Annotated in this window: 102 protein-coding genes, 1 pseudogene and 1 riboswitch (2 of these 104 running past the window's edge); of the genes and pseudogenes, 29 read left to right on the top strand and 74 right to left on the bottom strand. The window is 65.1% G+C overall.

All coding sequences use genetic code 11. The features are described 5' to 3' along the window. Nucleotides 1-132: the 5' portion of an aldehyde dehydrogenase gene (locus ACVIHF_RS09140; protein WP_456791923.1), read on the bottom strand. Its footprint begins 1,353 nt before the window's first position; 132 of the gene's 1,485 nt are visible here — the first part of the coding sequence; the start codon lies at nt 130-132; its stop codon lies off the left edge, out of view. A gap of 217 nt (nt 133-349) precedes the next feature. On the opposite strand from ACVIHF_RS09140, the pseudogene ACVIHF_RS09135 reads away from it, so the two are divergent. From ACVIHF_RS09135 to ACVIHF_RS09125, 3 genes and pseudogenes are all read left to right on the top strand, one after another. Beyond that, nucleotides 350-1,613 (top strand): annotated as a pseudogene (locus tag ACVIHF_RS09135) (Tm-1-like ATP-binding domain-containing protein). Continuing rightward, nucleotides 1,610-2,275, top strand: a complete 666-nt coding sequence (locus ACVIHF_RS09130; RefSeq protein ID WP_456791922.1) for an HAD family hydrolase — start codon at nt 1,610-1,612, stop codon at nt 2,273-2,275. Before ACVIHF_RS09135 ends, ACVIHF_RS09130 begins: the two are co-directional and overlap by 4 nt. Nucleotides 2,276-2,393: 118 nt before the next feature. After that, a complete protein-coding gene (locus ACVIHF_RS09125; protein WP_456780987.1) occupies nt 2,394-3,746 on the top strand; it encodes an aminotransferase class III-fold pyridoxal phosphate-dependent enzyme in 1,353 nt (450 codons plus the stop codon). On the opposite strand, the gene ACVIHF_RS09120 is transcribed toward ACVIHF_RS09125, so the two are convergent. The 10 genes from ACVIHF_RS09120 to ACVIHF_RS09075 all read right to left on the bottom strand — a co-directional run bounded on the left by ACVIHF_RS09120 (nt 3,732) and on the right by ACVIHF_RS09075 (nt 15,554). Then, nucleotides 3,732-4,052, bottom strand: a complete 321-nt coding sequence (locus tag ACVIHF_RS09120; protein ID WP_456780988.1) for a hypothetical protein — start codon at nt 4,050-4,052, stop codon at nt 3,732-3,734. The two genes, ACVIHF_RS09125 and ACVIHF_RS09120, sit on opposite strands and share 15 nt — an antisense overlap. Further along, nucleotides 4,049-6,061, bottom strand: coding sequence for a copper amine oxidase (locus ACVIHF_RS09115; RefSeq protein ID WP_456780989.1), 2,013 nt, complete (start codon nt 6,059-6,061; stop codon nt 4,049-4,051). Before ACVIHF_RS09115 ends, ACVIHF_RS09120 begins: the two co-directional genes overlap by 4 nt. 68 nt (nt 6,062-6,129) lie before the next feature. Next, nucleotides 6,130-7,149 (bottom strand): branched-chain amino acid ABC transporter permease, encoded by a 1,020-nt coding sequence (locus ACVIHF_RS09110; RefSeq protein WP_456780990.1) that lies wholly within the window; start codon nt 7,147-7,149, stop codon nt 6,130-6,132. 5 nt (nt 7,150-7,154) lie between these two features. Further along, complete coding sequence (locus ACVIHF_RS09105) at nt 7,155-8,021, bottom strand: branched-chain amino acid ABC transporter permease (protein WP_057017060.1); 867 nt, start codon at nt 8,019-8,021, stop codon at nt 7,155-7,157. Nucleotides 8,022-8,037: 16 nt separating this feature from the next. Continuing rightward, entirely contained in the window at nt 8,038-8,736 is a 699-nt protein-coding gene (locus ACVIHF_RS09100) for an ABC transporter ATP-binding protein (protein WP_456780991.1), read from the bottom strand. Next, complete coding sequence (locus ACVIHF_RS09095; RefSeq protein ID WP_456780992.1) at nt 8,723-9,454, bottom strand: ABC transporter ATP-binding protein; 732 nt, start codon at nt 9,452-9,454, stop codon at nt 8,723-8,725. The genes ACVIHF_RS09100 and ACVIHF_RS09095 overlap by 14 nt, the downstream gene beginning before the upstream one ends. A 1-nt stretch (nt 9,455) precedes the next feature. Beyond that, nucleotides 9,456-10,769 (bottom strand): ABC transporter substrate-binding protein, encoded by a 1,314-nt coding sequence (locus ACVIHF_RS09090; RefSeq protein ID WP_456791921.1) that lies wholly within the window; start codon nt 10,767-10,769, stop codon nt 9,456-9,458. 45 nt (nt 10,770-10,814) lie between these two features. Next, nucleotides 10,815-11,906, bottom strand: coding sequence for a CobW family GTP-binding protein (locus ACVIHF_RS09085; protein WP_456791920.1), 1,092 nt, complete (start codon nt 11,904-11,906; stop codon nt 10,815-10,817). Then, nucleotides 11,903-13,570, bottom strand: coding sequence for an amidohydrolase (locus ACVIHF_RS09080; RefSeq protein WP_456791919.1), 1,668 nt, complete (start codon nt 13,568-13,570; stop codon nt 11,903-11,905). The genes ACVIHF_RS09085 and ACVIHF_RS09080 overlap by 4 nt, the downstream gene beginning before the upstream one ends. A gap of 406 nt (nt 13,571-13,976) precedes the next feature. Continuing rightward, a complete protein-coding gene (locus tag ACVIHF_RS09075) occupies nt 13,977-15,554 on the bottom strand; it encodes a gamma-glutamyltransferase family protein (protein ID WP_456791918.1) in 1,578 nt (525 codons plus the stop codon). Between the two features lie 504 nt (nt 15,555-16,058). Between ACVIHF_RS09075 and ACVIHF_RS09070 the strand changes: the two genes are divergently transcribed. Continuing rightward, a complete protein-coding gene (locus ACVIHF_RS09070) occupies nt 16,059-16,988 on the top strand; it encodes a D-alanyl-D-alanine carboxypeptidase family protein (protein ID WP_456791916.1) in 930 nt (309 codons plus the stop codon). 803 nt (nt 16,989-17,791) lie between these two features. Here the strand turns inward: ACVIHF_RS09070 and ACVIHF_RS09065 are convergent. Both ACVIHF_RS09065 and ACVIHF_RS09060 read right to left on the bottom strand, forming a co-directional pair. Continuing rightward, complete coding sequence (locus ACVIHF_RS09065; protein WP_456781775.1) at nt 17,792-19,036, bottom strand: IS4 family transposase; 1,245 nt, start codon at nt 19,034-19,036, stop codon at nt 17,792-17,794. 379 nt (nt 19,037-19,415) lie between these two features. Continuing rightward, on the bottom strand, nt 19,416-20,090 hold the full coding sequence (locus ACVIHF_RS09060; RefSeq protein WP_456791915.1) for a response regulator transcription factor: 675 nt from the start codon (nt 20,088-20,090) through the stop codon (nt 19,416-19,418). 234 nt (nt 20,091-20,324) lie between these two features. Here ACVIHF_RS09060 and ACVIHF_RS09055 point away from each other — a divergent pair, with 234 nt between their 5' ends. Together ACVIHF_RS09055 and ACVIHF_RS09050 are read left to right on the top strand one after the other, a co-directional pair. Then, nucleotides 20,325-21,527: a serine hydrolase domain-containing protein gene (locus tag ACVIHF_RS09055; RefSeq protein WP_456791914.1), complete on the top strand. Its 1,203-nt coding sequence runs from the start codon at nt 20,325-20,327 to the stop codon at nt 21,525-21,527. A gap of 22 nt (nt 21,528-21,549) precedes the next feature. After that, nucleotides 21,550-23,139, top strand: coding sequence for an ABC transporter substrate-binding protein (locus ACVIHF_RS09050; RefSeq protein WP_456791913.1), 1,590 nt, complete (start codon nt 21,550-21,552; stop codon nt 23,137-23,139). 5 nt (nt 23,140-23,144) lie between these two features. Here ACVIHF_RS09050 and ACVIHF_RS09045 read toward each other — a convergent pair whose 3' ends face one another. The 9 genes from ACVIHF_RS09045 to ACVIHF_RS09005 all read right to left on the bottom strand — a co-directional run bounded on the left by ACVIHF_RS09045 (nt 23,145) and on the right by ACVIHF_RS09005 (nt 32,616). Further along, nucleotides 23,145-24,548 (bottom strand): amidase, encoded by a 1,404-nt coding sequence (locus ACVIHF_RS09045; protein WP_456791912.1) that lies wholly within the window; start codon nt 24,546-24,548, stop codon nt 23,145-23,147. A gap of 86 nt (nt 24,549-24,634) precedes the next feature. Then, complete coding sequence (locus ACVIHF_RS09040; RefSeq protein ID WP_225647396.1) at nt 24,635-25,396, bottom strand: SDR family NAD(P)-dependent oxidoreductase; 762 nt, start codon at nt 25,394-25,396, stop codon at nt 24,635-24,637. 63 nt (nt 25,397-25,459) lie between these two features. Continuing rightward, complete coding sequence (locus tag ACVIHF_RS09035; protein ID WP_016845725.1) at nt 25,460-26,170, bottom strand: ABC transporter ATP-binding protein; 711 nt, start codon at nt 26,168-26,170, stop codon at nt 25,460-25,462. Further along, nucleotides 26,160-26,879, bottom strand: a complete 720-nt coding sequence (locus tag ACVIHF_RS09030; protein ID WP_456780999.1) for an ATP-binding cassette domain-containing protein — start codon at nt 26,877-26,879, stop codon at nt 26,160-26,162. The genes ACVIHF_RS09035 and ACVIHF_RS09030 overlap by 11 nt, the downstream gene beginning before the upstream one ends. Nucleotides 26,880-26,882: 3 nt before the next feature. Continuing rightward, nucleotides 26,883-27,956, bottom strand: coding sequence for a branched-chain amino acid ABC transporter permease (locus tag ACVIHF_RS09025; RefSeq protein ID WP_057015931.1), 1,074 nt, complete (start codon nt 27,954-27,956; stop codon nt 26,883-26,885). Nucleotides 27,957-27,969: 13 nt separating this feature from the next. Beyond that, on the bottom strand, nt 27,970-28,836 hold the full coding sequence (locus ACVIHF_RS09020) for an ABC transporter permease subunit (protein WP_253609376.1): 867 nt from the start codon (nt 28,834-28,836) through the stop codon (nt 27,970-27,972). 93 nt (nt 28,837-28,929) lie between these two features. Then, nucleotides 28,930-30,144 carry an urea ABC transporter substrate-binding protein gene (locus tag ACVIHF_RS09015; protein ID WP_092080051.1) on the bottom strand — a complete coding sequence of 405 codons (1,215 nt, stop codon included), beginning with the start codon at nt 30,142-30,144 and terminating at the stop codon, nt 28,930-28,932. A 58-nt stretch (nt 30,145-30,202) separates the two neighbouring features. After that, nucleotides 30,203-31,198: an acetamidase/formamidase family protein gene (locus ACVIHF_RS09010; protein ID WP_057015930.1), complete on the bottom strand. Its 996-nt coding sequence runs from the start codon at nt 31,196-31,198 to the stop codon at nt 30,203-30,205. Between the two features lie 17 nt (nt 31,199-31,215). Beyond that, on the bottom strand, nt 31,216-32,616 hold the full coding sequence (locus ACVIHF_RS09005; protein ID WP_253609377.1) for an amidase: 1,401 nt from the start codon (nt 32,614-32,616) through the stop codon (nt 31,216-31,218). Nucleotides 32,617-33,039: 423 nt separating this feature from the next. Between ACVIHF_RS09005 and ACVIHF_RS09000 the strand changes: the two genes are divergently transcribed. After that, the gene (locus ACVIHF_RS09000; RefSeq protein WP_456791911.1) at nt 33,040-34,203 is read left to right on the top strand and encodes a transporter substrate-binding domain-containing protein; all 1,164 of its coding nucleotides are present in this window, start codon (nt 33,040-33,042) and stop codon (nt 34,201-34,203) included. Next, nucleotides 34,200-34,787 carry an ANTAR domain-containing response regulator gene (locus ACVIHF_RS08995; RefSeq protein ID WP_253609379.1) on the top strand — a complete coding sequence of 196 codons (588 nt, stop codon included), beginning with the start codon at nt 34,200-34,202 and terminating at the stop codon, nt 34,785-34,787. Before ACVIHF_RS09000 ends, ACVIHF_RS08995 begins: the two co-directional genes overlap by 4 nt. Before the next feature lie 8 nt (nt 34,788-34,795). Here ACVIHF_RS08995 and ACVIHF_RS08990 read toward each other — a convergent pair whose 3' ends face one another. The 15 genes from ACVIHF_RS08990 to hutI form a co-directional block, all read right to left on the bottom strand. Next, complete coding sequence (locus ACVIHF_RS08990) at nt 34,796-37,084, bottom strand: VWA domain-containing protein (RefSeq protein WP_456791910.1); 2,289 nt, start codon at nt 37,082-37,084, stop codon at nt 34,796-34,798. A gap of 14 nt (nt 37,085-37,098) precedes the next feature. Then, nucleotides 37,099-37,926: a CbbQ/NirQ/NorQ/GpvN family protein gene (locus tag ACVIHF_RS08985; protein WP_051002629.1), complete on the bottom strand. Its 828-nt coding sequence runs from the start codon at nt 37,924-37,926 to the stop codon at nt 37,099-37,101. A gap of 34 nt (nt 37,927-37,960) precedes the next feature. Beyond that, the gene (locus ACVIHF_RS08980) at nt 37,961-38,980 is read right to left on the bottom strand and encodes an alpha/beta fold hydrolase (protein WP_225647402.1); all 1,020 of its coding nucleotides are present in this window, start codon (nt 38,978-38,980) and stop codon (nt 37,961-37,963) included. A gap of 34 nt (nt 38,981-39,014) precedes the next feature. Further along, complete coding sequence (locus ACVIHF_RS08975; protein WP_456791909.1) at nt 39,015-40,349, bottom strand: purine-cytosine permease family protein; 1,335 nt, start codon at nt 40,347-40,349, stop codon at nt 39,015-39,017. A 95-nt stretch (nt 40,350-40,444) separates the two neighbouring features. After that, entirely contained in the window at nt 40,445-41,482 is a 1,038-nt protein-coding gene (locus ACVIHF_RS08970; protein ID WP_028331418.1) for an aliphatic amidase, read from the bottom strand. A gap of 33 nt (nt 41,483-41,515) precedes the next feature. Further along, nucleotides 41,516-42,208: an urea ABC transporter ATP-binding subunit UrtE gene (urtE, locus tag ACVIHF_RS08965; RefSeq protein WP_050386944.1), complete on the bottom strand. Its 693-nt coding sequence runs from the start codon at nt 42,206-42,208 to the stop codon at nt 41,516-41,518. Next, nucleotides 42,201-42,953 (bottom strand): urea ABC transporter ATP-binding protein UrtD, encoded by a 753-nt coding sequence (gene urtD, locus ACVIHF_RS08960; RefSeq protein ID WP_456791908.1) that lies wholly within the window; start codon nt 42,951-42,953, stop codon nt 42,201-42,203. The genes urtE (ACVIHF_RS08965) and urtD (ACVIHF_RS08960) overlap by 8 nt, the downstream gene beginning before the upstream one ends. Further along, nucleotides 42,950-44,089 (bottom strand): urea ABC transporter permease subunit UrtC, encoded by a 1,140-nt coding sequence (urtC, locus tag ACVIHF_RS08955; protein ID WP_253609384.1) that lies wholly within the window; start codon nt 44,087-44,089, stop codon nt 42,950-42,952. The genes urtD (ACVIHF_RS08960) and urtC (ACVIHF_RS08955) overlap by 4 nt, the downstream gene beginning before the upstream one ends. Before the next feature lie 16 nt (nt 44,090-44,105). Next, on the bottom strand, nt 44,106-44,975 hold the full coding sequence (gene urtB, locus ACVIHF_RS08950) for an urea ABC transporter permease subunit UrtB (RefSeq protein WP_057015920.1): 870 nt from the start codon (nt 44,973-44,975) through the stop codon (nt 44,106-44,108). 129 nt (nt 44,976-45,104) lie between these two features. After that, nucleotides 45,105-46,355 carry a transporter substrate-binding domain-containing protein gene (locus ACVIHF_RS08945; RefSeq protein WP_057015919.1) on the bottom strand — a complete coding sequence of 417 codons (1,251 nt, stop codon included), beginning with the start codon at nt 46,353-46,355 and terminating at the stop codon, nt 45,105-45,107. 127 nt (nt 46,356-46,482) lie between these two features. Next, the gene (locus ACVIHF_RS08940) at nt 46,483-47,124 is read right to left on the bottom strand and encodes an ANTAR domain-containing response regulator (protein ID WP_016845707.1); all 642 of its coding nucleotides are present in this window, start codon (nt 47,122-47,124) and stop codon (nt 46,483-46,485) included. After that, a complete protein-coding gene (locus ACVIHF_RS08935) occupies nt 47,121-48,275 on the bottom strand; it encodes a transporter substrate-binding domain-containing protein (protein ID WP_028331424.1) in 1,155 nt (384 codons plus the stop codon). The genes ACVIHF_RS08940 and ACVIHF_RS08935 overlap by 4 nt, the downstream gene beginning before the upstream one ends. A gap of 363 nt (nt 48,276-48,638) precedes the next feature. Next, nucleotides 48,639-50,306, bottom strand: coding sequence for a urocanate hydratase (gene hutU, locus ACVIHF_RS08930; RefSeq protein WP_253609387.1), 1,668 nt, complete (start codon nt 50,304-50,306; stop codon nt 48,639-48,641). A gap of 27 nt (nt 50,307-50,333) precedes the next feature. After that, a complete protein-coding gene (gene hutH, locus ACVIHF_RS08925) occupies nt 50,334-51,893 on the bottom strand; it encodes a histidine ammonia-lyase (protein ID WP_456781003.1) in 1,560 nt (519 codons plus the stop codon). Further along, nucleotides 51,890-53,104, bottom strand: a complete 1,215-nt coding sequence (gene hutI / locus ACVIHF_RS08920) for an imidazolonepropionase (protein ID WP_456791907.1) — start codon at nt 53,102-53,104, stop codon at nt 51,890-51,892. The genes hutH and hutI overlap by 4 nt, the downstream gene beginning before the upstream one ends. Nucleotides 53,105-53,189: 85 nt before the next feature. Here hutI and ACVIHF_RS08915 point away from each other — a divergent pair, with 85 nt between their 5' ends. The 5 genes from ACVIHF_RS08915 (at nt 53,190) to ACVIHF_RS08895 (ending at nt 58,001) form a co-directional block, all read left to right on the top strand. Continuing rightward, nucleotides 53,190-54,548, top strand: a complete 1,359-nt coding sequence (locus ACVIHF_RS08915) for a formimidoylglutamate deiminase (RefSeq protein ID WP_253609391.1) — start codon at nt 53,190-53,192, stop codon at nt 54,546-54,548. Further along, nucleotides 54,545-55,288 (top strand): histidine utilization repressor, encoded by a 744-nt coding sequence (hutC, locus tag ACVIHF_RS08910; RefSeq protein ID WP_283062382.1) that lies wholly within the window; start codon nt 54,545-54,547, stop codon nt 55,286-55,288. Before ACVIHF_RS08915 ends, hutC begins: the two co-directional genes overlap by 4 nt. 134 nt (nt 55,289-55,422) lie before the next feature. Further along, nucleotides 55,423-56,367 carry an ABC transporter substrate-binding protein gene (locus tag ACVIHF_RS08905; protein ID WP_438079709.1) on the top strand — a complete coding sequence of 315 codons (945 nt, stop codon included), beginning with the start codon at nt 55,423-55,425 and terminating at the stop codon, nt 56,365-56,367. Between the two features lie 78 nt (nt 56,368-56,445). Continuing rightward, nucleotides 56,446-57,219: an ABC transporter permease gene (locus ACVIHF_RS08900; protein WP_456791906.1), complete on the top strand. Its 774-nt coding sequence runs from the start codon at nt 56,446-56,448 to the stop codon at nt 57,217-57,219. Continuing rightward, the gene (locus tag ACVIHF_RS08895) at nt 57,216-58,001 is read left to right on the top strand and encodes an ABC transporter ATP-binding protein (protein WP_456791905.1); all 786 of its coding nucleotides are present in this window, start codon (nt 57,216-57,218) and stop codon (nt 57,999-58,001) included. Before ACVIHF_RS08900 ends, ACVIHF_RS08895 begins: the two co-directional genes overlap by 4 nt. 116 nt (nt 58,002-58,117) lie before the next feature. Here ACVIHF_RS08895 and ACVIHF_RS08890 read toward each other — a convergent pair whose 3' ends face one another. From ACVIHF_RS08890 to urtA, 7 genes are all read right to left on the bottom strand, one after another. Continuing rightward, nucleotides 58,118-58,465 (bottom strand): FmdB family zinc ribbon protein, encoded by a 348-nt coding sequence (locus ACVIHF_RS08890; RefSeq protein WP_253609396.1) that lies wholly within the window; start codon nt 58,463-58,465, stop codon nt 58,118-58,120. A gap of 100 nt (nt 58,466-58,565) precedes the next feature. Then, the gene (fmdA, locus tag ACVIHF_RS08885; protein ID WP_050400074.1) at nt 58,566-59,795 is read right to left on the bottom strand and encodes a formamidase; all 1,230 of its coding nucleotides are present in this window, start codon (nt 59,793-59,795) and stop codon (nt 58,566-58,568) included. A 28-nt stretch (nt 59,796-59,823) separates the two neighbouring features. Further along, the gene (gene urtE, locus ACVIHF_RS08880) at nt 59,824-60,513 is read right to left on the bottom strand and encodes an urea ABC transporter ATP-binding subunit UrtE (protein WP_253609398.1); all 690 of its coding nucleotides are present in this window, start codon (nt 60,511-60,513) and stop codon (nt 59,824-59,826) included. A gap of 12 nt (nt 60,514-60,525) precedes the next feature. After that, nucleotides 60,526-61,281: an urea ABC transporter ATP-binding protein UrtD gene (gene urtD, locus ACVIHF_RS08875; protein WP_456791904.1), complete on the bottom strand. Its 756-nt coding sequence runs from the start codon at nt 61,279-61,281 to the stop codon at nt 60,526-60,528. 12 nt (nt 61,282-61,293) lie between these two features. Next, entirely contained in the window at nt 61,294-62,430 is a 1,137-nt protein-coding gene (gene urtC / locus ACVIHF_RS08870; RefSeq protein WP_310882440.1) for an urea ABC transporter permease subunit UrtC, read from the bottom strand. Between the two features lie 17 nt (nt 62,431-62,447). Next, complete coding sequence (gene urtB / locus ACVIHF_RS08865; RefSeq protein WP_076833517.1) at nt 62,448-63,374, bottom strand: urea ABC transporter permease subunit UrtB; 927 nt, start codon at nt 63,372-63,374, stop codon at nt 62,448-62,450. Nucleotides 63,375-63,545: 171 nt separating this feature from the next. Continuing rightward, a complete protein-coding gene (urtA, locus tag ACVIHF_RS08860) occupies nt 63,546-64,808 on the bottom strand; it encodes an urea ABC transporter substrate-binding protein (protein WP_057015907.1) in 1,263 nt (420 codons plus the stop codon). A gap of 169 nt (nt 64,809-64,977) precedes the next feature. Here urtA and ACVIHF_RS08855 point away from each other — a divergent pair, with 169 nt between their 5' ends. Then, the gene (locus tag ACVIHF_RS08855) at nt 64,978-68,346 is read left to right on the top strand and encodes a hybrid sensor histidine kinase/response regulator (RefSeq protein WP_456791903.1); all 3,369 of its coding nucleotides are present in this window, start codon (nt 64,978-64,980) and stop codon (nt 68,344-68,346) included. After that, nucleotides 68,336-69,262, top strand: a complete 927-nt coding sequence (locus tag ACVIHF_RS08850; protein WP_225161586.1) for a response regulator — start codon at nt 68,336-68,338, stop codon at nt 69,260-69,262. Before ACVIHF_RS08855 ends, ACVIHF_RS08850 begins: the two co-directional genes overlap by 11 nt. A gap of 50 nt (nt 69,263-69,312) precedes the next feature. On the opposite strand, the gene ACVIHF_RS08845 is transcribed toward ACVIHF_RS08850, so the two are convergent. Beyond that, on the bottom strand, nt 69,313-70,308 hold the full coding sequence (locus tag ACVIHF_RS08845) for an AraC family transcriptional regulator (protein WP_456794076.1): 996 nt from the start codon (nt 70,306-70,308) through the stop codon (nt 69,313-69,315). Between the two features lie 131 nt (nt 70,309-70,439). Here ACVIHF_RS08845 and ACVIHF_RS08840 point away from each other — a divergent pair, with 131 nt between their 5' ends. Both ACVIHF_RS08840 and ACVIHF_RS08835 read left to right on the top strand, forming a co-directional pair. After that, entirely contained in the window at nt 70,440-70,976 is a 537-nt protein-coding gene (locus tag ACVIHF_RS08840; RefSeq protein WP_456791902.1) for a carboxymuconolactone decarboxylase family protein, read from the top strand. A gap of 37 nt (nt 70,977-71,013) precedes the next feature. Beyond that, nucleotides 71,014-71,520, top strand: coding sequence for a YkgB family protein (locus ACVIHF_RS08835; RefSeq protein ID WP_057015903.1), 507 nt, complete (start codon nt 71,014-71,016; stop codon nt 71,518-71,520). Between the two features lie 574 nt (nt 71,521-72,094). On the opposite strand, the gene cobF is transcribed toward ACVIHF_RS08835, so the two are convergent. The 6 genes from cobF to cbiE are packed head-to-tail and all read right to left on the bottom strand — an operon-like array spanning nt 72,095 to nt 77,212. After that, entirely contained in the window at nt 72,095-72,844 is a 750-nt protein-coding gene (gene cobF / locus ACVIHF_RS08830) for a precorrin-6A synthase (deacetylating) (RefSeq protein WP_253609404.1), read from the bottom strand. Nucleotides 72,845-72,851: 7 nt separating this feature from the next. Continuing rightward, nucleotides 72,852-73,580 carry a uroporphyrinogen-III C-methyltransferase gene (gene cobA / locus ACVIHF_RS08825; protein WP_253609405.1) on the bottom strand — a complete coding sequence of 243 codons (729 nt, stop codon included), beginning with the start codon at nt 73,578-73,580 and terminating at the stop codon, nt 72,852-72,854. Next, nucleotides 73,577-74,887: a cobyrinate a,c-diamide synthase gene (locus ACVIHF_RS08820; protein ID WP_253609406.1), complete on the bottom strand. Its 1,311-nt coding sequence runs from the start codon at nt 74,885-74,887 to the stop codon at nt 73,577-73,579. The genes cobA and ACVIHF_RS08820 overlap by 4 nt, the downstream gene beginning before the upstream one ends. After that, complete coding sequence (cobM, locus tag ACVIHF_RS08815; protein ID WP_253609407.1) at nt 74,884-75,669, bottom strand: precorrin-4 C(11)-methyltransferase; 786 nt, start codon at nt 75,667-75,669, stop codon at nt 74,884-74,886. The genes ACVIHF_RS08820 and cobM overlap by 4 nt, the downstream gene beginning before the upstream one ends. Continuing rightward, nucleotides 75,666-76,034 carry a cobalamin biosynthesis protein gene (locus ACVIHF_RS08810; protein ID WP_176936762.1) on the bottom strand — a complete coding sequence of 123 codons (369 nt, stop codon included), beginning with the start codon at nt 76,032-76,034 and terminating at the stop codon, nt 75,666-75,668. Before ACVIHF_RS08810 ends, cobM begins: the two co-directional genes overlap by 4 nt. Beyond that, a complete protein-coding gene (gene cbiE / locus ACVIHF_RS08805) occupies nt 76,031-77,212 on the bottom strand; it encodes a precorrin-6y C5,15-methyltransferase (decarboxylating) subunit CbiE (RefSeq protein WP_456791901.1) in 1,182 nt (393 codons plus the stop codon). The genes ACVIHF_RS08810 and cbiE overlap by 4 nt, the downstream gene beginning before the upstream one ends. Here cbiE and ACVIHF_RS08800 point away from each other — a divergent pair. Beyond that, nucleotides 77,211-77,960: a cobalt-precorrin-6A reductase gene (locus tag ACVIHF_RS08800; RefSeq protein WP_253609409.1), complete on the top strand. Its 750-nt coding sequence runs from the start codon at nt 77,211-77,213 to the stop codon at nt 77,958-77,960. The genes cbiE and ACVIHF_RS08800 overlap by 2 nt on opposite strands. Here the strand turns inward: ACVIHF_RS08800 and cobJ are convergent. Genes cobJ through ACVIHF_RS08765 form a run of 7 tightly spaced genes read right to left on the bottom strand, consistent with a single transcriptional unit; the run spans nt 77,936 to nt 85,843 of the window. After that, on the bottom strand, nt 77,936-78,670 hold the full coding sequence (gene cobJ, locus ACVIHF_RS08795) for a precorrin-3B C(17)-methyltransferase (RefSeq protein ID WP_168857099.1): 735 nt from the start codon (nt 78,668-78,670) through the stop codon (nt 77,936-77,938). The genes ACVIHF_RS08800 and cobJ overlap by 25 nt on opposite strands. After that, nucleotides 78,667-79,398 (bottom strand): precorrin-2 C(20)-methyltransferase, encoded by a 732-nt coding sequence (locus ACVIHF_RS08790; RefSeq protein WP_253609410.1) that lies wholly within the window; start codon nt 79,396-79,398, stop codon nt 78,667-78,669. Before ACVIHF_RS08790 ends, cobJ begins: the two co-directional genes overlap by 4 nt. Before the next feature lie 2 nt (nt 79,399-79,400). Then, a complete protein-coding gene (locus ACVIHF_RS08785; protein WP_253609411.1) occupies nt 79,401-80,030 on the bottom strand; it encodes a precorrin-8X methylmutase in 630 nt (209 codons plus the stop codon). Further along, on the bottom strand, nt 80,030-81,193 hold the full coding sequence (gene cobG, locus ACVIHF_RS08780; protein WP_253609412.1) for a precorrin-3B synthase: 1,164 nt from the start codon (nt 81,191-81,193) through the stop codon (nt 80,030-80,032). The genes ACVIHF_RS08785 and cobG overlap by 1 nt, the downstream gene beginning before the upstream one ends. Then, on the bottom strand, nt 81,190-84,438 hold the full coding sequence (cobN, locus tag ACVIHF_RS08775; RefSeq protein ID WP_253609413.1) for a cobaltochelatase subunit CobN: 3,249 nt from the start codon (nt 84,436-84,438) through the stop codon (nt 81,190-81,192). The genes cobG and cobN overlap by 4 nt, the downstream gene beginning before the upstream one ends. Then, nucleotides 84,438-85,472 carry a cobalamin biosynthesis protein CobW gene (cobW, locus tag ACVIHF_RS08770; RefSeq protein WP_253609414.1) on the bottom strand — a complete coding sequence of 345 codons (1,035 nt, stop codon included), beginning with the start codon at nt 85,470-85,472 and terminating at the stop codon, nt 84,438-84,440. Before cobW ends, cobN begins: the two co-directional genes overlap by 1 nt. Next, the gene (locus ACVIHF_RS08765) at nt 85,469-85,843 is read right to left on the bottom strand and encodes a DUF1636 family protein (protein ID WP_253609415.1); all 375 of its coding nucleotides are present in this window, start codon (nt 85,841-85,843) and stop codon (nt 85,469-85,471) included. The genes cobW and ACVIHF_RS08765 overlap by 4 nt, the downstream gene beginning before the upstream one ends. Nucleotides 85,844-85,937: 94 nt before the next feature. Then, a riboswitch (cobalamin riboswitch) is annotated at nt 85,938-86,149 on the bottom strand. A gap of 36 nt (nt 86,150-86,185) precedes the next feature. Between ACVIHF_RS08765 and cobO the strand changes: the two genes are divergently transcribed. Together cobO and ACVIHF_RS08755 are read left to right on the top strand one after the other, a co-directional pair. Continuing rightward, nucleotides 86,186-86,839 carry a cob(I)yrinic acid a,c-diamide adenosyltransferase gene (cobO, locus tag ACVIHF_RS08760; protein ID WP_168857103.1) on the top strand — a complete coding sequence of 218 codons (654 nt, stop codon included), beginning with the start codon at nt 86,186-86,188 and terminating at the stop codon, nt 86,837-86,839. 11 nt (nt 86,840-86,850) lie between these two features. Beyond that, nucleotides 86,851-88,299 carry a cobyric acid synthase gene (locus tag ACVIHF_RS08755; protein ID WP_253609416.1) on the top strand — a complete coding sequence of 483 codons (1,449 nt, stop codon included), beginning with the start codon at nt 86,851-86,853 and terminating at the stop codon, nt 88,297-88,299. Between the two features lie 182 nt (nt 88,300-88,481). On the opposite strand, the gene cobD is transcribed toward ACVIHF_RS08755, so the two are convergent. Continuing rightward, nucleotides 88,482-89,447, bottom strand: coding sequence for a threonine-phosphate decarboxylase CobD (gene cobD / locus ACVIHF_RS08750; RefSeq protein WP_253609417.1), 966 nt, complete (start codon nt 89,445-89,447; stop codon nt 88,482-88,484). Between the two features lie 11 nt (nt 89,448-89,458). Beyond that, complete coding sequence (cbiB, locus tag ACVIHF_RS08745; RefSeq protein ID WP_456791900.1) at nt 89,459-90,400, bottom strand: adenosylcobinamide-phosphate synthase CbiB; 942 nt, start codon at nt 90,398-90,400, stop codon at nt 89,459-89,461. A gap of 148 nt (nt 90,401-90,548) precedes the next feature. On the opposite strand from cbiB, the gene cobU reads away from it, so the two are divergent. From cobU to ACVIHF_RS08720, 5 genes are read left to right on the top strand one after another with little or no spacing between them, the layout of a single operon-like run. After that, the gene (gene cobU, locus ACVIHF_RS08740) at nt 90,549-91,052 is read left to right on the top strand and encodes a bifunctional adenosylcobinamide kinase/adenosylcobinamide-phosphate guanylyltransferase (RefSeq protein WP_057015887.1); all 504 of its coding nucleotides are present in this window, start codon (nt 90,549-90,551) and stop codon (nt 91,050-91,052) included. 32 nt (nt 91,053-91,084) lie between these two features. Next, the gene (gene bluB, locus ACVIHF_RS08735; protein WP_253610052.1) at nt 91,085-91,717 is read left to right on the top strand and encodes a 5,6-dimethylbenzimidazole synthase; all 633 of its coding nucleotides are present in this window, start codon (nt 91,085-91,087) and stop codon (nt 91,715-91,717) included. After that, nucleotides 91,695-92,039: a hypothetical protein gene (locus tag ACVIHF_RS08730; RefSeq protein ID WP_253609419.1), complete on the top strand. Its 345-nt coding sequence runs from the start codon at nt 91,695-91,697 to the stop codon at nt 92,037-92,039. The genes bluB and ACVIHF_RS08730 overlap by 23 nt, the downstream gene beginning before the upstream one ends. Continuing rightward, nucleotides 92,036-92,248, top strand: coding sequence for a CbtB domain-containing protein (locus tag ACVIHF_RS08725; protein ID WP_253609420.1), 213 nt, complete (start codon nt 92,036-92,038; stop codon nt 92,246-92,248). The genes ACVIHF_RS08730 and ACVIHF_RS08725 overlap by 4 nt, the downstream gene beginning before the upstream one ends. A 10-nt stretch (nt 92,249-92,258) precedes the next feature. Continuing rightward, nucleotides 92,259-93,005 carry a CbtA family protein gene (locus ACVIHF_RS08720; RefSeq protein WP_253609421.1) on the top strand — a complete coding sequence of 249 codons (747 nt, stop codon included), beginning with the start codon at nt 92,259-92,261 and terminating at the stop codon, nt 93,003-93,005. On the opposite strand, the gene ACVIHF_RS08715 is transcribed toward ACVIHF_RS08720, so the two are convergent. Beyond that, entirely contained in the window at nt 92,988-93,815 is an 828-nt protein-coding gene (locus tag ACVIHF_RS08715) for a dienelactone hydrolase family protein (RefSeq protein ID WP_253609422.1), read from the bottom strand. The genes ACVIHF_RS08720 and ACVIHF_RS08715 overlap by 18 nt on opposite strands. Before the next feature lie 104 nt (nt 93,816-93,919). Between ACVIHF_RS08715 and ACVIHF_RS08710 the strand changes: the two genes are divergently transcribed. Continuing rightward, on the top strand, nt 93,920-94,846 hold the full coding sequence (locus tag ACVIHF_RS08710; protein ID WP_253609423.1) for a GlxA family transcriptional regulator: 927 nt from the start codon (nt 93,920-93,922) through the stop codon (nt 94,844-94,846). A 32-nt stretch (nt 94,847-94,878) separates the two neighbouring features. On the opposite strand, the gene ACVIHF_RS08705 is transcribed toward ACVIHF_RS08710, so the two are convergent. Further along, entirely contained in the window at nt 94,879-95,574 is a 696-nt protein-coding gene (locus ACVIHF_RS08705; protein ID WP_253610053.1) for a DUF4336 domain-containing protein, read from the bottom strand. Nucleotides 95,575-95,786: 212 nt separating this feature from the next. On the opposite strand from ACVIHF_RS08705, the gene ACVIHF_RS08700 reads away from it, so the two are divergent. Continuing rightward, nucleotides 95,787-97,142, top strand: coding sequence for a glycosyltransferase family 87 protein (locus tag ACVIHF_RS08700; RefSeq protein ID WP_253609424.1), 1,356 nt, complete (start codon nt 95,787-95,789; stop codon nt 97,140-97,142). A gap of 240 nt (nt 97,143-97,382) precedes the next feature. Here the strand turns inward: ACVIHF_RS08700 and ACVIHF_RS08695 are convergent, their stop codons facing one another. From ACVIHF_RS08695 to ACVIHF_RS08640, 12 genes are all read right to left on the bottom strand, one after another. After that, nucleotides 97,383-98,216 carry an inositol monophosphatase family protein gene (locus tag ACVIHF_RS08695; protein ID WP_456791899.1) on the bottom strand — a complete coding sequence of 278 codons (834 nt, stop codon included), beginning with the start codon at nt 98,214-98,216 and terminating at the stop codon, nt 97,383-97,385. Between the two features lie 57 nt (nt 98,217-98,273). Further along, nucleotides 98,274-99,464: a multiple monosaccharide ABC transporter permease gene (mmsB, locus tag ACVIHF_RS08690; protein ID WP_168857111.1), complete on the bottom strand. Its 1,191-nt coding sequence runs from the start codon at nt 99,462-99,464 to the stop codon at nt 98,274-98,276. Beyond that, complete coding sequence (gene mmsA / locus ACVIHF_RS08685; protein ID WP_456791898.1) at nt 99,461-101,041, bottom strand: multiple monosaccharide ABC transporter ATP-binding protein; 1,581 nt, start codon at nt 101,039-101,041, stop codon at nt 99,461-99,463. The genes mmsB and mmsA overlap by 4 nt, the downstream gene beginning before the upstream one ends. 156 nt (nt 101,042-101,197) lie before the next feature. Next, nucleotides 101,198-102,268 carry a multiple monosaccharide ABC transporter substrate-binding protein gene (chvE, locus tag ACVIHF_RS08680; protein ID WP_456791897.1) on the bottom strand — a complete coding sequence of 357 codons (1,071 nt, stop codon included), beginning with the start codon at nt 102,266-102,268 and terminating at the stop codon, nt 101,198-101,200. Between the two features lie 612 nt (nt 102,269-102,880). After that, on the bottom strand, nt 102,881-103,597 hold the full coding sequence (locus ACVIHF_RS08675) for an HAD family hydrolase (RefSeq protein WP_253609428.1): 717 nt from the start codon (nt 103,595-103,597) through the stop codon (nt 102,881-102,883). Continuing rightward, nucleotides 103,594-104,535 (bottom strand): CbbX protein, encoded by a 942-nt coding sequence (gene cbbX, locus ACVIHF_RS08670; protein ID WP_253609429.1) that lies wholly within the window; start codon nt 104,533-104,535, stop codon nt 103,594-103,596. Before cbbX ends, ACVIHF_RS08675 begins: the two co-directional genes overlap by 4 nt. A gap of 109 nt (nt 104,536-104,644) precedes the next feature. Next, the gene (locus ACVIHF_RS08665; RefSeq protein WP_076833455.1) at nt 104,645-105,070 is read right to left on the bottom strand and encodes a ribulose bisphosphate carboxylase small subunit; all 426 of its coding nucleotides are present in this window, start codon (nt 105,068-105,070) and stop codon (nt 104,645-104,647) included. A gap of 12 nt (nt 105,071-105,082) precedes the next feature. After that, the gene (locus ACVIHF_RS08660; RefSeq protein ID WP_038382128.1) at nt 105,083-106,540 is read right to left on the bottom strand and encodes a form I ribulose bisphosphate carboxylase large subunit; all 1,458 of its coding nucleotides are present in this window, start codon (nt 106,538-106,540) and stop codon (nt 105,083-105,085) included. Between the two features lie 36 nt (nt 106,541-106,576). After that, nucleotides 106,577-107,659 carry a class II fructose-bisphosphate aldolase gene (fba, locus tag ACVIHF_RS08655; protein WP_283062445.1) on the bottom strand — a complete coding sequence of 361 codons (1,083 nt, stop codon included), beginning with the start codon at nt 107,657-107,659 and terminating at the stop codon, nt 106,577-106,579. A 15-nt stretch (nt 107,660-107,674) separates the two neighbouring features. Further along, nucleotides 107,675-109,696, bottom strand: a complete 2,022-nt coding sequence (gene tkt, locus ACVIHF_RS08650; RefSeq protein ID WP_253609430.1) for a transketolase — start codon at nt 109,694-109,696, stop codon at nt 107,675-107,677. Next, nucleotides 109,693-110,568, bottom strand: a complete 876-nt coding sequence (locus ACVIHF_RS08645; RefSeq protein ID WP_092080122.1) for a phosphoribulokinase — start codon at nt 110,566-110,568, stop codon at nt 109,693-109,695. The genes tkt and ACVIHF_RS08645 overlap by 4 nt, the downstream gene beginning before the upstream one ends. Before the next feature lie 10 nt (nt 110,569-110,578). Then, complete coding sequence (locus ACVIHF_RS08640) at nt 110,579-111,610, bottom strand: class 1 fructose-bisphosphatase (protein WP_375167101.1); 1,032 nt, start codon at nt 111,608-111,610, stop codon at nt 110,579-110,581. Nucleotides 111,611-111,765: 155 nt separating this feature from the next. Between ACVIHF_RS08640 and ACVIHF_RS08635 the strand changes: the two genes are divergently transcribed. Next, nucleotides 111,766-112,692: a LysR family transcriptional regulator gene (locus tag ACVIHF_RS08635; protein ID WP_028331483.1), complete on the top strand. Its 927-nt coding sequence runs from the start codon at nt 111,766-111,768 to the stop codon at nt 112,690-112,692. Between the two features lie 97 nt (nt 112,693-112,789). After that, nucleotides 112,790-113,584, top strand: the start of a protein-coding gene (locus ACVIHF_RS08630) for an ATP-binding protein (protein WP_307720409.1). Its footprint extends 963 nt past the window's final position; the window shows 795 of its 1,758 coding nt (coding positions 1-795); it begins with the start codon at nt 112,790-112,792; the stop codon falls past the right edge of the window.

Raw genomic sequence — 113,584 nt, 5'->3', positions numbered from 1 at the left:
TAGCTGGCCGTCGATCGGCGACACGACATCAAGCCGCGCCTCGCTGATCGCCGGCGCCGGCCGGCCGCCGATGAAGAGCTGCTGGGCCGGAATGACGGCCGCGCGTAATCGATCGATCTGGGCTTGCTGCATGCGAGATAACTGTGACGATAACAAAAGCGGCTTCCGAGCAAGACCGCTGGCACGGCGCAATCCTCGCCAAATCAAGGCTTTGGCAGCAATCAACCGATAGGTGGATGTCACGGCAAGGCGTGTCCCCATAGCGTGATCGCACGATGGCCGAGCGCTCCGCCTGCGTTATCCAAACCGGTTGTCACCATCCCTTACGCCTGCCGGCGAGCCGAAGGTCATGCCTGAGATGACGCAGCCCCGCATTCTCCTGATCGGAACGGGAGACACCAAGGCCGACGAACTGCTGTTCATGAGCGAGTGCATCGCGCGCGCCGGTGGCCAAACCATCATGATGGACATTAGCGTGCTCGGGGATCCGCCGTACCAGGCGGCACATGACAAGCACGCGGTGGCGGCCGCCGCACAGACCACGATCGAGGCGATCGCATCGAGCGGCGACGAGAATTCCGCGATGTCACTGATGGCGGTTGGCGCCGCCAATCTGGCGCGCGCGCTCGCGGAGCGCGATACCATCGACGGCGTGATCGCGATCGGCGGTACGATGGGCACCGACCTTGCGCTCGACGTCGCGCAGGCGCTGCCGCTCGGCCTGCCGAAGCTGATCGTCTCGACCGTCGCCTTCTCGCATCTGATCCCGCCCGAGCGCGTCGCCGCCGATCTGATGATGATCCTGTGGGCCGGCGGTCTCTACGGCCCTCAACGGTACCTGCACCGCCGTGCTGTCGCAGGCCTGCGGCGCGATCGTCGGCGCCGCCAGAAGCGCAATCAAGCCGCGTAAGGACCGGCCGGTCGTTGCGATCACCTCGCTCGGCAAGAGCTGCCTGCGCTATATGGTCGAGCTCAAGCCGCAGCTCGAACGGCGCGGCTACGAGGTGGTCGTCTTCCACACCACCGGCATGGGCGGCCGCGCGATGGAATCGATCGCCGCGCAAGGTGGCTTTGCCGCGGTGCTGGACCTCAGCCTGCAGGAGGTCGCCAACCAGCTCACCGGCTCGGTGGTCAATTCCGGCGCTGACAGGCTTGAGAATGCAGGCAGAGCCGGCATTCCACAGATCGTCGCGCCGGGGGCGATCGACATGGTCGACTTCCCGGCATGGCTTGGGGTTCCGAGCGAGCTGTCGGATCGCCCGTTCCACGCGCATAACCGGCTGCTTGCGTCGGCAACGTCGGGATCCGCTGATCGCCAACGGATCGCCCGCGCGATTGCCGAGAAACTGTCCCAGGCCAACGCTCCCGTTGCCTTCGTGCTGCCCGCCGGCGGCATCCAGCAATGGGATCGCGAAGGCGAAGCCTTGCACGATCCCGACGCCCTCGCCGCCTTCGTCGACGCCATGCGATCGGCGATCAAGGCGCCGGTCGAGCTGCACGAGATCAAGGATCACATCAACAGCGCCGCATTCGACGAAACGGTGCTCGGCATCTTCGACCGATGGGTCGCTGCCGGCATTGTCCCTCGCGGCGGCACCACGGCTGCCGCATGAGGAGGCCGCTTGCCCAGGCGCTGGTGCTCGACTTCGGCGGGGTGATCTCGAAGACATTGTTCGAGACCCATGACCTGACCGAGCGCGCGCTCGGGCTCGCCCCGTGCACGCTGAAATGGCTCGGACCGTTCGCACCCGACAGCGATCCGCTCTGGACGAGCATGCAGCGTGGCGAGATTTCGGAACGCGACTACTGGCTCATCCGCAGCCGCGAGGTCGGGCGCCTGGTCGGCGAGGACTGGCGCGACATGGAGACCTTCGTGAAACGCGCGCGCGGCGCCGATCCCGACACCGTGATCCGCCCCGAGGCAGCGCGCGCGATCACCCTCGCCGCCGATGCCGGGTTCCGGCTCGCCATCCTCTCCAACGAGCTCGACCTGTTCTACGGCACCGATTTCCGCAGCCGTCTCTCCATCCTCAAGCGCTTCGACACCATCGTCGATGCCACGCATACCGGGATCCTGAAGCCCGACCCCCGCGCCTATCAAAGCGTGCTGGACGAACTGGCACTGGAGGCAGACAATTGCGTCTTCGTCGACGACCAGCGCCGCAACATCGCAGGCGCCGCCGCGTGCAACATGCGCACGGTGCTGTTCGATGTGCGCAATCCTGCCGCGTCCTACAGCGAGGCGCTGCGGCATTTCGGGCTGCAATTCGACTAAAGCGCTTTCGAGCGAAGTGGTACCGGTTCGCGTGAAGAAAGCGCATCAAAACTGGAATCTGGAGCCCCGTCCCGATTCCATCGGAACGGAAAAGGCTCCGGCCGGACAGGGAACGATCATGCGCGACAGAAACTTCCTGGTTGAGAACAACGCCAAGCCGATCTGGCACCCGATGGCCCATCCCGCCGAGATGCGGGCGCAGCCGCCGCGGATCGTGATGAAAGGCGAAGGTGTTGAAGTCACCGACATCGATGGCAAGACCGTGATCGATGCGGTCGGCGGATTGTGGAATGTCAATCTCGGCTACAGCTGCGATCCGATCAAGCAGGCGATTGCGGACCAGCTCAGCGCGCTGCCGTATTATTCCGGCTTTCGCGGCACCTCATCCGGCCCCTCGATCGAGCTCGCCTACGAGCTCACCGAATGGTTCAAGCCGGAAGGCATGGTGCGCGCCTTCTTCACTTCGGGCGGCTCGGACTCGGTCGAGACCGCGCTGCGGCTCGCGCGGCAATACTGGAAGATCAAGGGCCAGGCTGACCGCACCAAGTTCCTGGCGCTGAAGAAGGGCTACCACGGCACCCATTTCGGCGGCGCTTCCGTCAACGGCAACGCCAATTTCCGCCGCAACTATGAGCCGATGCTGCCCGGCGTGTTCCATATCCCCGCGCCGTCGACCTATCGCAATCCCTTCAACGAGACCGATCCCGCAAAACTCGCGCAGCTGTGCGCGGCGGCGATGGAGGAGGAGATCGCATTCCAGGGCGCCGACACCATCGCGGCCTTCATCATGGAGCCGGTGCTCGGGGCTGGCGGCGTGATCGTGCCGCCGGACAGCTTCATGAAGCTGGCGCGCGAGATCTGTGACCGTCACGGCATCCTGATGATCGCGGACGAGGTCGTCACCGGTTTCGGGCGCACCGGCGCATGGTCGGGTTCGCGGCTCTGGGGCGTGAAGCCCGACATGATGACGATGGCGAAGGCGATCACCTCGGGCTATTTCCCGCTCGGCGCGACGCTGATCGGCGAGCAGGTTGCGGAAGCCTTCGAGGCCGACACGACCACGTTCGGCTCGATCGGCCACGGCTACACCTATTCCGGCCATCCGGTCGGCTGCGCCGCGGGCCTTGCGGCGCTCGCCGAGACCCGCCGCCTCAAGCTTGACGAGAATGCCGCCGCGCGCGGCGAGGACCTTGCGCGGGCGCTGGCCGCGCTCAAGGCGAAGCACGCGCTGGTCGGCGACGTCAGGGGCAAGGGTTTGATGGCCGCGCTCGAACTGCTCGCCGATCGCGACAGCAAGAAGCCCGCCGACAAGAAGACGATGGCGAAGGTTGCCGACGCCGCCTACGACGCCGGCGTGATGCTGCGTGTCTCCGGCAACAACCTGATCCTGTCGCCGCCCCTGATCCTGACGCCGGCCGACGTGAGGCGGATCGCCGAAGGGATCGACGCCGGGCTGTCAGCGGCTTCCTGATAGCGCACTCACACAAGCCATGGCGCGCTCGAACAGCGCGCCATCCGCCCTGCCGCGGTCAAGGCAATCGGCCAGCGATATGGCTGACATCCGCTGGTCGGTGCAGAAGATGCGCATGAAGTCGGCCGCGAGCGCGACCTTGCGCGGCGCCGGTTGCCTCTCCCAGTCGCTGGTGCTCAGATAGAGCAAGGACGCATCGTCAACGCTGCTGTTTTCGGCCGCTGCGCCACGCGCGGCTGGGCCGGTCGCCAGCAACGCCAACAGCGCGCCGACCACGGCTCCCATGCGATGCATGCGGCCGCTCATTTCGTCTCCCTGGCATTCACCATCGGCGGCACGTCGAGCGCGGGATTGCGATCGAAGAAGTTGAACGGACGCAGCCGGAAGCCATGCCATAGGCCCGGCATGGCCGGCCAATCCTCGGCGCGCGGCACGTGGCGGAAGCCAACCGTGTACCACAGCACGAGGTCGCGGTCCTCGATCGGCCGCTTGGCCGCCGTCCATTTCGGCAGGCCGTCGACCTCGGGGTTTCCGTTCGGATACATGCCCGCGGCGTAGCGCTCGTCCTTGGCGTAGGCCGAGGTCCACAGCGTGTAGGCGCTGAAACCGGCACGCAGCTGGATCGGATCGTCCTTGGCGAGCAGCGAGACGTCGGAGTGGCCGGGCATCAACTGATAGCTTGTGCGGTAGCCGCGGCTGTTGGTCCTGCCCGTGCTCTCGACCCTAAATTGCGCCGCGTTCAGCGGCATGGTGATCGGACCTTCGGTCGCAACCGGCCTGGTGTCGACCTGCCAGAGGCTCTTGCGCTGACCCTGCTCCAGGCGGCGGACATTGAAGCGATCCTCGACCAGCCGGTTCGAGGTGCCGTCGACGTCCATGTCGATCCGGAACGTCATGTAGTGATCGTGATTGACCGCGAGCAGCCGTTCGTCGACCAGCGTCCCAAAGGCGGTATCCTGCGCGGCCGTCGGGTCGCTCAGTGTCTTGCTCGCGACGCCCTTGGTGGCATCGATGCCGTAGGCGCCGAGCCGCACATCGATATTGCCGGCACGGTCGAACACGTAGTCGACCAGATAGTCGTAATTGCCGACCACCGGCGCCATCCGCACCACCAGCTCATTGTTCGGCCGCACCTCGGCGGTGTTGTTGATCAGCTCGCTGTGGCGCCAGATCGGATCGCCGGTCGGGCGCTCGAAGATGCAGACCGCGCCCTTGGACACGACCGGCGCGCCCTTGGTATCCGAGATCGTCAGGTCGAGATAATGCGCGCCTTCGGGACAATCCACGCCGCGCTGCAATTCACTGGAGAGCACGCCAAAGCCGTACTCGCCGATATCCATATAGGCGCGGAACGACCAGGTCGGCGCCGGATCCATATAAGGCACGAACATCTCGCTCGCCGAGATCTGATAGGCGATGTCGCGGAGCGTGCCGTGGTCATCGTAGCGGATCAGCGACAGCACGGCGCCGACACGCGGCTCGAGACGGACATGGAACGACCAGTTGTCCCAGCGGACTTGGCCGCCCTCCACCTTCACGTTGCTGCCTTCAGGCGCGGCGATTTCGATCGGCTTCGGCGGCTTGCGATATGTTCCGGAGTCGGCATAGGCGTGCGAGGGCGTCTGCGGCGGTGGCGGCACCACGCCGAGATCGGTCACCGACAGCACCGTTTTGCTCTTGAGATCGACCTGAGCGAACAGGTTCTCGATCGGCTTGCCCCAGAGATTGTTGGCGGCGCCCGTGGTGTCGACACAGGGAACGTTGAGCAGGCGGCGGCCTTTCAGGACCGGGTCGCTCACCGGACCGACCGTCAGCGGCAGACACATGACGTTGCGGAAATCGGTGATGCCGCGCTTGGCCATCGCGGCGATCCAGCGCGGGTCCTGCTTCGGCAGGTCGCCGGCGGAGATCAGCTCATCGATGGTCAGCGCAGCCTCGTGATCCCTGACTTCCTGCCAGCCGAGCAGGCTTCGCGTGGCGAGATCAACATGCGCCTCGTAGAGATGCCCGCCGCTCAGCAGCGTCGCGCTGGCCCGGCGCGTGAAGGGCTGTCCGGGCTTCCACGCCCGCACCTCGTCCTTGGGATCCTCCTCGACCGACATCGAGACGACCCGCGCCGAGTCGTCGAGCTTGCCGGCGCCGCGCAGGATATCGGAGACCGAGCGGATTTCGTCGGTGGTGAGCCCGTCCATCGGGTGCGTTGCGGCCGCCTGCGGCCACATCCGCCGCTCGGCCTGCGCCGGCAGCGGCGCCGCCAATGTCGCGACCATCAGACCGGCCACTGCCCACACGCCATGCCTGAAAATCAGAGCCATTCCGCCCTCCACTCAAAGCTAGAACTGCCAGAATACAAGCAACGGCGGCGACGTGAAGGCCCGCTCCTTCATCCGGTAACCTGTTCCGACGCCGCCGGCAGGATTGCGGCCGCGGCCGGGCGTGGCGCGGCGCGGTGGACATCGAGCAGCCGCACGCCGATGCGATCGCGCAAGGCCGGCCAGAGGCCGCGCGGCGCCACGATCATCACGACGACGGCGATGATGCCGAGCCCCACCAGATACCAGCCGCCGGACAGGCCGAGCGGTCCGGTCATCAGCTCGCGCAGGCCGAAGAAGATGATGACGCCGAGGATCGGGCCTTCCAGCGTTCCAATACCGCCGATGATCACGATAAACATCATGTAGACGGACCAGTTGACGTCGAAGGCCGCTAGCGGCGCGATGAACAGATTGCCCATGAAGCTGAGCGCGCCGGCAAGCCCACATCCCGCCGCCGAGAGCACGAAGGCGACGAAACGATTGTGCCGGACGTCAACGCCGACGCTCATCGCGGCAAGATCATTGTCGCGCACGCTCATCAGCCCGAGCCCGAAGCTCGACGTCATCATCCTGTACAGCGCCGCAATGGTCACGAGCGTCAGGCCGCCGGCGAGCCAGAACATCGTCGGCTCGAACCAGTCAAAATCGATCAGCTTGCTGGTCGCGAGCGGCACGCCCGACGTGCCGCCGACGGCCTGCGACTTCATTGTGAACGCGCCGATGATTTCGGCGAACACCCACATCGCGATCGAGAAATAGGCGTCGCGCAAACGAAACAGCGGAAAGGCGATGATCGCCGCAACGGCGCCCGCCACCAGCGGCGCGACCGGCAGCACCCAGATCGGCGTAACCTCGAGCCAGCCCGAGGTCAGGAACAGCGCATAAGCGCCGAAGGCGATGAAGACCTGGTGGCCAAGCGAGACCAGCCCGGCATAACCCGCCAGCAGGTTCCACATCTGCGCCATCGTCAGCAAGAGTAGGCACTCGGTCGCGAGCCGCAGGAATCCCTCGTTCAGCACGAAAGGCGCGCCGGCAATCACCGCGACGAGCACGATGGCAGAGGCCGCAAGAATGGTACGTGTCGGCATCGGCATCACACCCTGCTCGACACGAGACCCGACGGGCGGATCAGCAGCATGATGAAGAACAGGAGGTGCGCATAGAGCAGCCCGGCATTCGGATCGATTTTCAGCCCGATCAATTGCGCCATGCCGAGCGCGATGCCGCCGAGCAGCGCGCCCCAGAACGAGCCGAGCCCGCCGAGCACCACGACTTCGAACGCGATGAGGAGCCGCTCGGCCCCCGAGAACGGCGTGAAGCTCGAGCGCACCGCGAGCAGCACGCCGCCGATCGCGCCGAGCGCGAGCGACAGGCCCATGACATAGTTATAAACCCGGTCCGGTTTGACGCCGGACAGCCGGACGATATCGCGGCGGTCGGCGGTGGCGCGCACGATCCGGCCGAACTCGGTATGGCGCAGCACGAGTTGCAGCGCCATGAACAGCAGCGCGGCGAGCACCAGCGTCAGCAACGGCATGATGCCGATGTTGAGGCCCGCGATCTCGAGGCTGGCGCGCGAGAGCTCGCCGACCTGGAGGCTGCGCACGTCGGCGCCGAACACCTCGACCATCACGTTGCGCAGGATCACCGACACGCCGAAGGTCAAAAGCAGCGGCGACAGCGGATCGGGCGACGTCACGACCCGGTTGACGATGGCGGCCTGGTAGAGCCATCCGACCGCAAAGGACAGCGCAATCACCGGGATCAACATCAACAGCGGCGACACCTGCGGAAACAGGTTGGCCAGCAGCACGGCGCAGAACGCGCTCAGCACCATGAACTCGCCATGCGCGATGTTGACGACGCGCATCACACCGAACACCAGTGCGAGCCCGATGCCGAGCAGCCCATACAGCCCGCCAAGCAGGGCCCCGTTGATCAACGTCTCAACCCAGATCATGTCGTGCCAACCCTGGCTAGTTACCGAAATAGGCGTGCGTCAGCTGCTCCGGCTGCAAGCCTTGCGCCGGGCCGGTCAGCGACACCCGCCCCTTCAACAGGCAATAGATCCGCTCCGAGGTCGCGAGCGCGCGCTTGACGTCCTGCTCGACCAGCACGACCGCGGTACCCTCGCGGCGGATGTCGGCGAAGGAGCGGTAGATCTGCTCGACCACGACGGGGGCGAGCCCGAGCGAGATCTCGTCGCACAAGAGGAGCCGCGGGTTCGACATCAGCGCGCGGCCGATCGCCGCCATCTGCTGCTGGCCGCCGGAGAGCTGGCCGGGAAACATCCGCCGCCGCTCCTCGAGGATCGGGAACAGGTCGAACACCCGCCGCAAGGTCCAGCTGCCTTTGCGCCGGTTGACGCTGCCCATCAACAGGTTCTCCTCGATCGTCAGCGAATCGAACAGCAGGCGGCCCTCGGGCACCATGATGAGGCCGAGCCGCGACACCTCTTCGGCCGGCATCTGCGAGATATCGACGCCGTCGAACTGCACCGCGCCGCGACGCTCCTCGTTGAGACCGACCAGCGCCTTCAGGAACGTCGACTTGCCGGCGCCATTGGCGCCGACCAGTGCCACCGCCTCGCCGTCCGCGACGGTGAAGTTCATATCGAACACGGCCTGCAGATCGCCGTAGAAGATCTGCAGGCCGTTCACATCAAGCAACGCCATCGGCCTTCAATCCCATGTAGATCTCGCGCACCACGGCGCTGTCCATGACCTCGGCCGGCGGCCCGTCCAGCACCTTGCGGCCGAAGTCGAGCACCAGGATGCGATCCGACACCGCGCGCAGCGCGTGCGGAATGTGCTCGATCCAGATCATGGCATGATCGGCCTTCACCGACTGGATGATGGCAACGAGGCGCTCGACCTCGGGCTCGGTCAGCCCGGCGGCGATCTCGTCGAGCAGGATCAGCTTCGGCTTCGAGGCCAGCGCCTTGGCGAATTCCAGCCGCTTGCGGTCGATCAGCGGCAAGGCGCCGGCGAGCCTGTCCGCCTTGGCGTCGAGCCCGGTGCGCTGCAACACCTCCATGGTCCAGCTCGACGCCGCCTCGCCGGTGAGGCCGGCGCCGTAGGATGCCGCGACCAGCGCGTTCTCGTAGACCGACAGATGCGGGAACGGCTGCGGGATCTGGAACGCCCGCCCGAGCCCCATCCGCGCCCGGCGATGCGGCGGCAGGCCTGATATCTCCCTGTCGTCGAGCATGATCGAGCCGCCGTCGGCCGTGAGCAGTCCGACGATCAGGTTGAGCAGCGAGCTCTTGCCGGCGCCGTTCGGGCCGATCACGCCGAGGCATTCGCCGCGCGCCAGCGCGAAGCTGACATTGTCGGCGACCACGATCTCGCCGAAGCGCTTGGACAGACCGCTGACGCGCAGAAGCGGTGCCATCTCAAGCCAGCTTGGAGAGCAGCTGGAGATCGGCCTGCTTCGGGATGAACGGCGCCGTTCCGTTGTGCACGATCAGGAGCTCGTATTTCGACTTGCCGCCCTTGGCCTTGCGCCATTGCCCGCCCGACAGCGAGGTCACCGCGACGTTCTTGATCGGACTGTCCTTGAACTTGACCCGGCCGACCACGGTCTCCATGTCGAGGCCGGCGATCGCATCGCGCAATGAGTTCTTGTCCTTGGGATCGCTGTTCTGCAACGCCGCGAGCCCGACCTCCCACAGCGCATGGGCGTAGCCGATCGGTTGGGTCCACTGCTTGCCGGTGGTCTTCTCCCACTCCGCGGCGAGCTCGGCAGCGCTCTGCCCGGTCAGCGAGGACTTGAACGGATAGGCCGGCGTCCACCACACCTCGGTCGACATGCCGTCGCCGCGATCGCCGAGCGCATTCACCGCGGCCGGGAACAGGAAGGCCGCCGCCACCGTGCAGATCTGCGGCTTGAAACCGGCCTGCGCCGCCTGATTCCACAGCGTCACCCAGTGATTGCTGAAGGTGAAGCCGGAGACGATGTCGACGCCGTTGTTCTTGAACAGCGCGATCTGGTTGGTGAAGTCGTCGGTCGCGATCTGGAATTTGCCGGCCGAGAACTCCTGATAGCCCGCTCCCGAGATGCCCGCCGGCAGGCCGAGCTTCGGATCGGAGAACGCCTGGCCCGGCGGGTTGTCGATGTAGAGCGTGCCGACCTTCTTGTTGGTCTCGACCGACTGCCACATGCCCAAGAAATTTTTCGCAACGTCGTCGGCACCCCAGAAGAAATGGTAGCTGTAGGGAAAACCCTTGTCCGGCGTCGACTTGCGCGGAAACATCCAGCCTTGCCACGGCACCATGGTCGAGATGGTAGGAATCCCGCGGGCGTCGGCGAGCTCCTGCACCGGCGGCTGGGCGTCGCCGTCCTCGATCAGGATCAGGTCGCACTTTTCACGCAGCACCAGTTCGCTCGCGATCACCGACGAGCGGTTCGGATCGGATTGATTGTCCTTGAACACCAGCTCGACCTGATAGGTCTTGCCGCCGATCTTCAGGCCGTCCTTCAGCCGCGCCTTGATGCGCTCATGGATCCAGGGATCGGGCTCGGCGAACTGCGCGCGGACGCCGGAGAGGCAGCCGACCCAGCCGATCTTGATGGTGTTGCCGGCGGCCCGCGCGAGATTGACCAGCGGCACGTTCATCGCCGATGCGAGACCGGTGGCACCGGCCGCTTTCAGCAGCGTACGCCGGTCGAGCCGGCCTGACGCCGTATTGTTCTTCGTCTCAGTCATGTCCCTCTCCCTCCACAACCAATGATGAAAATGCCTGACCGCGGCTCACGCCGCCGATCGCTGGATCGCCGCACGGCTCACCGCGGCGAATTTGCACAAGGTGTTTTCGATGATCTGGCGCGGGATGCCGCGCACGATGAAGACGAGCCGCGAGCGCCGGTCCGCCGACGGCCAGCCCTGCAGCGCGATCGGCGGATGGAACACGTGCTGCACGCCGTGCACCACCATGGGCGCATCGGGCTGCTCGGCGACATGCACGATCGCCTTGAAGCGCAGCAGGTCCTCGCCTCTAAGCGCCGCGACATAATCGAGCCAGCGCGCGAACGCCTCCCGCTGGATCGGCTCGTCGATGATCAGGCTGTAGGACGATACGCCGGTGTCGTGCGCGTGGTGACTGTGGTGGCTGCACGCCTCGCCGTCGCAATGGTGATCCCCGTGATGGTGCGGCGTGTTCGCCGCCTGCGCTGCCAGATCGAACCAGCGCACGACATCGGCGGAGCGCGCCGCCGGATCGAACAGCCCGGCATCGAGGACCTTCGCCGGATCGACGATTCCGTTCCGCACTTTCGTGCGCGTCGCGACCGGATTGATCGCCGCAAGCTGCGCATCAAGCCGCGCCAGTGCGTCCTCGGCGGCCAGGTCGGTCTTGGTCACGAGCAGCCGGTCGGCGACTGCGATCTGCCTGACGGCCTCGCCATGGGCCGCAAGGGTGCGCGCACCATTAACCGCATCGACGGTCGCGACCACGCCGTCGATCCGGTAGCGACTGAGGACATCGGGCGCCGTCATCAGCGTGTGCAGCACGGGCACGGGATCGGCGAGCCCGGTGGTCTCGACCAGCACCCGGTGGAATGGCGGGATCGTTCCTGCCGCACATCGCGAAGCAAGATCGGCCAACGTCTCGATCAGGTCCTCGCGCACCGAGCAGCAGATGCAGCCATTGTCGAGCAGCGCCAGGCGGTCTTCGCTGCTCTCGACCAAAAGGTGATCCAGCGCCACCTCGCCGAACTCGTTGATGATGGCGACGACGCCATTGAGCTCGGGCTGGCGCAACAAATGGTTCAGCACCGTGGTCTTGCCGCTGCCGAGGAAACCGGTCAGCACCGTGACCGGGATCTGATCCACGGTTGCCATCATGCGCCCCGCTCGTAGACCTTGCGGCCCTCGAAGAAGGTCATCTCGACCCGCGTATCGGCCAGTTGATCCGGCGGGATGTCGAAGATCATCTGGTCGAGCACGATCAAATCGGCGGATTTGCCGACCTCGATCGAGCCGATCGACTGGCCGAGCCCGGCCGAGCGCGCGGCGTCGATGGTGTAGATGTCGATCACGGTTTTGAGGTCGAGCGCCTGCTCCGCCCACAGCGACTTGCCAGGAAAATCTCCGGTCGGATTCTGCCGCGTCACCATGCCCTCGATGCCCTGCCAGGGATCGGGGATCGGGATCACCGGCCAGTCCGAGCCGCCGGCCATCAGTGCACCGGCTTCCTTCAAATCCTTGTTCGGCCAGAAGCGCTGCGCGCGCTCCTCGCCCATCGCGGCCTTGTGCGCTTCGAGGAAGACGGTCGGATACCAGATGATCGGCGACAGGTCGGCGGCGACGCCGAGCTCGGCGAAGCGCTTGACGTCGTCGGGCGCGATATAGCTCGCATGCGCGATCTGATGGATCAGATGGGTCGGGCCGTTGAAGCTGCGCACGACGTCGATGGCGTCGAGCGCCTGCGTCACCGCGGCGTCCCCCGCGCAATGGATCTTCGCGGCAAGGCCGAGCTTCTCGCAGCGCCCGAGCCAACGGATCAGGTCTGGTACGGTCAGCATGGTCGCGCCGCGGAAGCAGCAGCCGCGCACCGGGTCGGCCACATACGGCTCGTGGAAGGCCGCGGTCTTGGCGCCCGGCACGCCGTCGAGGAACACCTTCACATAATCGGGCTTCACATGCGCGCCGCGGTAATCCTCGCGCAGCGCGAACAGCTCCTCGCCGGCCTTGCCGAACATGAAACCCGGCTCGACCACCGGCATCGCGCACACCGCCCAGGCGGTGAGCTCGCCGCGATCGTCGAGCCCCTTCAACGCCGCCATGATCGGCTGCATGCTGGCGGCGTCGATGAAGGCGGTGACGCCATAGGCGTTCAGCACCGAGATCGAGCGCGCCACCGCCGCGCGGTCCATCTCGGCCGTGTAGTGACCGGAGGCCGCGAGCGCCCGCTCGACCAGGCCGGAGGCGGCCTCGATCATGATCCCGGTCAGCGTTCCGGTCTTGAGGTCGCGGCCGATCTCGCCGTCGGTCGGATCAGCCGTGTCGGCCGCAACGCCGGCGAGCCGGAGCGCCGCCGAGCTCGCCCAGCGGTTATGATAGGTGTCGTCGCGCAGCACCACGGGATGGCCGAGGCAGGCCGCGTCGAGCAGCGCGCAGGACTCCGCGGTGTTCATCTCGTTCAAGAGATTGTTGCCGAACTGCCCGCCGACGATCCAGGCGCCGGGCGCCGCCGCCGATGCGGCCTTGTGCAGGGTCTCGGCGATCCTTGGAATGCTGTCGGCGTTGGAGAAGCGCAGCTCGTAGAGATCGGCCTGTCCGCCCATCATGATGTGATTGTGAATGTCGACGATCCCCGGCATCGCCATCCGTCCACCGAGATCGACGGTCGCCGTCCCCTCGCCGATGAGCGCCGCGACGTCGCGTTCCTTGCCCACCGCGATGAACCGGCCGGCCTTGACGGCTGCGCAGCTTGCCCAAGGTTGCCCGCGGTTCGACGTGTAGATCCGGCCGTTGCGGAAGACCGTGTCGGCGAATGTCCTGTTCATACGGATCAAACTTCTCGATTGGGAAAGCCTGGAGCGATCAGCCTCTCACCGTGCGGTGCACAAGGCCGAACCGCGCACGACGCCGGCATGATGGCCAAACGTTCGGCATGTCGGCATTTGGAACAATCCACCGTCCGGTGGATGCTCCGCCGCGTCCCCGCAATGCGGGCGGCGCGGCGCCTAGAGCGCGGTGACTTCATTTCAAATCGTGCGGCAGGCCCCGCTTCACCTCGCCCGGAGAGGTCGGAACGCATCGTAGATGCGTTCCGGGTGAGGGGGAGCCTCCGCTAACGCACTATCGCCGGATACGCGGAGACAGCCCCTCACCCCAACCCTCTCCCCGTAAGAACGGGGCGAGGTAGCGCAGTTCCGTTGCGGCCGTTAGTCGATATAGCCTCATCGCCCCTCAAAACCCCAGCGCGAGGCCGTCCTTGCGGTGATCGGAGGCACCGAACAGAACGCCCCTCGCATGGTCGATGCGGATCGCCTGGCAGCCGCCGATCGGCTCCTCCGAGAACCGCGCATCGTGGCCGCGGGCGCGAAGGTCGTCGCGTATCCCGGGAGAAATGGTCGTCTCCAGCGACAGCGCGCCGTCGAAGGCAAAGGAGCGCGGCGCCTCGGCCGCGGCCTGGATGTTCATCTTCATGTCGAAGATGTTCGACAGCAGATTGGCGTGGCCCGCGGCCTGGTAGTGCCCGCCCATCACGCCGAACGACATCACGGTCTTGCCGTCCTTGCGCAGCAGGCCCGGAATGATCGTATGCATCGGCCGCTTGCGCGGCGCGAGCGAATTGGGATGTCCGGGCCTGGCGCGAAAGCTCCAGCCGCGGTTGTGCAGCAGGATGCCCGATTTCGGCGCGTAGATGCCGCTGCCGAACGGATAGAACAGCGAGTTGATCAGCGAGACGGCGTTGAGATCGCGGTCGACCACCGTGACATAGACGGTGTCGCGATGCTCGATATCGTCCCAGGTCGCGGGCGCGGATGCGCGGCGCATGTCGATTTTTCCACGGATTCTCCCGATATAGTCGTCGGCAAGGAATGCGGCCGGATCGACCTTGCTGGTGGCGGGATCGCAAAAGAAGGCGTCGCGCGCGCGGTAGGCCGCTTTGGTGGCTTCGGCCAGCAGATGGATGCGATCGGCCTCTCCGAGCTTGCCGACATCGAAGCCTGCAAGCGTCCGCAGGATCATCAGCGCGGCCAGGCCCTGCCCGTTCGGCGGACACTCGACCACGTCATGGTCGAGGTAGCGCGCCGAGATCGGCCGCACATAGTCGGAGGTCTGGGCGGCGAAATCATCGGTGCTATGGGCGCCGCCCAGGGCACGCAAGATGGCCACCATCTCGTCGGCAGCCTCGCCCGCGTAGAACGCGTCGCGCCCGTGCTGCGCGATCCGGCGAAGGGTGCGGCCGAGCGCGGGTTGCGTACGGATGTCGCCGACCTCAGGCGCCTTGCCGCCGGGCAGGAACTGCGCCGCCGCATTGCCGTCGATCTCGATCCGGGCCCGGAAGCGGCGCCAGTCCTCCGCGACGCGCGGCGTCACGCAAAAGCCCCGCTCGGCAGCCGCGATCGCCGGCCGGAAGATCTCCTCCAGCGACCTGCTGCCATGATCGGCGACCAGCCGGCACCACGCATCGATCGCGCCGGGCACGGTGACGGCCTCGGGCGCGGTCGGCGGAATGTCGCGCGCGTCGCTTGCGGCAAATTTCTCGGCATCGGTTGCGGTCGGCGTGCGGCCCGAGCCGTTCAGCGCGATCGGCTCGCCGGCGTCAGGCGAATACAGCGCGAAGCAGTCGCCGCCGATCCCGGTCATCTGTGGCTCGACGACGCCCTGCACCGCGACCGCCGCCACCGCGGCATCGACGGCGTTGCCGCCGGCCTTCAGCATCTCGACCGCGGCCAGCGTCGCCTGCGGGTGCGAGGTCGCGGCCATGCCGCGCTCCGCAACCGCCACCGAACGGCCGATGGCCATGAAATCGCGCATGTCGTTTCCTTCAATGTTGTGAGCGGCCGCCGCTCGCCAACATTGTCGAAAACGACACCGGTCCTCGCGGAGGACTCTCGTTTGGCCACCGGGCAGGCAGCAATCCACCTAACGGTGGATCGGTGAACACGGACGAGGGTTGTCCCGCCAGACGCGTCTCGGACGCGGCGGATTGATCCGGCGGGCAACCCGGCAACACCTGTCAAACCTGCACGTAAGGAATTCTTTCGGCCTATCTGAATAGTTGCGTGCTCGGCGGCAATTCTGTGGTGGGTAACTGGTTGCCAAGCCCGGAGCGCGATGGCACGCTGCCATGATCAATTTAGCTCATGTCGATTGCCAATGCCGATGTCATCTCTCAGAGAGTTTCATGGCGCCAGGCGAAGTCGGTTCGGTTGCGGGGCTGGTTGGTTACGCATTGCCTCGTCTCTGGTTTCACTGTCATGCTGCGCCGTCGTTCACGACGTGCGTGCGGCGTCGCCCAATGAGGAGTCGAGCCGGCAGGTGACGGCATCCGAACCGTCGGCTCAATCCGATGCCAACGGGAGTGTCTTGCCGGATGCGGACCGAGCGTCGCCCGAGGCTTTGCCGACGACGCCAAGCGAGAAGCAAGCTGAGCAGGCCTCTCAAACCGCCAACGTTACCGACCCGCTCAAGGCCACTCCGGACAATGTCGATACAGTCTTGGTCCTGGACGAATGCTTTGTTGCCGAGGCGTGCATCGACCGGTTCCTTGGCGCGCTCTACGCGCGAGCGCCGAAGACCGACTGGATCGTCGTGTACGAAAAAAAGGACGTGATCATCAAACGGAAGCGCAAACTGATCACCGTCACACGCAGCATCCCGAAGCGGGTCGAAAATGACTTCGGATGGAAGGACCCCAAAGCCGCGGACAAAGCCGGGATGCCCCTGATGGATTACGTGATCGGAGGGATGGATCGAGCCTTCAAGCAAAAGCTGTTCTATATGCTCCATGCAGCGGAGCAGGCCGGACTGGCACCCGGGATCACAAGCGGATTCCGCGATGATTACCGCCAATCGATTGCAAGCGGGCTGAAGGCCGCAAATGACAAGTCCTATCACGGTGGCAGCGCGCGTGGGGGCTATGGTCACGGGCTCGCCGCAGACGTCGTCAGCATGAATGGCGGGAGCAAGGAGGAGTGTGCAACCGAGACCAAGCGATTATGGAAATGGATCGACGAGCACGAAAAGCAGTTCGGAGTTGGACGTCCATACTTGAATGGAGACCCAGCGCATCTCGCACCGGTCGATGGTCGGGAGTATGCTGCTCATCGTACGGTATCAAGGCACACAAAGCTGGCCGGCAAGCGTCATACCCGAATTGCAGCATCGTCCAGACATGGCGTGACGCCGCGCGCAAAGTCAAAAGCAGCGTCGAAGGCCGCGACGACGAAAGTCAGCTCGCGCCTCTGATTGGCCTACCCCTCCTGCGCTTCGTGCGCTCCGGCGCCCCAGCTCAGGGGGTGAGCTGGGGCTGACGGCGGCTTCGGAGGCCGTAGCGGCCAGCCTCCACCCATGACGTTATGCCTCTCTTCGGACTCTCATCTACCAGGAACCGCGATTGCTGCGCCGCGCTACTACTTCTGCGCTGTGGAGCATGCTTGCCGCTGAATCTGTCACTCGGGGCTAGTCCAGAATGGCAATTGCCGCGTGCGCTTGTCGATCTATCATGTCCCCAGTCGTGCGGATTGGCCGACATTTTGCCCACACCCGACCATGCACCTCGCGCGATCAGGGATCGCCGCTTCGGCCCACGGAGCGACGGTCCCGCCCAATTCCGGATGTGTGACTCACAGACCGCGCCACACACTCAATGTCGTCCTGGCGAAAGCCAGGACCCATTGCCCCGGATCGCAATTGTTGCGCGACGCTGGGGCCACGATCCCGTTCATGATCAAATGCTGTGGTTATGGGTCCTGGCTTTCGCCAGGACGACGATCGTGTGTCGCATCCGCACTGTCATTGCCCGGCTCGCCGCCTCCGCTAAAGCTTCGGCGCGCCAAGGATGCATGGCCTCGTTGAAGCCTTGGCGAAGACGGGACCGGGCGATCCAGTACGCCGCGGCCTCTCGATTCAAGCACAGGCATCTCTGAAATACTGGATCACTCGCATGCGCGTGCGCGGGTGATGATACCGAAGATGGGAGCGCAATGACAGTGCGTTGTCTCGCACGAGAACGATCCTCATCGTCGTCCCTACGAAAGCACCTAGTGCATCTACACGTTTGTCGGGCCATTTGCGAGGATTTGGAAGCGGGCCATTCCGGTGTGGAAGGTGATTGGTCCAGGTTGACGGTGGGAGGCGTAGCCGGTCCATCCGCCGAGTTTTGCGATGATCCATGCCGCCCAAGCAAGAGTGTTGGGGCGATGGTGGTTTTTCTGAAGCTCGGTGCGACCTTTCATGGTTTTGTTGATGGCCCTGAGCGTCTCGATCTCTTCTGCGGTGAAGACAAATTCAGCCGGCAATTCTTCGCCACTGTTGCGGGCCTGAACGAGTTGAATGACGATACATGCCGCTCTGGTGGCGACCGCCACGAGCTTGATCAGGCCTTCGGCGCTCTCGATCTGACTATCCTCGATGCGCAAACCCTGGCTCTTCAGCGAGCGAAAGAGTTGCTCAATGATCCAGCGCTGGCGGTACCAGGAGACGATCTGCCAGGCGTCTTTAACGGTGGCGACCGGATGAGTGGTCAGGAGCAGCCAGCGAATGGGCTCCGCACCTCTCGGCGGATGCAACTCGACCACTTCTACGAAGCTGAGTTTGATGCCCTCCGCCAAGTCGGTGACGCCGGGCCTCTGCGGCCGCTTGAGCACGACGGTTCCGAAGCGCATCGAGAGATGGGCCTGCCGGCCGCGCCGATCCATTCGCTGCGGCAGATCGATCACCGCGTTGTCGCAGAAGCGGCTCCGCTCGACCGCCTGATAAAGTGTGTCGCCATCGACCAGCGCATGGTCGTGCATGGCACGCGACAGAAGATGGACATTCTCAGCTGGCGTCAGCGCCCAGTGAGCAAAGAAATCCCCCTCACGGTCGTTGACGACGGTGATCATGCGGGCATCTGCCAGGACGTCGCGGCCTTGCTCGGCGGCCGTCACCCAGCGCGCCGACTCCTTGTCGGCCAAGGCGCGCCGCTCATGCGGGATTTTTACCTTGCCTTTGCGCGTCCAAACGTTGCCGCCAGTAAGGCCAAGACAGACCCCGCTGTCGGCATCCACCGCCATCATCGCATGCAACAGCACGCCGCGAGCATTGCCCTTGCCGACTTTGCCCAGCCCGCGCCGCCGTCCCGCCTGGGTCTGGAACTTGACCTCGCTCGTATCCTGGATCGCCAGCACATGACGCCCGCTGACCGCAGTCCGCGTCTGCGCGCTCCAGCCCTCAATCAATTTATCGATCGTGACTTGGGGGTTGTTCACAAACCGCCAGAACGCCATATTGGCAGCCCAATCGCCCCGGGCCATCTGGCGCAAGCAGACGCTGCGCGTGCAAAGCATAGCCCGCAGAAGCGTCGCCCCCTTTTGTCGAGACGAACGTCCCCGAACTCACCCAAAGACAAATCCGGCTGCATCGCTGGCGCTCCTTCGAATCAAAGCGCCAGTGAGAGAATCATACAACATGCTGCAGAGACGCCACTTCTTGCTGCACCGAGTCAATCTGTCGCGCCCCAAAACCGTGTAGACACGCTAGTACGAAAGCAGGGACCCATAACCACCGATGTTTATGTTTCACGGCGCTGGAGTGACGAATCCCGTTCACAACATCCGCCGCGGAGTATGGGTCCCTGCTTTCGCAGGGACGACGTACTGAAAGAGCCGCGGACCGTAGTCGACAGCCCGCGCCTCAATGCGGCCGCGACATCATCGCCACGACGGCGGAGCGGGTCTCGACGCCGAGCTTTTCGAAGATATGGATCAGATGCGTCTTCACCGTCGCGAGACCGATGTTCAGGCACTCGCCGATCTCGCGGTTGGTTCGGCCGCAGCACAACAGCTCAACGACTTCCATCTCGCGCGAGGTCAAGCCAAAGCGCGCCGGCTCGTCGGCATTCGACGACAGGCGGCTGGTCAGGTTGAACTCGAGATAGTCGTGGATTTTCTCCGCAATATGCATGCTGCCGTCGGGGATCGCGCAGCCCGGCGCCCACAGCACGCTCATTCCGGCGACGATGCGGTCGTTGCGGCGGAAGAAGAACTCGATCATGTCGGCGACGCCGCATTGGCCGGCGAAGGCGCGGTAGGTCGCCGCCTCCTGGGTCGCGCATTGGTCGAGCGCTGTGCTCAGCCGCGCAATCGGCCGGTTGCTCGCCGAGCGCGGATGCAACGGATCGAGCCGGTTCATGCCGGCAAGATACCGGTCGTGGAAACTCGGCGGCACGTTGCTGCTGAGCACGAAGCGGTTGAGGGTCAAATTGCCGTCGACCTCGTAGAACGCGGTCGCCGACCCCTCGAGAATGCCGCGCGCGAACTGAATGGCCTGCGTGGTTGCCGGATCCGGTCGGCCCAGAAGCGCGATCATGACCTACCTCCCGATGTTTCCCGATGGCGAACGTCTGCGCGTCGCGCGACCGTCACGCTGGGGCACGCGCGAGCCATAGTCAAGCAAATTGCGGGCCAAACGCACGAAGCGCACGTCCGGGGAAACGGTTACGCCGAAGTAACCCAACGGCCCCCTCCACCATCCGGTTGATTGCGAGCGACGCGAGCCATGCGGAACTTTCGTACATCATCCGATGTCATTGCTGGATCAAGAATGAATTCGCGTCGCATCATGGCCGCCTTCCCGTCGGCGGCCGACCAACAGGTCACGCTCGCCAACTGGCGTCAGCATCCCTTCAACGAGTGGGCATTCCGCAATGTCCGTGAATTGCTACCCACCGCGAACATCGCGCGCGCCGCGGCGCCGGCGCCGCTGTCCTTTGCGCCGCGCTATCTCGACGACGTCAGCTTCGCCAACCCGCGCGGCGAGACGGTCGGCGTCGGCGAGGCGCTGCGCGCCAGCCACACCGACGGCATCGTCGTGTCGCATCGCGGACAGGTCGCGTTCGAATGGTATGCCCATGGCCTCACGCCCGATGCCCCGCACCTGATCTTCTCCGTCAGCAAGTCGGTCGCCGGAACGCTCGGCGGCATCCTCGCCGATCACGGCAAGCTCGACCCCGACGCGCCGGTGACGCGCTACATCCCGGAGATGGAAGGCTCGGTCTATGGCGGCGGCTGCACGGTACGGCATCTGCTCGACATGAGCGTCGGCATCCGCTTCGACGAGGATTACATGGCGCGCGACGGCGACGTCATGAACTACCGGCGCTCGACCGGCTGGGAGCTGCCGGATCCGGCGATTCCGCCGAGCAATCTGCGCGACTATCTGTGCACGCTGCGGCCGAACGGCGCACCGCATGGAGAGACCTTCCACTACGTCTCGACCAACACCGATGTGCTCGGCTGGGTCTATGAGCGCGCCTGCGGCGTGTCCTACGCAAAAATCCTCTCGCACTATCTGTGGCAGCCGATGGGCGCCGAGCACGACGCCTACATCACCGTCGATTCACGCGGCGCAGGCCGCTTCGCCGGCGGCATCTGCGCGACACTGCGCGATCTCACCCGCTTCGGCGAGATGATGCGCAATCACGGCATCAGCAACGGACGACAGGTCGTCCCCGGCTGGTGGATCGACGACATCAGGCAGAACGGCAATGCCGAGGCCTGGTCGCGCGGCGACCTGACGAAAGTGTTTCCAAACGGCAATTACCGCAACAAGTGGTACACGCTCGATCGACGCGAAACGCCGTTTGCCGCGGTCGGCATCCATGGCCAGTGGATCTACATCGATCCGGCCAATGAGACCGTGATCGCACGCGTCTCATCCCAGCCGCTGCCGATGGATCTCGATCTCGATCACATGTGGATGCGCGGCTATCGCGCGATCGCGGCCAGGCTTGCCGGCAAGAGCTGACCGATTGCGACAGGGGGACACCATGGGACCATCGATCAACCGGCGCCGTCTGTTGCAGATCAGCGCGGGAGCAAGCCTCGGCATTGCGATGCCGCGCATCGCGCGAGCCAGTTCGAAGACGATCACGGCCGTCATGCACGCGCCGCTGCGCGCCACCGACCCGATCATGACGACGGCGTGGACCGCGCGCAACCACGGCTACATGATCTACGACACGCTGTTCTCGACCAATTCGAAATTCGAGATCAAGCCGCAGATGGTCGAGGCCTGGGAGGTCTCCGCCGACGGCCTGACCTACACCTTCCGCCTGCGGCCTGGCCTCAAATTCCATGACGGCAGCGCAGTGACATCGGCCGACGTGATCCCCTCGCTGCAGCGCTGGGCCAGGCGCGACACGATGGGCCAGAAACTGTTCGAATTCGTCGCCGAACTGAAGGCGATCGACGAGCGCACCTTTCGCATGGTGCTGAAGGAGCCGTGCGGCTTCGTTCTGGCGGCGCTCGGCAAGCCGACCGCCAACGTGCCCTTCATCGTGCCGGCGCGGATCGCCGCGACGCCCGCCGACCAGGCCATATCAGATCACCTCGGCTCCGGACCGTTCCGCTTCGTGACGGCGGAATTCCAGCCCGGCGTCAAGGCCGCCTATGAGAAGAACCCGGACTACGTTTCCCGCTACGAACCATCCGACGGCACCGGCGGCGGCAAGGTCGTCAAGATCGGCCGCTATGAATGGATCAGCGTGCCGGACTTCCAGATCGCGACCAACGCGCTGATGAACGACGAAATCGACTACTTCGAGGTGCCGCCGCACGACCATCATCCGATGCTCGCGCGCGCCTCCAATGTCGAGCTGACCGATTACAACACGCTCGGCTTCTCCGGCATGTGCCGGATGAACTGGCTGGTGCCGCCGTTCGACCGGCCGGAGATCCGCCAGGCCGTGCTGCACGCGGTGAACCAGAAGGACTGGCTCGACACCCAGATCGGCAATCCCGATTACTACAAGATCACGCCGGCGATCTTCGTCGCCGGCACGCCGTTCGAAAGCGCGGTCGGATGGTCGACCAAGGCGGACACCGCGAAAGCCAGGGAGCTGCTCAAGCAGGGCGGCTACAAGGGCGAGCCGATCACGATCCTGCACGCGACCGACGCCCCGATCATCACCGCGCTCGGCACGGTCACCGCCGAGGCGCTGCGTTCGATCGGCATGAACGTCAACCTGCTCGCGATGGATTGGGGTTCGGTGGTGGCGCGGCGCGCCAAGCAGTCGATGCCGGCCGAGGGCGGCTGGTCGCTCTACCATTCGACCTGGGCCAGCGCCGACCTCGTCAATCCGATCGGCAACGCCTGCGTCAACGGCAAGGGCAAGAACGGCGGCTTCTTCGGCTGGGTCGAGGATACCGAGCTCGAGCGGCTGCGCGACAGCTTTGCCCGCACCGCGGCGCCGCCGGACCAGAAGGCGCTGGCCGACAAGATCCAGGCACGCGCCTACGAGGTGGTCACCCACGTCCCGACCGGGCAGTACAATCAGCCGGCCGCGACGCGCAAGGCGCTGAAGGACATCGTCCGCGCGCCGGTGCCGCTGTTCTGGAACGTCGACAAGACCGGTTGAGGCCCCTATTCGATCGGCGGCCGCCGCGTGTGCCAATCCGTCGCCGACTGGAACGCGGCGCCGGCGCGGACCAGCACGTCCTCGGACAGATGCGGGCCGACCAGTTGCATACTGAGCGGCATCTGGTCCGAGGCCATGCCCATCGGCAAGGTAATGGTCGGGCTGCCCGAGAAATCGAACACCGCCGTGAAGCGCAGAATGCTCAGGAGGACATTGGGGTCGGCACCGTATTCGCTCATCTTGGTGAGCGTCGGGATCGGCACCGGCATCGTCGGGATCAGTAGCAGGTCGATATCCTCGAACATGGCGACGAGGCTGCCGCTGAACTTCTGCCGTTCATGATGGATGGCCGCGATGTCGACGCCGCTCGTCGCCCTGCCCTGCTCGATCAGCTGCGCGAGGTCGGGTCCGTATTCCGACTTCCGCGACGGGTAGGTGTCCAGATGCGCCTCAGCCGTCTCGACCGAGCACATCGCAATCCACTGGCTGACGAGCTTCTGGTAAGGCGGGACATGCACCTCGCGGATGTCGGCGCCGAGATCGGCGAGCGTGCGCTCGGCTTGCACCAGCGCAGCGACGACTTGCCGATCGATGCCCTCCTGGGTGTACCTGCGGTCAACACCGATCCTGAGGCCCCTGATGCCGTCGCCCGCTCCAGCGAGATAGTTCGGCACCGGAGCCCGCAAAGCGGTCGGGTCGTTGATATCAGCGCCCGCGATGACGCCGAGCATCGCCGCGGCATCCGCAGCGCTCCGGCACATCGGCCCGACGTGATCGAGCGAGTCGGCCAGCGGGAAGACGCCGTAGCGGCTGACCCGCCCCCAGGTCGGCTTGATCCCGGTCAACCCGCAGGTCGCCGACGGAAAGCGGATCGAGCCGCCGGTGTCGCTGCCGATAGAACCGTAGCAGAGCCCCGCCGAGGTCGCGACGCCCGATCCGGTCGACGACGAGCCAACCCAGTAGTTCACATTCCAGGGATTGAGCGGGGCCTGAACGGCCGGATGATGGCTGGTATAGGCCCCCTCCGTCATCTTCAGCTTGCCGAGCGTCACCGCACCGGCGACTTCGAGCCGGTCCACGATCGTGGCATTGAAGGACGGCACGAACTTGGCGTGGATCGTCGTGCCGCCCGCGGTCGGCGCAAACGAGGTGTAGCAGAGGTCCTTCAGCCCGATCGGAACGCCATGCAGCGGGCCGCGCCAGACACCCTTGGCGATCTCCGCATCATACTGCTTGGCCTGGGCCATCGCCCGCTCCGCAAGGACCAGCGCATAGCCGTGAAACTGTCCATCCAGCTTCGCAATCCGGCCCAGCATTGCCTCGGTCACCTCCGACGGCTTCGCCTCCTTGCGGCGAATGAGCTCGGAGACTTCGATGATGGATTTGTAGTGCAATGAATCCGCTGACATCTGACGCCCTGCTGTTATCGGAATATGCCTGTCCGGACCGCCGCCGCGGGCGGCGATCTCGCGGCTCTGCTGACGGCGCGCCCCGCCTAGAACTGGACGCCGCGCGTCAACGCGCCGTCCACCACGAGGTTGGTCCCGGTGATGAAGCTCGCCGCTTTGCTCGCCAGGAACACAGCGGCGTTCGCCATCTCCTGCGGCGTGCCCATGCGGCCGGTCGGGTTGAGCGCCAGTGCTGTCTTGTACAGTTCGGGATTGCCGTCCTTGATCATGTTCCAGACACCACCCTCGAAGTAGGTGTTGCCCGGTGATACCGAATTGGCCCGGATGCCCTTGGCCGCGAGCTGGTAGGCAAGGCCCTGCGTGTAGTGGATGATCGCCGCCTTGAACGTACCGTAGGGACCGCTGGCAAAATCGACCTCGCGTCCCGACACGCTCGAGATGGTGACGATCGCGGCGGCGCCGCTCTTCTCCAGATACGGCATCGCCGCGTTGACGAGGCGCACCGTCCCCATCATGTCGGTGGAGAATTCCTTCTCCCAGCTCTCCTCGTCCTGCCCGATCGACAGCGCGCTGACATTGGCGACCACGACATCGATGCCGCCGAGCTTGGACGCCATGTCGGCGACCCAGGCCTTCAGGGCCGGCCCGTTTGAGACGTCGACGGCACTACCGAACGCCGAAACGCCCTTGGCCTTGAGCGCTGTGACCGCAGCGTCGACGTCGCCCTGGTTGCGCGCACAGATGCCGACATTGGCGCCCTCGGCGGCGAACGTGTCGGCGATCGCCCTGCCGATGCCCTTGGTGCTGCCGGTAACGAGAACCTTTGCTCCCTTGAGTCCGAGATCCATGTCCATTCCCTCCATTATTATCAATTATGCAACGCACTGATCTTCACCGCATCGCGCGGTCGATCACAGCAACAGCTGCGCGCGAACGTTGTCCGCGTTGACCTCCTCACCGGCCAGCGATCGCGTGATCTTGCCCTTCTCCATGATGTAGCAGCGCTGCGCGATCTCCAGGATGGTGTCGAGATTCTGCTCCACGAACACGATCGTGGTCCCGAGCTCCGCTCGGAACGATTTCAGCGCCTCGCAAATATGCTGCACGATCGACGGCTGGATGCCCTCCGACGGCTCGTCGAGGATCATCAGCGCCGGATTGCCGATCAGCGCGCGGCCGATCGCAAGCTGCTGCTGCTCGCCGCCCGACATGGTGCCCGCGATCTGGCGCCGGCGCTCCCTCAGGCGTGGAAAATACTCGTAGACGAGCTCGGGCAGCTTCTTGCCTTCGGGCCCGCCGATCAACTCGCCGACCTGCAAATTCTCCTCGACGCTCATTTGCGGAAACACGTCGCGGCCCTGCGGGATGTAGCCGAAGCCGGCGCGCGCCCGCGCATCGGCCTCGAGCTGCGTGACATCCTGATCCATGAAGCTGATGGTGCCGCGCCAGGTCTGCAGCAGACCGATCAGGCACCGCATCAGGGTCGACTTGCCGACGCCGTTGCGGCCGATCACGCCGACGATCTCGCCGCGCGACACCGACATGCTGACGCCTTGCAGGATCGGCGTCGCGCCGTAGCCCGCCCAAAGCCCCGACACCTCCAGAATGCGATCAGTGGGCATGAGTCTTACCCAGATAGATTTCTGCGACCTTCTCGTCTTCCAAAATCGCCTCCAAGCTGCCGCGCGCGAAGATCTTGCCAAGATGCAGAACGGTAACGCGCTGGGCAACCTGACGCACGAACGCCATGTCGTGCTCGACGACCAGGACGGTCATGCCCTCGGCATTGAACGACTTGATCAGCTCGCCGGTCTTGAAAGTCTCTTCCGGCGACATGCCGGCGGTCGGCTCGTCCAGCAGCAGCAGCTGCGGCTGCAGCGCCAGCGCCATCCCGATCTCCAGCCATTGCTGCTGGCCGTGCGACAGCGCACCGGCGAGCTTGCCGCTATCGTCAGCCAGGTTGAGCAATGCGAGCAGCCGCTCCTCTTCAGCACGGCATTCCGCGCCCGAAATGCGTTCCTGCAGCGCGATCTGGATGTTCTGCCGCACCGGCAGCTCCTTGAACACGCTCGGCGCCTGCATCTTGATGCTCATGCCGCGCTGCACCCGCGCGTAGGGCCGCTCGACGGTGATATCGATCGAGTCGAAGAAGATGCTGCCCGTGGTCGGCGGATAGAGCCCGACGATCAATTTGAACAGCGTGCTCTTCCCGGCCCCGTTGGGCCCGATCAAGCAGTGGACCTCGCCGGCATTGACCGTCAGGTCGACATCGGAGACGGCGGTCAATCCGCCGAAACGTTTCGATACGCCTTTTACGTCGACTAACGCCATGATTCAGGTCTCATCCGATTGCAGGCGGGCGGTATCGGCCAGCGCGGGGGCTTCGTCGCGGCGCCGACGCCTGGTCCACCAATCGACGACGAGCTTGCCGATGCCGAGCACGAAGCCCTGCGGCGCCAGCATCACGGTGGCGAGCAGCAGCACGCCCATCAGCACCAGCGCCGCTTGCTGGCTGTAGACCGTGATGGTCTGAAAGCCGAACAGCAGCAGGAACGATCCGACCAAGGTCGCGGTCAGATCGTTGCGTCCGGAGAACGCCACCCACACGATCGGCATCGCCGCCGCCGGCAGGCCGATGCTGGATGGCGTGATGAACTGCCCCCACGACGTGTACAGTGCGCCGCTCAACCCTGCGAGGCCGCTGCCGATCACGAAGGTCAAAAGCTGATACTTGCGGACATCATAGCCGAGCATCTCGGCGCGCTGCGGATTTTCCCGCGTCGCCACGATCACGTTGCCGACGCTCGAGTTCACCAGCATGCGTAGCGCGATGTAGACGATGACGATCAGCGCGATCATGACGTAATAGAGCGCCGAGCCCTCGATGTCGAAGTCGCCGACCGTGAGCGGGTCCATTCCCTTCATGCCGTTGAAGCCGTTCAGCCGGGCCGGACCGATATGCCATTCGGGTCCCGCGGTCTGCCCGAGGAAGAAGGCAAGCACTAGCGTCGCCGACAACGTCACGATGCCGAAGAAAATCCCGCTGATGCCGCCCCAGATCATGAAGTAACCGAGGATCCCGGCCGCGATCATCGCGATGACCACGGAGAGAACCAGCGCGGCGATCGTGGTCGTTCCCCCGCCCATATTGATGGCGAGCACGCCATAGCCGTAGCCGGCGATGCCAAAGAAGAAGGTCTGGCCGAACGACAGCATGCCGCCGTATCCCCACATCAGGCAGAGACCGAGCGCCATGAATATCCAGATCAGGAAGTAGGCGAAATTGCCGACGTCATAGGAATCGGCGAACAGCGGATAGATCAGCGCCCCCGCCAGCACGGCGAGGAAACAGGACCAGAAGATCTTCCCGCGTCCGAGCGTCTGCGGGCCCTCGAGCAGCTTCAACATCAGAAATTCCCGTCTAGCGCCCACGACGAACCAGCACGCTGGATAGTCCCTCGGGCAGCACACGTATGATCAGGATGACAGCAAACAGCATGCCGATCTGGCCGATGATCTGCCCGTAGCTGGCATTCAATGCCATTCGGATCATCGCCAGGAACACCGCGGCCGGCGCGGTTCCGAGCAGGACATTGGCGCCGCCGATCACCACGGTGACGAAGCTCTCGACCACAAAGGTCGCGCCCATGGTCGGGATCAGCGTCATGGTCGGCGCGTAGAGCGCGCCGCAGAGCCCCGCGAGCGCGGTGCCGATACCGAAGCTGATGGAATAGATCCGCCCGGTGCGCGCGCCGAGCGCCTTGGCCATCGCCGCATTCTGCATCGTGGCGCGGGCGATCACGCCAAAGCGCGTCTTCATGAAGATGACGTAGAGGCCCGCAAGGACCGCTACCGCACAGGCAAACAGCACCAGCCGGTAGGTCGAAAACGTATAGCCCCCGATCGCGAAGCTTCCTTCCGGCGTGCCAATACCGCGCACCGCGGAGCCGACGATCAGCAGCATCGACTGCGTCACGATCAGACTGAGGCCCCAGGTCGCGAGCAGCGAGTCGAGCGGTCGCTTGTAGAAGCGCCGCACGACGAGGTACTCGACGATCATGCCGATGATCCCCGCCGTCAGCGCGGCCAGGATCTGCGCGATCGGAAGCGGCACGCCGAGATTCACGAGCCCCACGGTGACGTAGGCGCCGCACATGATGAACTCGCCATGCGCCATGTTGATGACGCCCATCATGCCAAACACGATGGCCAGGCCCGCCGCCGACAGGATGAGGAACGCGAAGACATCGGCGAACTGATAGAATACCGAGAAGAGTTCAGCCGACATTCCGGTCTCCCTGATCGCGGCGCCGCATCATTGCGGCGCCGGCTTGCTTCAAAGCCGCGATGCAAACACGAGCAAGATTCGTGCCTGCGCGCATCACGACTTGCTGGGAAGATGACTCGGCGTGTACTGATCCTTGTCGTTCTTCTTGGTGAGGTCGCAGCCGATCTCGCCGAGCCAGTATGGCTGGATCGTCCCGTAGTCCTTCTCCACCGTCACCTCATGCTTGGGCCCGACCGAGATCAGGCGCATGCGGTGCGACGTATGCTGGCTCTTCGGGTCGATGCAGACCTTGCCCTCGGGAGCCTCGATGCAGGCATCACCCGTTGCGATCACCTTTCGCATGTCCTCGAGCTTGGTCGACTTCGCCTTCTCGACCAGCGCCTTGTACATGTAGAGCGCGTTATAGGCGTTGTAGCCCATGTCGTTGATGTAAAGCTCATCGGGGAATTTTGCGTGCCAGCGCTTCTTGAAGTCATTGGCTTCGGGGGTATCGATCTCCTCGAACCAGTTCGCGGTCGCATGCATGTTGTTGAGCGCCGGCGGCTTGAACCGCTTGTGCTCGAAGCCGAGCATGATCTTGATCGAAGAGCCCATCGGCAGGTTGAGGTTGGCCGCGGCCGCCTGCTCGAAGAACGAGTCCTGGGCGGCGCCGACATTGATCGTCAACAACCAGTCCGGCTTCGCCTTCTGGATGTTCTGGATCGTCTGCGCGAACTGCGACACGCCGAGCGGGATGAATTCCTCGCCCACGACCTCGCCGCCGAGGTCCTTCATGATCTTGCGGTTCCATTCCGCGGAGATCTGGCCGAAATTGTAGTCGGCTGCGATGACATAGACCTTCTTGCCGAACTTCTGGACCATCCAGGGGATCAGGGTCGAGAACTGCTGCTCCGGCACCGCGCCCATGCTGATCATGCTGGCGTCGCAGACACCGCCTTCATACTGGTTCGTATAGAAGTACGGCGTGGTGGTGCGATCGACGATCGGACGCAGCGCCTCGCGCGATGCCGAGGTGATGCCGCCGATCAGCACGTCGACCTTGTCGCGATTGAGCAGCCGTCGGCCGAACTCCTGATAGCGGGCATTGTCACCCTGGGGATCGAGATGGATCAACTCGATCTGCCGGCCGAGAATGCCGCCGCTCTTGTTGATCTCCTCGACCGCGAGCTGCGAGCCGTGCAGCTTCGGCATGCCCATGAAGGCGAGATCGCCGGAGACGTCCTCCAGCAAGCCGACCTTCAGCGGCGGCTCCGCCGCCTGGGCGACACCTATTGCCGCGGTCCCGAGCATTGCACCAAGCAAAGCCATTCCGACTATACGCCCCGAATACATCGCGATGTCCTCTGTCGTTGAAGGATGTTTGAAGTCACGCCTTGAGGTAATTCTTCAGGATCGACGCCCCCATCGTGTATTTGGGATCGACCATGTTGCCGAGCCGCATGCGGCCGGCCTGGCTGAGCAGCATGTAGGCGTCGATCTCGTCGAAGCCGTAATCGGCGCTCATCCAGCGCACGAGCTCGCGATAGGCGATGCGCGCCGCGTCCTCGAGCGGGCGCGCGCTGCCGATCGTCATGATGAAGTCGCGCGTCTCGAGCCGCGGCCAGGCGAAGCTCCAGTTCTTGATCAGATCGATCTGCAGCGTCACCGTCGCGCGCTGCTCGAGCGCGACGCCCGAGAGCTCGCCATCGCCCTGCGTCGCGTGGCAGTCGCCGACATAGAGCAGCCCGCCTTCGGCATGCACCGGCAGATAGATAATCGCGCCCGGTGCGACGTCGGGCAGGTCCATGTTGCCGCCGTGATAATCGGGCTGCAGCGAGGAGATCGCCTCGATCTCTGGCGAGACGCCGATCGTGCCGATGAACGGTTCATAGGGCAGCGTGATCTTGTCGTTCCAGCGCACGCCGTTGCGGTCGACATGCAGCTTCCTGACGCGTTCCGGCAGCGGCGGATTGAGCAGCGCCGTGGATGCGGTCCCGACCAGGCCGCCGAACTCCGGAATGATGCAGGTCGTTCCGGCCGGCTGCGCGCCGCGGGTCTCGACGTCGCGGATATAGACGGCGAGGCAATCGCCCTTCTTGGCGCCTTTGACCGCGATCGGTCCGCATTGCGGGTTCAGATAGGGGAAGTTCAGCTTCGCCGTAGGGCTGTCGCTTTCGCTGGTGAGCACGCCGCCGAAGGCGTCTTCGGTTTCGACAACGACGACCCCACCTGGGTCGATCGAAAGGGTCGGCTTGGCATAGGGCCCATAGACGTAATGGAAGCCGCCCTGCTGCTCGATCGTCAGGCTATGGGTCGTGCCGGTCGCGCCCTTGGCAAGGGCGCGCTTGGCCATGATGGAACTCTTCAACCAATCCTCGGTCATGCGGTCGGCTCCTCAATTCAGATCGCGGGATGGCGCTTGTGCCAGTCGGTGACGCGCTGGAAAGCATCGCCCGCGCGAACGAGGCTTGCTTCGTCGAAGTGACGGCCGACGAACTGGAAGGCGATCGGCCCGCCGTTCGGCGCGAAGCCGCCGGGAAGCGTGACGGTCGGGCTGCCGGTCATGTCGAACGGACAGGTGAAGCGCAGCAGCCCGGTAATCAGCGACGGGTCCTCACCCAGCGCCGCCATCTTGGCCAATGTCGGCGCAGCGAACGCCTGGGCCGGAACGGCGATCAGATCGACCGTCTCGAACAACAGCCGCACCGCGCCGCGGAATGCTTCGCGCCGCAGCACGATCTTCTGATAGTTCATGCCGGATTGCGCCCGGCCGAGATCAAGCAGGCCGGCGAGCGCCGGACCGTATTCGTCCTTGCGGGCCGGATAGGTCTCTTCGTGCGCGACCGCCACTTCGATGCCGCACAAGGGGAACCAGTCCTCGATGACGGCCTTGGGATCAGGAAACGTGATGTCCTTGATCTTCGCGCCCAGATCGGCAGCAACGCGCAGCCCTTCGCTGAGCACCTTGCCGGCAGCCTCGTCGGTACCTTCGCTGGTCCAGCGCCGATCGACCCCGATCGTCACGCCGCGCAAATCGCCGGACAGGCCGGCGAGATAGTTCGGCACAGGCAGCGGCACGGAGGTGGTGTCCTTGGGATCCTGGCCGGCAATCACGGCGAGGATCGCGCCGCAATCGGCCGCGCTGCGCGCCATCGGCCCGATGTGATCGAGCGTTGCCGCAAGTTCGAACGCGCCATAACGGCTCACGCGTCCCCAGGTCGGCTTCAGCCCGGTGATGCCGTTGGCGGCCGATGGAAAGCGGATCGAGCCGCCCGTATCGGTGCCAAGCGAGCCAAAGCAAAGCCCCGCGGCGGTGGCGACGCCGGAACCGCTCGACGATGCGCCCGACCACAAATCGGCATTCCACGGATTCTTCGGCGGGTCGATCTTCGGGTGATGGTCGGCATAGGCGCCCTCGGTCTGCTGCAGCTTGCCGAGGATGACAGCGCCGGCATCCTTCAACCGCGCGACGACCGTGGCATCCTCGCTCGGCCGGAAGTCCCGATGAATGGTCATGCCATGCGCGGCCGGCGCGCCCTTGGCCCAGCACAAATCCTTGACGGCGATCGGCACGCCGTGGAGCGGTCCCTTGATCTTGCCGGACGCGATGTCCTTCTCGGCTGCCGCCGCTTCGGCCAGCGCCGCCTCGCCCATCACATAGGCGTAGCTCTTGAGCTTGCCGTCGAGCTGCTCGATCCGCCCGAGCATCGCCTTGGTCACCTCGACCGGCGAGAGCTTTTTGGCCTGGATTTGCTGCCCGATCTCAATGAGCCCGAGATAGTGAAGATCCGTCGTCGGCATCGTTTCTCATCCCCGCACTTGACATGACGCAAGCGCAGGCACTGCCCATCACCGCGCATGCGCCTCCGGCTTGGCGGCACGGACGTGTCGCCAATTTGTTTAGCGGCAAAAGCAAAAAACCACCCGCCCCTCCGAAACGAAGGTGACGAATGGCCCAAATGCCGCGGCTATGAACTATCGCATGGGTCCGAAGTCGAACGGAGCACTCTGCGCGGCGATCGGGACGTCATCGGCCAAATCGACGCACGCAAGGTTCGACAGGAAGCCCTGTAGGAGAAAATTCTAAGGAGGTGTGCAGCGCGTTGTCAACGAGGCTGGCTGCACAAATTTCGCGAGGTGCATGCGCAGCAAATCGGCATGACCTCTTGCACCGACCTCTGCGAAGATGATTTCCTTGATGCGTTGCGCCGCCGAAAGCACTCAATGACCAAGCCCTCCATTCCAGTTGGCATCATCTGCTCGCAGCACGGGCCCTATCAGGCCATGGGACGCGAGATCCTGAAGAGCGCCATGATGGCGGTCGACGAAATCAACAATCAGGACGAGTTCGACTTCGCGATATCTGCGCATGTCCGCGATCCCCGCGGAATCATTTCGGAGTACCACACGGTCTGCGACGACCTCATTCGCAACGTCGGCGTCGAGCACATCATCGGCTGCTACACTTCGGCCTCGCGCAAGCAGGTGCTGCCGATCGTCGAGCGTACCGATCGCCTGCTCTGGTATCCGGCGCGCTACGAGGGGTTCGAGTGCTCCGACAATGTCATCTATGTCGGCGCCTCACCCAATCACAACGTGCTGCCACTGGTGCGTTACGTGCTCGATAATCTGTCGCACGAGATCTTCTGTGTCGGCTCCAACTACGTCTGGACCTGGGAAACCAATCGCGTCACCCGCGAGCTGGTGACGGCGGCCAAAGGACGCATTCTCGCCGAACGCCTGCTCGAACTCGGTGAAAGCGCGGTCACCCACATCGTGGACGAGATCGTGCGGCGCCGGCCGCCGGTCGTCTTCAACACCTTGGTCGGCAGTTCGAGTTATGACTTCATCCGCGCCTTTCATGCGGCAACCGCCGCGGCCGGCCTCGACATCCCGATGCTGAGCTGCAGCCTGTGCGAGCCCGAGCTCAAGATCGCGGGTCCCGCGTCGGCCGGATGCATCACCTCGTCGGCCTATTTCGAGAGCATTCGCCTGCCCGAGAACCGGGCCTTCGTGGCGCGCTGGAAGGCGCGCTACGGCGAGCACAGCAGCCCGTCCGTCGACGGGCAATCCGCCTATGTCGCGGTCTATCTGCTGGCCCGCGCGCTGCAGCGTGCCGGCACATCCGATATCGGCGAGGTGCGGCGCGCCGCGGCCGGCCATCGCTACAATTCGCCGCAAGGTCCGGTCTGGATCGACGGCAGCAACAACCACTGCGTCCTGACGCCGCGGCTGGCCGTCTCGAACGCCGAAGGACAGTTTGACATCTTCTGGGAAGCTGAAGCGCCGGTTAGACCGGATCCTTATCTGACGCAGCTCGACATCGCCGCCAGCCCGGCAAGGGATGGAACGTTGCCGAATGCGCCGCATTTGCGGGTTGTGAAATGAGCAAACCGTCGTCATTTTCGCTGCGCGGGCGCAAGGCGCTCGTCGCCATCAAGGATGAGCGCGATGCCTCGATCGTCAGGCGCCAGTTCGAGCGTCTCGGGATCGAGATCGTCACATGGGAGCCCGGTGCCAGTATCGACTGCCGTCCCGACGTGACGCTGATCGATGACGAGTTCCTGCCGCTCACCTCGCCGGCGCAACGGACGTCGCTTGGACGAAGCCCGGTCATCACCCTGCTCGGCACCGAGACGCCAAGCCGTCTGAAGCTGGTGCTCGACCTCGATCCGGCGTCGTTTCTGGTAAAGCCGCTGCGATCGGCCGGCATCTATGCCGCGCTCGTCCTGGCTTTCGAGCGAAGCGAGCGCACCAGCGAGCTCAAGCAGCAGGTGCTCAAGCTGGAGCAGCGCCTGCGATCCCGCCGTGTCGTGCTCGCCGCGGTCCTTCAGGTCATGCACACCCATGCGCTGGCCGAGCCGGCTGCCTTTGCGCTGATCCGCCGCGCCGCCATGGAGCAGCGCAAGACGATCGAGGAACTCTCGGCGGAGATCACCGCAAAGGGTTCCCTGCCGCGGGCAACGGGCTAGAGCCGGGACTATTTCTTCAGTTCTGCGTAGAGCTGCATCACCCGTTGCGGCAGCACCTCGATGCGCGGCACGCGGAGCGCATAACGCTCGCCGAAAATCCGATCGAGCTGGGGAAATTTGTGCTCACCGATACCAAAGGCAAAGATATCGGTGCCGCGCCGCCGCAGCTGCTGCGCGGCCCGGCGGGCGTCCTCGACGAGATATTGCGCATCCGGCACGTCGACGTCGGACGGCTCGCCGTCGGTCAGAACCAGCAGCACTTTCCGGAACGCGCGTCGTTCCGCGAGGTAGCCCCCGGCATGGCGCAATGCCGCGCCGAGGCGCGTGGAATGGCTGCTGCCAAGACCCGCGAGACGTGAACGAACCACGGCATCCATCGGCTCCGCAAAGCCCTTGATGCGCAGATAGCGCACGCGCTCGCGGCCGTCGGAGCTGAAACCATGCACCGCGATCGCATCATTCGCGGCCTCGACCGCCGCCGCCATGATCGCAGCCGCCTTGCGTTCGACGTCGAGGACCGTCCGGCCGCGGCGGTCACGGTCGGCGGTCGATTGCGACAGGTCCAAGAGCAGCAGGATGGCGAGATCGCGCGGTCCCGGCGCATCGCGCTGGTAGACCCTGGGCTCGCTGATATTGCCGGTGCGCCGCTCGATCGTCAGGGCGATCGCCGCGTCGATGTCGAGCGCGTCGCCGTCGCGCTGGCCCTTGTGTCTGATCCGGCGGCCGATCGACGCGTCGCGGGTCAACTCCGTGATCCAGCGCATCGCGTCGGCGTCCGTCGAGGAATCGAAGGGCTGCGCGGAAACGGCTGCATCGGCTTCCAGAATCGTTGTCCAGTCCGGCCGCTCGGTACGCGCCGCATAGTCCCATTCCGGGTAGGTCGCGACCGGAAACCCGTCCAGCAGCGTTACCGCGCTGGCCTTCGCGCGCAGCGTCTCGTCCGGCCTGGCGTTGTCGTCGGCCGATTGGCCACCCGCATCGTCGCGCCGCTCGATCCGGACGGAATCGACGGCAAGTTCGATCGTCTCGGCCGGACTGTCCCGCTGGTCGCCGAAATCCCACAGCGCCAGATTGTCGTCGCGATAGGCAGGTTCGACGACGTAGCTCTTGGCGTTGAACTGCAGCCGCATCTGCCCGATGTCGTTGCCGAGCAAACCACCGATCTCGCGGCTGATGGCGGGATCGGTCCAGCGGCCGGCGGCAGCGGCAAACAGCGTCCGTCCCTTGGTCACCCACGCATCCGGATCCTGATAATCGGGATCGATCAGCGCCCGCGCCAGCCGCATCATCAGTCCGGCTGCGGTTGCCTGGCCGGCTGGCGTCGCGCTGTGAAATGGCAGCCACAGCCGGCGCAGCCCCGGCATCTGGTGGAGCGCCAGCGCCTCGACCCGGGCATCCTCGATCAGCGAGACCAGCGCGATCTGCAGCGCCTTCAGTCGCCTCACCGGAAAGCGGACGGTGGAATGCACCAGATGCGCGCCGGCATGCGCGACCGCCGCGAGATAGACGGCGTCGGCCGCCTCGCCCTCGAAGCCGGGAAAGGTCTGCGGAAGACCGACGAGGCCGGCGGCGAGCGAGGTCCGCCGCGGCACCGGCGTCGGTGCAACGGCAAGTTTGCGGAAACGCGGCTTTCTGTTCCACAACGCGATCGTGGTTGCAGCGAGGCGCTTCTCCAGCCGCGCGAAATCATCCCCGCTCCGACCGGCTGCGAACAGCTGCGCCGAAAGCTGATCGTCGAGCGCGAAATAGGCGCGGCGGCGCGATGCGCGACTGCCACTGGCGCGCAAGCCAGCGGAGACCCACGCCGCAAACTCCTCGCCGCCGGCATGCGTCAGAAACTGCCCCAGCCGGCCGATCGCGAGCCCCGCCGACTCCGGCCCGGTGGCTGCGAGTTCGTCGAGCGCGGCGAGAACCGCGGTGAGTTCTCCTGCACCCGCAAGCCGGGGCAGCACCTTGGACAATTCGGTCAGCAAGGCATGGGCGACGCGGCTTCCGGCACTGCAGCCGATGTCCCTGACCGCGCGGCCGATCGCGATCAGATCATCGGCCGATCGCTGCGCCGGCCATTGCTCCGATAGACGCAGAAAACCCTGCACCACGGCTTGACCGAGATTGGCCTCGAACAGGGCGTGCACGGCCTCGTCCCAGACCGCCAAATGATCGAACCAACCGGTTCGCTGCAAAGCGGCGCGCGCCGCCTGCACGGCCGCAGCTACATCGTCATGGCCGCGCAACAGTGCCGCAAGCCGACGTCCGGACCGGAAGCTATCGAGCGAACTGATTTGCGCGACCGCCACCTGCAATCTTCCACTTACCCACAGGCCGAGATCACGTCGCGCAACGTGTTCCTGGTGTCCGCATCATCGGTCAAGGGAACGACGATCGTGGTCTCGCAGGCCTTTTCGAGGCTGATCCCGCATCCGATCAGTCGGCCGGCATTGACCAGCATCCGGGTCGAGGCACCTTCGTCGAGCCCCTGGCCTTTCAGGTTGCGGCTGTGCTGGGCGATCTTCACCAGGAGATCGGCGAGGTTCGGCTCGATACCGGCTTCGCGCGACACCACCTCGGTTTCGGCCGGCCGATCAGGATAGCCGAAATCCAGCGCCGCGAAGCGCTGCTTGGTGGATTCCTTGAGGTCCTTGATCGCGCTCTGGTAGCCCGGATTGTAGGAGATCACGAGCTGGAAGTCGGAATGGGCGTGGATCAATTCACCACGCTTTTCCAGCGGCAGCACACGACGATCGTCGGTCAAGGGATGGATCACGACCGTCGTGTCCTGGCGCGCCTCGACGATCTCGTCGAGGTAACAGATCGCGCCAAGACGCACCGCTGTGGTGAGCGGCCCGTCGCTCCACACCGTGCCCTCTGCGTCGAGCAGCCAGCGCCCCACCAGATCCGCCGCCGTCATGTCCTCGTGGCAGGCGACCGTAATCAGCGGGCGGCCCAGCCGCCACGCCATATATTCTATGAAGCGAGTCTTGCCGCAGCCGGTGGGGCCTTTCAGCATCACCGGCATGCGGTTGGCATAGGCTGCACCGAACAGTTCGACCTCATCCTTGAGCGGCCGGTAATACGGCTCTTCCCGGATGCGGTACTGGTCAAGCAGCAAAGCGGGATTGGACAAGCTCACGCCTCCCATGATCGCGCAGGCAGCCGTTCGCAACCGGTCGATATCACGATGCGAGCAGCTCCTTGAGCTTGCCGTCGATAAAGTCGACATCGACCGGATTGGTCCCCGGCCCGCCGGCGAAGTGGCCCCAGATCGACGGCACCGGCACGAGCTTGGCGTTCGGCATGTTCTCGACCTCGAACGCGCTGTCCTCCGGCGGGAAATAGAGATCGGTCTGCCCCGGCATGACATAGGCCTTGGCCTTGATCGCCCGCAGCGCGGCCTTGAAGTCGCCGTTGTAGATTTCGTTGTCGCTGATGTCGCCGTGCTGCCAGGTCCACAGCATGGTCAGCAGATTGTTGGGATCCTTCGGCAGGAAGAAGCCTTCCCAGAACGCCACCAGGAAATCCTCCAGCGACGAATAGCCCAGCGTCTTGATGTCGAGCTGCTCGCGATAGAAGGCCTGCGAAAAGCCCCAGCCGGCATAGACACGCGCGGCAGCGCGCAGGCCGCGGGCCGGCTTGTCGGTATACCAGCCTTCCTTCCACGCAGCATCCGCGGTGAGCGCCGCCTTCACGCCCTCGAGGAACACGAAGTTGTGCCGCGAGCATTTGGCCGAGCCACAGAACGGCGCCAAGAGGTCCATCATATCGGGATAGAGCGCGCCCCAATGGAACGTCTGCAGCGCGCCCATCGACCAGCCGACGACGAGACGGATATGCTTGATGCCGAATTTCTCGGTCACCAGCCGATGCTGGGCGCGCACATTGTCATAGGCCGTCACCTGCGGAAAACGCGGTCCATTATACGGTTCCGGCGTGTTGCTCGGCGACGACGACAGCCCGTTGCCGAGCATGTTCGGGATGATGATGAAGTACTTTGCCGGGTCGAGCGCCCTGCCCGGTCCGATCAGCCATTCATTGTCGTAGTGCTGGCCGGAGTACCAGGTCGGATAGACGATGACGTTGTCCTTGGCTGCGTTGAGCTGGCCATAGGTCTTGTAGGCGAGCTTGCAGTCGCGAATGGTCGCGCCGCGCTGCAAGGTCAAATTGCCGAGATCATGGATCTGATAGTCGACGCTCATTGATGTACCCTTCTTGCTTGATCGAGCTGATCGCTTACGCCGGACGCGCCACCTTTTCAGTCGGAGACTCCACCCGTGCGATCGCACCGTACACGATGCCTGCGACCACCGCGGCGGAGATCGCAGTGGACAGTCCCGGCATCAGGTTTTCAACCGCAAAGGCAAACAGCGACCCGATGCCCCAGGCGATGAACGGCTTCGCACGCCAGTCGACGTCCGCGCGCGCCTCGGCCCGTAGCAGATACTGATCGACCAGAATGATCGCACCGATCGGCGGCACGAGGATGCCGAGCAGCGACAGCCACTGGATGAAGAACGCCCAGACATTGCCGGCAGCGACCAGGATACCAAGCGCGCCGAGCACCACCGCCATCAGCCGCATATTGGTCCCGAGGATGCGCGACCAGCCGGTCGCCGCATTGTACAAGCAATGCGAGCAGACCGAGCCTAAATTGGCATAGAGGAAGATGAACGCGAGGATGCTGAGCCAGGTCAGCTGCTTGCCGTTCATGTAGCCGAACATGTTGTCGACACCGAACGGATTTGCGTTCGGCACGGCGAGCGCCGCCGTCATCACGCCGCCGACCAGCATCGCCACCAGATTGGCGAACGGAAATGCGCTGAACGTGGCAAACAGCGAGGCCCGCGTGCTCGGCGCCCAGCGATTGAAGTCCGCTGTCACCGTGCCTGCATCGATGAACAGCGCGAGCACCACGGTAAGCCCGACGCCCATCGACATGCTGGCGACGCCATTGTTGCCGGCATAGCCGAAGATCGCCGCCGACGTCGTGGTCGAGGCGGCATCGGCCGCGACCCAGAGGCCAAGCACGACAAACAGCGGCACCGACGCCAGCCCGATCCAGTGCAATCCCTTCACGCCGACGAAGGTGATCCCGATATAGAGCACGCCGGCGACGATGGTCATCGCCACATAGTTGAGGCCGTAGGTCGAGGAGATCAATGCGCCGGTGATGCCGGTCTGCACCGCATACCAGCCGAGCAGCAGGGTCGACAGCAGGCCCGACGCCAGCACGTAGCCCTTCTTTCCGAACACGATGCTGGCGATAAGCGCGAAGTTCATGCCTCGCCGGGTGCCGATCAGGCCGAGCGCGCCGACATAGGCGAACATGATCAAATTGCCGATGATCATCGCCACTAGCGCATTCTTGAATCCCATGCCCAGCACCAGCAACGATCCGGTCATCGCGCCGGTGATGATCATCGGAAAGCCCAGCCACACCATCGTGACCGAGAAGGCGCTGCGCCGAGCGCTCATCGGTACCGGCTCGTGCTCGAATTCATGGCCGAGAAGATCGTCGATCTGCCCTTCGGTCTGCTGAACCAGCCCGCTATTCGATTGACCGCTCATGATGTCCCCCCTGTTTCCTCCGCGAGGAAGTGTCCGCCGTTGCACGGAACCACGCCGGCGCGAAACATCGCGCCGGTGCCGATCATCGATGTCACTCAACGATGTGCGACTTTCTGGTTCGGAATGCCCTCGATCGGGCATTCGTCGGTTCCGACAGTCGGACGGGTCATGGCCTCGACCATTTCCCGTGTCCCCTCGGGGTCGGTGATCCAGTTCTTGTAGAAGGTGTAGGGGCAGACCGCGTGGCCGCGATCGCCGTCGCCGGAGTTGATCAGGCCGGTGTAACCGCGGTGCATCAGCTTGAAGAGATGGTTCTGCGACTGCATATTGCGGCGGGCGTCGCGGATCAGCGACACCGAGAGCTGCGCGTACTGGATGCCGTTCTCCTCGGTGCCGCACTCGCCGAGCGTCCTTCCGTCGAAGCCGATCAGCGCGGAATGGCCGAAGTAGGAATAGACGCCGTCGAAGCCGGAGGCGTTTGCGACCGCGACGTAGCAGTTGTTGGCCCAGGCCATCGACTTCGAGATCTGGATCTGCTGCTCCTTGGCCGGATACATGTAGCCCTGGCAGCGCACGATCAGCTCGGCACCGCGCATCGCGCAGTCACGCCAGATCTCCGGATAGTTGCCGTCGTCGCAGATGATCAGGCTGATCTTCAGTCCCTTGGGCCCGTCCGAGACGTAGGTGCAATCGCCGGGATACCAACCCTCGATCGGCACCCACGGCATGATCTTGCGATACTTCTGGACGATCTCGCCCTTGTCGTTCATCAGGATCAGGGTGTTGTACGGCGCCTTGTTGGGGTGCTCCTCGTGACGCTCGCCGGTTAGCGAGAACACCCCCCAGACCTTGGCCTTACGGCAGGCGTCTGCGAAGATGCGGGTCTCCTCGCCCGGCACGGACGACGCCGTCTCGTACATCTCCTTGGAGTCGTACATGATGCCGTGGGTCGAGTATTCCGGGAAGATCACGAGGTCCATGCCCGGAAGGCCGAGCTTCATGCCCTCGACCATCTTGGCGATGTTGCGCGCGTTATCCAGCACCTCGGCCTTGGTGTGCAGGCGCGGCATCTTGTAGTTCACCACGGCAACGCCGACCGTGTCCTTGCTGCTCGATATGTCTCCATGCAACATGTCTCGACTCCCTTTCCTGAGCGATAATTCCCGCTACACGGCCATGTGCAGCTGGATGAGATCATCGGTGAGCTCACCGATCGCGCCCTTGGCGACGACGCGTCCCTTTTCGAGCAGCGCGAAGCGGTGAGACGCGCGCCGCGCGAACGCGACATTCTGTTCGACCAGCACGACCGTGATGCCGCGCTCGCGATTGAGACTGACGATCACGTCCTCGATCTGCTCGACGATGTTCGGCTGGATGCCCTCGGTCGGCTCGTCCAGCAGGATGACCTTGGGCTTGGCCAGCAGCGCCCGCGCGATCGCAAGCTGCTGCTGCTGGCCGCCGGAGAGATTGCCGCCATAGCGATTGAGAAAGTCCTTGAGTACCGGAAACAGCTCGAGCACCCACTCCTCGATTCCGTTGGCCGATTTCGCCGCGAAGGTTCCGAGCGTCAGGTTCTCCCGCACGGTGAAGCGCGGCAAAATCCCGCGGCCCTGCGGCACGTAGGCAATACCGGCCTTGGCGCGCTGATAGGTCCGCAGCGGCGAGATGTCGGCACCGTCGAGCGATAGCCGTCCGGTGCACCGGTCCATCAGGCCGAGGATGCTGCGCATCAGCGTGGTCTTGCCGACGCCGTTGCGGCCGAGCACCGAGAGGAATTCGCCATTGCCAACCATCAGGTTGATGCCCTGCAGGGCGCGGCTGTTGCCGTAGAAGGCGTCGACGTCGGTCAGCTCAAGCATGGCTGATGCCTCCCGATCCGAGATAGGCGCGGCGCACTTCCGGATGCGCTTCCACTTCCGCCGCGGTGCCCTCGGCCAGCATCTGGCCCATATGCATCACGGAGATGATGTCGCCGATCGCCTTGACGAAGCCCATGTCGTGCTCGACCACGATCAGCGTGTGCTTGCCCTTCAGCCGTGCGAACAGTTCGGCGGTCTTGCGGGTTTCCTGCGCCGTCATGCCCGCGGTGGGCTCGTCCATCAGGATCAGCTCGGCGTCCTGGGCGACCAGCATGCCGATCTCCAGCCACTGGGTCTGACCGTGCGACAGATAGGCGGCCGGCCGGTCGAGCTGCTCGGTGAGCCCGACCAGCTCGGCCAGACGCTCGACATGCTCGCGTCCTGAATTGCCGATGTTCCAGCGCAAATTGCCAAGCACGGAGGTGCGACGCGCCCGCGCCACTTCGAGGTTCTCGGAGACCGACAGCTCGCGGAACACGCTCGGCACCTGGAATTTGCGGCCGACGCCGGCGCGGGCGATTTCGTATTCCTCAAGTTCCTGCAGCGCGGTGCCATCGAAGCTCACCGTGCCGGCGCTCGGCTTGACCTTGCCGCAGATGATGTCCAGCGCGGTGGTCTTGCCCGCGCCGTTCGGCCCGATCAGGCAGCGCAGCTCGCCCTTGCGCACGCTCATGTTGAGTGAATTGAGTGCCTTGAAACCGTTGAAGCTGACCGACACGTCGCGGAGATCGAGATGGGAGCTCATGTGCTGCCCTCCGTCTGGCCGACGCCTTGCGCCACCCCGCCCGCGGCCGCATGGCGGCGCTGCACGATCCAGCGCAGCATGACCTGTGCGAGGCCAGCGAGCCCCTTCGGCAGGAACAGCACCACGAGCACGAACAGCGCGCCCATCACCAGCGTCCAGGTTTCCAGGAACGCCGCTGACTCCGACAGCGCGCCCTGCATACCCGCCACCAGCACCGCGCCGAGGAACGCACCGACCAGGCTCTGCCGGCCGCCGACCGCGCACCACACCACGACCGAAAGAGAGAGCTGCACGCCGAGGAAGGTCGGCGAGGCAAACTCCATCACCACCGTGTAGAGCATGCCGGCAAGGCCCGCGATCGCCGCCGACAGCGCGAACACGAAGATCTGGTAGAGCGCGACGTCGTAGCCGAAGTAGCGCACCCTGCTCTCATGGTCGCGGATCGCCTGCACGATCAGGCCGGCCTTGGTCCTTGTAAAGGCAAAGGCGACAAGCAGGCTGAGCAGGACACAGCTGGCCACGAGATAGTAGGTTGCGCGGCCATAGGCGTCGAACGCGACGCCGAAGATCTCGAGCTGGGCGAGATCGGTGATGCCGTTGAAGCCGCCGGTGTAGCTCTGCTGGTCGATGATCACGAGATTGATCACCACCATGGTGGCGAGCGTGATGATCGAGACATAGACGCCGGTGACGCGGCCCCGGAACATGAACCAGCCGAGCGCCGCCGCAACCAGCGCCGGCACGATCAGGCCCGCGGCGATCGCGAAGGTCAGCGAGCGGAACGGCTCCCAGAACCACGGCAAATGCTGGACATTATTCCAGACCATGAAGTCCGGCAGTCCGCTCGCCCCCGTGTGCACCGGCACGGTCTTGAGCTTGAGCGCCATTGCCATGGCGTAGGAGCCGAGCCCGAAGCTCATCGCTTGGCCGAGATTCAGGATGCCGCCGAATCCCCAGGACAGCCCGAGCGACACCGTGAGGATGCCCAGCACCAGATAACGCGCGACCTTGTTGAGCAGGAAGTCGTTGTTGAGCATCACCGGCAGCGCGAACACCACGGCGCAGACGATCAGCAGAGGCGCAAGCTGCGCGATCAGGCGCTGCAATCCGCTGGAGTTAGGAACATGCGACGGCATAGATGAGCGATCTGTCTCAGGCCCGCACGCGTGCGGTGAAAAGCCCCTCGGGGCGGAAACGGATGAGCACGACGATGGCGAGCAGCACGATCGCCTTGGCCACCGTGTCGTTCTGCAGGAAGGCAATGCCGCCGGAGAGCTCGCCGAGGATGAAGGCGCTCGCCACGGTGCCGGCGAGGCTCTGCACGCCGCCGAGCACCACCACCATGAAGGCATCGACCACATAGCCGGTGCCCATATCGGGCGACACGCTCTTCAGCGGCGACACCAGCGCGCCGGCCAGTCCCGCAAGGCCCGCACCGTAGGCGAAGGTCAGCGCATAGACCCGTTTGGCGTTGATGCCGAACGAGGCAGCGACGGAACGGTCCTGGATGATCGCGCGTAGCTTCATTCCGACCGTGGTGCGGTTCATCAGCAACCAGGTCGCCACGAACAGTGCGATCGACACCACGAACAGGAACACCCGATAGGACGATACCGAGATGCCGAACACGTCCATGCTGTCGGACAGCGCCGGCGGCAGCTGCACGTAGCGCAGTTCGCTGCCGACCATCAGCCGCACCGCCTGCTGCAGCATGATGCCGACGCCCCAGGTCGCAAGGATCGTGTCCAGCGGCCGGTTGTTGAGCAGGCTCAGGACGTAACGCTCAATGACCCAGCCGAACGCGGCGACCACGAAGAAGATCGGCACCAGGCTCGCGAGCAGGCCGAGCCCGAGATAGGTATGGAACACCCAGGCCGCGTAAGCGCCCAGCATCACGAACTCGCCATGGGCGAGATTGATGATGCCCATCGAGCCGTAGATGATCGACAGGCCCAGCGCGACCAGCAGCAGGATCGATCCGATGCTGAGGCCGGTGACGATTTGTTCGATGAATTGGTCCACGTCGGGATCCGCTTTCGATGTTCGCGTTGTGCGCCCTGCCCCTCGCCCCCGTTCGTGCGAGAGGCAGCATTCGTTTCGGGACGCTGGCCGCCGGCGCCGCACGCCGACGGCCTTCGTCAGCCCCCGTCGTCAGCTCTTCTCGACCAAGCCCTTCTCGGTGCATGACTGTCCGGGATAGGCCGCGTAAGGCACCGGCTTCAGCCACTCCTTGGCCTCGACGAGAATCTCGAACTGTCCGTTCGACTTCGCCTGCGCGATCTTGGGCCACAGCCAGGTGTGCAGGTTCTCCGGCTCGATCCGGACCTTGCCCTGCGGTGCAATCACTTCCTGGCCCTTGACCGCGTCGCGGATGTTCGGCGGCGTGAGATCGCTGGTCGCGAGCTTCTCGACCGCCTGCTTGAACAGGTAGGTCTGGAAGTAGCAGGCCTCCGACACGAAATGCGTCACCTTGTCGGCGCCCCAACGCTTCTTGTAAGCCTCGACGAACTTCTCGTTCTCCGGCGACTTGTGCACCATGAAGTAAGGCGCCGAGGTGAAGTGACCGGCGGCCGCCTCGCCGCCCATCGCAGCGACTTCGTTCTCGGAGGTCGTGAGACTCGCCATCGGCATCTTCTCGGGATCGAGGCCGGCCGCCTTGTACTGACGATGCAGCGCGACCACGGAATCGCCGACCACGGTGGAAAAGATCACGTTCGGCTGAGTCGAGCGGATCTTGTTGATGACGGAAGAGAATTCGGAATGGCCGAGCGGCACATATTCTTCCGCCACGACCTCGCCGCCGAGTTTCTCAAGCAGCTTCTTGCAGTAGTTGTTCTCTTCCTTCGGATAGATGTAGTTGGAGCCGATCAGGTAGAACTTCTTGCCGAACTTCTTGACCAGCCAGGGCACGAACTCGTCCTGCTGCTGGTTCGGCACCGCGCCGGTGTAGATGACGTTCTTCGAGCACTCGCGGCCTTCGTAGAGCGTCGGATACCAATAGAGATTGTTCTGCCGCTCGAACACCGGGAGCACCGCCTTGCGGCTTGCCGAGGTGTAGGAACCGAACACACTGACGCATTTGTCGCCGACGACGAGCTTGCGAGCCTTCTCCGAGAAGGTCGCCGGATCGGACGCGGGGTCCTCGACGATCGGCACGATCTTGCTGCCCTTGATGCCGCCTGCGGCGTTGATCTCCTCGATGGCGAGCAGCGTCGCCTTGTTGAGCGATTCCTCGATGATCGCGGTCGTTCCCGTCAGCGAGAACAGCACGCCGACCTTGATCTCGCCGCCGGCGGCGTAAGCGAGGTCGGCGTTCTTGATCCAGATGTGCGGCAGTCCGGCGCCGGCAAACGCGCCCAGCGCCGCGGTATTCCTCAGCAAAGTCCGCCGTGAAATGCTCATCCCTAGCTCCCTTCAGGACTGAAAAAACAAAAAGCCCTCCCGATGCGCGCTTACGCGAGCATTGGGAGGGCTTTGTTGCCGGTTGTGTCGAAGGCGGCGCTGTCGCCGCCGGCCCCGCTATTGGGGCTTACTGTTGATGATCGTAGCCAAGCAGTTCGAACGAGTCAACAATCGCCGCGGCGACTGCACTTGCCGACACGCGACGATCCATCGCCTGTCGTCTGATGAAGCCATAGGCTTCGGTTTCCGGCATCTGCCGCGTCGCCATCAGGATCGCCTTGGCGCGCTCCACCGTGCGCATCGAGCGCAGATTGTCATCGAGCTTCTCGATCTTGCTGCGAAGCCGCCGTTCATAACCAAATTGACTGCGCGCCAGCACGAGACTGGACAGCACGGCATTCTGCGTGAACGGCCGCGGCAGCACGGCGTTCGGCGTCGCATGACACAGCGCATCGGCGTGAACGGTTTCCGTCGCCGGCAGGATCACAACCAGCGCCGAGCGCGCGTCGCCGGGAATCCATGGCAGGCGCCGCGCCAGGTCAGGGGAATATTCGCAGTACACCACGTCGGCATCGGCGGGCACGCTCTCCGGCATCGGCCAGACCTGCCGCACCCGCATCCGGAACCGCTGTAACTCGCGCAGCAACATGCCGACCTGATCGTCGACCGGCGCGACCACCACCGCCGACAGATCGGCAAGTTCCTGAACCATGGTCTTGCGTCCGCCGACGTCTCGGCTCAGCGACGGCTTACGCGACATTTCGTTCATTGGACGCTTCCTGTTTGCGTTGCACGACCATATCCGATCAGGAACGGATCCGCATGCACCGGCTCCTTCGACTGGCTGACGACATCGAACTGCCCCTGGCGGTTGGCGCGCCCGATGCGGGTCCAGAGGTCGGTATGACCCGACATCGGGTTGACGGTGACGGCACCTTGCGGTGCATCAAAGCTGGTGCCGAACACCATCGAGCGGAGAACTTCGGTGTCGAGTGAATTGACCTGCTCGAGCGCCTTCGCGAACAGATGCAGCTGGAAATAGGATGCTTCGGCGCACATGTTGGTTGAGATATCGGCGCCGAACCGCTTCTTGAAGCGCTGCACAAACGCATTATTAGCGCTGCCCTCGACGCCCTGGAAATACGATGCGGCCGTGACGTGTCCCTCGCCGACGTCGAAGCCCATGGCGGCAATTTCCGCTTCCGTCGTGGTCAGGCTGGCGATCGGCACCTGCTTTGGATCGAGCCCGACATTCGCATAGGCCTGATAAAGGAACACCGTGCCCTCGCCAACGACGGTCGAGAAGATCACGTCGGGCCTGACACGCTTGATATCCTGGATGATCGGCACAAAATCCTGCCAGCGCGCGTAAACATTGACATAGCGCTCGCCGACCACCGAGCCGCCGTTGCTCTTGAGCAGCTCCCGCATCACCCGGTTGGACTCGCGCGGATAGATGTAGTCGGACCCCACGAAATAGAACCGCGTTCCGAACGTATCCATCAAATAGCGGCACAGCGCGAGGCTGTTCTGGTTCGGCGAGGCGCCGGTGTAGATGACGTTGGGCGACGCCTCGAACCCTTCGTAAAGCGTCGGATACCAGAGCAGACCGTTCAGCCGTTCGACTACCGGCAGCACCGCCTTGCGGCTCGACGAGGTGTAGCAGCCGAAGATCGTGCTGACCTGATCCTCGATCATCAGCCGCTTGGCGTAATGACCATAGGCGGCCGAGTCCGATCCGGGGTCATAGGCAACGGGAACCAGCTCGCGGCCGCAGACGCCGCCCGCTTCATTCACCTCTTCGATCGCGAGTTGCGTGCCCTGATACTGGGTCTCCTCGATGACCGACATGAAGCCGGTTCGCGAGAACAGCACTCCGATCCGCCACGGAGCGGATGTCGTTTGGGTAAGGTTCGACATGATCAGGCCCTCGACAGAATTGGAGGGACGAGAGGGATTATTGTTCTTGTTGCTCTCGAACAGCATTGCCGGCTGCGAAAGATTGCATGCCATCTGCCGCGAGACAAGGACCCTGGCCGCTCATCCTGTCAGCGAAGCTGACGCGAAAGCAGGCAGACTAATGTGTCACCCGCGACGGGTCACAGGCGCAGCGCTCCACGGACCACCTATCTCCGGTAGCTGCACCGCCGATTTCCCGTATCAAGGCATGTCCGGCCGGTCACCTCGCGTACATCAACCGGAAGGTTGAGAGCTGCAACGAGATTGCTCGTTAACCTGCGCCCCGGTCGGGAGATGCCGCAACTCCCGATCGAGGAGGTCCCATCAGCGCAGGCTGGGCAGATCGAGCCCATTGGCGCGCGCGCATTCGATCGCCGTGTCATAGCCGGCGTCGGCGTGGCGCATGACGCCCGTCGCCGGGTCGTTCCACAGCACACGCTCCAGTCGGCGCGCCGCCTCCGGCGTGCCGTCAGCGACGATCACCATGCCGGCGTGCTGCGAATAGCCGATGCCGACGCCGCCACCGTGATGCAGCGACACCCAGGTGGCACCGCTCGCGCAGTTGAGCAAAGCGTTGAGCAGCGGCCAGTCGGACACCGCGTCGGAGCCGTCGCGCATCGCCTCGGTCTCGCGGTTCGGGCTCGCCACCGAGCCGCTGTCGAGATGATCGCGGCCGATCACAATCGGCGCCTTGAGCTCGCTGCGCGCCACCATCTCGTTGAAGGCAAGGCCAAGCCGATGGCGGTCGCCAAGCCCGACCCAGCAAATTCGCGCCGGCAGTCCCTGAAACTTGATGCGCGCCTTGGCCATGTCGAGCCAGTTGTGCAGGTGGCTGTCGTTGGGCATCAGCTCCTTAACCTTGGCATCGGTCTTGAAGATGTCCTCGGGATCGCCCGACAGCGCCGCCCAGCGGAACGGTCCGACGCCGCGGCAGAACAGCGGACGGATATAGGCCGGAACGAATCCCGGGAAATCGAACGCCTGCTTCAGGCCCATGTCCTTGGCCATCTGGCGGATGTTGTTGCCGTAATCGAGCGTCGGGATTCCCTGCGCGTGAAAATCCAGCATGGCCTGGACGTGATCGACCATCGAGGTCTTGGCCGCTGTCTCAACGGCCTTCGGATCGGCCGCGCGTTTGGCTTCCCAATCTGCGAGCGTCCATCCCTTGGGCAAATAGCCGTTGATCGGATCATGCGCGCTGGTCTGGTCGGTAACGATGTCCGGGCGCACGCCGCGGCGCACCAGTTCGGGAAAGATCTCGGCCGCATTGCCGAGCAAGCCGACCGACACCGGCTTCTGGCTCTTGACCGCCTCAGCAATGATCGCGAGCGCGTCATCGAGCGTCGCCGCCTGGCGGTCGAGGTAGCCCGTCCGCAGCCGCATCTCGATGCGGCTCGGCTGGCATTCGACCGCGAGCATCGAGGCGCCGGCCATCGTCGCGGCCAGCGGCTGGGCACCGCCCATGCCGCCGAGGCCCGCCGTCAGGATCCATTTGCCGGCGAGACTGCCGCCATAGTGCCGGCGGCCGACCTCGACGAACGTCTCGTAGGTCCCCTGCACGATGCCCTGGCTGCCGATATAGATCCAGGAGCCTGCCGTCATCTGGCCGAACATCATCAGGCCCTGGCGGTCGAGCTCGTTGAAATGATCGAGCGTTGCCCAATGCGGCACCAGGTTGGAATTCGCGATCAGCACGCGCGGCGCGTCGGCATGGGTCCGGAAAATGCCGACCGGCTTGCCGGACTGCACCAGCAGGGTCTGGTCGCCTTCGAGCTTGCGCAAGGACGCGGCAATCCGATCAAAGCTCTCCCAGTCGCGCGCCGCACGGCCGATGCCGCCATAGACCACGAGCTCGCTCGGGCGCTCGGCGACATCAGGGTCCAGATTGTTCATCAGCATGCGCAGCGGTGCTTCCGTCAGCCAGCTCTTGGCGCTGATGTCGGTGCCGCGGGGAGCACGGATGATGCGTTCGTTATCCAGTCGGCGGTTCATGACGGATGTTCCTGCTAAGCAAGTCTTCTAAGTCAGTCTTGGAAATGGATCGGTCGGAAGCACCGCGATCGCAGCGGCGGGCAGCGCGTCGGCTTCGATCAGAGCGGCCGCCCTGGCGAGATCGTCAGCCATGTAGCGGTCGGCGGCGAGCGCCGGAACCTGCTCTCGGAGCGCGGCAATGACCGCAGCGAGCGGCGCGCTCGTTGAATGCGGCGCGCGCAGCGTGATGCCCTGCGCGGCGACCAGCAGCTCGATGCCGAGGATGGCGGCGAGATTGTCGGCCATATCGGACAGCCGGCGCGCGGCATGTGCGGCCATCGAGACGTGATCCTCCTGATTGGCGCTGGTCGGCGTCGAATCGATCGAGCATGGCATCGCGCGCTGCTTGTTCTCGGCATAGAGCGCCGCCGCCGTCACCTCGGCGATCATGAATCCGGAGTTGATGCCGGGCTCGGGCGTCAGGAACGGCGGCAGGCCGAAGTTCAAGGCGGGATCGACGAGGGTCGCGATCCGGCGCTCGCTGGTCGCCCCGATCTCCGAAAGCGCCAGCGCGATCTGGTCGGCGGCGAACGCCACCGGCTCGGCGTGGAAATTGCCGCCTGACACGATCTCGCCGGTCTCGACCAGGACGAGTGGATTGTCGGTGACGGCATTGGCCTCAACGGTCAGCCCGCGGGCGGCCTGCGCAAGCAGGTCGAGCACGGCGCCCGCAACCTGCGGCTGGCAGCGCAGGCAATAGGGATCCTGCACGCGCTCGTCGCCCTCGAGATGCGATTGCCTGATATCGCTGCCGTCAAGCAGCGCGGTCAGGGCGGCGGCCGCAGCGATCTGCCCGTCATGGCCACGCAAAGATTGAATCTCGGGACGAAACGGCACCGTCGACGCCATCGCCGCATCGACCGACAGCGCGCCGGTCACCAGCGCGGCGCACGCCAGGCGATGCGCACGCAGCAGGCCGGAGATGGCGTAGGCGGAGGAAAACTGCGTGCCGTTGATCAGCGCGAGCCCCTCCTTGGGACCGAGCGTCAGCGGCGCGAGGCCGGCGGCGGCAAGCGCTTCGCGGCCCGGCACGGCTTTGCCATCAAGAATTGCCTGTCCCTCCCCGATCATGACCGCGGTCATATGAGCGAGCGGCGCCAGATCGCCGGAGGCACCGACCGAGCCCTGCTGCGGCACCAACGGATAAACGCCGCGCGCCAGCATACCATGCAACTGCTCGATCACTTCGCGGCGCACGCCAGATGCACCGCGACCGAGCGAAATCACTTTCAACGCCATCATCAAACGCACGATCGGCTCGGGCGTGTTCGGACCGACTCCGCAGCAATGCGACAAGATGAGGTTGCGCTGAAGCAGCGCAGTCTGGTCGGGCGCGATGCGCGTCGATGCCAGCTTCCCGAAACCGGTATTGATGCCGTAGACGGGAACGTCGATATGCGCCGCCTTCGCCACGATTTGCGCGGCCGCCTCGACGCGCGGCCAGCACGATAGATCGAGCATGATGGGCGCGCCCGCGAGCACGCGCACCAGGACGTCGAGGCCGACGGTTCCGGGCGTCACGACGACAGGCGCATCCCGATCGCTCATTGCCCCCTCCACACCCGGCTGTGCAGCGGGTTGAAGCCGATGCGGTAGACCAGTTCGGCCGGACGCTCGATGTCCCAGATCGCCAGATCGCACCACTTGCCGGCCTCTAACGTACCGGTCTCGGCGAGCATGCCGAGCGCGCGCGCCCCTTCCCGCGTCACCCCTGTGAGGCATTCGGCGACCGTCATCCGGAACAGCGTTGCGCCCATGTTCATCGCCAGCAGGAGCGAGGTGAGCGGCGAGCTGCCGGGATTGCAATCGGTCGCCAGCGCCATGCTCACACCGTGGCTACGGAACAGCTCGACCGGCGGCTTGTGCGTTTCACGAATGAAATAGAACGCGCCGGGCAGCAGGACCGCGACGGTGCCGGCCTTCGCCATCGCCACCGCGCCGGCTTCGTCGGTGTGCTCGAGATGATCGGCCGAGAGCGCCGAGAATTTCGCGGCCAGCGCCGCGCCGCCGAGATTGGACAGCTGATCCGCATGCAGCTTGACCGGCAGTCCGAGCGCACGCGCCGCCTCGAACACCCGTGCCGTCTGCTCTCCGGAAAACGCGATCCCCTCCATGAAGCCGTCGACGGCATCGGCGAGGCCGGCCTTGGCCACGGCCGGCAGCATCTCGTTGCAGACCAGATCGATGTAACCGTCCTTGTCGCCGTTGGCCTCCAACGGCAGCGCATGCGCTCCGAGGAACGACGTGCGGATCGCAACTTGCCGCAGGCGGGCAAGGCTGCGTGCCGCCGCAAGCTGCCGCATCTCGGTCTCGGTATTGAGGCCATAGCCGGACTTGATCTCGACCGTGGTTGCGCCCTCGCCGATCAGCGCGTCGAGCCGCGGCAGCGCGCCGGCGACGAGCTCCACCTCGGTCGCCTTGCGCGTCGCCGCAACGGTCGAGACGATGCCGCCGCCGGCGCGCGCGATCTCCTCATAGCTCGCGCCCTTCAGGCGCAGCTCGAACTCGTGCGCGCGGTTGCCGCCGAAGACGAGATGGGTGTGGCAATCGACCAGCCCGGGCGTGATCCAGCGGCCGGCACAATCGATCCGTTCAACGGCGTCCGCATCCACAGGAAAGTCCGACGGCACGCCGGCATAGACGATGCGGCCGTCGCGCGCCGCGATCAGGCCTCGCTCGATCTCGCCGAGATCAGTGCGGTCGCTGCGCATCGTGGCGAGCCGGGCGTTGTGCCAGATACGGTCGAAGCGCTCTGCCATGCGATCGTCCCCTCGAGGTGGGATGCTTGACTTATATGTCTAGACATATAATCGTGTCCGGGTTCTGTCCAGCCGGCGTGGAAAAATGACACGACTGCATTTCGCATTCGCGCTGCTGCCTTCGGGCTGGGCCAATGACGTGCAGGTCGTCGTTGTCGATGGCGCGATCGCCTCGGTGACGGCGGGCGTTGCGCCCAGCGCCGGCGACGAACGTCACCAAATGGCGGTTCCGGGATTGGCGAGCCTGCACAGTCACGCGTTTCAGCGCGGCATGGCCGGCCTTGCCGAACTGCGCGGCGACACGACCGATACGTTCTGGACCTGGCGTGAGACGATGTATCGGTTCGCGCTGACCATGACGCCGGACGACGTCACAGCCGTCGCCACCCTGCTCTATGTCGAGATGCTCGAGCGGGGCTTTACCCGTATCGGCGAGTTTCACTATCTGCATCATGATCGGGACGGCGCGCCCTACGCCAATCTCGCCGAGATGGCCGTACGCATCGCAGAGGCCGCCGACGCCTCCGGCATCGGGCTCACGCTGCTGCCGAGTTTCTATGCTCACAGCACGTTCGGCGGCGCCGCACCGCATGCCGGGCAACGTCGCTTCATCTGCTCGGTCGATCAGTTCGCCGCGCTGATGGCCGCCTCGCGCGAGGCAATCCGAAAACTTCCCGGTGCCAACATCGGCATCGCTCCGCATAGCCTGCGCGCCGTGGCGCCGGATGAGCTGGCGGCGATCATCCCGCTTGCCGGGGCGGACCCGATCCACATCCACGCCGCCGAACAGGTGCGCGAGGTGGAGGATTGCCTTGCCTGGTCAGGACAGCGGCCGGTGCAATGGCTGCTCGAACATGCGCCCGTCGATCGACGCTGGTGCCTCATTCACGCGACCCACATGACGGAGCAGGAAGTCAATGCACTCGCCGGCAGCGGCGCGGTTGCCGGCCTTTGCCCCGTCACCGAAGCAAGTCTCGGCGACGGCATCTTCTCGGCGCGCGAATTCCTCGCCGCGGGCGGCCGGTTCGGCATCGGAACCGATTCCAATGTGCTGGTCGGCGTCGCCGACGAGCTGCGCCAGCTCGAATACGGTCAGCGGCTGAAACACCGCGAGCGCAATGTGCTCTCGGGGCGTCCCGGCACATCCACCGGCCGCGCCCTGTTCGACCAGACGCTCGCTGGCGGCGCGCAGGCTCTGGCACAGACCAAGGCCGGGCTTGCGCCCGGCGCGCGCGCCGACATCGTCAGCCTCGACACCGCGCATCCGTCCCTCGCGGGACGGTCGGGCGATGCGGTTCTCGACGGCTGGCTGTTTGCAACCGGCAGCGACGCGATCGACTGCGTCTGGGCCGGCGGCGACAAGGTGGTCGCGGGCGGACGGCACCGGCTGCGCGACAAGGCGCGCGAGCGGTTCAATGCGAGCGTGCGGAGGCTCGTCGCATGAGTCTCGCCTCCGACCAGGCCAAGCCCGGCGCGGCGAACAAGCCGACACTCTACAAGCGCATCCGGCTCGACATCGAGACGCGGATCCTGACCGGCGAATGGCCGCCCGGGCATCGCATCCCCTTCGAACACCAGCTGATGGCGCGCTATCGCTGCTCGCGCATGACGGTGAACAAGGCGTTGTCGGAACTGGCGCAGGCCGACCTGATCGAGCGGCGGCGGCGTGCCGGCTCATTCGTGCGCCGTCCGCAGCATCTGTCGGCGGTGCTCAAGATCGCCGACATCCGCGCCGAGATCACCGCGCTCGGCCGCAGCTACGGCTATCAGCTGATCGAATGCCGGCGGCGTACCGCGACATCGGCCGATCGCGCCCGGCTCGGCGTCAGCACGGCCGGCAAGGTAGTCGCGATCGCCTGCCGGCACAGCGCCGACAATGTGCCGTTCGCCGTCGAGGACAGACTGATCGATCTCTCCACGGTCCCGGAAGCTGCAACCGCGGACTTCGCCCGCGAACCGCCGGGATCATGGCTGCTGCACCACGTGCCGTGGACCGAAGCCGAGCATACGATCAGCGCCGTCGTCGCCGACGACCGCACGGCAAAGGCGCTCGACATCGCGGTCGGCGCGCCCTGCCTCGTGATCGACCGCTACACCTGGCGCAGCGCACGCACGGTGACGGCGGTGCGGCTGCATTATCCGGGCGAGACGCATCGCCTGGTGGCTCGCTTCAAGGGAGGCTGAGGACGCCTTGCGCGGCATATTTCATGCAATGCATCATGGGCCATCGTCCGCCGACATGCTTCATGCGGCAATCCGCCGCGACTGACGTGAAGACATCAACTGGGTTCAATCCATCGTTCAAGGGGTCGACAATCATGCGTTCCTTCAAGCTATTGCCCGCAATCGCAGTGTTGCTCGCGTCCACGGGCGCGTTCGCGGATGACGTCAAGGTCGGCGTCGGCATCTCCGGATGGACCGGCTTCGCGCCGCTGACGCTCGCCAAGGAGGCCGGCATCTTCAAGAAGAACGGCCTCGACGTGACCCTGAAGAAGATTCCGCAGAAGGACCGCCATCTCGCGATCGCCTCGGGCGACATCCAGTGCGCGGCCACCACGGTCGAGACCTGGATCTCCTGGAACGCCAATGGCGTCGCGACCAAGCAGATCTTCCAGCTCGACAAGAGCTATGGCGCCGACGGCATGGCCGTGCGCAACGACGTCGCCGCGATCAAGGACCTCAAGGGCAAGACCGTCGCGGCATCGGCGCCGGGTACCTCGCCCTATTTCGCGCTGGCCTGGATGCTGAAGAAGAACGGCCTCACGGTGAAAGACGTCACCGTGGTGAATCTGGAGCCCGCCGCCGCGGCGCAGGCCTTCGTTTCCGGCCAGAACGATGCCGCGATGACCTACGAGCCTTATCTGTCGACGGTGCGTGCCGCTCCCGACAAGGGCAAGATCATCGCAACCACGCTCGACTACCCGATCGTGATGGATACCTTCGGCTGCACGCCGAAATTCCTGACCGACAATCCGAAAGCTGCGCAGGCGCTGGCCAACAGCTATTTCGAGGCGCTCGACATGATCGCCAAGGACCAGGCCAAGTCCTACGAGATCATGGGCGCTGACGTGAAGCAGACCGGCGAGCAGTTCGGCAACTCGGCAAAGTACCTGCGCTGGCAGGACAAGGCCGCCAACCAGAAATTCTTCGCCGGCGACTTCCTCACCTTCAACAAGGACGCCGCTGAGTTGCTGCTCGAGGTCGGCATCATCAAGGCCGCGCCGAAGGTCGAGGACATCTACGACGCCAGCTTCATCAAGTAACGCAGCAACCCTTTCCACCGGTCCCGCATCGCGACACAGCGGGCGGGACCGGCGCATAAGCTACGCCCGGATCATCTGATGCGTCCTCTCGAGCCCACGACATCGAAGCAGCGCGTGGCCTATGGCCTCGCCTTCTTCGTGCTGTTCGTCGCCCTCTGGTCCTGGGCAACGTTCGGCGGCCACGTGTCGAAGACCTTCCTCGCCAACCCGCTCACCATGGTGCAGGAAGGCTATGAGCTGCTCGCCAAGCAGGGCTTTCTGTTCGACATCGGGATGACGATCTGGCGCGTGATCGGCGGGTTTGTGCTTGCTGCCGTCATCGCGGTGCCGCTCGGCGTTTTGATGGGAGCCTACAAGCCAATCGAGGCCTTTCTCGAGCCGTTTGTGTCCTTTGCGCGCTATCTGCCGGCATCCGCCTTCATCCCGCTGCTGATCCTGTGGGCGGGCATCGGTGAGTTGCAGAAGCTGCTTGTGATCTTCATCGGCGCGGTGTTTCAGATCATCCTGATGGTGGCCGTCACCGTCGGTGCCACAAGGCGCGACCTGGTGGAGGCCGCCTATACGCTCGGCGCCCGCGACCGCGGCATCATCCGCCGCGTGCTGCTGCCCTCCGCTGCGCCCGGGATCGCTGAAATCCTCCGGCTGGTGCTGGGCTGGGCCTGGACCTACGTCATCGTAGCCGAGCTGATCGGCTCGTCATCCGGCATCGGGCACATGATCACCGACAGCCAGGCGCTGCTCAACACCGGCCAGATCATCTTCGGCATCATCGTGATCGGGCTGATCGGCCTGATCTCCGATTTCCTGTTCAAGGCCTTCAACGCCTGGCTGTTCCCCTGGAAGCTCGCATGACCGCGCTCAGGATCGATCAGGTCTCGCGAACCTTCCCCGCTCGTGCCGGCAACGCGCCGACGAGAGCGCTTGAGCCGACCACGCTCGACGTCGGCGACAACGACTTCGTCACCATCCTCGGCCCCTCCGGATGCGGGAAATCCACCCTGCTCCGGATCATCGCCGGGCTCGACCGGCCGACCAGCGGACGGGTCACGCTCGACGGGCGCGAGGTCACCGGCCCCGGCGCCGACCGTGGCATGGTGTTCCAGTCCTACACTCTGTTCCCCTGGCTGACGGTGCGCGAGAATATCGCCTTCGGCCTGCGCGAGCGCGGCGTGTCGCAAGCGGAGCGCCATGACATCGCCGATGCGTTCATTCGTCGGGTCGGGCTATCGGGCTTCGAAAATCACTGGCCCAAGCAGCTGTCAGGCGGCATGCAGCAGCGCACCGCGATCGCCCGGGCACTGGCCAACGATCCGAAGATCCTGCTGCTCGACGAGCCGTTCGGCGCGCTCGACAACCAGACGCGGGCACTGATGCAGGAGATGCTGCTCGGCATCTGGGAGCGCGACCAGAAGACGGTGCTGTTCGTCACCCACGACATCGAGGAAGCGATCTTCCTCGGCAGCCGCGTCATCGTCATGAGCGCGCGTCCGGGCCGCATCAAGGCCGAGATCGCAGTCGACCTGCCGCATCCCCGGTCCTACAAGATCAAGACCACGCCTGAATTCGTCGCCCTGAAGGAACGGCTGGTCGAGGAGATCCGCACCGAAGCCCTGAAGGTCGCCGAACAGGCCTGATGATCAGCCACGCTTCTAGAGCCCTTCCCGTTCCGGGTGAATCGGGACGGGCTCCAGACTCTTGTTTTGACGCGTTTTCTTAACGCGAACCGGTATCCGCTTCGCTCGAAAACGCTCTAATGGCTGATCATCCAGGGACGCGCGGTGGGAAACCCCTTGGCGCCGCTCTTGGTCTTGGTCATCAGCCGTGCCGGCTTCTTCCTTCCCGTCGAGCAGCAGCCGCAGCCCGGGCCGTGCGCGGCCTTATATTGATCGAGCGTCTTCGGCGCGTGCCGGCTCTGCTCATTGGTGGCGTGCGCCTTGCGCTTGTCCGAGGGCATGCAGAAGAACGCCGGCGCGGTGAGGATCACGCGCAGCGACGTCGCCTCGCATTGCGGGCAGTCCTGCGGCAGGTCGCATTCCGCCATCGGCCGCATGTCGGTGAACGGGCCGCAGTCGTTGCAGAGATATTCGTAGATCGGCATTTCCTTAATCCTTGCGCAGTCGTGCGTGACATTCGGCGATGGATGCGGGGCGGCCGATACGCAGCCGTCCCGCACCCTTCGCGCAGGGATCACCTAAGGATCACTTGTCCGGTGAGATCGGCATCTGCACGTCGCCCTTGATGTGCTTGATCGGTCCCGCCGACGACGGCATGACGTCGAAGTCGAAGATCTCCGTCGGCAGCCACAGCGTGGCACAGGCATTCGGCACGTCGACGACGCCGGAGATGTGGCCCTGGCACGGCGCGGTGCCGAGGATCGAGTAGGCCTGGGCGCCGGAGTAGCCGAACTTCTTCAGATATTCGATCGCGTTCAGGCAGGCCTGGCGATAGGCGATGTGGACGTCGAGATAGTGCTGCTTGCCGGCCTCGTCGACCGAGATGCCTTCGAAGATCAGATAGTCCTTGTAGTTCGGCGTGATCGGCGACGGCTTGAACACGGGGTTCTTGATACCGTATTTCGAGACGCCGTCCTTGATGACATCGACCTTGATGTGCAGCCAGCCGGCCATTTCAATGGCGCCGCAGAAGGTGATCTCGCCGTCGCCCTGGCTGAAATGCAGATCGCCCATCGAGAGCCCGCCGCCCGGCACATAGACCGGGAAGTAGATCTTCGAGCCGCGCGACAGATCCTTGATGTCGCAATTGCCGCCATGCTCGCGCGGCGGCACGGTGCGGGCGCCCTCGAGGCCGATCTTGGCCTTGACGTCACCCTTGGCCTGGCCGGCATGCGCGGTCGGCGCGAACGGCGGATTGGCAAGGCCTGGCACCCGGGTCGGGTTGGTCGCGATCAACTCGGCTTCGCGCGCGTTCCATGCGGCAAGCATCTTGGCGTCGGGCAGACAGCCGATCAGGCCGGGATGGATCAGGCCGGCGAAGTTCACGCCGGGGACGTGGCGCGATGAGGTGTAGAGGCCCTTGATGTCCCAGATCGACTTCTGTGCCAGCGGGAAATGGTCGGTGAGGAAGCCGCCGCCATTCTGCTTGGAGAAGAAGCCGTTGAAGCCCCACAGGCTCTCCTTCAAGGGACCGACGTCGAGCAGGTCGACGACGAGGAGATCACCGGGCTCGGCACCCTTGACGCCGATCGGGCCGGACAGGAAGTGCACGATCGAGAGATCGATGTCGCGCACATCGTCGGCGGAATCGTTGTTCTTGATGAAGCCGCCGGTCCAGTCGACGGTCTCGATGATGAAGTCGTCGCCGGGGCTGACCCACTCGACGATCGGAACCTCCGGATGCCAGCGGTTGTGGATCTTGTCGTTTTCATAGGCCGACTTGCTGAGATCGACCTTGATCAGTGTATCTGGCATCGCATTGCTCCCCTTCGTTTACTGGTGGTTACACAGACAGATATTTCGAGATCTGCGCGGCATCGACGCTGGCGCGTGGATCGTCGCGGACGATCTCGCCGTTCTCGATGACGAGCACGCGGTCGGCGATGTCGAGCGCGAAGCTCAGGACCTGTTCGGAGACCACGATCGACAGCCCGCGCTCGTCGCGGATCCGCTTCAGGGTGCGCGCCATGTCCTTGATGATCGACGGCTGGATGCCTTCGGTCGGCTCGTCCAGCAGCAGCACCTTCGGCTTGGTCGCCAGCGCGCGGGCGATCGCGAGCTGCTGCTGCTGTCCACCCGAGAGATTGCCGCCGCGGCGGCCCTTCATCTCGAGCAGCACCGGAAACAGCTTATAGATGTCGCCCGGTACCTCGGAGCCGCCTGACACCACGAGCCCGGTCTCGATGTTCTCCTTCACCGTCATCGTGGAGAAGATCATGCGACCCTGCGGCACATAGGCGAGCCCCTTCGCGACCCGCTCGTAGCTCTTCATCGCGCCGAGCTCGGTGCCGTCCATGGTCACCTTGCCGCTCTTGGCCGGCAGGATGCCCATCAGCGACTTCATCAACGTGGTCTTGCCCATGCCGTTGCGGCCCATGATCGCGACGATCTCGTTGGGTGCCACCGAGACGTTGAGGCCGTGCAGCACCTCGCTCTGGCCGTAGGCGACGTGAAGATCATTGATTGCCAGCATCGTCCCGGTTCCTCAGTGGCCCAAATACACTTCGATGACTTTCGGATCGTTCTTGACGTGCTCCATCGTTCCCTCGGACAGGATCTGTCCCTGGTGCAGCACCGTGACCTTGTGCGCGATGTCCTCGACGAACTTCATGTCGTGCTCGATCACCAGCACCGAACGGTCCTTGATGATGCGGTTGAGCAGCTCGGCCGTCTTGGCGCGCTCGGACACGCTCATGCCGGCGACCGGCTCGTCGAGCATCAAGAGGTCCGGATCCTGGATCAGCAGCATGCCGATCTCGAGCCATTGCTTCTGGCCATGGCTCAGCTGGTCGGCATAGATATTGAGCTTGTCCTTCAGGAAGATCATCTCGGCGACCTCCTCGACCCGCTGCCTGACGGTGTCGTCGCGCTGGAAGGTCAGCGAGCCGAACACCGTGCGGCCGCGCGGAAAGGAAATCTCGAGGTTCTCGAACACGGTGAGATCCTCGAACACCGACGGCGTCTGGAACTTGCGCCCCACTCCGGCTTGCACGATCTCGTTCTCGCGCAACCTGGTCAGCTCCTGGCCACGGAACTGGATCGAGCCTGACGTCGCCCTGGTCTTGCCGCAGATCAGGTCGAGCACCGTGGTCTTGCCGGCGCCGTTCGGGCCGATGATGACGCGGATCTCGTTCTCCTCGACATAGAAGGAGAGATCGTTAACGGCCTTGAAGCCGTCAAAGGACACAGTGAGGCCGGAGACCGCGAGCAGGAAGTCCTTGGGCTGATGGCCGACGAGCATGATGATCCCTCCTCACTCGGCCGGTGCGCCGTCGGCGATCAGGCCGGCCGCCGATTTCGATTTGCGTGATGCCAGCAGGCGATCGATGCGCGGCTGGACGTGGTCCGCCCAGATGCCGGACAGCCCGTTCGGGAAAGCGAGCACGACCGCGATGAACAGCGCGCCGAGGCCGAACAGCCAGAGCTGCGGGAAGGACTCCGAGAGGCTGGTCTTGGCGAAATTGACCAGCAGCGCGCCCCAGACTGCGCCGAAGATCGACATCCGGCCGCCGACCGCGGTGTAGATCACCATCTCGATCGACGGCACGATGCCGACGAAGGATGGCGACATGAAGCCGACCTCGAGCGTGAACATGGCGCCGCCGATCGCAGCAAACACCGCCGCGGCGCAGAACGCGAAGATCTTGAAGTTGGCGACGCTGTAACCGGAGAAGCGCACGCGATCCTCCTGCTCCCGCATTGCCACCAGGATGCGCCCGAGTTTTGTCAGGCGGATGAACTGCGCGACGCAGATGCAGCCGAACAGCAGCACAACCTCGACGAAATACAGAATGAACTTGGCGTGATCGGTGCGGATATCCCAGCCGTGCAGCGTGCGTAAGTCGGTAATGCCGTTGATGCCGCCGGTGTAGCCTTGCTGCCCGACAATCAGGATAGTGAGGATCGCGGCGATCGCTTGCGTGATGATGGCAAAGTACACGCCGCCGACCCGACGTTTGAACATCGCGGCACCGATGATCAGCGCGAAGACCGCGGGAACCAGCAAGATCGCCAGCAGCGTGACCGGGAAGCTGTGAAACGGCTTCCAGAAGAAAGGCAGCGAGGTGAGCTGGTTCCAATCCATGAAATCGGGAATGCCCGGCGTCGACTGGATCTTGGTGTTCGCGACCGAGGACGCCTCGAGCTTCAGGTACATCGCCATGCAGTAGCCGCCGAGGCCGAAGAACACGCCCTGCCCTAGGCTCAGGATGCCGCCATAGCCCCAGCACAGCACGAGGCCGATCCCGACGAAGGCGTAGGTCAGATATTTGGCGACCAGGTTGAGGCGGAAGATATCGAGCGACAGCGGCAGGATGAGAAACAGCAGCACCGCGAGCGCAAGGAAGCCGAGCAATTCGGAGCGATTGAAAAAGCGCGAGTTGATGATCATGACCAGCCTGCTTGTTCTTATTTGCGGACCTTGAGCGCGAAGAGCCCCTGCGGACGCACCATCAGGATCGCGACGATCGTCAGCAGCGTGATCACCTTGGCCATCGATCCCGACAGGAAGAATTCCAGCGTCGATTGGGTCTGCGAGATCGAGAAGGCGGAGGCGATGGTGCCGAACAGCGAGGCGGCGCCGCCGAACACGACGACCAGGAAGGTGTCGACGATGTAGAGCTGGCCGGCCGTCGGCCCGGTCGAGCCGATCATGGTGAAGGCCGAGCCGGCGATCCCGGCGATGCCGCAGCCGAGGCCAAAGGTGTAACGATCGACCTTCTCGGTGTTGATGCCGACGGCGCCCGCCATCACGCGGTTCTGCACCACGGCGCGTACCTGCTTGCCCCAGCTTGACCAGAACAGCACATAGGCGACCGCGATCGTGATCAGGATGGTCAGCGCCATCACGAACATGCCGTTGATCGGAATCTGGATGGAGTCGGTCGCCTGCCAGGAGCCCATCATCCATTCCGGCAGTTCGACGCCGACCTCGCGCGCGCCGAAGACCGAACGATAGGCCTGCTGCAGGATCAGGCTGAGGCCCCAGGTCGCCAGCAGCGTGTCGAGCGGACGCTTGTAGAGATGGCGTATCAGCGCCCACTCGACCAGCATGCCGAGCGCGCCTGACGCAATGAACGCGAGGATCATTGCGATGAAGAAGTAACCGGGGAACAGCCAGGGCGCGACGTGCTGCACGGCGTTCGACGTCATCCAGGTGACGTACGCCCCCAGGATCATGAACTCGCCATGGGCCATGTTGATGACGCCCATCTGGCCGAAGATGATGGCAAGCCCCAGCGCCATCAGCACATAGACGGAGAACAGGATGAGCCCGGCAAATCCCTGCATCGCAAGGATGGCGCCGAGATCGCTGATCGAATAGTCGCCGAACATCTGGTCCTCCGTCATTCCAAGGGGCACGCGCCGCCGGTCAAGCGACGCTCGTTCCGCGGCGTGGACGATGACGTCCACGCCACGATGCGTCGTGGAGCTTCGTAGCCCGGGTGAGCGGGTGCGATGCCCGGGACGGTCCCGCATATCGCCCCGCTCATGCGGGCTACTGGCTCACTGGTAGCCCTTGGGGAACGGATCCGGCTCGACGAGATCGGCGGTCTCGTAGATCAGCTCGTACTGGCCGTCGGCCTTGGCGCGTCCGACGCGGGTCTTCGACCAGAGGTGATGGTTCTCGTGGATCCGGACGTAACCTTCCGGCGCGCCCTTGAACTCGACGCCGGGCGACGCGGCCGCCACCTTGTCGATGTCGAAGGAGCCGGCCTTCTCCACCGTCAACTTCCACAGCCACGGACCGAGATAGGCAGCCTGGGTGACGTCTCCGATCACGGTCTTCTCGCCCCACATCTTCTTGAAGGCGGGCACGAAGGCCTTGTTGTTCGGATTGTCGAGCGACTGGAAGTATTTCATGCAGGCATAGGCGCCGGCGATGTTCTCGCCGCCGATGCCGTCGATCTCGTCCTCGGTGACCGAGATCGTGAGCAGCGTCTGCTTGGACAAGTCGATGCCGGCCGCCTTGAGCTGCTTGTAGAATGCGACGTTGGAGCCGCCGACGATGATCGCGTAGATCACGTCCGGCTTGGTCAGCTTGATCTTGTTGATGACCGAGTTGAACTGGGTCGAGCCGAGCGGGAAGTATTCCTCGCCGACCACTTTGCAGCCTTGCAGATGGTTCTCGATGTGCTTGCGCGCGATCTTGTTCGAGGTGCGCGGCCAGATGTAGTCCGAGCCGAGCAGGTAGAAGCTCTTGGCGCCCTTGGTCTTGTTGACCCAGTCGAGACCGGCGATGATCTGCTGGGTCGCCTCCTGCCCCGTGTAGATCACGTTCTTGGACTGCTCGAGGCCTTCATAGAAGGTCGGGTAGTACAGCATGCCGTTGTACTGCTCGAACACCGGCAGCACCGCCTTGCGCGAGGCCGAGGTCCAACAGCCCATCACGGCCGCGCATTTGTCGTTGACCAGCAGCTTCTTGGCCTTTTCCGCGAAGGTCGGCCAGTCGCTGGCGCCGTCTTCCTGGATGAACTTGATCTTGCGGCCGAGCACGCCGCCGGCGGCATTGATCTGCTCGATCGCGAGCTTCTCGGCCTCGACCGACCCGGTCTCGGAGATCGCCATGGTGCCGGTGACGGAATGCAGGATGCCGACCGTGACTTCGCTATCGGTGACTGCAAGACCCGTGGTGTTGACCGCAGAGGTTGCAGGAACGTCGGCAAATGCCGGACGGCCCAGCATCGAAACGGCCGGCAATGCCGCCATTCCCATCAAGAGCTTGCGCCGGAGCGGAGACTTCAGGCCTGGTTTTGGTTCGTCTGACATGAGCACCCCATCTGGTTCGAGAACGCTTATTGATCAGGCGAGGATTGCTCACTTTTGTGCAGCGCACTGATACGTGAGATCGCGTATACTGCACCGCAAAATAGCGACGTAGGTTTTTGGTACGGGATTTGCCCGCGATCAGCGCATCGTGGACCAGGAGTTCAAACGAGTGGCAGGGCGGCAGCGGATAGACCGCGTCAGGCGCCAGTACAATCAATGGGTCGCCAACCAGACGCTGGAAGACTACGCGCTGCGCTTCACCGCCAAGAGCGCGCGGCGCTGGTCCGCCGCCCGCGTCGCCAACACCGCGCTCGGCGCGATCTCCTTCCTCGCGCTGGAGGCGATCGGCGGCACCATCACGCTGAACTACGGCGCGATGAATGCCTCCGCCGCGATCCTGGTGGTCAGCGTCATCATCTTCCTCTGCGGGCTGCCGATCGCCTACCATGCCGCGAAAAGCGGCATCGACATCGACTTGCTGACCCGCGGCGCCGGCTTCGGCTATATCGGCTCGACCATCACCTCGCTGATCTACGCCTCCTTCACCTTCATCTTCTTCGCGATCGAAGCCGTGATCCTGGCGAGCGCGCTCGACATGTGCTTCGGCATCCCGCGGCCGATCGGCTATTTGATCAGCGCAGTCGTGATCATTCCGCTGGTCATCTACGGCATCACGCTGATCAGCCGCTTCCAGCTCTGGACCCAGCCGCTGTGGATCATCCTCCATATCATGCCGTTCGCGGCGATCGCCTGGGCCAATCCGCATTCGTTCACCGAGTGGCGCAAATTCGCCGGCGATCACGGCGATCCCGCAGGGACTCTCGATCTGTTGCTGTTCGGCACCGCGGCCTCCGTCGTGTTCGCGCTGGTGGCGCAGATCGGCGAGCAGGTCGACTTCCTGCGCTTTCTGCCGCGTGACCGCCGCACCTCGCGCAAGGCCTGGTGGATCGCGCTGCTGAGCGCCGGTCCCGGCTGGATCGTGCTCGGCGCGCTCAAGCTGCTGGCCGGCTCGTTCCTCGCCTTCTTCGCGCTCAGCCACGGCGTCTCGGCCGAGCACGCGGCCGAGCCGGCCAACATGTATCTCGAAGCCTTCCGCTACGTGCTGTCGCAGCCGGATCTGGCAATGGCGCTGACCGGAACATTCGTGATCCTGTCGCAGGTCAAGATCAACGTCACCAACGCCTATGCCGGCTCGATCGCCTGGTCGAATTTCTTCTCCCGCCTCACCCACTCGCATCCCGGCCGCGTGGTGTGGCTGGTGTTCAATGTTGTCGTCGCGCTGCTGCTGATGGAGATCGGCGTCTACAAGGCGCTGGAGCAGACGCTCGCGCTCTACTCCAACGTCGCGATCGCCTGGGTCGGCGCGCTGGTGGCCGATCTCGTCGTCAACAAGCCGCTCGGCCTGCGGCCGCAGCACATCGAGTTCAAGCGCGCCCATCTCTGCGATATCAATCCGGTCGGCGTCGGCGCGATGACGATCGCCACCGTGGTCTCGATCAGCGCGTTCTACGGCCTGTTCGGCCCGACCGCGAAGGCACTATCGGCCTTCGTTGCGCTTGCGGTCGCGTTCGTCACGGCTCCCCTGATCGCCTGGGCCACCGACGGCAGGTACTACATCGCCCGCAAGCCGAAGCGGAGCTGGCAGAACATTGAATCGATCCAGTGCTGTATCTGCGAGCATGCGTTCGAGCCCGAGGACATGGCCTCCTGCCCGGCCTATGCCGGCCCGATCTGTTCGCTGTGCTGCTCGCTCGACGCACGCTGCCATGACCTCTGCAAGCCGCATGGCCGGATCGGCGCACAGGTCTCGGACGCGCTGGGCAAGGTGATGCCGCAGCCGATCTATGCCCGCATCAACTCGCAGCTTGGGCATTATCTCGGCGTGTTCGCCGTCTCGGCCGGCCTCGTGGCGTTGGTGCTCGGCCTGATCTACCTGCAGACCACGGCAGCCGTGCATGCCAACGAATTGCTGGCCGACGTGCTCTGGAAGGTGTTCTTTGCGCTGACGCTGATTATCGGCGTCGTCGCCTGGCTGTTCGTGCTGGCGCAACAAAGCCGGCGTGCCGCGGAAGCGGAAACGCGGCGGCAGACCACGCTGCTGATCCAGGAGATCGACGCCCACAAGCGCACCGACGCCGAACTGCAGCGCGCCAAGGAAGTCGCGGAATCGGCCAATCTCGCCAAGAGCCGCTACGTCGTGGGCCTCAGCCACGAGCTTCGCTCGCCGCTGAATGCGATCTCCGGCTACGCGCAATTGCTGGAGCAGGACGACAGCCTGCAGGTGCGGCCGCGCGAGCAAGTGCGCGTGGTCCGCCGCAGCGCCGATCATCTGTCGGGGCTGATCGACGGCATCCTCGATATCTCCAAGATCGAGGCCGGCCGGCTCTACCTGTCGCGCGATGAAGTGCGGTTGAACGATTTCCTCGAGCAGCTGGTCGGCATGTTCCGCCTGCAAGCCGCAGCAAAAGGCATCGACTTCGTGTTCAAACGGCCGGCCGTGCTGCCCGTCGTCGTCTATGCCGACGAGAAGCGGCTGCGGCAGATCCTGATCAACCTGCTGTCGAATGCGATCAAGTTCACGCAATCCGGCCAGGTGCAGTTCGTGGTGCATTACCGCAGCCCGGTCGCAGAGTTCGAGGTGATCGATACCGGGCCGGGCATCCAGCCCGACGACCTCGAGCGGATCTTCGCGCCGTTCGAGCGCGGCGCGCTCGGTGTCAGCCAGCCGCAGACCGGCACCGGGCTTGGCCTCACCATCAGCCGCCTGCTCGCGGGTGTGATGGGCGGCGACATCAAGGTTTTGAGCATGGTCGGCACCGGCAGCACGTTCCGCGTCAAGCTGCTGCTGTCGGAGGTCACCAATCCGCGGCGCGATGCACCGGTCGATGCTCCCGTGTACGGCTATCACGGTCCGCGCAAGACCATCCTGATCACCGACGACGACCCGACCCACCGCGACCTCCTGCGCGAGATCCTGACGCCGCTCGGCTTCATCCTGCTCAGCGCGCCGGACGGGCCAGGCTGTCTTGCGCTCGCGCAGCATTGCCGGCCGGACCTGTTCCTGCTCGATATCTCGATGGCGGGCATGGACGGCTGGACGGTCGCCGAAACCTTGCGCTCCGAAGGCCATCACCAGGCGCGGATCCTGATGATCTCGGCCAGCGCGCTGGAGGCGCATGGCGCGCCGCTGGCGCAACCATTCCATGACGGCTACCTGATGAAGCCGATCGACATCCCGCGGCTGCTCGAGACCATCCGCCAATTGCTCAAGATCGAGTGGCAGTATGAGGCCGAGCCGGCCGCGCCTCCGCAATGGAAGCCCGAGAGCGGTTCGCGGCCGCCGGTGAAATATGTCGAAGAACTGATCAGCCTCGGCCAGCTCGGCTATGTCAGGGCGATCCAGCTCAAGCTCGACGAGATCGGCAACGAGTGTCCCGAACATGCCGACTTCGTCGGCCAGATGCGCACGCTGATCGACCGGTTCGATCTCGATCAATATATGGCGACGTTGAAGACATTGCACAGCTATGACCATTGAACAGAAGAAGCGCGACGTCGCGCTCGTCGTCGACGACTCTCCGGAGACGTTGCGCCTGCTCACCGACGCGCTCGACGGCGCCGGCATGACCGTGATGGTCGCACTTGACGGTGCCTCCGCGATGCGCATCGTCGAACAGATCACGCCCGATATCGTGCTGCTCGATGCCGTGATGCCCGGCATGGACGGTTTCGAGACCTGCCGGCGGCTGAAGCGCGATGCCGGGCTTGACGGCGTGCCGATCATCTTCATGACGGGTCTCGCCGAGACCGAGCACATCGTGCGCGGGCTGGAGGCCGGCGGCGTCGACTATGTGACGAAGCCGATCGTGGTCGAGGAGATGCTGGCGCGCATCCGAGTCCATCTCGCCAATGCGCGGATGACGCAAAGCGCCCGCGCGGCGCTCGATGTCTCCGGCCGCTATCTGCTCGCCGTGAACAGCGCCGGCGCGCTGCTGTGGGCGACGCCGCAGGCACAGCGACTGCTGTCGGATACGCTCGCCGACGCCGCCGACAATTTCGTGCTGCCGGATCCGATGCCGCAATGGCTCGAACAGGCGCAGAAAGGCAAGACCGGATCGAAGACCGCGACCATGGCGTCGTTCCCCGGCAACGAGCAGCTTCGGCTGCAATATATGGGCAAGCTCGGCCCGAACGAATTCCTGCTGCGGCTCGCCAAGGACACCAGCGGCGACATGCCGGCCGAGTTCTCCAGCGAGCTCGGCCTGACCACCCGCGAGGGCGAGGTGCTGTCCTGGCTCTCCAAGGGCAAGACCAACCGCGACATCGCGCAGATCCTCGGCCTCAGCCCGCGCACAGTCGACAAGCATCTCGAGCAGATCTACGCCAAGCTCGGCGTCGAGAACCGCACCGCCGCCGCCGCGATCGCGGTCAACGCAAGGCATCGCAAATCTTGATCTAGCGCCTCTGCGCCTCGCACCGAAACGTACGCGAGGCACGGGGGACGCTACGCATCCACAGTCGGCGAACTGCCTTTCCGATCAGCCGGCACGGCAGATTCCAACGACACGTCGTGTTCCGGCGGCTGCGTCTTTCGCCACTGCGCCGGCGTCACGCCCATGTGGCTCTTGAAGGCGCGCTGAAAGGCGGCCTCCGATTGATACCCGACCATCTCCGCAACGGCGCCGGTCGAAAGCGATGATCCCTTCAACTCGTTTGCCGCAAGTGTCATCCTGATATCGGTGAGCAGATCGCTGGCCGATCGCCCGAGCTTGTCCTGGAACTGCCGCGCCAGCGTCGCGCGCGACATGTTGCAAAGCCGTGCGAGCTCCGGCAGCGACCACGCATGCGCGGGCTCCTTGAACATGGCGGCCACGGCCGGTGCGAGCCTGGGATCGCCGACCAGGGCGAGAAGTCCCCGTGACGTTGCATCGGTCTCGCTGGCAAGCCGCAGCACAAGCGCGAACATTGCCGTGGATAGCGCATTCAGCATGGCGTGGCCGCCCAGATGATCGTCGGCCGTTTCGCTGCGCATCAGGGACACGAGCCCGGCGAGCTGCGCAGCCGTTCCCTTTCCCGCACGCGTGCCGGCATGCACGACAAGACGCGGCGGAAGATAATTGCGCAACAGACGGTCGTGTGGCGGAGCAATCGCGAAGTGCCCGCACAACAGGTCAAGCCGTTCGTCCGATCCGAGGTTTTCGCTGATCGTGAAATTCTCCGCTGCCCGGTTGCGCGCCGGCAGCGGTGTCGCCCCGCTTCCGTCGTGCATCACGTGTCGCGGGTTGCCGGGAAGCAGGAGAATATCGCCGGGCTTCAGCAGCAACGGCCGTCCGCCCGCGGCGTCGTCCAGGATCGCCGAGCCGGCAAGCACCGCATGATAGGGGATTTCACTGGTTACACCCGGTCCCTGCTCGATACGCCAGGGGACGCTGTAGCTGCAGCGCAGGTCGAGCCGCCCGCGCACCGGCATCATCTCGAACAGCCGGCTCAGCCAATCCATAGCCAAATTCCCCTGAAGCAGCACTTGAGACGATTGAGCATATAAACGAGCAATATGAACATTCAATGTCTCAAATCTCGATCCTAATGTCACTCCGCAATCGTTCACCACCCCGAACAAGGAGTGCCACCATGTCTCGTCTCTCAACCCCCAATCTCGAAAGCGATACCGGCCCGTCGGGCCAGATCTACGCCCAGATCAAGAAGGCGATCGGCGCCGTCCCGAACACCTACGCGGCGATTGCGGCCCACGGTCCGGCCGCGCTCAAGTCGATCCTCGCGGCCGATGCCGTGCTGACCGGCGGCAGCCTGCCCCGGCGCGACCTGGAGGTCGTCAAGCTCGTGATCAGCGCAGCCGGCGGCTGCGATTATTGTGTCGCCGCGCATTCGCATCTCGCCAGGCTCGCCGGCGTGAATGCCGATGTGCTCAAGCAGATCCGCAACGGAGCGCCGACCGGTGACGCCCGGCGCGATGCGCTCGTGCATTTCGTCCGCAAGCTCGCGCAGTCGAGCGGCACCGTCAGCGACGGGGATTTCGCCGCGATCAAGTCCGCCGGCTACAGCGACGCACAGCTGGTCGAGATCAGCCTGGCGTTTGCGACCACGGTCTTCACCAACGTCTTCAACCGCATCAACGACACCGACATCGACTTCCCGGCAGTCGCGTGAAGCGACCGGGCGATGTCACGCGAAAAGGATCACGACCATGACCACGCTTGCCAACACCACACAAAATCCGCTTGTCCGCGCGCTTCATAGGTCCGGCCTGCTCGCGGAAGATCTCGACTATCACGTCGTCCGGGCCGCGATGGTGATCATGTTCCTGTTCTTCGGTTACCAGAAGTGGTTTCCGTACGAGTTCGAACGGCTGGTCCCGTTCATCAGCAACGGGCCGCTGATCTGGTGGCTGTACCCAGCGTTCGGCCACGCCGGCGCCAGCTACTTCCTTGGCGCCTCGGAGTGGACGTTCGGTTCGCTGCTGCTCGCGGGCTTCTGGGACAAGCGGCTCGGCGTGCTCGGCGCCCTCGGCTCGACCGGAACCTTCATCGCGACGGTCACCATCATTCCGTTCATGCCTGATGGCTGGGACGTTGCCGCCGGTGGCTTCCCCGCGATGACCGGCAACGTGCCGTTCCTGATGAAGGACGTCGTTCTGCTCGCCGTCTCGCTCTACCTGCTGCGACAGGACGTGGTTCGTCTAATCAGGCAATAGCTGATCACGATTGATCGCCGGTGGGCCTCGGGCGTGCCGGCGATCGCGCGTGGTATTGAGCAGACGCAGCATTTCTCTCGAACACAACGACATGGCAGTCACTATTGCTGCACGGTCCGGCGGCCCATGCTCTTTAAGAACCGAGCCATAACCCATTGCCGAACTTGCATAATGCGTTGAAAATCGGCCACGCGCTCCGCGCGATCGGCTGCGCTGTCGCCCGCTCGACGACGCACCGCCGCTTCCATGCACGAATGATCCGGTAGCTCTCCGGCCATGAACATAGTTCCGCCGCGCGGTCTGCGCTAAGAAGGAGCGCCGGTGTTGTTCTGGGGTGAGTTGATGAAGAAGGACGACGTCACATGCCCGCGTTGCGGGGCTGGATTCCGACGCCTTGAGCTGGCATCCAGGTCAGGAAGTGAGGGCGAGTATCGCTGCCCGGTTTGCGAGACGACCCTCGAGCAGTTCGATGGCGACAAGCTTGTCGCTTACCGCCTGACCATCCAACCCTCGATTCGCGGGTTGAAGACCTAGCGGCCCCGCTGCATGGAATGCCGCCGGAGCAAAATCCGGATCACGATCTCCGCTTCAGGACATAGCTGTCCATGATCCAGCCGTGCCGCTCACGCGCCTCGCGTCGCGCGGCGACGATGCGAGGACCCACCTCTGCCAGTTCTCCCGCCATGACGATCTGATCGGGCATGCCGAGATAGGCGCCCCACCAGATTTGCAGTCCGGCAGGATCCAGCGTCTGGAAGGCGGCGCCGCCGTCGAGCATCACGACCACGGTGTCGAGGCCGGGCGGCCAGCCGCCCTCGCGCAGCCGCCGGCCGGTCGTGACGAGGAACGGCTCGCCGATCTCATTAAGCGGCAGCGCATGCGCCGCGCACAGCGCCTGGATCGACGTGATGCCCGGGATCACCTCGATCGATGGCAACGGATCGAGCCGGCGCGCAATCCGCAGGCTCGAATCGTAGAGCGAGGGATCGCCCCAGATCAGCAGGGCGACGCGTCCCTCCCCGCCGAGATGGCGCGCGATTTCCTTCGACCACGTCGCGGCGATCGCATCGTGCCAATCGTCCACGCCCTTGCGATAGTCCTCCTCACCGGCGTCACGCACCGGCAGGTCGAACTCGGCAATGCGTGTGCGGTCGTTGCTCAACGCTTCCGCGCAGATGGTGCGACGCAACTCGGCGAGATCCGACTTCGCCGTCCCCTTGCGCGGGATCAGGATCAGGTCGGCGGCATTGATCGCGGCGGTCGCGGCGAAAGTGAGCTGCCGGGGATCACCACAACCGATGCCGATCAGAGACAGCGTCAACATAGCCGCGTCACCCTCGTTCCGTCGCCAGCGCACCGAACAGGATAACGGCAGCCGCCGTGGCCGCGCCTGCCTGCGTGAGCTGTTCGGCCAGCGCTGCGATCGTGGTGCGAAGCAGCCGCTCGTCGGCGTGGCCGAGCGATTCCGCCAGCAGTGCGGGAGTGTCGGGCGCGAGGCCGTGCGCGATCAGCCTTGCGGCCAATGCCGGGAAGGTCCGCCGCCCCATATAGACGACGGTGGTCGCTTCCGGATCGGCCAGCGCCGCCCAGTTCAGGTCCGCAGGCAATTCGCCTGTCACATCGGCGCCGGTGACGAACTGGACCCGGCGCGAGGTCAACCGGCGCGTCAGCGGAATGCCGGCCTGCGCGGCGGCAACCGACGCCGAGGTCACGCCGGGAATGATCTCGTAGCCGATGCCGGCCACGCGCAGCGCTTCGATCTCCTCCTCGAGCCGTCCAAAAATGCCGGCGTCACCGGATTTCAGCCGCACCACCCGCACGCCGGCGGCGGCATAATCGACCAGCAGCCGGCTGACATGGTGCTGCTTCGCCGACAGGCGGCCGGCGCGCTTGCCGACCGCGACGAGATTGGCGCCGGAGCGCGCGAGATCGAGGATCGCGCCCGAGGCGAGATCGTCATAGAGCACCACATCGGCCTCGCGTAGCCGAGCCGCTCCCTTCATGGTCAGGAGTTCGGGATCGCCGGGACCGGCCGAGACGAAGGAAACGAATCCGCTCACCGGTCCTCCGCAATCAGATGGAAGAATGTACCCGTCGCACAGCCGCGCCGCGATCCGGTCTCCGCAACGATCGTACCGGTCGCATCACGCACCACCGCGAGCGGCGTGTCGGGCTGCGCGATGATCGTCGAATAGTGAAACTCGTGGCCGCGCAGCCGTGCGCATGGGCCGTGGCCGGGCATCGGTGCGGCAAGCTCGGCGACCCGGTAGCCCAGATGCATGCGGCGCTTGGCATAGCTCGTCTCAAGGCCGAGCAGGCCCGCCATCTCGTGGCGCACGCCGTCGGCGTCGGTCAGCGCGGCGCCCAGCACCATGTAGCCGCCGCATTCGCCGTGCACCGGCCGCGTCGCGGCGAAGGCGCGGAGCCGCCCGAAAAATCGCCTGTTGGCCGCAAGTCGGCCGGCATGCAGCTCGGGATAGCCGCCGGGCAGCCAGCACACATCGGCGCCCGAGTCGGGGCCTTCGTCCGCAAGCGGCGAGAACGTCACGATCTCAGCGCCGGCCGCGCGCCAGGCTTCCAGCATGTGCGGATAGACGAACGAGAATGCGGCATCGCGCGCCAGCGCAATGCGCTGGCCGGGCGGCGTGATGTCCAGCCCACGCACGGCTGGTTGTGGCGACCAGACGCGCGCCGATCGCAGCACGGCGTCGAGATCGACATGCTCGGCGACGAAGCGTGCGGCTTCGTCAATCAGACCGTCGATTTGAGCCTGCTCTTCGGCCTGTACCAGGCCGAGGTGACGCTTCGGCAAGGCGATCTCGGCGTGGCGCGGCAGCGATCCCAATACCGGAATGCCCGCACCTTCCATGGCATTGCGCACCAGCGCTTCATGCCGCGCGCTCGCGACGCGATTGAGGACGACGCCCGCAAGCCGAACGCCGGCGCGAAAATCACGCAATCCCGCCGCGACCGCCGCCGCGGTCTGCGCCTGACCGGAGGGATCGATCACCAGCAACACCGGCCACTCCATCATCTCGGCGATGTCGGCGGTGGCGCCGGTCCCCGAGACGCCCCGCGCGGCGACGCCGTCGAACAGTCCCATCGAGCCTTCCGCCAGCACGAGATCGGCGTCCGCGCCGCGGCCTGCCAAATGCGCGATCGCTTCGCGCGCCATCGCCCAGCTATCGATGTTGACCGACGGGCGTCCCGTGGCGACCGCGTGAAAGGCGGGATCGATGTAATCAGGCCCGCTCTTGAGGCATTGTACCTTGAGACCACGATTGCGATAGGCGCGCGCCAACGCCAGGGTCAGCGTCGTCTTGCCGACACCGGATGCCGGCGCAGAGATGACGAGCCCCGCGGTCATTGCGATGATTCCGGAAAACGCGGCGCCACCCCGACCGGACGGTAGCGACGGTCGTAGTCAGCTGCATAGAGACGGCTCTCGGCGAATTCGTCCGCGCCGAGCGTCTTGCCGACCAGAATGAGCGCAGTGCGTTCGAGCTCGGGGCCGACGGCGGTATCGAGCGTCGCGAGCGTGGCGCGCACGATGCGCTGGTCCGGCCAGCTCGCGCGCCAGACGATCGCAACCGGGCAATCCGCGCCGTAGTGCGGCGTGAGCTCGGCGATGACCTTGTCGAGCAGATGGATCGAAAGATGGATCGCCAGCACCGCGCCGGTCGCGGCAAAGGCTGCGAGCGTCTCGCCATCAGGCATCGCGCTCGCCCGGCCCGGCGTGCGCGTCAGCACCACCGATTGCGCAAGGCCCGGCAGCGTGAGCTCGGCCTCCAGCGCCGCCGCGGCTGCCGAGAAGGCCGGCACCCCCGGCGTGACCGAATAGGGAATCCGCAACGCGCGCAGCCGGCGCAGCTGCTCGCCCATCGCCGACCAGATCGAGAGATCGCCCGAATGCAGCCGCGCGACGTCCTTGCCCTCCGCATGCGCGGCAGCGATCTCGGCGATGATTTCGTCGAGCGAGAGCGGCGCGGTGTTGACGATGCGCGTATCCGGCGGGCAATGCGCCAACACACCTGCAGGCACCAGCGATCCGGCATAAAGACAAACCGAGCACGAGGCGATGAGATCGCGCCCGCGCAGGGTCAGCAAATCGGCAGCGCCGGGTCCTGCGCCGATGAAATGCACCGTCATTCGCCGTCTCCTTCCGCGATCGCCGCAACGGCCATCCGGTCCGGTGACGCGGTCCTGATCGAGATCAGGCGCGCACCGCGCCCTGCTGCAGCGATCGCCGCAGCTTCGGCGACCGAGCCCGTTCCGAATCTCGCCTCGATGAACTCGGATTGCGTTGCAGTCTTTATTTCAGCCAGGACCCCGGCGGGAATGCTCCGGACCGGCAGCCCCAATTCCCGCGCCAAGTCCCTCAATGCCGCCGCATCGGCCTTGTCACTCACCGTTGCAATTGCCGCAAGGCCGTCGGAACCGCCGGCCGCGTCGAGGGCGCCGCGCAAGGACGCGACACTGGCATTGCGCCTGAATCCGAGACCAGCGACCTTCATCGGAGCGCGCTCCATTGCACGATCGGCCGCGCGGCCTTCCAGCCGCGATAGCGGCCCAATGGCTCGGCCTGCGCGATCTCGACCCGCATCAACTCGCCGCCATGACGCTGGTGCAGATCGCAGAGCAGCGCCTCTGTCTCCAGGGTCACCGCATGCGCGACCAGCCGCGTGCCCGGCGCGATCTGCGACCAGATCGCATCGAACATATCAGCGTCGAGGCCGCCTCCGATGAACACCGCATCGGGCGCCGCGAGGTCCGATAAAGCGCCGGGCGCCTCGCCCTCGCTGACTGTGATCCGATGCGTCAAGCCGAAGCTCGCCGCATTGCTGCGGATGTTGGCGGCGCGTTCGGTGCGGGCTTCGACGGCGATCGCCGTCCCTCCACACAGCGCCCATTCGATCGAGATCGAGCCCGAGCCCGCGCCGACATCCCACAGCCGCTCACCGGGCCGCGGCGCAAGCGCCGACAGCGCAAGCGCGCGGACCGGCCGCTTTGTCAGTTGCCCGTCATGCACAAAGAGCGCATCGGCAAGACCCGAGCTGCTTGCGATTCCCTGCGCTCCCCGCGCCTCCAGCGCGACTGCGACCAGGCTCTCGCCTGAATCACCCGCATACGAGTCGGCGCGATGCTGCGTGATAGATTCACGCGGTCCGCCAAGCGCCGCAAGCGTCCATATTGCCGACGCCCCCCAACCACGCTCCGTCAGCCAGCGCGCAAGGTCGGAAGCTGCCTTGCCGTCACGCAGCAGGCAGATGATCCGCGCATCGCGCACGAGATGCGGTAACAACCGTTCAAACGGTGCGGCATGAAGACCGAGACAGACACCATTCTCGATACGCCAGCCCAAACGAGCCGCCGCCAGTGAGAACGTCGACGGCGAGGAGTGCGCGACCCACTCGCCGGCCTGCAGCTTCTCGACAAGGCTTCCGCCGACGCCATGCCAGAACGGATCGCCCGACGCGAGCACCACCGTCGGACGGCCGCGACAGCTCAGCACGATGTTCGCATCGAACGGCACCGGCCAGGCACGGCCGCGGTCGGCGATGCCGGCGAGCGCGAGGTGCCGTTCGCCGCCGAAAACTGTTTCGGCTTCACGGAGCGCCTTTCGGCTTGCATCGGAGAGGCCGGCAAGGCCATCTTCGCCGATGCCGATGATGGTCAACCAGGGATTATCCATGATGCGCGCCCTGATCCTGGGCGGAACGGCCGATGCCAATCTGCTCGCCGCTGCGATCGCAAGCGCGGGGATCGACGCGGTCTATTCCTATGGCGGCCGCACCCGTGCGCCGGCTGACCAGCCATTGCCGGTCCGCAGCGGTGGTTTCGGCGGCGTCAGCGGTCTTGCCGACTATCTGCAACGCGAAGCCATCACGCATGTGGTCGATGCGACGCATCCCTTCGCGGCCGAGATGAGCCGCAACGCCATCGCGGCGTGCGCGCAGACCGCAACGCCGCTGCTCGCGCTCGAACGCGCGCCCTGGGACAAAACCTCCGGTGATCGCTGGATCGAGGTCGCGGACGTCGTATCCGCAGCCGCGGCCTTGCCGGACAGCCGCGCCAGCGTGTTCCTCGCGATCGGCCGCCAGCATATCGCGCCGTTCGGCAACCGGCCGCAGCATGCCTATACGTTGCGTTTCGTCGACCCGCCCGAGCAAGCGCTGCCATTGCCCGATGCCGACGTCATCGTCTCGCGCGGCCCCTTCACGCTCGAGGGCGAACTCGCGATGATGCGCGCACGTCGCATCGAGTGGATCGTCGCCCGCAACTCCGGCGGAACCGGCGCGCGCGCCAAGATCGACGCCGCCCGCGTGCTCGGCCTTCCCGTTATCATGATCACGCGGCCGCTGCTGCCCGACAGGCCGCGGATGGAAAGCGTGAGCGAGGTGATGCAATGGCTCGGTCATCGGACCTGCCTCGGCGCATAGACCCAGCGGCCGACCCGCCGTGTCGCCGAATTGCCGACGATCACGAGCGTCCGCATGTCGGCCATGTCTGGCCTTGCGTCGCGCAGTTCGACCGTCTCGATCCGCTGCTCGGGCGTGCTGACGGAGCGCGCGAACACCACGATCCGCTCGTCACAGCCGGCCTCGCGCAAGATCTCGAGCGCGCGCCCAAAACCTTCCGGCCGGCTGGCCGAGCGCGGATTGTACATCGCGATCGCGAAATCCGCTTCGGCCGCAAGCCGCAGGCGTTTCTCGATCAGCGGCCAGGGCTTGAGATTGTCGGAGAGATTGATCGCGCAGAAATCATGACCGAGCGGCGCGCCGGCGCTTGCCGCCGCCGCCAGCATCGCCGTCACGCCGGGCAGAACGCGAATCGGCAGGTCGTGCCATTGCGGCGCGTCCTCCAGCGCTTCGAACACAGCCGATGCCATCGCAAACACGCCGGGATCGCCTGAGGAAACCACGACGACGTGGCCTCCTTCCGACGCGAGCCGCAGCGCGTCAGCGGCGCGCTGCAACTCCACGCGATTGTCCGAGGGATGCAGCGTGAGCCCGGCGCGCGGCGGCACGCGCGTCACATAGGGCGCATAGCCGACGATGTCGGTCGCGGCCGCGAGCGCAGCAGCGACCTCCGGCGTGATCAGCGCCTCGGCGCCCGGTCCGAGCCCCGCGATGGTCAGCGTGCCGGTCATTGCGCGACCTCCCTGCGCCGCCCCTGCCCGTGCACCAGCACGATCGCAAAATAGGGACAATCGGCCTCGCCGACATCTGCAAGCCGTGCGACGCGCTGATCCGGCATGGTGCCGCGTTCGACCAGCCACGCATCATCGAGGCGCCCCGCGAACGCCAGCGCGCGGCGAATCTTCGGAAGATTGCGACCGGTCTTCATCACGACCAGCGCGTCGGAGCTGCGCATCCGCTCGGCGAGCTCCGCCTCCGGCAGCGTCCCCATCAGAACGGTCGTCACATCGTCGGCCAGCGCAATCGGCTGCCCCACCGAATTCCAGCAGCCGACCATGCCGGGAATGCCGGCGATCACCTCGATCTCGACACGCCCCTGCAGCCGCGCATGCAGATGCATGAACGAACCATAGAAATAGGGATCGCCCTCGCAGAGCACGACGATGTCGATCGCGCGCGCAAATCGCGCCAGGCGCTCGGCCCATTCGTCATAGAAGTCGGCCAGCAGGCGCGCATAGTCCGGACTGTCGAACGCGATTTCCGTGGTGACCGGATATTCCATCGGATATTCGCTGACGTCTGCGGCGAGCAAGCCTTCGACAATGCGGCGTGCCTGCCCCGGCTGGCCCTTCTTGCGAAAATAGGCGACGTGCTTCGCGGCACGCACAACGCGGTCGGCACGCACGCTCATCAGGTCCGGATCGCCTGGGCCGAGGCCGCAGCAGATGATGCGTCCCATCGCTATTCGCTCCGGCTCGCCAGCGCATTGACGGCGGCAACCGTGATCGCCGAACCACCGAGCCGTCCCTCGACCGTCAGCGCCGGCGCGGGCGGCTCAGCCATCAATGCCGCCTTGGATTCCGCCGCGCCGACAAAGCCGACCGGACAGCCGATGATCGCCGCCGGCCGTGGGCAATCGGGATCCTCCAGCATGTTGAGCAGATGGAACAGCGCCGTCGGCGCATTGCCGATCGCGACGATGGCGCCGCCCAGATGCGGCCGCCACAGCTCGAGCGCCGCCGCGGAGCGCGTGTTGCGCATCGATTGCGCGAGCGCAGGTACCTTGACATCACCGAGCGTGCAGATCACGGCATTGCCGGCCGGCAGCCGCGCGCGCGTAATTCCCTCCGACACCATGCGCGCGTCGCAGAGGATTGGCGCGCCCTCCTGCAGGGCGGCTCGCGCGCGCGCAGCCATGCCCGATGTGAAGCGCACATGCGCTTCCAGGCCTACCATGCCGGCGGCATGGATCATGCGCACGACCACCGGCTCTTCGTCTGGCGTGAAGCGGGCAAGGTCGGCCTCGGAGCGGATGGTGGCAAAGGACTGGCGATAGATCGCTGCGCCGTCGGTCTCGTAGACGTGCGGCATCAGCGGCCTCCCGTCAGCACGGAGGGATTTGCGACGAGGTACGAACTGCTCAACCCTCGGGTGACCGGCGCATCCCGCGTCGTGCCGCGGCAGATCAGATCAAAGCCGTTGTCTGTCGCAACGAGGGTAACATCCGCAGAACCGGAATGGGCACAGCCCTTGGCGCAGCCGGAGACGTGAAGCCGCGCATCAGGTGGGATATGCCGCGCGAGCGCCGACGCCAGCATACGCGTATCCGCATGCGCATCGCCGCAGCGCGGTGCGCCGCTGCAGGTGACCACGCGCAGCCTCGGATCGCCGGCATCAGTCACGAGGTCCGCCCCACCCGGCATCTCGCGCATCCCCTCCACCAGCATCATCCGCCACGGCGTCATGCGGAGAGCCTGCGCGCAACCGGCGAGATCGTTGAGCGTCTGGTGCGGCATCTGCCCGAAGGCGACGCCGACCATCGCGCCCGCCGGATAGAGGCCAGGCGCAGGGGCCGCCGATCGGGCCACGGGCTCGGCATCGCCGCGAAGTGTCTCGGGAACGCTCGCGCCGCCCGCCAGATGAGCCGCCATCCGCCGTTTCTCACCCTTGGTTCCGCCGGCGGCGACGAACCACTCGGCCAGCGCCAACGCCGTCCGCACAGCCTCGCTCCGCGTGACCGAAAGCCCGCACTGTGCGCCATCGGCACGTACCAGCAGTCCGCCGTTGCGATCGCGCTCGATCCTGACGTCGGCGGACGCGCGCGCCAGCATCCGCGCATCGCCATCATCGATTGCGAAGCCGAACTTGGTTGGAAGATCAAGCGAGGCACCGGCAAGCCCCTGCTCAAGCTCGGTCGCAAGCGAGCGCGTCTCGTCGGCGGCAGTCCAGAACGGCGTCACCAGAATGTTGCGCTGCGCCTCGATGTCCGCGCCCGCGTCCAGCAACCCGAGCTCAGCGAGCCCATCGACCAGGGGCGGATAAGCTTCATCGCTGACGCCGCGGATCTGGAGATTGGCGCGGCTGGTCAGGTCGATCAGGCCGTTGCCGTATCGCGCCGCCAGCCTGGCGATTCCCGCTGCCTGCGCCGCGTCCAACCGTCCGCCGCGCGGGCGAATGCGCACCACGAGGCCATCGCCTGATAGCATCGGCCGCAGCGCGCCTGGACACCAGCCCTTGACCGCAACCGCACTCATGAGGCCTCCTGCAGCGCAGCCGCAATCGAATTGCGCCGCGTCTGCCAGAGCGAGGCTTCATGCAATCTCATGAAGCAGGTTTCGATCGCAGCCAGCGCCGCCGCGTTCTCGCGCGCCATGAAGCCGCGAACCTCGTCATTGCCGAGCGTCGCATCGTAGTAGAGATCGAACAGATGCGGCGGCACCGCGCCGGCAAGATGGGCGAACGCCGCCATGTGCTCCAGCGTCGCCGATATCTCGGCGGCACCACGGAAGCCATGGCGCATCATGCCCGCGATCCAGGCAGGGTTGGCGGCACGCACCCGCACCACCCGTGAAATTTCCTCGGTCAACGCGCGGGCATGCGGCTGATCCGGCCGCGTCGCATCGAGGTGATAGAGCGACGGAACTTTTGTGCCAAGGCGCCGGGCGGCCGCCGCGATGCCCGCCTCGTGCGCGGCATAGTCCGCCGCCAGCAGCAGATCGGTCTCCGGCAGATCCTGAGTGTGAACAAAACTGTCCGCAGCCGCGAGCCGCGCCTCGATGCCGGCGCGATCGGGCCGCATCTCGCCGTCGGATGCGAGAGCCCACGACGATGCCGACAGCCAGGCTTCGCCGGCCGCCTCGCGCGCCTCCTCGGTGAAGACATCCGACAGCGACGCAATGCCAACGCCATAATGTCCGGGGCGAGGACCGAACACGCGCGCGATGCGCTGCCGGTAAGGATTCTCGTCCGCCTCGTCGCTGCGTTCGGACAACGCCTCCGCTGCGGCTTCGAACAACTGGGCCAGCCCTGAGAAGACGTCGCGGAACAGCCCCGACACCCGCAACGTGACGTCGATGCGCGGCCGGCCGAGCTCCGCCGGCGCGATGATGTCGTAGCCCGACACCCGCCCCGATCCATGATCCCAGCGCGGCGCGATGCCGGCGAGGTGCAGGGCCATCGCAAAGTCCTCGCCGGCGGTGCGCATCGTCGAGGAGCCCCAGAGGTCGACCACGAGTCCCTTCGGCCAGTCGCCGTGATCCTGCAAATGACGCCGCAACAGCTCCTCGGCGAGTTTCACGCCTTGGGCATGCGCCGACGGCGTCGGCACCGCGCGCGGATCGACCGCAAACAGATTACGTCCGGTCGGCAGCACGTCGCGGCGTCCGCGATAGGGCGAGCCCGACGGCCCCGGCGCCACGCGCCGCCCCGCGAGCGCATCGCGCAGCGCCGCCCTCTCCGCCTCACCGCAAGCGCCCTGCCCGAACACATGCAAGCCGTCGCCGAATTGGCTTTCCTTGAGGTCGCAGACGAAACGATCGATCTGCGGAATGGCCTCGGCCGCGGAGACCGACGCGGCGAGACCGAGATCGTCCTCCAGCCCGGCGATGCGCGCTTCGTCGCGGATCGCGGCGATCAGGCGCTGCCGCCGCGCCGGATCGAGACCGTCGGCGGTCGAATACTCATCGAGCAAGCGCTCGAGATTGCGCAAGCCTTCCGGCACCGCGGCCTTCGCGAGCGGCGGCGGCAGATGGCCGATCGTCACGGCACCGATCCGGCGCTTGGCCTGCGCCGCCTCGCCGGGATCGTTGACGATGAAGGGATAGACAACAGGCAGATCGCCGATCAGCGCCTCCGGCCAGCATGCGGGCGACAGCGCAACCGACTTGCCGGGCAGCCATTCCAGCGTTCCATGCGCGCCGATGTGGACGACGGCATCGATGGCCTGCTGCCTGAGCCACAGATAGAACGCGACATAGGCATGGCGCGGCGTGCGTGAGAGATCGTGATAGTCGGCGTCGCGCTGCCCTACCTCACCGCGCTCCGGCTGAACGGCAATGACCGATTTGCCGCAACAGATCGCAGCGAAATGAAATGCGCCGTCACGGCAATCCCGATCATCCTCCGGCGCGCCCCATGCGCGGCTGAGATCGTCCTGCAGCAGTTCGGGAAGGCCGGAAAGCGCCGCGCGATAGTCGGCGACGTTCCACGTCAAAGTCCTCCGCAAAAGAATGTCGCCTAGCGACCGCACCGGCTCAAGGTCAAATCCCGCAGCCGCGAGATCGGTCAGCAACGCCTCGACTGAAGCCAGCGCATCGAGGCCGACGGCATGCGCGATCTGATGCGGGCGGCCGGGATAGTTCGAGAGCACCAGCGCGAGCCGCTTCTCCTGTGCCGGCTTGCCGGCAAGCCGATGCCAAGCGGCCACGCGTGCGGCAATTGCAGCGACGCGCTCGGCATCCGGTCGATGCGCAAGATGCGCGAATTGCAGCTCGGGATCGCGCTCACCAGGCGATTTGAAGCTCACGACCCCTGTGAACAGGCGGCCGTCGACCTCCGGCAGCACCACATGCATCGCGAGATCGCCCGGCGACAGGCCGCGAAGCGACAAGGCCCAATCCTCGCGCCGCGCGGTCGACAGCGCGACCTGGAACACCGGGCATGATGCGGCGTCGAAGGGCGTCGTGCCGTCGTCACCGGCCGCGGAAAACGCGGTCGCATTGACGATCGCCGCTGGAGCGCATTGCGCGAACTGAACGCGCAGCCAATCGGCCACGCCCGCCGCCTTCAATGAAGTGACGAACACGCCATGAGCATCAAAGCCCCGCTCACGCAATGCATCGATCAATGCATCGACCGGTGCCGTGTCGCCGGCCGCGAGATAAGAACGATAAAACGTAACCAGCACGCGCGGCCGGCCATCCGGTGCCGGCAACGCCGCGATGGCTCCGCGCCGGGGATCGTAGACGCCGATCTCGGGAAGATCGATCTCGCCGACCACCGGCCCGGCATAGAGTCCGGACGCCAGCGCCAGTTGCGCGATCACGGCCTGAGCGGCAACCGGGCCGCCCTTGTCGCACAACACCTTCAGACGGCGCAGCGTCGAGACCGGCAAGGTCGAGAATTCATCCAGCCGCTGATCGTCGCGGCCATCGGCCGGCAGCACGACCAGGGCGATGCCGCGCTCCTTCGCCAGCCGATGCACCGCGGCCAGCCCGTATGACCAATAGGGCTCGCCGCCGATCAGCCGCACCAGAATGCCGCGGGCGTGCGAGAGCGTCCGCTCGATATAGGTATCGACCGACAGCGGATGGCGCAGCTCCGCGAGATTGGCGAGCCGCAGCGACGGCAGCGCAGCACGGCCGCGCCGCCAGCCGGCCGCGAAGGCAGCAAGATCGCTGTCGGAAAACGACAACACCACGAGATCGGCCGGATCCTGGCCGAGGTCCCTTGGCGTCGCGGTCTCCTCAAGGCCGCGGCTCTCGCGGAAGACGACGTGCATCAGACACCAAGCCGTGCCCTGATCGCGGCTTCATCGATGTCGGCATGTTCGCCGATCACGACGAGCTTCGACTGCCGCGCCCGGGCACCCCAGGGCATGTCGAACTGATGCCGCACCCGCTCGCCGACCGATTGCACCAACAGCCGCATCGGCTTGCCTTCGACCGCGATGTAGCCCTTGGCGCGCAGCACGTTCTGCTCGCGCGCCAGCCCCTTGATCGAGGCGACCAGCGCGTCGACATCCGAAACTTCCGGAAGATCGATCACGACGGAATTGAAATCGTCGTGCTCGTGTTCCTCCTCGCCATCGTGATGCGACGGCCGCGCCGCGAGATCGCTTTCCGCCGCCGCCCCGAGCCCGAGGATCACGCGCGCGTCGATCGTGCCGTCGACGACGGGCAACATCGGCACCTCGCGCGGCATCTCGGCCGCGATCACCGCTTTCGCTGCCTTGATCCCCTCCGCCCCGGCGAGATCCGCCTTGGTCAGCAGCACGATATCGGCACAGGCGATCTGGTCCTCGAACACTTCCGACAGCGGCGTCTCGTGGTCGAGATTGTCGTCCGCTGCACGCTGCGCATCCACCGCGGCCGGATCAGGCGCAAAACGGCCGGCGGCGACGGCCTCGGCGTCGGCGAGCGCGATCACGCCGTCGACCGTGATCCGCGAACGGATCTCCGGCCAGTCGAACGCTTTCAGCAGCGGCTTCGGCAGGGCGAGCCCCGAGGTCTCGATCACGATGTGATCGGGCTTCACGTTCCGCGCCAGCAACTGCTCCATCGCCGGGATGAAATCGTCGGCGACGGTGCAGCAGATGCAGCCATTGGCGAGCTCGACGATGTTCTCGGCCGGACAATTGGCGTCGGCGCACGACTTCAGGATGTCGCCGTCGACGCCTTCGCTGCCGAATTCGTTGACCAGCACCGCGAGCTTCTTGCCGTTGGCATTGCGGATCAGATGCTGGATCAGCGTCGTCTTGCCGGAGCCGAGAAAGCCGGTCACGACGGTGACCGGAATTTTGGCGAGCGTGGTCATTCTGCGGCCTCCGGCACGACGGGAAGAGGTGGAATGCGGGCGAGCGATTGCTTGCGGAAGATTTCCGGACGGCTGCGCCACGGCACGATGCCGTCGGGCGCCGCCGCATAGGCGGAGGCACCGGCGATCACATCCGCGGCATTATCAGCGGACAGTCGGCCGTAGACATAGGACCAGCGCCCCGGCGCGCTGAGCGCGACCGAGCAGCCCTGGCTGCAGGCCGACAGGCATGCGACGGGAACCAGATTGACGTCATCGGGCACGCCGGCCTCGACAAGCGCGGCATGCAGGCGTGCACCGGGCGCGAGTTCACCTTCCGCCGACGTCTGGCCGGCGCGGCAGGTGATGCAGACATGAAGTGTGACGCTCATCGCCCTTCCTGGATTGACAGCGGGAAGCGATGAGGCACACGAACCGATTTTGGACAGGTTCGTTCCCCGTCGCGGAACACCCCGTCCGCCGGTTTCACAACATGCTGCGTTGGCAGGTCTCCCGGCTTGCGGAGCAGGTTTTACCCTTCGATGCCCACCTTCCCGACTCCGTATGGAATCAGTGGCTTGGGCATCTCTCCGGTCACGGTCGCGGGGGCGGCTGCGCTTCGGGCCCGATTTAGCGGAGCCCTATCGCATTCCCTCTTCGCCTGTCGTAGGACAGGAACCAACGCAGGACCACCATTCGTCCAAGCCTCGCACTTGTCAAGCCGAAGGAATGTGATGACTTCTGATGGAAAGGACGCTGAAGACGGCGCCGTCGGCACCGATCTTTCGCCGGATGCGCGCCACGCGGACAAGATGGCGAAAAAGAAGGCCGCCCGCGACCGCATCATGGCGACCAAGAGCGGTGAAAAGGGCCTGATCATCGTTCATACCGGCGCCGGCAAAGGAAAATCGTCCTCCGCGTTCGGCATGATCGTGCGCTGTGTGGCTCACGGCTTTCCCTGCGCCGTGGTGCAGTTCATCAAGGGCGCCTGGGATACCGGCGAGCGCCGCCTGCTCACCGGGCATTTCGGCGATCTCTGTCAATTTCACGCCATGGGCGAAGGCTTTACCTGGGAGACGCAGGATCGCGCCCGCGACATCGCGGCAGCGCAAGCCGGCTGGGAAAAGGCCAGGCAGCTGATCGCGGACCCGAGCCTGCGCATGGTCGTGCTCGACGAGATCAACATCGCGCTACGCTACGATTACCTTGCGATCGCCGATGTCGTCGACTTCCTGACCACGTCGAAGCCGCCGATGACCCATGTCGTGCTCACCGGGCGCAACGCCAAGGAGGAGCTGATCGAGATTGCCGATCTGGTCACCGAGATGACGCTGGTAAAGCATCCGTTCCGCTCCGGCATCAAGGCCCAGCCGGGCGTCGAGTTCTGACGGGCATCACGATGGCGCGCGCATTGATGATCCAGGGAGCCGGCTCGGACGTGGGCAAATCGCTCATCGTCGCCGGCCTCGCCCGCGCCGCCCGACGGCGCGGCCTGCGCGTGCTGCCGTTCAAGCCGCAGAACATGTCGAACAACGCCGCCGTGACCGTCGATGGCGGCGAGATCGGACGCGCGCAGGCATTGCAGGCGCTCGCCGCCGGCGTCGAGCCGCACACCGACATGAACCCGGTGCTGCTCAAGCCCGAGACCGATGTCGGCGCCCAGATCATCGTGCACGGCAAACGGATCGCCACCGCACGCGCGCGCGAATATGCCGGCATGAAACCATCGCTGATGGGCGCGGTGCTGGAGAGTTTTGCGCGCCTGAAGCAGCGCGCCGATCTGGTGCTGGTCGAGGGCGCCGGCAGCCCCGCCGAGGTCAACTTACGCAAAGCCGATATCGCCAATATGGGTTTTGCGCGCAAAGCAGACGTGCCCGTGGTGCTGGTCGGCGACATCGACCGCGGCGGCGTGATCGCGCAGCTCGTCGGCATCAAGACGGTGATCGACCCTGATGATGCCGCGATGATCCAGGGCTTTATCATCAACAAATTCCGCGGCGATCCGACATTGTTCGATGACGGCTATCGCTTGATCGAAGAGCGCACCGCCTGGCGCGGATTTGGCGTGCTGCCCTGGTTCGTCCGCGCCGGCGAACTTCCGGCCGAAGATGCGCTCGGGCTCGGCGAGGCGCGCAAGCCGGGCCAGTGCAAGATCGCGTTCCTTGCGCTGTCGCGGATCGCCAATTTCGACGACCTCGATCCGCTGAAGCTGGAGCCCGGCGTCGATCTCGTGATGGTACGTCCGGGCGAAGCCATCCCAGGTGATGCGAAGCTCGTCATCCTGCCCGGCTCGAAATCGACCCGCGGCGATCTCGCCTTCCTGCGCGCGCAGGGCTGGGACATCGATCTCTTGGCACATCATCGCCGCGGCGGCCATGTCCTCGGCCTGTGCGGCGGATATCAGATGCTTGGTCAGACCGTCGCCGACCCTGAAGGGATCGAGGGGCCCGCCGGCGAAACACGCGGCCTCGGGCTGCTCGATGTCGCAACCACCATGACCGAACAGAAGACGCTGACGCGCGCCAGCGCGGTGCATGCCGCGACCAGCCAGCCGATCAACGCCTATGAAATCCATATCGGGCGCACCGACGGCCCGGATCGCGCGCGGCCCTTTGCATCACTCGACGGTACGGCTGAGGGCGCTGTCTCCGCAGATGGGCGCGTTCACGGCAGCTATCTGCACGGCCTGTTCGCCTCGGACGATTTCCGCAAGGCGTTCCTTGCACAACTCGACATCGCGGCGGCTGATCAGCCCTACGGCGCCAGGGTCGAGAGCGCACTCGACGCGCTTGCCGAGCACATCGAGACCCATCTCGATGTCGAAGGCCTGCTCGCGCTGGCGCGTTAAAGCGAGATGATTCCTTCTCACCTCGCCCCCGCGTGCGGGGAGAGGTCGGAACGCATCGCTAGATGCGTTCCGGGTGAGGGGGAGTCTCCGCAACCGCAGCTGTCGCCGAATATGCGGATGCGGCCCCTCACCCCAGCCCTCTCCCCGTAAGAACGGGGAGAGGGAGCGCAGCGCCGTCGCAATCAGCGCGACAACACGGCGGAAAGGCGCGACCACTCGGGCTCACTGCCCGGCAAGCCGAGGCGCAGCCATCCCGGTTTCTGCTGGAAAACCCGCGACCAAATCTGGCTGCGCGCAAGCTTCTCCTGCACGGCCAACGCATCGCCGGTCTCGTAGAGCCGGAACAGCAACGTGCCACCGAGCAGCGTCCAGCCCCGCGATCGCGCCATTGCAGCGAGCCTGACGCAGTCGTCCGCGAGCCGCGCAGCCGTCGCCGTTGCCCAGTCGTGATCGAGCAACGCGCGCCGCCCGATCGCGATTGCTGCTCCCGAAACCGGCCATGGGCCCGCCCTCGCCGCAAGCGCGGCGACGTCCGCCTCGCTGCCGATCGCGAAGCCGAGGCGCAAGCCGGCAAGTCCGTAGAACTTGCCGAAGGAGCGCAGGATCAGCAGCCCCGCGTGTCCTGCTTCCGGTGCAAGGGACAGGTCAGGAACGGCGTCCGCAAAACTCTCGTCGATGACGAGCCGGCCAACGCGCGGCAGCAGTGCCAGCAACTCCCGCCGATCATGGCGTCGTCCGTCGGGGTTGTTCGGATTGACGACGATCGCAATGTCCGCACCCGCAAGCGCGGCGAGATCGGACACCTCGGCAACGTCCCAGCCGGCGGCCGACAACACCGCGGCATACTCGTTATAGGTCGGCGCCAGAATCCGCGCCCGCCCCTTGAGCGCCAGATGCGGCAGCAACTGAATCGCGGTCTGCGCACCACCCATCGCCACGATCGGCGCCTTGGTGACATAGGCCTGCCGCGCAGCGTCGTGCAGCGATTCAAGATCGGATCGCGACGGCAACGCGCTCCATTGCCGCGGCTCGACATCGACCAAGGGATACGGCACCCGATTGATCCCGGTCGACAGGTCGATCCAGTCGTCCGCGGCGCCGCCGAAGCGCTGCCGGGCGACATCAAGGTTCCCGCCGTGCTCACGCATGCGCCGCTCCTTCACGCCAGCGCCAGGACCAGCAGCGCCCCAGCCAACAGAATCATGGCGTAACGATAGAGTTTCAGCCCGGTGAGGACGTCAGCGGCAGCCGGATCGCGCGCCCCCTCGTTCAGCCAGGGCTCATCGGCGATGTGCCCGTGATAGATGCGAGGACCGCTGAGCCGCACGCCGAGCGCGCCGGCCATCGCAGCTTCCGGCCAGCCGGCATTCGGCGAGCGATGCCGCTGCGCATCGCGCAACATGCATGACCACGCCTGCGAACGGTTCGGCGCGAGCAGCACGAACAGAACACCCGTCAACCGCGCCGGAATGAGATTGGCGAGATCGTCGATCCGGGCGGCCGCCCAGCCAAAGGCTTCGTGCCGCTCGGTGCGATGACCGATCATCGAGTCCAGCGTGTTGATCGCCTTGTAGCCAAGGATTCCCGGCAGGCCGAACAGCGCGCCCCAGAACACCGGCGCCACGATGCCGTCGGATGCATTCTCGGCGAGGCTCTCGATGGTGGCGCGCGCGATGCCGGCGTCGTCGAGCGTTGCCGGATCACGCCCGACAATTTGCGCGACCGCTGAACGTGCGACCGCGATGTCGCCGGATGCCAAGGGACTTGCCACCGCGGCGACATGGTCGTGCAGCGAGCGCACGGCAACCAGCGGCCATGCCAGGACACCGACAAGGACAATGCGAACCCATCCGCATGCGAGCACGGACTGAACGGCCCAACCGAGCGCAATCACCAGCGCGATCACCAGGATCGCAGCCGCAATACCAGCGCCGCGACGAAACGCCGGCGGGTCGGAGGCGCGGTTCCAGGCGCCATCGACAAGATGGATCAGCCGGCCGAGCCAGGTCACGGGATGGCCGATGCGGGCAAACAGCCACGCCGGCCAGCCGATCAGAGCATCCACAGCCATCGCCACCGCCATCGCTCCCGCAAAACCCACTTGACCCTCTCCGCGCCGCGGTCCCCCTGATGCGCAAGACATCGGCCGAGCGCAAGCCCTCCGTGACGGATTTCGGCTTTGTCTTTCTCCGCGATTGGTGGTTAGAGCGTTTGTGAACGACGTGCGTACCGGTCGCACAGGAGATGATATGGCCGTCATTCTGATCACGGGGGGAGCCCGGTCCGGCAAAAGCCGGCGCGCCGAACTTCGTGCGCGCAGCTTTCCGGGACAGCCGGTCTATATCGCAACCGCCGAGGCGCTCGACGCAGAAATGGATGAGCGGATCGCCAAACATCGCGCGCGGCGCGGCAGCGACTGGATCGAGCGCGAGGTGCCGCTCGATCTGGTTGAAGTGCTGTCCGGGACCGATGGCGCTGGTGCACGGCTGGTCGATTGCCTGACGCTCTGGCTATCCAATCTGCTGCATGCCGGGCGCGACTGGTCGCAGGAAGTGACGCGGCTGGCGGATGCACTGTCGCGCCAGCACGGCCCGGTCGTGCTGGTCACCAACGAGGTCGGTCTCGGCATCGTGCCGGACAATGCATTGGCGCGGACGTTCCGCGACGCCGCAGGAATCATGAACCAGACTATCGCCGGCATCGCAGACGAGGTCGAGTTCGTCGTTGCGGGCCTGCCGATGAAGCTTAAATGAAGTCCGAGATCGATCCCGCCAAAGGCCCCGCGATGGTCTCATTCGACGATACGTTTCGCCGCCAACTGCACGAACTGTTCGTGTGGCGGCGCGACGTGCGGCGGTTCCGGGCCGATCCGCTGCCGGATGGTGCGATCGAGCGGCTGATCGAGATCGCCTGCCTGTCGCCTTCGGTCGGCCTGAGCCAGCCCTGGCGGTTCGTCATTGTCGACGACAAGACACGACGCCGCGCTGTCATCGACGACTTCAAGGCCTGCAACGCCGATGCGCTGCGGTCCTATTCGGGCGAGCGCGCCACAAAATACGCCGCGTTGAAATTATCGGGCCTCGAGGAGGCGCCGGGCCACCTCGCCGTGTTTGCCGAGAAGACCGACCGGATCGGCGCCGGTCTCGGCCGCGCGACGATGCCGGAGACGTCGGAATATTCCGTGGTGGCCGCGATCTGCTCGATGTGGCTTGCCGCGCGCGCCGAAGGCATCGGCATCGGCTGGGTATCGATCCTCAATCCAGACCGCATTCATGGCGTTCTGGAAATCCCGGACTCCTGGAAATTTATCGGCTATCTCTGCATCGGTTACCCCCAGACCGAGTGCGACCGCCCGGAGCTCGAACAGGCCAAGTGGGAATCGCGGCGAGGTCCGGATGAATTCACCGTCCGACGCTGACCGAGCCCCTGCCGGCGACGGCACCTCGAGCTGTGACGCGCACTGGCGCGCCGACATCGCCTCGCTGGTCTTTCCCGTCCCGGGGCACAACGCGATCTGCGCGGTGCATCGGGGCGCCTTTCGCACGCTGCTTGGCATCGACCCGACGGTGGACGCATGCCTCGCCCATTTCAGGCGGTTTGAACCAGCCTTCAAGGCAGCCGCACACGCCAAGATCGAGCGCAAGCGCATTCCCCTTGGAACAAATTTGCATCTTACCAGTCGCGACATCACCCGAAAGCTGCTAGAAGCCGATCAAATCGAATGTGGAGAACGACCATGAGCCAGTCCCAGACCGCGCAAACCCAGGTTACTCAAGCTCAGGTCACGCATCTGCCGATCGCCACCCGACAGGTCGGACGGCTTGCACAGTCGTTGATAGCCATGACGCTCGGCCTGTTCATCGTCGGCGTGGTCGGCTTCTCGCACATCGACGTAATCCACAACGCCGCGCATGACGTGCGCCATTCCAACGCCTTCCCCTGCCACTGATCTCCTTGGCATGAGCACGTTTCGCTCGATCGTCTTCTCGTCGGTCATTGCCGGGTTCATCGTCGGCCTGATCGTCACGGCGGTCCAGCAGTTCGGCACCGTTCCCCTGATCCTCAGGGCCGAGGTCTACGAGAAGGCGGCCACGCACAAGCACGAAGCCGCCGCGCCACCGCAGGTGATCCTCGTCCATGATCATGCGGATCATGATCATGGCGCGGAGGCCTGGGAGCCGCGCGACGGTTTGGAACGCAACGTCTATACCGCGGGGGCAAACATCCTGACCGCGATCGGTTTTGCGCTTCTGCTCTGCGGCTTCCTTGCGGTTCGCAGCGGCGCGACCGGCGAGCGGATCTCGTGGCATGAAGGCTTGATGTGGGGCCTCGCCGGTTTCGCCGTCTTCACCATTGCTCCGGGCCTTGGACTGCCGCCTGAATTGCCGGGGGTCCCCACCGCTCCGCTGCTTTCGCGCCAGATCTGGTGGGTGACGGCGGTGCTGGCGACCGCAGCCGGCCTCGGGCTGATCGCGTTCCGGCGCTCGATGCCGGCCGCCATCGCCGGCGTGGTCCTGATCATGCTGCCGCATCTGATCGGCGCGCCCGAGCTGGAGCACGTCGAGACCAACGTGCCTTCGTCCCTGTCGCATCAGTTCATGGTCGCCGTCACGCTGACCAGTCTGGTGTTCTGGTCCCTGCTGGGCAGCCTGACGAGCGCCGCATTCGCCTATTTCGACCAGCCAAGCTCATCCGCTCGCGGGTGACAGCCGCTGCCGGAAGAACGCCAGGATCTCATCGCGGGCCGCGATGGTCGGCTGGCCGGCCTCGTCGATCAGATGCACAGTCACGACGCTGTGCGGTGTCGTGACGAAATTCCGGAAGAACGGCGGCACATCGCGGTTCGCCGCGCTGTCGGGAAGCACTCGCCCGATGAAGCGGTCGCCGAGCGCCTCGCGATAGGCCGCAAAGCGCTGCGCCATGCAGAACTTGTCGCCCTCAAAGCGATAGGCCAGCACGGTCAGGTCTTCGCGCTCCAACCGCTCGCGCACCGCCTTGACTTGCTCCGGTGCGATCTCGATGCCCGCCGGATCGTTCAATGGCAATGACGGCTGCGAAAGCACCGGCGCCAGCATCGACGGCTCCAGCATCATGGTGAGCGCGAAATTGCCGGTAAAGCACATCCCGATGGCCCCGACACCGGGACCGCCGCATTCGCCATGGGCAAATCGCGCCAGCGCGCGCAACCATTGCGTCACGGGACTGGACTGGTTTGCGGCCATCGCACGAAACTCCGCGCTGACGCAGGCGCGCTGAAACACCGCTGCGCCCTCCTCCGCGCTCGCAATAGCGCCGTCACGGCCGAACAGCGACGGCATATAGACGGTGAATCCGGCATCGCGAACCCAGCGGGCGAAGCGCGCCACATGCGGGCTGATGCCCGGCATCTCCGCCATCACGATCACCGCAGGACCTGCGCCGCCAACATGGACGGTCTTGCCGGCCCCATCGAGGGTAATCTGGCGGCGCTCGAAATCCTCGAGCGGATCGTCCTGGGTCATCGGCCGGTTCGGCATCGGCGGTCCTCCTGATCGAGATCGGCAGCGTCTCGGCACCAGAGTTGCGATTTTCCGGCCCGGCAGCTAGTGTCAAAAATGACATTGATCGCGGATTTTATGACATGACCAGGATCGCGGTTGTCGAGATCGACGGCTGCCTCGCGTCAGCGGCCGCCATCACCCACGACGTGCTGGCCACCGCCAACCGGATCAGTACGTCGAAGCGCGCGCGCTTCGAGGTGACGACGCTGCGTTATGGGCCGAAGCGGCGCGCCGCCCGATTGCGCGGCGCGGACCTGGTCATCGTTCCCGGGCTCGGCTCGGCATCGGCCGGCGAGCTGGAGCGGAAGCTGGCGACACCGGCATGTCGGCACGCCCGCGACATGCTGGTCACGGCGTTCGCGAGCGGCGCGATGCTCGCCGCGTCCTGCGCCAGCAGCTTCCTGCTCGCGGAGACCGGCCTGCTCGACGGCAAGCGAGCGACCACGACATGGTGGTTCGCGCCGCTGTTTCGGCAACGCTATCCGAATGTCGAGTTGATGACGGAGCGGATGGTGGTGGCCGACTGGCCGATCGCAACCGCCGGCGCGGCGATGGCGCAGATGGACCTGATGCTTGCGGTAATCACGCGTTTCGGCAGCCCGGCGCTGGCCAAGGGCTGCGCCAACTACCTGCTGCTTGGCGAGCGGCATTCGCAGGCGCCGTTCATGGCGATCAATTATCTTGCCAGCCAGGACCCCAAGGTTGCCAGGGCCGAGAAATGGGTGCGCAGCAACATCGCGCGCGACTTCACGGTCGGAGACGTTGCCACCGCCGTCGCGCTGACGCCGCGGACATTTGCCAGACGGCTCGAGTCGATCTGTGGCGTGTCGCCCATTCAATTCGTGCAACGCATCAGGATCGAGACGGCGCGGTCGTTGCTCGAGACCACGCGCCTGTCGGTCGAAGAGATCGCGGGCAAGGTCGGATATGCCGAGCCCTCGACCCTCCGCCGGCTGATCCGGCGCGAAACGCGGCATTCGCCGCGGCATTTCCGTTCAAGCGGTTGATCCGCAACGACGCCACATCAGCGATGAAATCATCACGCCGAGAGCCATGCGAAGGCGCGGCGCAAGAATGCCGGCGCATCCTTTTCGACTGGCGTGCCATGGGCCATCAGCACCCTTTCGGCGGGCCACGCCAGAATCCTCTGTAAGGCCGCGCGCGCGGCACGGCGGCCCGTGAAGGCAACGCGGAACTTGCGCGGCACCGACGGCTCCGGCCCGACCATCAGGTCGAGTTTCGCGATCGTCGCGCGCCAACCCGAGACCAGTTCGGGAGGAATCTGCTGCAGCAAGTCGGTGAACAGCACGGTGCCGCTTTCGACATGGAAGAACACCACCTCCGTGGTGATCAGGTTGCCGCGCATCACCACCTGATCGATCTGTCCGGCCCAGTCGAGGCTCGGCCCATCCGCGAGATCGGCATCGAAGCCGAGGTCACGGCGCCGCTTGCACAGGCCCGGCGGGGCGTGGAGCACAGCGGCAGGATAGGCCTGCTTCCACTCGGCGAGGAACAGATGATGCAGCGAGTTGGGCGCCACGATGTGCCTGACCTGGCCGAGCGCGTTGACGCCGGCCTGCAATTGCTCCGTCAACCGGACCGGCGACCAGATGAAAAGGGCGCCGTCCGCCAGTCTGACGACGGCCATCCGGGTCGGATAGTGAAACCCGGCGATCGCAAGGTTCGGCCCCCCGGCAATCCAGATGTCGTGGCCGAACTGCTGCAATATCGCCATTTGCGATGAAACCTGACCGTAGATCGCCGCATGCTGCCGCCGGCGTTGCGGGTTCATTTACCATGCCCGGCGTGACAGGCCGCGGACAAGGGGCAATGTCGATCATCGGTTCCGATTGCGCCGCGGCCAATTGCAACGATCGGGTTTACGCAACCTTAGACGATTTGATCCAAATGTTGCGCGTGCACGACGCGATTGGGATGAAGCGGCCGATGTCGCAGAAGTCGGACCTCGAGGGACACAGGCTGGCCTTCGCTGATGACGCCGCGCGTCACTTCGCGGCGGATGACGCGGGTCGTGGCGCTGCGATGCCGCGCGCGACCATCAGCCCAACTACGTCCACAGGTCAGCCGCAGGTGGCAATCGCGCATTCACGGCAGTCCGGCGCGGGCGTGCTGGTCTCCGCGCTGCGTGAGGCCGACTGGCTCACGGCTGACCGTGTCACCGCCTTCACCCGCGTATTTCTCGTCCTGTTCATCGCCTGCATCGCGATCATCCCATGGGCTGTGCCGACGATGGATGTCGGCCATGATTTCGCGGCGTTCTGGACCGCGGCGAAGCTCGCGCTCGAAGGCCGCGCCGGCGACGCCTATGGCGACGCGGGCCGCGCCGCTGTAGCCGCCGTGCTCGGTCAGAACACCTACGCACCGTTCTTCTACCCGCCGACGTCGCTGTTGTTCTGGCTGCCCTTTGCACTGGTTCCCTTTGCAACGGCGGCCGTCGTCTGGATCTTCGCGACCGGCGCCGCCTATGCAGCCGCGGTGAGAGCCATGCTCGAGCGCGGCTCCGTCGTTCCAGCGCTCGCCTTTCCCGCCGTGTGGGTGTGCGCGCTATTCGGACAGAATTCGCTGTTCTCGGCGGCTCTGCTCGGCGGATCGGCCGCCACGCTGGACCGCTACCCGGTGATCGCCGGCGCGCTGCTCGGGTGCTTCAGCTACAAGCCGCAGATCGCCCTGCTTGCGCCGCTGGTGCTGATCCTGACGCGGCGCTGGCGCGCGCTGGCTGCAGCGGCCGCAACGACGCTCGTGCTTGTGCTGGCGGCCACCGCCGTCTTCGGGATCGACCCGTGGATCAAGTTTGTTGCCGTGCTGCCGGAGGCAAGCGCCTGGAGCCTCGGCGGCGGCCCCGGTTTCGAGAAGTTCGCCAGTCCCTATGCCGCGGTCAGGCTGGCCGGCGGATCCAGCAGCACGGCCTGGCTCGTCCAGGTGACCACGGCCGCGATCGCGATCGCCGTCCTGGTCCTGGTGCTGCGAAAACGTCCCGGCGGCGCCGCCGAGATCGCGCTGATGGTGGCGATGACCGGCCTCTGCGTGCCGTCGCTGGGCAACTATGAGGTCGTGATCCTGGCGATCCCGGGCGCGTGGCTGATCGCGCAGGCGCTTGCACAGGGCTGGCTGCCCTATGAGCGCATCGCCCTCGCGGCGCTATATTTGACGCCATTCGCCATGGTGCCCGCGGGCGCCCACGGCCTGCAACTGGCACCGATCGCCGCCGCGGCAGTTGCCATCCTAGTCGTGCGCCGCATCAGGCATCTGCCCCTGCTGGACGGCGAAATCGTGCAGGCCTGACGCCCTAAGCGAAGGTATGACCCACAAACGCCGACCCATATTGGGTGTCGTCCCTGCGAAAGCAGGGACCCATAACCACAAATGCTGATTGTTGAACGATGTTGGGACAACGAGTCCCACTCACAACACCTGCCGCGGCGTATGGGTCCCTGCTTTCGCACCGAACAAGCTGTTTGACAGTTGAATCCGAAAACCAATGTGGCTCATAACCGCCGCAACGCGACGAACCGGCGTCCGCTGCTATCCAGCCGGCATCAGGATCGCCTCTCGCGCCGCGTGCCAGCTCGCCTCGTCGGGTGCGCACAGCAAGCCGCCGGTCAGATTGACCGGCCGGTAGGGTGATCCGTCGAAATGCGCGCTGTAGCCGCCGGCCTCGCGATGCAACAGCCAGCCCGCGGCATGATCCCATGGCATCGGCTTTTTGTAGAACAGCAGATGGCAATGTCCGGACGCCGCCATGCGATATTCGTGCGCGGCGCATCTGAGCCAGGCGCTGCCGCCGAGCCTGGAAAGATTGCCGGCGACGATCGTGCGCAGCGGCTCGGGCAGGAAGTTGACGCCGACGATCGCATCCATCTGCTTGACCGGCACGGCGGGAGCCACTTTGAGGTCATGCCGCCGGCCGTCCGGCATCGCGAGCCACGCGCCCTCGCCGCGCAGCGCGAATGCGGTGTCGTTGCTGACCGGATCATGGATCGCGCCGAACACGATCTCGCCGCGCATGGTGGCGGCCACCATGGTGCCGAACAGCGGAAGACTCGAGGTGAAGTTCCGCGTGCCGTCGATCGGATCGATGATGAAGGCAAGCTCCGCGGTTCCGACCTGATCGAGCGCGGCCGGATCACGCGCGGTGCCCTCCTCGCCGATCACAACCGCATTCGGAAACGCCCGCAGCAGCGCCGCCGATATCGCCTGCTCCGCCAGCTCATCGGCTTCGGTGACGACGTCGAATGCCGATGTCTTGGTGCGGACCTCGATCTCCCGCACGCGGCGGAACCGCGGCATGATCTCGCTGCGACCCACTTCGGCAAGGATGGCTCCGATATTCAGCGTATCGGCATGGGACAGTTTCACGCGGCATTCTCCTGCGTTGCGCCGGCACCCTACCGTGGAATTGTGACTGCGTGGCGGTCAGCGGCGCTGGTTGTAGACATCGATGCAGACGGCGCCAAGCAGCACGAGGCCCTTGATCACCTGCTGATAATCGATGCCGATACCGAGGATCGACATGCCGTTGTTCATGACGCCCATGATCATGGCGCCGACCACCGCGCCGCCGACCCGGCCGACGCCGCCATAGGCCGAGGCACCGCCGATGAAGCAGGCGGCGATCACATCGAGCTCGAAGCCGAGGCCGGCCTTCGGCGTCGCGGTGTTGAGCCGGGCTGCGAACACCAGCCCGGCGAGCGCGGCCAGCACGCCCATGTTGACGAAAGTGAAGAAGGTGAGCCGTTCGGTCTTGACGCCCGACAGTTTCGCCGCCTTGGCATTGCCGCCCACCGCGTAGATCTGCCGCCCGATCACCGTCCGCCGCGTGACGAAGCCATAGAGCGCGATCAGGACGGTCATGATGACAAGCACGTTGGGCAGGCCGCGATGCGAGGCGATCAGGTAGGTAAAGTAGAGCACCGCGCCCGCCAGCGCGATGCTCTTGACGATGAAAAACGCATACGGCTCGACGGCGATACCGTGCGCCTGCTCGCGCGCCCGGCTCCTGGCGGTCGCCAGCACCAGGACAAACGCCAGGACGATGCCGATCGCGAGCGACGTCGGATAGAGCGTGCCGGCGCTCGGGAACAGCTCGGGGATGAAGCCCGACGACAGCTTCTGGAAGGTCGGCGGGAACGGCCCGACCGACTGGCCCTGCAGGACAGCGAGCGCGAGGCCCTTGAACACCAGCATGCCCGCCAGCGTCACGATGAAGGACGGAATGCCGAAATAGGCCACCCAGTAGCCCTGGGCCGCACCGATCGCGGCGCCGACCAGGAGGCAGGCGACGAAGGCGATCGGGTAGCTGACATGGTAGCGCACCATCAGCACCGCCGCGACGGCGCCGACGAAGCCCGCGACCGAGCCGACCGAAAGGTCGATATGCCCGGTGACGATCACCAGCAGCATGCCGAGCGCCATGATGACGATGTAGCTGTTCTGCAGCACGAGGTTGGTGAGGTTGAGCGGCTGCAACAGCGTGCCGTCGGTCACGATCTCGAAGAACAGCATGATCGCGAGCAGCGACAGTAGCATGCCGTAGTTGCGCAGATTGTTCTTGATGAAGCCGGAATGCCTGGGGGCCTCGGGAAGTGATACCGTCTTGTCGGTCATGGTGCCCCTCCTCCGGCGCGTGCCACCCTTTCGTCGGCGCGGCGTCCGGACATTCTGACATTGCGCATGATGGCGCGCATGATCTTCTCCTGCGTCGCATCGTGGCCTGCGAACTCGCCGACGAAGGCGCCGTCATTCATCACGCAGATCCGGTCGCAGATGCCGAGCAGCTCGGGCATCTCCGAGGAGATCACCACGACGCCCCTGCCGGCCTCCGCCAGCTCGTTGATGATGGAGTAGATCTCGTATTTCGCCCCGACGTCGATCCCGCGCGTCGGCTCGTCCAGCAGCAGCACCCTCGGATCGGTCATCAGCCATTTCGACAGCACGACCTTCTGCTGGTTGCCGCCCGAGAGGTCGCCGGTCGCCTGGTAGACGTCGGAGCAGCGGATCCGCATCCGGGTGCGGTAGTCGCTCGCGGCCTTCAGCTCGGCGACATCGTCGATCACGCCGCGATCCGACACCTGGCGCAGGCTCGCCACCGTCACGTTCTTGCGGACGTCGGCGGCAAGGATCAGCCCGAGCTGCTTGCGGTCTTCGGTGACATAGGCGATGCCGGCATCGATCGCGGCCGGCACGCTGGACAGATCGGCCTCGCGTCCATCGAGGCGGACCTTGCCGGAGACGTTGGTGCCCCAGGCGCGGCCGAACAGGCTCATGGCGAACTCGGTGCGGCCGGCGCCCATCAGGCCGGCGATGCCGACTACCTCGCCGCGGCGCAGTGTGAAGTCGACGTTCTTGATCACCTGCCGCTCGGTATGCAGCGGGTGATACACTGACCAGTTCTCCACCGTCATCACGGGTTCGCCGATCTCCGCCTTCCGCTCGGGAAAACGATGCGCCAGATCGCGGTCAACCATGCTGCGGATGATGCGGTCCTCCTCGATGCGCTCGGTGCGGCAGTCGATGCTGTCGACGGTGCGGCCGTCGCGCAGCACCGTGATGCGGTCGGCGACCCGCGCAACCTCGTTCAGCTTGTGCGAGATCAGGATCGAGGCGATGCCCTGCTCGCGGAAGGCCAGGAGACGCTCGAGCAAGGCGGCGCTGTCGGCCTCGTTAAGACTTGCGGTCGGCTCGTCGAGGATCAGGAGACGCACCCGCTTGGACAGCGCCTTGGCGATCTCCACGAGCTGCTGCTTGCCGACGCCGAGGTCGGTGATCAGCGTATCCGGCGGCTCCCGCAGGCCGACCTGCGCCAACAGCTCGGCGGTCCGCCGATGCACCGCGTTGCGGTCGATGACGCCGAACCGCGACGGCGGATGCGACAGAAAGATGTTCTCGGCAATCGACATCAGCGGAATCAGCGCCAGCTCCTGATGGATGATGATGATCCCGAGCGCCTCGCTGTCGTTGATGTCGCGGAAGCGCCGCTCCTCGCCGTCGAACACGATCGACCCATCGTAGCTGCCGGCCGGATAGACCCCGCTCAGCACCTTCATCAAGGTCGACTTGCCGGCGCCGTTTTCGCCGACCAGCGCATGGATCTGCCCGGCCTCGACGGTGAAGCTGACGTCGCGCAGCGCCTGCACGCCGGCAAAGCTCTTGCTGACGCCGCGCATCTCAAGCATTGCCGTCATCGGATCATGTCCCGCAGCGTCGATCGTCCCCGGCCCGGCTCGCTGCCGCTCCGCCCTAGAGCCCATTCCGTTCCGATTAAATCGGAACGGGGCTCCAGATTCTAGTTTGATGCGTTTTCCGCACGCGAACTGGTACCCACTTCGCTCGAAAACGCTCTAGTCGAATTGCGAGCGCTTGTAGTAGCCGCTGTCAATCAGGACTTTCTCCCAATTGTTCTTATCCACCACGACCGGCTTGAGGAGATAGGACGGAACCACCTTGACCCCGTTGTTGTAGGTCTTGGTGTCGTTGACGGCGACCTCCTTCTTGCTCAGCACAGCGTCGACCATGTCGGCGGTCACCTTGGCGAGGTCGCGGGTGTCCTTGAAGATGGTCGAGTATTGCTCGCCGCGCAGCATCGCCTTGATCGAGGGGACTTCGGCATCCTGCCCGCTGATGTACGGCATCGGCTGGTCCTTGCTGCCGTAGCCGACGCTCTTCAGCGAGGAGATGATGCCGATCGACAGGCCGTCATAGGGCGACAGCACCGCGTCGACGCGCTTCTTGCCGTAGAACGCGCTGAGCAGGTTGTCCATCCGCGCCTGCGCGGTCGCACCGTCCCAGCGCAGCGTCGCAACCTTGTTCATGCCCGTCTGGCCGCTGCCGACCACGAGCTTGCCGCTGTCGATATAGGGCTTCAACACCGACATCGCGCCGTCGTAGAAGAAGTACGCGTTGTTGTCGTCGGGCGAGCCGCCGAACAGCTCGATGTTGAAGGGCCCCTTGCCTTCCTTGAGCCCGAGCGCGTTCTCGATCGACTGGGCCTGCAGCACACCGACCTGGAAATTGTCGAAGGTCGCGTAATAGTCGACGTTGGGGGTGCCGCGGATCAGGCGGTCATAGGCGATCACCGTGATGCCCTGGGCCTTGGCCTGCTTCAGGACATCGGACAAGGTGGTGCCGTCGATGGCGGCGATGACCAGCACCTTGGCGCCCTTGGTCACCATGTTCTCGACCTGGGAGAGCTGGTTCGGAATGTCGTCTTCGGCATATTGCAGATCGGTGCCGTAGCCGCGCTCCTTCAGCACCTTGACCATGTTGTTGCCGTCGTCGATCCAGCGTGCCGAGGACTTGGTCGGCATCGCGATGCCGATGGTCGGCTTGCTCTGGGCGAGCGCGTCGCGATCCGACACCGCCGCGGCAAGGCCGGCCAGCGCGAGCGCGAACAAGGTCTTCAATTTGAACATGCTTCACTCCCTCGTTTTTTGAGTTGGGGTACCGTTGCCGTGGACAGCGTCAATCGACGGCTATCGTTCGTGGGCGGACCGCAGATCTACGGCGATGTCGGATCGGCGCCGGGACCGTCACGAACCGAAATTGCGGAATGTCGATCGACCCCGTCAACAGCGCCGATGCTCGCTCCGCACGATCGGCCATGTCGATCCCGCAATGCCGGGTTCAGTCGCGAGTCATGTCGTGGGACGAACGAGGCGCAGGAATGACGTGGAGGATCATGAGGCGCCGGTCTCCCGGAATCGTTGGCGAGCGCCAGCGTCCGACAGGACGTCTGGCGGTGCGCTGCCGTTTTCTGCACCCTTTGGTTGATGTTGCCGCTGCAATGTGGACGCAAGCGCCGACTGGCCATTTATTTCATTATCCGAAGAAATTGATCGGAGACGCGGAGGGTCGCAGGGGTACTGTCCGGAATCGCTGGCAAGTCCTATCGCCTCCCAGGTGGTGCAGCACCGCTTCTGGTAACCTTTCGCCGGATTGTGCCTTCACCCTGCTATGGATGCAAGCGCCATTTATTTCACCATCTGAATAAATTGGCCTGAGCTGCCGGCCGGGGGCAGCGAGCTTCAGGCGTCGATGTCAGAGAGATCGTCAACAACCAGCAAAGCCTCGGCAAAATCGTCGTCGCCGAAATAGGTGCTGCGGGTGATGACGACGGGGATGCCGGCGCGCGCCGCGGCGGCGAGGCCGTTGCCGGAATCCTCGATTGCGACGCAATCTCCCGGCCCGAGCCCGAGCCGGGTCAGGACCTCGGTGTAGACATCGGGCGCCGGCTTCTTGCGCGGCACGTCGTCGCCGGCAACGATCGCCTCGAACTGATCGGCCCAGTCCAGCCCGAGCGAAACCGAAAGCAGCGCATCGATATTGCCGTGCGAGGTGGTGGTTGCGATCGCGAGGCGCTGGCCGCGGCTGCGCGCGCCGGCGAGCCAGGCCCTGACGCCCGGCCGCAACGGGCAGCCGCCCGCGGCAATCAGCACGGCGTAGCGCGCGGTCTTGATCCTGTGCAGGTCAGCGATCTCGGCGAATGTCAGCATTGGGACCGCGTTGCGCTGGTCGAAGGCGCGGATGCGCTCCTTGCCTCCGGCCACCCGCAGCAGCCGCGCGTAAGTGACCTGATCCCAGAACCAATCGAGCCCGGCTTCGGCAAAGGCTTCATTGAAGGCGCGGCGGTGCACCTCCTCGGTTTCGGCGAGCGTGCCGTCGACATCGAAGATCAAGGCGCGGGCGCTCGCAATGATGTCGCGCATCCCGGCGGTCCGGATCACGGCGAGCGCCTCGTTCATCGTCCCTCGCCCGCCGCACCGGCGCCTTTGACGAACACCCGGCTGGCGAGCACGTCGCCGGCCTCGATCGACATCACGTCGTCGGCGGTGAGCGTGCGGTCGAGCTTCGCCACGATCCGGTTGGCCTGGCGCAGCCGGATGCGATCGAGCGCATTGCGGATCGAGCGTGCATTGGAGAACAGCGGCTGTTCTTTGCGCACGGCGATGTAACGGATGAAGGCCTCGCGGGCTTCCGGAGAGAACTGATAATTCTGCTGCTGCAACATCAGCTCGGCGATCCAGAGCAACTCGCCGTCGGAATAGTCGGGGAAATCGATGTGATGCGCGATGCGGGAGCGGAAGCCCGGATTGCTCTGGAAGAATTTCTCCATGCGGTCGCCATAGCCGGCCAGGATCACCACCAGATCCTCGCGCTGCTGCTCCATCACCTGCAGCAGGATCTCGATCGCCTCCTGTCCGTAGTCGCGCTCGTTTTCCGGGCGATAGAGGTAATAGGCCTCGTCGATGAACAACACGCCGCCCATCGCCTTCTTTAAGATCTCCTTGGTCTTCGGCGCGGTGTGGCCGATATATTGGCCGACGAGGTCGTCGCGCGTGACGCTGATGACGTGGCCGCGGCGCACGAAGCCGAGCTTGTGCAGGATGCCGGCCATCCGCAGCGCGACCGTGGTCTTGCCGGTGCCGGGATTGCCGGTGAACGACATGTGCAGGGTCGGAAACGTCGTCGCCAGCGCCATCTTCTGCCTGATGCGTTCGACCAGCAGCAGCGAGGCGATCTCGCGGATGCGGGTCTTCACCGGCTTCAGGCCGATCAATTCGGAATCGAGCTGGTCGAGCACGTCGCCGATGCCGAGGTCGGCGAATTCATGGCGAAGGTCGATAGTCTCGAGCGGGGTCTCGCGGATTTGTTCGCTGATCTGTTCTTGCGCTTGCGTCATTGTCCTCTCGCCTGGAAAAGCTCCGTCGCCGCGGCGGCGACGACGGAGAAGTGCATCCGGACCAGGACGGTCGAGGGAGCAACCCGCCTGGTTTGCAAGCCGGACGCGGTCAATGATCGGTGTAGCGTTCGCCTTCGGGGCGGCCCGCTGCATAGGAATGGGTCGCATAACGCAGATTGCGTCCGGCCGCCTCCTGGCGGTCGAGCCGGAAGCCTGGCTCCTCCTGCGGCCGGTTGACGATGAAGGAGATGCGAACCGACTCCCAGCCCGGGCTGGAATCAAAGCCGGAGATCCGGATATAGCGGTCGCCATAGACCCGTCGGCAGTCGGCGAGCTCCTTCATGATGCCCGCCGCATCGCGCAGGTCGAACATCGGCAGGCCCCACATGTCCCAATAGGTGTTGCGGGGATGCGGATCGTCGGTGAACTCGATGTTCACCGCCCAACCCTTGTCGAGGCAGTATTGCACCTGCGCGGCGATCTGCTCGTCGGTGAGATCGGGCAGGAACGAGAAGCAGCCTTGGGTAACGCGCATGAGTATCTCCTCTCAGACCGCCATGCTCGGCGTGGGAACGAAATCGGGGGCGTCGGTCGACTCGTAGTTGAAGGTGACGTCCTTCCAGACGTCGAGCGCCTCGCGCAGCGGCGTGCAGGTCTGCGCCGCCTTGGCCAGGATCTCCGGCCCCTCATGGACGTAGTCGCGCCCCTCGTTGCGGGCGAGGATCATGGCTTCCAGCGCGACGCGGTTGGCGGTGGCGCCGGCCTGGATGCCGCGGGGATGGCCGATGGTGCCGCCGCCGAACTGCAGCACGACGTCCTCGCCGAGCAGATCGAGCAGCTGGTGCATCTGGCCGGCATGAATGCCGCCCGAGGCCACCGGCATGAGCTTGTTGAGGCTCGCCCAGTTCTGGTCGAAGAACACGCCGTGCTCCAGGTGCAACGGATTGAAGTCCTCGCGGCAGATGTCGTAATAGCCGCGGGTGGTGTTTGGATCGCCTTCGAGCTTGCCGACCACCGTGCCGGCATGGATGTGATCGACGCCGGCGAGCCGCATCCATTTCGCGATCACGCGGAACGAGACGCCGTGGCTGCGCTGCCGCGTGTAGGTCGAGTGGCCGGCGCGATGCAGATGCAGGATCATGTTATTCTTGCGCGCCCACTTCGCCATCGACTGGATCGCGGTGTAGCCGATCACAAGGTCGATCATGACGATGTTGGAGCCGAGCTCATGGGCAAACTCGGCGCGCTCGTACATATCCTCCATGGTCGCCGCGGTGACGTTGAGATAGGTCCCCTTGATCTCGCCGGTCGCGGCCTGCGCGCGGTTGACCGCCTCCATGCAGTAGAGGAAGCGCTCGCGCCAGTGCATGAAGGGCTGCGAGTTGATGTTCTCGTCGTCCTTGGTGAAATCGAGCCCGCCTTTCAGCGCCTCATAGACGACGCGGCCATAGTTGCGGCCGGACAGGCCGAGCTTCGGCTTCACGGTGGCGCCGAGCAATGGACGGCCGAACTTGTCGAGCCGCTCGCGCTCCACCACGATGCCGGTCGCCGGGCCCTGGAATGTCTTCACATAGGCAGTCGGCAGCCGCATGTCCTCGAGCCGCAATGCCTTCAGCGGTTTGAACCCGAACACATTGCCGATGATCGAGGCGGTCAGGTTCGAGATCGAGCCCGGCTCGAACAGGTCGAGGTCATAGGCGATGTAGGCGAAGTAGCTGCCCGGCGAATTCGGCACCGGATCGACGCGGTAGCACTTCGCCCGGTATTTCTCCGCGGCCGTCAGCCGGTCGGTCCACACCACGGTCCAGGTCGCGGTCGAGGATTCGCCCGCCACAGCCGCGCAGGCTTCGGTCGGATCGACGCCGTCTTGCGGCGTGACGCGGAACAAGGCGATGACGTCGGTGTCCTTGGGCTCGTAGTTCGGCTCCCAATAGCCCATCCGCTTGTATTCCATCACGCCGGACTTGTAGCGATCCTTGCCGCGCACGGTGATCGACTGCTGCATATTCATCGAAATCTCCTGTGGTTCGTCGCCATTTGCTCAGGCGGCCTGGGTCATCTTTCCAATTTGCGGATCGAGCGCGCCGGCGCGATAGCGGCGAGCCATTTCCGGCAGTGCAACCACCTTGATTCTGGCGGCATTGCCGGCCGTGCCGAACTGCTCGAAGCGGTCACGGCAGAGTTCGCGTAGCGCATCCATCGCCGGCTTCAGGAATTTGCGCGGATCGAACTCACTCTTCGACTGGACGGCGACCTTGCGGAAGGCCGCCGCCATCGCCAGGCGGCAATCGGTGTCGATATTGACCTTGCGCACCCCGTGCTTGATGCCGCGAACGATCTCCTCGACCGGGACGCCCCAGGTCTGCGGCATCTCGCCGCCGAACTGGTTGAACATGTCCTGCAGCGGCTGCGGTACCGAGGACGAGCCGTGCATCACCAGATGCGTGTTCGGCAGGCGGCTGTGGATCTCCTCGACCACGCGCATCGCCAGGATCTCGCCGTCGGGCCGCCGCGTGAACTTGTAGGCGCCGTGCGAGGTACCCATCGCGATTGCAAGCGCATCGACCTTGGTGGCGCGGACGAAGTCGACCGCCTGATCCGGATCGGTGAGCAGCTGGTCATGGCTCAGCTTGCCCTCGACGCCGTGACCGTCCTCCTGCTCGCCGCCGCCATGCTCGAGCGAGCCGAGCACGCCGAGCTCGCCTTCGACCGACGCGCCGACCCAGTGCGCCATGTCGACCACCCGGCGGGTGATATCGACGTTGTAGTCATAGTCGGCTGCGGTCTTGGCGTCGGCCTTGAGCGAGCCGTCCATCATGACGGAGGTGAAGCCGTAACGGATCGCGGTGGCGCAGGTCGCCTCTTCGTTTCCGTGATCGAGATGCAGGCAGAGCGGAATCTGCGGATGCATCTCCTCGAGCGCGTCGATCATCTTCGCCAGCATGATGTCGTTGGCATAGGAGCGCGCGCCGCGCGAGGCCTGGATGATGACAGGCGCATCGCAGGAAGCCGCCGCCTCCATGATGGCGAGGCCCTGCTCCATATTGTTGATGTTGAAGGCCGGAACGCCGTAGCCGCGTTCGGCGGCGTGGTCCAGCAACTGCCTCAGGGTTATCCGCGCCATGGTGGCGTCCTCCTTTCAATTCGCTCGTTGAATGAGCTGTTTTGCTGCAGCAGCGATTGCCGCGGGCGTGATGCCGAATTCGCGGTAGAGCACGTCGGCCGGCGCGGAAGCGCCGAAGCCGGCCATGCCGACGAATGCACCGTCGTCTCCGAGCCAACGCGTCCAGTCGCCCTCGACCGCAGCCTCCACGCCGACGCGCGGGGCGCTGCCCAGCACCTGGGCGCGATAGTCGCTCGGCTGCTGGCGGAACAGGTCGAAGCACGGGGCCGAGACGACCGCGGCCTGTACCCCGTCTTCCGCCAGCAGCTTTGCGGCTTCGAGCGCAATCGCCACCTCCGAACCCGTTGCAATCAGGGTGACGTCACGCGCGAAGGCCGGCTCGACGAGAACGTAGGCGCCGAGCGCGACCTGGTTGTCCTTGCTGCCGTCGCGAACCGTCGGCAGCGCCTGCCGCGACAGGCAGAGGATCGACGGCGAGGTCTCTGCCTTCAGCGCGCAGTCCCACGCTTCCGCCGTCTCGACCGCATCGGCCGGGCGGAACACCAGGACGTTCGGGATCGCGCGCAGCGCCGCCAGATGCTCGACCGGCTGATGCGTCGGCCCGTCCTCGCCGAGTCCGATGGAATCGTGGGTCATCACATGGATGACGCGGATCCCCATCAGCGCCGCAAGGCGGATCGCCGGCCGGCTGTAATCGGCAAAGCTGAGGAAGGTGCCGCCATAGGGAATGAACCCGCCGTGCAGGGCGACGCCGTTCATCGCCGCGGCCATGCCGTGTTCGCGAATGCCGTAGTGGATGTAGCTGCCGTCGAGCGTTTCCGGCCGCACCGAAACCTGCGACTTCGCCAGCGTCAGATTGGAGTGCGTGAGGTCGGCCGAGCCGCCCAGCAAATTGGGCAACGCCTCCGCGATCACGTCGATGACCTGCTGCGAAGCCTGCCGCGTGGCGAGCTTCGGCCGCTCGGTCGCGAACCGCTCCACCAGCTTGGCCATCGCCTCGGCATAGGCGCAGGGCAATTTCCGGTTCAGCGCATCGTGGAACGGAGACCGCTCGGCCCTGTCGCCCTTGCAGGCGCCGCGCGAACGCTCGATCCAGGCCCGCCGTGCGTCGCGGCCGCGGCCGCCGAGCTCGCGCCACTCCGCCAGCACCGCATCGGGAATCTCGAATGCCGGATACGGCCAGCGCAGCGCGGCACGGGTCTTCGCCACCTCATCGGCACCGAGCGGCGCGCCATGCACCTTTTCGCTGCCCTGCCGGTTCGGCGCGCCGAACCCGATCACCGTCCGGCAGGCGATCAACGACGGACGATCGCTCGATCGCGCCTGCCTGATCGCCGCGGTGATCGCCTGCGGATCGTGGCCGTCGACGCGGTTGACGTTCCAGCCGCTGGCCTTGAACCGCGCCGTCTGGTCGTCCGAGCAGGACAGCGAGGTGGCGCCGTCGATCGAGATATGATTGTCGTCGAACAGCACGATCAAGCGGTTCAGCCGCAAATGGCCGGCCAGCGAGATCGCCTCATGGCTGATGCCTTCCATCAGGCATCCATCGCCGGCGATCACATAGGTGTAGTGGTCGACGAGGTCGTCGCCGAAGCGGGCGTTCATCAGCCGCTCGGCAAGCGCCATGCCGACCGCGGTCGCAACCCCCTGCCCGAGCGGCCCGGTCGTGGTCTCGACACCCGGGGTGTGGCCGTACTCGGGATGGCCCGGGGTCTTCGATCCCCACTGCCGGAACGCCTTGAGCTGGTCGAGCGTCATGCTCTCGTAGCCTGTGAGGTAAAGCAGCGCGTAGAGCAGCATCGAGCCGTGACCGGCCGACAGCACGAAGCGGTCGCGGTCGGGCCACGCCGGATCGGCCGGGTCGAACTTCAGGAAGTCCGTGAACAGCACGGTCGCGACATCGGCCATGCCCATCGGCATGCCGGGGTGGCCGGATTTCGCCTGCTCGACCGCGTCGACGGCGAGGAAGCGGATGGCGTTGGCCATCTCGTCGTGGCTGATTTCGGGGCGGCTGGCTACGGACGCAAGTGCGGTCATATCGTTCGCCTCTTTCGTTCGATCAGTTGCAGGATCAGCGGGGTCAGGATGAGCTGCATCGCGAGGTCGAGCTTGGCGCCGTGCACCACGATCGAATTGGCGCGCGACATGAAGCTGTTCGGGATCATCGAGAGCAGATAGGGGAAGTCGATGCCGCGCGGGTTCTTCAAGCGGATCACGACCATCGATTCATCCGGCGTCGGGATCCAGCGCGCGATGAAAGGGTTCGACGTATCGACGGTCGGCACGCGCTGGAAGTTGATGTCGGTCTCGGTGAATTGCGGACAGATGTAGTTCACGTAGTCCGGCATGCGGCGCAGGATGGTGTCGGTCACCGCCTCGGTGGAGTAGCCGCGATGGCTGCGATCGCGGTGCAGCTTCTGGATCCATTCGAGGTTGATGACCGGCACGACGCCGATCTTGAGGTCGGCATGCTGCGCGACATTCACCTTGTCGGTGACCACGGCGCCGTGCAGGCCCTCGTAGAACAGGAGGTCGGAATTCTCCGGCAGCGCCTCCCAGGCGGTGAAGGTGCCGGGCTTGGCGCCGTAGAGCCGCGCCTCCTCCTCGTCGTGCACATAGTGCCGCGTGGTTCCGGTGCCGGTCTCGGCATAGTCGCTGAACAGCTTCTCCAGCTCCTGGAACAAATTGGTCTCGGGGCTGAAATGGCTGAAGTGCTTGTTGCCGCGCTCGGCTCTCTCCGCCATCAGGCTGCGCATCTCGGCGCGGTCGTAGCGGTGGAACGCGTCGCCCTCGATATAGGCGGCGACCACGTTCTCGCGGCGGAAGATGTTCTCGAAGGTCTTCTTCACCGAGGTGGTGCCGGCCCCGGAGGAGCCGGTGATCGAGATGATGGGATGCCGACGTGACATGCGGTCCTCCTCAGCGGAACAGGCCGCGCCGCGCGAACAGCGGGGCATCGCTGCTTTCGAACAACGGCTCGACGGTCAGGTGGATCGCATCGACGTCGCGCACGGCGCGCGCCGATCCCATGATCAGGGGCACACGCTGATGCGGCGTGCGTGCCGACAGTTCGAGAATGCGCGACCGGCCGTTCGACGCGGCGCCGCCCGCCCATTCCATGATCAGTGCGATGGGATGCGCCTCGTACAGCAGACGCAACCGGCCTTCGCGGTAGCCCTGGCGCGCATCCGCCGGATACAGGAACACGCCGCCGCGCATCAGGATGCGGTAGGCCTCGGCGACCAGCGAGCCGATCCAGCGCATGTTGAAGTCCTGCCCGCGCTCACCGTTCACGCCGGCGAGGCACTCGTCGATGTAGCTGCGCACCGGGCCGCTCCAGTGCCGCCGATTCGAGGCATTGATGGCGAATTCCGACGCATCCTGCGGCACGCGCAGATCGCGCGCGGTCAGGACGAACTCACCGGTTCGCGGGTCCAGCGTGAAACAGTCGACGCATTGGTCGAGCGCCAGCACCAGCACGGTCTGTGGACCGTAGATGAAGCAACCTGCGGCGCATTGCGCCGTGCCGGGCTCGAAGAAGGTCGAGATGACGTCGTTTCCCTTCGGCCGGATCGAGAAGATCGTGCCGATCGAGATGTTGTTTTCGAGATTGGCGGATCCATCGAGCGGATCGATCGCGACGCAGAGCGGCGCGTCGGGATCGAGCGTCTCGGGCAGTTCGACTTCCTCCGACAGCACTGCGGCGACCGGCGCGGCGCGCAGCGCGTTCCGCATCAGGTCGTCGGCGACGATGTCGATGGTCTTCTGGCGATCGCCGTCGGGATTGACGCCGCCGCTCTCGCCGCCGACTCCGGCGAGCGGCCCGGCGGCAATGATGCGCGAGAGCTCGATCGCCGCACGCGCAAGGGCTTCGATCACCACAACGGTCGCGGCGCGCAACGGGTTGTGTTGCGTCGGCCACTCCAGATGGGCATGCAATGCAGGACGAATCTCCACCGGCCTCTCCCTATGATCGCGCCCTCTGTCCCGAGGCTTCGAGAGGCGACCTCAGGGGAGTCGCCTTCGCCCTATCAACGCGCGAATTGCCCAATTAGGGAAATTTTATTATCTTTGGTCCGGGCAAAGTATTTCTTATGGAGCTTGTCATGGCCGGCAACTTCTCACGGGATCTCACCATCCGCCAGCTGCGCGCACTGTCGACCTTGCACGAGGCCGGATCGATCACGTCGGCCGCCAACCGGTTGAACCTGACGCAGCCCGCGGTGACGCTGCAGCTTCGCAACCTGCAGGCGCTCGCGGGGTTGCCGCTGATCCAGCGCACCGGCGACGGTATGGCGCTGACGGATGCCGGCGCGCATGTGCTGACGCTGGTCGAGCGGATCGAGGCGGCGCTGAAGGATTGCGAGCAGTCGCTCGACATGATCGCCGGCCGCAGCGGCGGCCGCGTCGCGATGGGCGCGGTCTCCACCGCGAAATACTTCGTGCCGTTCGCGATCGCGGCGTTCTCGCGCCGCTTTCCCAAGATCGAGGTCACGCTCAGGATCGGCAACCGCGAGGAGATTCGCGACGCGCTGCGCGGCTATGATCTCGACATCGCGGTGATGGGCCGGCCGCCGGCCGACGTCGAGGTCGAGATGAAGCCGCTCGGCCGGCATCCGCACTTCATCGTCGCCGCGCCCGATCATCGGCTGGCGCGGCGGCGGCACGTCGCCCCATCGGAGCTCGCCAACGAAACCTTCATCACTCGCGAGCAAGGATCGGGGACGCGGATGCTGATGCAGCAATATTTCGAGCGGGTCGGGCTGGAGCCGAAACTCGGCATGGCGATGGACAGCAACGAGACCATCAAGCAGGCGGTGATGGCCGGGCTCGGCATCGCCTTCATCTCCCAGCACACGGTGTTCCATGAGCTGGAGGACGGCCGGCTGGTGGTGCTCAAGGTGAAGGGCCTGCCGATCGTCCGGCAGTGGCACGCGATCAGGCGCGCCGACAAGATCCTGCTGCCGCCCGCGCAGGCCATGCTGGATTTCCTCGGCAAGGAGGGCTGGCGCTATCTGCCGAATTCAAACTAGCGCCCGGGCGACGTTGCAACGCCCGATCGAGCCAGAAAATCGAGGTGGTGCCGTATGTTAGGCATTGAAGTTCCGCGAAACGCATGTCACATCTTGACTGCGGTCACCCGGCGGACCGCACCCTGCGAGGGAGGTTGAACTGCAGAACCAGTCCCCGCCGACGCCCGACTTCAAGGCGTTATTCGAGGCGGCGCCCGGCCTTTATCTGGTGCTGACGCAGCCCGACTTCCGCATCGTGGCAGTGAGCGACGCGTATCTGCGCGCCACCAAGACCGAGCGCGCCGCGATCCTCGGGCGCGGGCTGTTCGAGGTGTTTCCCGACAATCCGGACGATCCGACCGCCGACGGCGTGCGGAACCTGCGCGCCTCGCTCGAGCGCGTGGTCCAGTTCCGCCGCCCCGACACCATGACGGTGCAGAAATACGATATCCGCAAGCCCGAGTCGGAGGGCGGCGGCTTCGAGGAACGCTACTGGAGCCCGCGCAATACGCCGGTGCTGGGGCCGAACGGGCAGTTCACCTACATCATCCATCGGGTCGAAGACGTCACCAGCTTCATCCAGCTGAAGCAGCGCGGTGCCGAGCAGGACCAGCTGACCGACCGGCTGCGCGAGCGCACCGAGCAGATGGAAGCGGAAATCTTCATGCGCGCCCGCGAGGTCGAGGCCGCCCGCGAACAGCTCGAAGCCGAGCAAAAGCTCCGCCAGGTGCAGAAAATGGAGGCCGTCGGGCACCTCTCCGGCGGCATCGCCCACGACTTCAACAATATCCTGACCGTCATCACCGGCCTGATCGACATCCTCGCGGAAGCCGTTGAACATGATCCCGCGCTGTCGTCTGTCGCCAAGATGATCACCGATGCGGCGTTTCGCGGTGCAGAAGTGACCAAGCAC

The organism is Bradyrhizobium sp. USDA 4506 (genome assembly GCF_054058795.1).
This window is presented reverse-complemented; position numbering and strand designations above follow the sequence as displayed.

Excerpts from the sequence above, each read along its gene's own strand:
- hutH (WP_456781003.1), bottom strand. The coding sequence starts at position 51,893 with ATGAGCGATCGGGATGCGCCTGTCGTCGTGACGCCCGGAACCGTCGGC.
- ACVIHF_RS09080 (WP_456791919.1), bottom strand. The coding sequence starts at position 13,570 with ATGAACAGGACATTCGCCGACACGGTCTTCCGCAACGGCCGGATCTAC.
- ACVIHF_RS08900 (WP_456791906.1), top strand. The coding sequence starts at position 56,446 with ATGCGTCCTCTCGAGCCCACGACATCGAAGCAGCGCGTGGCCTATGGC.
- ACVIHF_RS08765 (WP_253609415.1), bottom strand. The coding sequence starts at position 85,843 with ATGAGCGTCACACTTCATGTCTGCATCACCTGCCGCGCCGGCCAGACG.
- urtB (WP_076833517.1), bottom strand. The coding sequence starts at position 63,374 with ATGTTCGGCGACTATTCGATCAGCGATCTCGGCGCCATCCTTGCGATG.
- cobM (WP_253609407.1), bottom strand. The coding sequence starts at position 75,669 with ATGACGGTGCATTTCATCGGCGCAGGACCCGGCGCTGCCGATTTGCTG.
- ACVIHF_RS09040 (WP_225647396.1), bottom strand. The coding sequence starts at position 25,396 with ATGGATCTCGGACTCAAGGGAGCAAAGGTTCTCGTTACCGGCAGCACC.
- ACVIHF_RS08730 (WP_253609419.1), top strand. The coding sequence starts at position 91,695 with ATGAATTCACCGTCCGACGCTGACCGAGCCCCTGCCGGCGACGGCACC.
- ACVIHF_RS09130 (WP_456791922.1), top strand. The coding sequence starts at position 1,610 with ATGAGGAGGCCGCTTGCCCAGGCGCTGGTGCTCGACTTCGGCGGGGTG.
- cobW (WP_253609414.1), bottom strand. The coding sequence starts at position 85,472 with ATGACCACGCTCGCCAAAATTCCGGTCACCGTCGTGACCGGCTTTCTC.
- ACVIHF_RS09010 (WP_057015930.1), bottom strand. The coding sequence starts at position 31,198 with ATGACCGAGGATTGGTTGAAGAGTTCCATCATGGCCAAGCGCGCCCTT.
- ACVIHF_RS08715 (WP_253609422.1), bottom strand. The coding sequence starts at position 93,815 with ATGCCGAACCGGCCGATGACCCAGGACGATCCGCTCGAGGATTTCGAG.
- ACVIHF_RS08835 (WP_057015903.1), top strand. The coding sequence starts at position 71,014 with ATGACCACGCTTGCCAACACCACACAAAATCCGCTTGTCCGCGCGCTT.
- ACVIHF_RS09105 (WP_057017060.1), bottom strand. The coding sequence starts at position 8,021 with ATGATCTGGGTTGAGACGTTGATCAACGGGGCCCTGCTTGGCGGGCTG.
- ACVIHF_RS08935 (WP_028331424.1), bottom strand. The coding sequence starts at position 48,275 with ATGTCGAACCTTACCCAAACGACATCCGCTCCGTGGCGGATCGGAGTG.
- ACVIHF_RS09050 (WP_456791913.1), top strand. The coding sequence starts at position 21,550 with ATGGGACCATCGATCAACCGGCGCCGTCTGTTGCAGATCAGCGCGGGA.
- ACVIHF_RS09045 (WP_456791912.1), bottom strand. The coding sequence starts at position 24,548 with ATGTCAGCGGATTCATTGCACTACAAATCCATCATCGAAGTCTCCGAG.
- ACVIHF_RS08710 (WP_253609423.1), top strand. The coding sequence starts at position 93,920 with ATGACCAGGATCGCGGTTGTCGAGATCGACGGCTGCCTCGCGTCAGCG.
- cobJ (WP_168857099.1), bottom strand. The coding sequence starts at position 78,670 with ATGACCGGCACGCTGACCATCGCGGGGCTCGGACCGGGCGCCGAGGCG.
- bluB (WP_253610052.1), top strand. The coding sequence starts at position 91,085 with ATGGTCTCATTCGACGATACGTTTCGCCGCCAACTGCACGAACTGTTC.
- ACVIHF_RS08940 (WP_016845707.1), bottom strand. The coding sequence starts at position 47,124 with ATGAACGAAATGTCGCGTAAGCCGTCGCTGAGCCGAGACGTCGGCGGA.
- ACVIHF_RS08700 (WP_253609424.1), top strand. The coding sequence starts at position 95,787 with ATGTCGCAGAAGTCGGACCTCGAGGGACACAGGCTGGCCTTCGCTGAT.
- ACVIHF_RS08995 (WP_253609379.1), top strand. The coding sequence starts at position 34,200 with ATGAGCAAACCGTCGTCATTTTCGCTGCGCGGGCGCAAGGCGCTCGTC.
- ACVIHF_RS08635 (WP_028331483.1), top strand. The coding sequence starts at position 111,766 with ATGGCCGGCAACTTCTCACGGGATCTCACCATCCGCCAGCTGCGCGCA.
- ACVIHF_RS08725 (WP_253609420.1), top strand. The coding sequence starts at position 92,036 with ATGAGCCAGTCCCAGACCGCGCAAACCCAGGTTACTCAAGCTCAGGTC.
- urtE (WP_050386944.1), bottom strand. The coding sequence starts at position 42,208 with ATGCTTGAGCTGACCGACGTCGACGCCTTCTACGGCAACAGCCGCGCC.
- ACVIHF_RS08820 (WP_253609406.1), bottom strand. The coding sequence starts at position 74,887 with ATGACCGCGGGGCTCGTCATCTCTGCGCCGGCATCCGGTGTCGGCAAG.
- ACVIHF_RS09025 (WP_057015931.1), bottom strand. The coding sequence starts at position 27,956 with ATGTTGAAGCTGCTCGAGGGCCCGCAGACGCTCGGACGCGGGAAGATC.
- ACVIHF_RS09075 (WP_456791918.1), bottom strand. The coding sequence starts at position 15,554 with ATGCGCGATTTCATGGCCATCGGCCGTTCGGTGGCGGTTGCGGAGCGC.
- urtD (WP_456791904.1), bottom strand. The coding sequence starts at position 61,281 with ATGCTCGTCGGCCATCAGCCCAAGGACTTCCTGCTCGCGGTCTCCGGC.
- ACVIHF_RS08810 (WP_176936762.1), bottom strand. The coding sequence starts at position 76,034 with ATGAAGGTCGCTGGTCTCGGATTCAGGCGCAATGCCAGTGTCGCGTCC.
- ACVIHF_RS09120 (WP_456780988.1), bottom strand. The coding sequence starts at position 4,052 with ATGAGCGGCCGCATGCATCGCATGGGAGCCGTGGTCGGCGCGCTGTTG.
- hutC (WP_283062382.1), top strand. The coding sequence starts at position 54,545 with ATGAGTCTCGCCTCCGACCAGGCCAAGCCCGGCGCGGCGAACAAGCCG.
- cobF (WP_253609404.1), bottom strand. The coding sequence starts at position 72,844 with ATGTTGACGCTGTCTCTGATCGGCATCGGTTGTGGTGATCCCCGGCAG.
- ACVIHF_RS08890 (WP_253609396.1), bottom strand. The coding sequence starts at position 58,465 with ATGCCGATCTACGAATATCTCTGCAACGACTGCGGCCCGTTCACCGAC.
- hutU (WP_253609387.1), bottom strand. The coding sequence starts at position 50,306 with ATGAACCGCCGACTGGATAACGAACGCATCATCCGTGCTCCCCGCGGC.
- cobG (WP_253609412.1), bottom strand. The coding sequence starts at position 81,193 with ATGAGTGCGGTTGCGGTCAAGGGCTGGTGTCCAGGCGCGCTGCGGCCG.
- ACVIHF_RS09085 (WP_456791920.1), bottom strand. The coding sequence starts at position 11,906 with ATGATGGCAACCGTGGATCAGATCCCGGTCACGGTGCTGACCGGTTTC.
- ACVIHF_RS09055 (WP_456791914.1), top strand. The coding sequence starts at position 20,325 with ATGAATTCGCGTCGCATCATGGCCGCCTTCCCGTCGGCGGCCGACCAA.
- cbiE (WP_456791901.1), bottom strand. The coding sequence starts at position 77,212 with ATGGATAATCCCTGGTTGACCATCATCGGCATCGGCGAAGATGGCCTT.
- chvE (WP_456791897.1), bottom strand. The coding sequence starts at position 102,268 with ATGTTCAAATTGAAGACCTTGTTCGCGCTCGCGCTGGCCGGCCTTGCC.
- ACVIHF_RS08845 (WP_456794076.1), bottom strand. The coding sequence starts at position 70,308 with ATGGATTGGCTGAGCCGGCTGTTCGAGATGATGCCGGTGCGCGGGCGG.
- ACVIHF_RS09020 (WP_253609376.1), bottom strand. The coding sequence starts at position 28,836 with ATGTCGGCTGAACTCTTCTCGGTATTCTATCAGTTCGCCGATGTCTTC.
- ACVIHF_RS09065 (WP_456781775.1), bottom strand. The coding sequence starts at position 19,036 with ATGGCCCGGGGCGATTGGGCTGCCAATATGGCGTTCTGGCGGTTTGTG.
- ACVIHF_RS09095 (WP_456780992.1), bottom strand. The coding sequence starts at position 9,454 with ATGGCACCGCTTCTGCGCGTCAGCGGTCTGTCCAAGCGCTTCGGCGAG.
- hutI (WP_456791907.1), bottom strand. The coding sequence starts at position 53,104 with ATGGCAGAGCGCTTCGACCGTATCTGGCACAACGCCCGGCTCGCCACG.
- ACVIHF_RS08790 (WP_253609410.1), bottom strand. The coding sequence starts at position 79,398 with ATGGGACGCATCATCTGCTGCGGCCTCGGCCCAGGCGATCCGGACCTG.
- cobD (WP_253609417.1), bottom strand. The coding sequence starts at position 89,447 with ATGCGTGAGCACGGCGGGAACCTTGATGTCGCCCGGCAGCGCTTCGGC.
- ACVIHF_RS08660 (WP_038382128.1), bottom strand. The coding sequence starts at position 106,540 with ATGCAGCAGTCGATCACCGTGCGCGGCAAGGATCGCTACAAGTCCGGC.
- urtD (WP_456791908.1), bottom strand. The coding sequence starts at position 42,953 with ATGAGCTCCCATCTCGATCTCCGCGACGTGTCGGTCAGCTTCAACGGT.
- mmsB (WP_168857111.1), bottom strand. The coding sequence starts at position 99,464 with ATGACCGACAAGACGGTATCACTTCCCGAGGCCCCCAGGCATTCCGGC.
- ACVIHF_RS08985 (WP_051002629.1), bottom strand. The coding sequence starts at position 37,926 with ATGGGAGGCGTGAGCTTGTCCAATCCCGCTTTGCTGCTTGACCAGTAC.
- cobO (WP_168857103.1), top strand. The coding sequence starts at position 86,186 with ATGACTTCTGATGGAAAGGACGCTGAAGACGGCGCCGTCGGCACCGAT.
- ACVIHF_RS09005 (WP_253609377.1), bottom strand. The coding sequence starts at position 32,616 with ATGCCGACGACGGATCTTCACTATCTCGGGCTCATTGAGATCGGGCAG.
- ACVIHF_RS09030 (WP_456780999.1), bottom strand. The coding sequence starts at position 26,879 with ATGGCGTTAGTCGACGTAAAAGGCGTATCGAAACGTTTCGGCGGATTG.
- cbbX (WP_253609429.1), bottom strand. The coding sequence starts at position 104,535 with ATGACGCAAGCGCAAGAACAGATCAGCGAACAAATCCGCGAGACCCCG.
- ACVIHF_RS08945 (WP_057015919.1), bottom strand. The coding sequence starts at position 46,355 with ATGAGCATTTCACGGCGGACTTTGCTGAGGAATACCGCGGCGCTGGGC.
- ACVIHF_RS08970 (WP_028331418.1), bottom strand. The coding sequence starts at position 41,482 with ATGTTGCATGGAGACATATCGAGCAGCAAGGACACGGTCGGCGTTGCC.
- ACVIHF_RS09115 (WP_456780989.1), bottom strand. The coding sequence starts at position 6,061 with ATGGCTCTGATTTTCAGGCATGGCGTGTGGGCAGTGGCCGGTCTGATG.
- ACVIHF_RS08980 (WP_225647402.1), bottom strand. The coding sequence starts at position 38,980 with ATGAGCGTCGACTATCAGATCCATGATCTCGGCAATTTGACCTTGCAG.
- cobU (WP_057015887.1), top strand. The coding sequence starts at position 90,549 with ATGGCCGTCATTCTGATCACGGGGGGAGCCCGGTCCGGCAAAAGCCGG.
- ACVIHF_RS09015 (WP_092080051.1), bottom strand. The coding sequence starts at position 30,144 with ATGGCTTTGCTTGGTGCAATGCTCGGGACCGCGGCAATAGGTGTCGCC.
- ACVIHF_RS09090 (WP_456791921.1), bottom strand. The coding sequence starts at position 10,769 with ATGACTGAGACGAAGAACAATACGGCGTCAGGCCGGCTCGACCGGCGT.
- ACVIHF_RS08915 (WP_253609391.1), top strand. The coding sequence starts at position 53,190 with ATGACACGACTGCATTTCGCATTCGCGCTGCTGCCTTCGGGCTGGGCC.
- fmdA (WP_050400074.1), bottom strand. The coding sequence starts at position 59,795 with ATGCCAGATACACTGATCAAGGTCGATCTCAGCAAGTCGGCCTATGAA.
- ACVIHF_RS08720 (WP_253609421.1), top strand. The coding sequence starts at position 92,259 with ATGAGCACGTTTCGCTCGATCGTCTTCTCGTCGGTCATTGCCGGGTTC.
- ACVIHF_RS08840 (WP_456791902.1), top strand. The coding sequence starts at position 70,440 with ATGTCTCGTCTCTCAACCCCCAATCTCGAAAGCGATACCGGCCCGTCG.
- ACVIHF_RS08850 (WP_225161586.1), top strand. The coding sequence starts at position 68,336 with ATGACCATTGAACAGAAGAAGCGCGACGTCGCGCTCGTCGTCGACGAC.
- mmsA (WP_456791898.1), bottom strand. The coding sequence starts at position 101,041 with ATGACGGCAATGCTTGAGATGCGCGGCGTCAGCAAGAGCTTTGCCGGC.
- ACVIHF_RS08785 (WP_253609411.1), bottom strand. The coding sequence starts at position 80,030 with ATGCCGCACGTCTACGAGACCGACGGCGCAGCGATCTATCGCCAGTCC.
- cobN (WP_253609413.1), bottom strand. The coding sequence starts at position 84,438 with ATGCACGTCGTCTTCCGCGAGAGCCGCGGCCTTGAGGAGACCGCGACG.
- ACVIHF_RS08975 (WP_456791909.1), bottom strand. The coding sequence starts at position 40,349 with ATGAGCGGTCAATCGAATAGCGGGCTGGTTCAGCAGACCGAAGGGCAG.
- ACVIHF_RS08895 (WP_456791905.1), top strand. The coding sequence starts at position 57,216 with ATGACCGCGCTCAGGATCGATCAGGTCTCGCGAACCTTCCCCGCTCGT.
- urtE (WP_253609398.1), bottom strand. The coding sequence starts at position 60,513 with ATGCTGGCAATCAATGATCTTCACGTCGCCTACGGCCAGAGCGAGGTG.
- ACVIHF_RS08645 (WP_092080122.1), bottom strand. The coding sequence starts at position 110,568 with ATGTCACGTCGGCATCCCATCATCTCGATCACCGGCTCCTCCGGGGCC.
- urtC (WP_310882440.1), bottom strand. The coding sequence starts at position 62,430 with ATGATCATCAACTCGCGCTTTTTCAATCGCTCCGAATTGCTCGGCTTC.
- ACVIHF_RS08665 (WP_076833455.1), bottom strand. The coding sequence starts at position 105,070 with ATGCGCGTTACCCAAGGCTGCTTCTCGTTCCTGCCCGATCTCACCGAC.
- urtA (WP_057015907.1), bottom strand. The coding sequence starts at position 64,808 with ATGTCAGACGAACCAAAACCAGGCCTGAAGTCTCCGCTCCGGCGCAAG.
- urtC (WP_253609384.1), bottom strand. The coding sequence starts at position 44,089 with ATGCCGTCGCATGTTCCTAACTCCAGCGGATTGCAGCGCCTGATCGCG.
- ACVIHF_RS09035 (WP_016845725.1), bottom strand. The coding sequence starts at position 26,170 with ATGCCCACTGATCGCATTCTGGAGGTGTCGGGGCTTTGGGCGGGCTAC.
- tkt (WP_253609430.1), bottom strand. The coding sequence starts at position 109,696 with ATGACCGCACTTGCGTCCGTAGCCAGCCGCCCCGAAATCAGCCACGAC.
- ACVIHF_RS09000 (WP_456791911.1), top strand. The coding sequence starts at position 33,040 with ATGACCAAGCCCTCCATTCCAGTTGGCATCATCTGCTCGCAGCACGGG.
- fba (WP_283062445.1), bottom strand. The coding sequence starts at position 107,659 with ATGGCGCGGATAACCCTGAGGCAGTTGCTGGACCACGCCGCCGAACGC.
- ACVIHF_RS09100 (WP_456780991.1), bottom strand. The coding sequence starts at position 8,736 with ATGGCGTTGCTTGATGTGAACGGCCTGCAGATCTTCTACGGCGATCTG.
- ACVIHF_RS09060 (WP_456791915.1), bottom strand. The coding sequence starts at position 20,090 with ATGATCGCGCTTCTGGGCCGACCGGATCCGGCAACCACGCAGGCCATT.
- ACVIHF_RS08755 (WP_253609416.1), top strand. The coding sequence starts at position 86,851 with ATGGCGCGCGCATTGATGATCCAGGGAGCCGGCTCGGACGTGGGCAAA.
- ACVIHF_RS08675 (WP_253609428.1), bottom strand. The coding sequence starts at position 103,597 with ATGAACGAGGCGCTCGCCGTGATCCGGACCGCCGGGATGCGCGACATC.
- ACVIHF_RS08905 (WP_438079709.1), top strand. The coding sequence starts at position 55,423 with ATGCGTTCCTTCAAGCTATTGCCCGCAATCGCAGTGTTGCTCGCGTCC.
- ACVIHF_RS09125 (WP_456780987.1), top strand. The coding sequence starts at position 2,394 with ATGCGCGACAGAAACTTCCTGGTTGAGAACAACGCCAAGCCGATCTGG.
- ACVIHF_RS09110 (WP_456780990.1), bottom strand. The coding sequence starts at position 7,149 with ATGCCGACACGTACCATTCTTGCGGCCTCTGCCATCGTGCTCGTCGCG.
- ACVIHF_RS08800 (WP_253609409.1), top strand. The coding sequence starts at position 77,211 with ATGATGCGCGCCCTGATCCTGGGCGGAACGGCCGATGCCAATCTGCTC.
- ACVIHF_RS08705 (WP_253610053.1), bottom strand. The coding sequence starts at position 95,574 with ATGGCGATATTGCAGCAGTTCGGCCACGACATCTGGATTGCCGGGGGG.